115 protein-coding genes, 1 pseudogene and 1 riboswitch (2 of these 117 cut by a window edge) are annotated in these 115,343 nt (G+C 37.7%); of the genes and pseudogenes, 82 read left to right on the forward strand and 34 right to left on the reverse strand.

Going from position 1 to position 115,343, the window contains the following annotated elements; translation table 11 throughout:
- From MKY30_RS13145 to MKY30_RS13155, 3 genes are all read left to right on the forward strand, one after another.
- Window positions 1–17, forward strand: the 3' portion of a protein-coding gene (locus MKY30_RS13145) for a response regulator transcription factor (protein WP_147211961.1). The gene continues 583 nt to the left of window position 1, outside the view; the window shows 17 of its 600 coding nt (coding positions 584–600); its start codon lies off the left edge, out of view; its stop codon occupies window positions 15–17.
- Window positions 18–614: 597 nt separating this feature from the next.
- Entirely contained in the window at window positions 615–2,105 is a 1,491-nt protein-coding gene (locus MKY30_RS13150; RefSeq protein WP_341084202.1) for an MDR family MFS transporter, read from the forward strand.
- 518 nt (window positions 2,106–2,623) lie between these two features.
- Complete coding sequence (locus MKY30_RS13155; RefSeq protein ID WP_341085641.1) at window positions 2,624–4,174, forward strand: glutathione ABC transporter substrate-binding protein; 1,551 nt, start codon at window positions 2,624–2,626, stop codon at window positions 4,172–4,174.
- Window positions 4,175–4,224: 50 nt separating this feature from the next.
- On the opposite strand, the gene MKY30_RS13160 is transcribed toward MKY30_RS13155, so the two are convergent.
- Window positions 4,225–4,551 (reverse strand): four-helix bundle copper-binding protein, encoded by a 327-nt coding sequence (locus MKY30_RS13160; RefSeq protein ID WP_341084204.1) that lies wholly within the window; start codon window positions 4,549–4,551, stop codon window positions 4,225–4,227.
- Between the two features lie 509 nt (window positions 4,552–5,060).
- Between MKY30_RS13160 and MKY30_RS13165 the strand changes: the two genes are divergently transcribed.
- The 4 genes from MKY30_RS13165 to MKY30_RS13180 are packed head-to-tail and all read left to right on the forward strand — an operon-like array spanning window position 5,061 to window position 7,827.
- Complete coding sequence (locus MKY30_RS13165; protein ID WP_341084207.1) at window positions 5,061–5,474, forward strand: gluconate 2-dehydrogenase subunit 3 family protein; 414 nt, start codon at window positions 5,061–5,063, stop codon at window positions 5,472–5,474.
- 31 nt (window positions 5,475–5,505) lie between these two features.
- Window positions 5,506–5,838 (forward strand): gluconate 2-dehydrogenase subunit 3 family protein, encoded by a 333-nt coding sequence (locus tag MKY30_RS13170; RefSeq protein ID WP_341084210.1) that lies wholly within the window; start codon window positions 5,506–5,508, stop codon window positions 5,836–5,838.
- Window positions 5,839–5,858: 20 nt separating this feature from the next.
- Window positions 5,859–7,598, forward strand: coding sequence for a GMC oxidoreductase (locus MKY30_RS13175; protein ID WP_156988340.1), 1,740 nt, complete (start codon window positions 5,859–5,861; stop codon window positions 7,596–7,598).
- Between the two features lie 40 nt (window positions 7,599–7,638).
- A complete protein-coding gene (locus MKY30_RS13180) occupies window positions 7,639–7,827 on the forward strand; it encodes a twin-arginine translocase TatA/TatE family subunit (RefSeq protein WP_147211953.1) in 189 nt (62 codons plus the stop codon).
- Between the two features lie 76 nt (window positions 7,828–7,903).
- Here MKY30_RS13180 and MKY30_RS13185 read toward each other — a convergent pair whose 3' ends face one another.
- Window positions 7,904–8,389, reverse strand: coding sequence for a DUF4188 domain-containing protein (locus tag MKY30_RS13185; RefSeq protein ID WP_077603983.1), 486 nt, complete (start codon window positions 8,387–8,389; stop codon window positions 7,904–7,906).
- A 22-nt stretch (window positions 8,390–8,411) separates the two neighbouring features.
- Window positions 8,412–8,951, reverse strand: a complete 540-nt coding sequence (locus MKY30_RS13190; protein ID WP_341084214.1) for a PadR family transcriptional regulator — start codon at window positions 8,949–8,951, stop codon at window positions 8,412–8,414.
- 388 nt (window positions 8,952–9,339) lie between these two features.
- On the opposite strand from MKY30_RS13190, the gene MKY30_RS13195 reads away from it, so the two are divergent.
- The gene (locus MKY30_RS13195) at window positions 9,340–11,070 is read left to right on the forward strand and encodes an ABC transporter ATP-binding protein (protein ID WP_341084216.1); all 1,731 of its coding nucleotides are present in this window, start codon (window positions 9,340–9,342) and stop codon (window positions 11,068–11,070) included.
- 154 nt (window positions 11,071–11,224) lie between these two features.
- Window positions 11,225–11,485 carry a hypothetical protein gene (locus MKY30_RS13200; RefSeq protein WP_156988333.1) on the forward strand — a complete coding sequence of 87 codons (261 nt, stop codon included), beginning with the start codon at window positions 11,225–11,227 and terminating at the stop codon, window positions 11,483–11,485.
- Between the two features lie 95 nt (window positions 11,486–11,580).
- On the opposite strand, the gene MKY30_RS13205 is transcribed toward MKY30_RS13200, so the two are convergent.
- Window positions 11,581–12,579, reverse strand: coding sequence for an NADP-dependent oxidoreductase (locus MKY30_RS13205; RefSeq protein WP_341085643.1), 999 nt, complete (start codon window positions 12,577–12,579; stop codon window positions 11,581–11,583).
- A 222-nt stretch (window positions 12,580–12,801) separates the two neighbouring features.
- Between MKY30_RS13205 and MKY30_RS13210 the strand changes: the two genes are divergently transcribed.
- Complete coding sequence (locus MKY30_RS13210; RefSeq protein WP_147211944.1) at window positions 12,802–13,146, forward strand: ArsR/SmtB family transcription factor; 345 nt, start codon at window positions 12,802–12,804, stop codon at window positions 13,144–13,146.
- Window positions 13,147–13,388: 242 nt separating this feature from the next.
- Here the strand turns inward: MKY30_RS13210 and MKY30_RS13215 are convergent, their stop codons facing one another.
- A complete protein-coding gene (locus MKY30_RS13215) occupies window positions 13,389–14,222 on the reverse strand; it encodes a MerR family transcriptional regulator (RefSeq protein WP_341085645.1) in 834 nt (277 codons plus the stop codon).
- 103 nt (window positions 14,223–14,325) lie between these two features.
- Between MKY30_RS13215 and MKY30_RS13220 the strand changes: the two genes are divergently transcribed.
- A complete protein-coding gene (locus MKY30_RS13220; RefSeq protein ID WP_341084218.1) occupies window positions 14,326–14,760 on the forward strand; it encodes a small multi-drug export protein in 435 nt (144 codons plus the stop codon).
- A gap of 468 nt (window positions 14,761–15,228) precedes the next feature.
- On the opposite strand, the gene MKY30_RS13225 is transcribed toward MKY30_RS13220, so the two are convergent.
- The gene (locus MKY30_RS13225; RefSeq protein ID WP_147211939.1) at window positions 15,229–17,271 is read right to left on the reverse strand and encodes a HelD family protein; all 2,043 of its coding nucleotides are present in this window, start codon (window positions 17,269–17,271) and stop codon (window positions 15,229–15,231) included.
- Between the two features lie 346 nt (window positions 17,272–17,617).
- On the opposite strand from MKY30_RS13225, the gene MKY30_RS13230 reads away from it, so the two are divergent.
- From MKY30_RS13230 to MKY30_RS13270, 9 genes are all read left to right on the forward strand, one after another.
- On the forward strand, window positions 17,618–17,944 hold the full coding sequence (locus MKY30_RS13230) for a DUF4870 domain-containing protein (RefSeq protein ID WP_147211938.1): 327 nt from the start codon (window positions 17,618–17,620) through the stop codon (window positions 17,942–17,944).
- 347 nt (window positions 17,945–18,291) lie between these two features.
- On the forward strand, window positions 18,292–18,591 hold the full coding sequence (locus MKY30_RS13235; RefSeq protein WP_341084220.1) for an FAD-dependent oxidoreductase: 300 nt from the start codon (window positions 18,292–18,294) through the stop codon (window positions 18,589–18,591).
- Between the two features lie 28 nt (window positions 18,592–18,619).
- Complete coding sequence (locus MKY30_RS13240; RefSeq protein ID WP_341085647.1) at window positions 18,620–19,189, forward strand: NAD(P)/FAD-dependent oxidoreductase; 570 nt, start codon at window positions 18,620–18,622, stop codon at window positions 19,187–19,189.
- A gap of 294 nt (window positions 19,190–19,483) precedes the next feature.
- The gene (locus tag MKY30_RS13245) at window positions 19,484–20,485 is read left to right on the forward strand and encodes an ABC transporter substrate-binding protein (RefSeq protein WP_339285189.1); all 1,002 of its coding nucleotides are present in this window, start codon (window positions 19,484–19,486) and stop codon (window positions 20,483–20,485) included.
- Complete coding sequence (locus tag MKY30_RS13250) at window positions 20,478–21,482, forward strand: FecCD family ABC transporter permease (RefSeq protein ID WP_341084221.1); 1,005 nt, start codon at window positions 20,478–20,480, stop codon at window positions 21,480–21,482. Before MKY30_RS13245 ends, MKY30_RS13250 begins: the two co-directional genes overlap by 8 nt.
- Window positions 21,479–22,279, forward strand: a complete 801-nt coding sequence (locus MKY30_RS13255) for an ABC transporter ATP-binding protein (protein ID WP_341084223.1) — start codon at window positions 21,479–21,481, stop codon at window positions 22,277–22,279. The genes MKY30_RS13250 and MKY30_RS13255 overlap by 4 nt, the downstream gene beginning before the upstream one ends.
- A gap of 211 nt (window positions 22,280–22,490) precedes the next feature.
- Window positions 22,491–23,405: an ATP-binding protein gene (locus MKY30_RS13260; protein WP_246145223.1), complete on the forward strand. Its 915-nt coding sequence runs from the start codon at window positions 22,491–22,493 to the stop codon at window positions 23,403–23,405.
- On the forward strand, window positions 23,402–25,249 hold the full coding sequence (locus MKY30_RS13265; RefSeq protein WP_341084225.1) for a VWA domain-containing protein: 1,848 nt from the start codon (window positions 23,402–23,404) through the stop codon (window positions 25,247–25,249). The genes MKY30_RS13260 and MKY30_RS13265 overlap by 4 nt, the downstream gene beginning before the upstream one ends.
- Before the next feature lie 67 nt (window positions 25,250–25,316).
- On the forward strand, window positions 25,317–28,982 hold the full coding sequence (locus MKY30_RS13270) for a cobaltochelatase subunit CobN (RefSeq protein ID WP_341084226.1): 3,666 nt from the start codon (window positions 25,317–25,319) through the stop codon (window positions 28,980–28,982).
- A gap of 81 nt (window positions 28,983–29,063) precedes the next feature.
- Here the strand turns inward: MKY30_RS13270 and MKY30_RS13275 are convergent, their stop codons facing one another.
- Window positions 29,064–29,960, reverse strand: a complete 897-nt coding sequence (locus MKY30_RS13275; protein WP_147211927.1) for a LysR family transcriptional regulator — start codon at window positions 29,958–29,960, stop codon at window positions 29,064–29,066.
- A 121-nt stretch (window positions 29,961–30,081) separates the two neighbouring features.
- Between MKY30_RS13275 and MKY30_RS13280 the strand changes: the two genes are divergently transcribed.
- A complete protein-coding gene (locus tag MKY30_RS13280; protein WP_246145222.1) occupies window positions 30,082–30,816 on the forward strand; it encodes an SDR family oxidoreductase in 735 nt (244 codons plus the stop codon).
- A gap of 220 nt (window positions 30,817–31,036) precedes the next feature.
- Complete coding sequence (locus MKY30_RS13285; protein ID WP_147211924.1) at window positions 31,037–32,194, forward strand: MFS transporter; 1,158 nt, start codon at window positions 31,037–31,039, stop codon at window positions 32,192–32,194.
- Window positions 32,195–32,291: 97 nt separating this feature from the next.
- On the opposite strand, the gene MKY30_RS13290 is transcribed toward MKY30_RS13285, so the two are convergent.
- Window positions 32,292–32,705: a MerR family transcriptional regulator gene (locus MKY30_RS13290; protein ID WP_156988317.1), complete on the reverse strand. Its 414-nt coding sequence runs from the start codon at window positions 32,703–32,705 to the stop codon at window positions 32,292–32,294.
- Between the two features lie 387 nt (window positions 32,706–33,092).
- On the opposite strand from MKY30_RS13290, the gene MKY30_RS13295 reads away from it, so the two are divergent.
- The 3 genes from MKY30_RS13295 to MKY30_RS13305 all read left to right on the forward strand — a co-directional run bounded on the left by MKY30_RS13295 (window position 33,093) and on the right by MKY30_RS13305 (window position 37,254).
- The gene (locus MKY30_RS13295) at window positions 33,093–34,202 is read left to right on the forward strand and encodes a PQQ-dependent sugar dehydrogenase (RefSeq protein ID WP_341084231.1); all 1,110 of its coding nucleotides are present in this window, start codon (window positions 33,093–33,095) and stop codon (window positions 34,200–34,202) included.
- Between the two features lie 203 nt (window positions 34,203–34,405).
- On the forward strand, window positions 34,406–34,921 hold the full coding sequence (locus MKY30_RS13300; RefSeq protein WP_339285207.1) for a cupin domain-containing protein: 516 nt from the start codon (window positions 34,406–34,408) through the stop codon (window positions 34,919–34,921).
- Window positions 34,922–35,145: 224 nt separating this feature from the next.
- Window positions 35,146–37,254, forward strand: coding sequence for a peptidoglycan D,D-transpeptidase FtsI family protein (locus MKY30_RS13305; protein WP_307725856.1), 2,109 nt, complete (start codon window positions 35,146–35,148; stop codon window positions 37,252–37,254).
- A gap of 353 nt (window positions 37,255–37,607) precedes the next feature.
- Here MKY30_RS13305 and sodA read toward each other — a convergent pair whose 3' ends face one another.
- Window positions 37,608–38,219, reverse strand: a complete 612-nt coding sequence (gene sodA, locus MKY30_RS13310; RefSeq protein WP_339285210.1) for a superoxide dismutase SodA — start codon at window positions 38,217–38,219, stop codon at window positions 37,608–37,610.
- 499 nt (window positions 38,220–38,718) lie between these two features.
- Here sodA and MKY30_RS13315 point away from each other — a divergent pair, with 499 nt between their 5' ends.
- The 4 genes from MKY30_RS13315 to MKY30_RS13330 all read left to right on the forward strand — a co-directional run bounded on the left by MKY30_RS13315 (window position 38,719) and on the right by MKY30_RS13330 (window position 41,446).
- Window positions 38,719–39,702, forward strand: a complete 984-nt coding sequence (locus MKY30_RS13315) for an NAD(P)/FAD-dependent oxidoreductase (RefSeq protein WP_147209933.1) — start codon at window positions 38,719–38,721, stop codon at window positions 39,700–39,702.
- Between the two features lie 85 nt (window positions 39,703–39,787).
- Window positions 39,788–40,027: an indolepyruvate ferredoxin oxidoreductase subunit alpha gene (locus MKY30_RS13320; RefSeq protein ID WP_147209932.1), complete on the forward strand. Its 240-nt coding sequence runs from the start codon at window positions 39,788–39,790 to the stop codon at window positions 40,025–40,027.
- 112 nt (window positions 40,028–40,139) lie between these two features.
- Window positions 40,140–40,613 (forward strand): DUF2621 family protein, encoded by a 474-nt coding sequence (locus MKY30_RS13325; RefSeq protein ID WP_147209931.1) that lies wholly within the window; start codon window positions 40,140–40,142, stop codon window positions 40,611–40,613.
- Between the two features lie 275 nt (window positions 40,614–40,888).
- Complete coding sequence (locus MKY30_RS13330; RefSeq protein ID WP_156987444.1) at window positions 40,889–41,446, forward strand: NAD(P)H-dependent oxidoreductase; 558 nt, start codon at window positions 40,889–40,891, stop codon at window positions 41,444–41,446.
- Between the two features lie 203 nt (window positions 41,447–41,649).
- Here the strand turns inward: MKY30_RS13330 and MKY30_RS13335 are convergent, their stop codons facing one another.
- Complete coding sequence (locus MKY30_RS13335) at window positions 41,650–42,291, reverse strand: helix-turn-helix transcriptional regulator (protein ID WP_147209929.1); 642 nt, start codon at window positions 42,289–42,291, stop codon at window positions 41,650–41,652.
- A 607-nt stretch (window positions 42,292–42,898) separates the two neighbouring features.
- Here MKY30_RS13335 and rpsN point away from each other — a divergent pair.
- The 19 genes from rpsN to MKY30_RS13430 all read left to right on the forward strand — a co-directional run bounded on the left by rpsN (window position 42,899) and on the right by MKY30_RS13430 (window position 61,408).
- Entirely contained in the window at window positions 42,899–43,168 is a 270-nt protein-coding gene (gene rpsN / locus MKY30_RS13340) for a 30S ribosomal protein S14 (RefSeq protein ID WP_077603963.1), read from the forward strand.
- Between the two features lie 161 nt (window positions 43,169–43,329).
- The gene (locus MKY30_RS13345) at window positions 43,330–44,295 is read left to right on the forward strand and encodes a CobW family GTP-binding protein (protein ID WP_341084244.1); all 966 of its coding nucleotides are present in this window, start codon (window positions 43,330–43,332) and stop codon (window positions 44,293–44,295) included.
- A 45-nt stretch (window positions 44,296–44,340) separates the two neighbouring features.
- Window positions 44,341–45,450 carry an NAD(P)/FAD-dependent oxidoreductase gene (locus MKY30_RS13350; RefSeq protein ID WP_341084245.1) on the forward strand — a complete coding sequence of 370 codons (1,110 nt, stop codon included), beginning with the start codon at window positions 44,341–44,343 and terminating at the stop codon, window positions 45,448–45,450.
- Entirely contained in the window at window positions 45,444–47,117 is a 1,674-nt protein-coding gene (locus MKY30_RS13355; protein ID WP_341084247.1) for a nucleoside recognition domain-containing protein, read from the forward strand. Before MKY30_RS13350 ends, MKY30_RS13355 begins: the two co-directional genes overlap by 7 nt.
- Window positions 47,118–47,135: 18 nt before the next feature.
- Window positions 47,136–48,326, forward strand: a complete 1,191-nt coding sequence (locus tag MKY30_RS13360) for a GTP-binding protein (protein ID WP_341084248.1) — start codon at window positions 47,136–47,138, stop codon at window positions 48,324–48,326.
- A 22-nt stretch (window positions 48,327–48,348) separates the two neighbouring features.
- Window positions 48,349–48,903, forward strand: a complete 555-nt coding sequence (gene dcd / locus MKY30_RS13365; RefSeq protein ID WP_147209924.1) for a dCTP deaminase — start codon at window positions 48,349–48,351, stop codon at window positions 48,901–48,903.
- Entirely contained in the window at window positions 48,900–50,102 is a 1,203-nt protein-coding gene (locus MKY30_RS13370) for a GTP-binding protein (RefSeq protein ID WP_341084249.1), read from the forward strand. The genes dcd and MKY30_RS13370 overlap by 4 nt, the downstream gene beginning before the upstream one ends.
- Window positions 50,103–50,281: 179 nt before the next feature.
- Window positions 50,282–51,739: a protein adenylyltransferase SelO gene (locus MKY30_RS13375; protein ID WP_341084251.1), complete on the forward strand. Its 1,458-nt coding sequence runs from the start codon at window positions 50,282–50,284 to the stop codon at window positions 51,737–51,739.
- 251 nt (window positions 51,740–51,990) lie between these two features.
- The gene (locus MKY30_RS13380) at window positions 51,991–52,341 is read left to right on the forward strand and encodes a VOC family protein (RefSeq protein WP_341084252.1); all 351 of its coding nucleotides are present in this window, start codon (window positions 51,991–51,993) and stop codon (window positions 52,339–52,341) included.
- 77 nt (window positions 52,342–52,418) lie between these two features.
- The gene (gene kynU / locus MKY30_RS13385) at window positions 52,419–53,693 is read left to right on the forward strand and encodes a kynureninase (protein WP_341084254.1); all 1,275 of its coding nucleotides are present in this window, start codon (window positions 52,419–52,421) and stop codon (window positions 53,691–53,693) included.
- Window positions 53,693–54,325 carry an arylformamidase gene (gene kynB, locus MKY30_RS13390; protein ID WP_341084256.1) on the forward strand — a complete coding sequence of 211 codons (633 nt, stop codon included), beginning with the start codon at window positions 53,693–53,695 and terminating at the stop codon, window positions 54,323–54,325. The genes kynU and kynB overlap by 1 nt, the downstream gene beginning before the upstream one ends.
- 1 nt (window position 54,326) lies before the next feature.
- Entirely contained in the window at window positions 54,327–55,175 is an 849-nt protein-coding gene (gene kynA / locus MKY30_RS13395) for a tryptophan 2,3-dioxygenase (protein WP_341084257.1), read from the forward strand.
- 376 nt (window positions 55,176–55,551) lie between these two features.
- Window positions 55,552–56,598: an NAD(P)/FAD-dependent oxidoreductase gene (locus MKY30_RS13400; protein ID WP_307725839.1), complete on the forward strand. Its 1,047-nt coding sequence runs from the start codon at window positions 55,552–55,554 to the stop codon at window positions 56,596–56,598.
- Between the two features lie 31 nt (window positions 56,599–56,629).
- A complete protein-coding gene (locus tag MKY30_RS13405) occupies window positions 56,630–57,574 on the forward strand; it encodes an ABC transporter substrate-binding protein (protein ID WP_341084259.1) in 945 nt (314 codons plus the stop codon).
- A gap of 36 nt (window positions 57,575–57,610) precedes the next feature.
- Window positions 57,611–58,423, forward strand: coding sequence for an ABC transporter ATP-binding protein (locus MKY30_RS13410; protein ID WP_341084260.1), 813 nt, complete (start codon window positions 57,611–57,613; stop codon window positions 58,421–58,423).
- An 18-nt stretch (window positions 58,424–58,441) separates the two neighbouring features.
- Entirely contained in the window at window positions 58,442–59,443 is a 1,002-nt protein-coding gene (locus MKY30_RS13415; protein ID WP_341084262.1) for a FecCD family ABC transporter permease, read from the forward strand.
- Window positions 59,440–60,456: a FecCD family ABC transporter permease gene (locus MKY30_RS13420; RefSeq protein ID WP_341084263.1), complete on the forward strand. Its 1,017-nt coding sequence runs from the start codon at window positions 59,440–59,442 to the stop codon at window positions 60,454–60,456. Before MKY30_RS13415 ends, MKY30_RS13420 begins: the two co-directional genes overlap by 4 nt.
- 123 nt (window positions 60,457–60,579) lie before the next feature.
- Window positions 60,580–60,676, forward strand: a riboswitch (guanidine-I (ykkC/yxkD leader).
- 76 nt (window positions 60,677–60,752) lie between these two features.
- Complete coding sequence (locus tag MKY30_RS13425) at window positions 60,753–61,094, forward strand: DMT family transporter (protein WP_147209913.1); 342 nt, start codon at window positions 60,753–60,755, stop codon at window positions 61,092–61,094.
- Window positions 61,094–61,408: a DMT family transporter gene (locus MKY30_RS13430; RefSeq protein WP_339285238.1), complete on the forward strand. Its 315-nt coding sequence runs from the start codon at window positions 61,094–61,096 to the stop codon at window positions 61,406–61,408. Before MKY30_RS13425 ends, MKY30_RS13430 begins: the two co-directional genes overlap by 1 nt.
- Window positions 61,409–61,520: 112 nt before the next feature.
- Here MKY30_RS13430 and MKY30_RS13435 read toward each other — a convergent pair whose 3' ends face one another.
- Window positions 61,521–62,483, reverse strand: a complete 963-nt coding sequence (locus tag MKY30_RS13435) for a helix-turn-helix transcriptional regulator (RefSeq protein ID WP_379547246.1) — start codon at window positions 62,481–62,483, stop codon at window positions 61,521–61,523.
- A 109-nt stretch (window positions 62,484–62,592) separates the two neighbouring features.
- On the opposite strand from MKY30_RS13435, the gene MKY30_RS13440 reads away from it, so the two are divergent.
- The gene (locus MKY30_RS13440; RefSeq protein WP_339285242.1) at window positions 62,593–63,426 is read left to right on the forward strand and encodes an SDR family NAD(P)-dependent oxidoreductase; all 834 of its coding nucleotides are present in this window, start codon (window positions 62,593–62,595) and stop codon (window positions 63,424–63,426) included.
- A 188-nt stretch (window positions 63,427–63,614) separates the two neighbouring features.
- Here MKY30_RS13440 and MKY30_RS13445 read toward each other — a convergent pair whose 3' ends face one another.
- Together MKY30_RS13445 and cax are read right to left on the reverse strand one after the other, a co-directional pair.
- Window positions 63,615–64,820 (reverse strand): DUF418 domain-containing protein, encoded by a 1,206-nt coding sequence (locus MKY30_RS13445; protein WP_341084264.1) that lies wholly within the window; start codon window positions 64,818–64,820, stop codon window positions 63,615–63,617.
- A gap of 271 nt (window positions 64,821–65,091) precedes the next feature.
- Complete coding sequence (cax, locus tag MKY30_RS13450) at window positions 65,092–66,150, reverse strand: calcium/proton exchanger (RefSeq protein ID WP_156987414.1); 1,059 nt, start codon at window positions 66,148–66,150, stop codon at window positions 65,092–65,094.
- A 233-nt stretch (window positions 66,151–66,383) separates the two neighbouring features.
- Between cax and MKY30_RS13455 the strand changes: the two genes are divergently transcribed.
- The gene (locus MKY30_RS13455; protein WP_371863287.1) at window positions 66,384–66,692 is read left to right on the forward strand and encodes an ArsR/SmtB family transcription factor; all 309 of its coding nucleotides are present in this window, start codon (window positions 66,384–66,386) and stop codon (window positions 66,690–66,692) included.
- 42 nt (window positions 66,693–66,734) lie between these two features.
- Window positions 66,735–67,697, forward strand: a complete 963-nt coding sequence (locus MKY30_RS13460; protein WP_341084270.1) for a cation diffusion facilitator family transporter — start codon at window positions 66,735–66,737, stop codon at window positions 67,695–67,697.
- Window positions 67,698–67,935: 238 nt separating this feature from the next.
- Here MKY30_RS13460 and MKY30_RS13465 read toward each other — a convergent pair whose 3' ends face one another.
- Complete coding sequence (locus MKY30_RS13465; RefSeq protein ID WP_341084272.1) at window positions 67,936–68,151, reverse strand: hypothetical protein; 216 nt, start codon at window positions 68,149–68,151, stop codon at window positions 67,936–67,938.
- Window positions 68,152–68,431: 280 nt separating this feature from the next.
- On the opposite strand from MKY30_RS13465, the gene MKY30_RS13470 reads away from it, so the two are divergent.
- Both MKY30_RS13470 and MKY30_RS13475 read left to right on the forward strand, forming a co-directional pair.
- Entirely contained in the window at window positions 68,432–69,172 is a 741-nt protein-coding gene (locus MKY30_RS13470) for a metallophosphoesterase (protein ID WP_198048712.1), read from the forward strand.
- Between the two features lie 24 nt (window positions 69,173–69,196).
- Window positions 69,197–70,156, forward strand: coding sequence for a LacI family DNA-binding transcriptional regulator (locus tag MKY30_RS13475; RefSeq protein ID WP_339285251.1), 960 nt, complete (start codon window positions 69,197–69,199; stop codon window positions 70,154–70,156).
- Between the two features lie 248 nt (window positions 70,157–70,404).
- Here MKY30_RS13475 and MKY30_RS13480 read toward each other — a convergent pair whose 3' ends face one another.
- Window positions 70,405–70,830: a hypothetical protein gene (locus tag MKY30_RS13480; protein ID WP_339285253.1), complete on the reverse strand. Its 426-nt coding sequence runs from the start codon at window positions 70,828–70,830 to the stop codon at window positions 70,405–70,407.
- A 435-nt stretch (window positions 70,831–71,265) separates the two neighbouring features.
- On the opposite strand from MKY30_RS13480, the gene MKY30_RS13485 reads away from it, so the two are divergent.
- On the forward strand, window positions 71,266–72,588 hold the full coding sequence (locus MKY30_RS13485) for a replication-associated recombination protein A (protein WP_339285255.1): 1,323 nt from the start codon (window positions 71,266–71,268) through the stop codon (window positions 72,586–72,588).
- A gap of 328 nt (window positions 72,589–72,916) precedes the next feature.
- Here MKY30_RS13485 and MKY30_RS13490 read toward each other — a convergent pair whose 3' ends face one another.
- A complete protein-coding gene (locus MKY30_RS13490; protein ID WP_147209899.1) occupies window positions 72,917–73,627 on the reverse strand; it encodes a phosphatase PAP2 family protein in 711 nt (236 codons plus the stop codon).
- A 213-nt stretch (window positions 73,628–73,840) separates the two neighbouring features.
- Between MKY30_RS13490 and MKY30_RS13495 the strand changes: the two genes are divergently transcribed.
- Both MKY30_RS13495 and MKY30_RS13500 read left to right on the forward strand, forming a co-directional pair.
- Window positions 73,841–74,854 (forward strand): zinc-binding dehydrogenase, encoded by a 1,014-nt coding sequence (locus tag MKY30_RS13495; RefSeq protein WP_156987400.1) that lies wholly within the window; start codon window positions 73,841–73,843, stop codon window positions 74,852–74,854.
- A 160-nt stretch (window positions 74,855–75,014) separates the two neighbouring features.
- Window positions 75,015–75,218 (forward strand): hypothetical protein, encoded by a 204-nt coding sequence (locus tag MKY30_RS13500; RefSeq protein ID WP_339285261.1) that lies wholly within the window; start codon window positions 75,015–75,017, stop codon window positions 75,216–75,218.
- A gap of 52 nt (window positions 75,219–75,270) precedes the next feature.
- Here the strand turns inward: MKY30_RS13500 and MKY30_RS13505 are convergent, their stop codons facing one another.
- A complete protein-coding gene (locus MKY30_RS13505) occupies window positions 75,271–75,690 on the reverse strand; it encodes an NUDIX hydrolase (protein ID WP_341084275.1) in 420 nt (139 codons plus the stop codon).
- A gap of 211 nt (window positions 75,691–75,901) precedes the next feature.
- Between MKY30_RS13505 and MKY30_RS13510 the strand changes: the two genes are divergently transcribed.
- The 4 genes from MKY30_RS13510 (at window position 75,902) to MKY30_RS13525 (ending at window position 81,846) form a co-directional block, all read left to right on the forward strand.
- Window positions 75,902–76,693: a MerR family transcriptional regulator gene (locus tag MKY30_RS13510; RefSeq protein ID WP_339285263.1), complete on the forward strand. Its 792-nt coding sequence runs from the start codon at window positions 75,902–75,904 to the stop codon at window positions 76,691–76,693.
- Window positions 76,659–77,711 (forward strand): hypothetical protein, encoded by a 1,053-nt coding sequence (locus MKY30_RS13515; protein WP_341084276.1) that lies wholly within the window; start codon window positions 76,659–76,661, stop codon window positions 77,709–77,711. Before MKY30_RS13510 ends, MKY30_RS13515 begins: the two co-directional genes overlap by 35 nt.
- A gap of 178 nt (window positions 77,712–77,889) precedes the next feature.
- Entirely contained in the window at window positions 77,890–78,510 is a 621-nt protein-coding gene (locus MKY30_RS13520) for a TetR family transcriptional regulator (RefSeq protein ID WP_156987391.1), read from the forward strand.
- A gap of 129 nt (window positions 78,511–78,639) precedes the next feature.
- Window positions 78,640–81,846, forward strand: a complete 3,207-nt coding sequence (locus MKY30_RS13525) for an efflux RND transporter permease subunit (RefSeq protein ID WP_341084278.1) — start codon at window positions 78,640–78,642, stop codon at window positions 81,844–81,846.
- A gap of 63 nt (window positions 81,847–81,909) precedes the next feature.
- Here MKY30_RS13525 and MKY30_RS24150 read toward each other — a convergent pair whose 3' ends face one another.
- The 3 genes and pseudogenes from MKY30_RS24150 to MKY30_RS13535 all read right to left on the reverse strand — a co-directional run bounded on the left by MKY30_RS24150 (window position 81,910) and on the right by MKY30_RS13535 (window position 83,445).
- Window positions 81,910–82,065 carry a ribosomal protein L7/L12 gene (locus tag MKY30_RS24150; RefSeq protein ID WP_443093864.1) on the reverse strand — a complete coding sequence of 52 codons (156 nt, stop codon included), beginning with the start codon at window positions 82,063–82,065 and terminating at the stop codon, window positions 81,910–81,912.
- Window positions 82,066–82,070: 5 nt separating this feature from the next.
- Window positions 82,071–82,164 (reverse strand): annotated as a pseudogene (locus MKY30_RS24155) (ribosomal protein L7/L12); the annotation flags it as partial.
- Between the two features lie 252 nt (window positions 82,165–82,416).
- Complete coding sequence (locus tag MKY30_RS13535) at window positions 82,417–83,445, reverse strand: YeiH family protein (protein WP_339285270.1); 1,029 nt, start codon at window positions 83,443–83,445, stop codon at window positions 82,417–82,419.
- Between the two features lie 118 nt (window positions 83,446–83,563).
- Between MKY30_RS13535 and MKY30_RS13540 the strand changes: the two genes are divergently transcribed.
- The 3 genes from MKY30_RS13540 to MKY30_RS13550 all read left to right on the forward strand — a co-directional run bounded on the left by MKY30_RS13540 (window position 83,564) and on the right by MKY30_RS13550 (window position 87,360).
- Window positions 83,564–84,454, forward strand: coding sequence for a LysR family transcriptional regulator (locus tag MKY30_RS13540; RefSeq protein ID WP_339285272.1), 891 nt, complete (start codon window positions 83,564–83,566; stop codon window positions 84,452–84,454).
- Window positions 84,455–84,808: 354 nt separating this feature from the next.
- Window positions 84,809–85,696, forward strand: a complete 888-nt coding sequence (locus MKY30_RS13545; RefSeq protein WP_156987383.1) for a TetR family transcriptional regulator — start codon at window positions 84,809–84,811, stop codon at window positions 85,694–85,696.
- 167 nt (window positions 85,697–85,863) lie between these two features.
- Window positions 85,864–87,360 carry a DHA2 family efflux MFS transporter permease subunit gene (locus MKY30_RS13550; protein WP_147209887.1) on the forward strand — a complete coding sequence of 499 codons (1,497 nt, stop codon included), beginning with the start codon at window positions 85,864–85,866 and terminating at the stop codon, window positions 87,358–87,360.
- A gap of 71 nt (window positions 87,361–87,431) precedes the next feature.
- Here the strand turns inward: MKY30_RS13550 and MKY30_RS13555 are convergent, their stop codons facing one another.
- Together MKY30_RS13555 and MKY30_RS13560 are read right to left on the reverse strand one after the other, a co-directional pair.
- Complete coding sequence (locus MKY30_RS13555; protein WP_339285274.1) at window positions 87,432–88,496, reverse strand: NAD(P)H-dependent flavin oxidoreductase; 1,065 nt, start codon at window positions 88,494–88,496, stop codon at window positions 87,432–87,434.
- Between the two features lie 144 nt (window positions 88,497–88,640).
- A complete protein-coding gene (locus MKY30_RS13560) occupies window positions 88,641–89,021 on the reverse strand; it encodes a hypothetical protein (RefSeq protein WP_147209886.1) in 381 nt (126 codons plus the stop codon).
- Window positions 89,022–89,272: 251 nt separating this feature from the next.
- Here MKY30_RS13560 and MKY30_RS13565 point away from each other — a divergent pair, with 251 nt between their 5' ends.
- Together MKY30_RS13565 and MKY30_RS13570 are read left to right on the forward strand one after the other, a co-directional pair.
- Complete coding sequence (locus MKY30_RS13565) at window positions 89,273–90,130, forward strand: MBL fold metallo-hydrolase (protein WP_339285277.1); 858 nt, start codon at window positions 89,273–89,275, stop codon at window positions 90,128–90,130.
- Between the two features lie 616 nt (window positions 90,131–90,746).
- Window positions 90,747–91,409, forward strand: coding sequence for a YoaK family protein (locus MKY30_RS13570; RefSeq protein WP_147209884.1), 663 nt, complete (start codon window positions 90,747–90,749; stop codon window positions 91,407–91,409).
- 117 nt (window positions 91,410–91,526) lie between these two features.
- Here the strand turns inward: MKY30_RS13570 and MKY30_RS13575 are convergent, their stop codons facing one another.
- Together MKY30_RS13575 and MKY30_RS13580 are read right to left on the reverse strand one after the other, a co-directional pair.
- Window positions 91,527–92,762, reverse strand: a complete 1,236-nt coding sequence (locus MKY30_RS13575) for an MFS transporter (protein WP_147209883.1) — start codon at window positions 92,760–92,762, stop codon at window positions 91,527–91,529.
- Between the two features lie 38 nt (window positions 92,763–92,800).
- Entirely contained in the window at window positions 92,801–93,538 is a 738-nt protein-coding gene (locus MKY30_RS13580) for a nucleoside phosphorylase (protein ID WP_339285280.1), read from the reverse strand.
- A 303-nt stretch (window positions 93,539–93,841) separates the two neighbouring features.
- On the opposite strand from MKY30_RS13580, the gene MKY30_RS13585 reads away from it, so the two are divergent.
- From MKY30_RS13585 to MKY30_RS13625, 9 genes are all read left to right on the forward strand, one after another.
- On the forward strand, window positions 93,842–95,281 hold the full coding sequence (locus MKY30_RS13585; RefSeq protein ID WP_339285282.1) for a sodium:solute symporter family protein: 1,440 nt from the start codon (window positions 93,842–93,844) through the stop codon (window positions 95,279–95,281).
- Window positions 95,282–96,901 (forward strand): amidohydrolase, encoded by a 1,620-nt coding sequence (locus MKY30_RS13590; RefSeq protein WP_339285284.1) that lies wholly within the window; start codon window positions 95,282–95,284, stop codon window positions 96,899–96,901.
- A gap of 137 nt (window positions 96,902–97,038) precedes the next feature.
- Entirely contained in the window at window positions 97,039–97,665 is a 627-nt protein-coding gene (locus tag MKY30_RS13595; RefSeq protein WP_339285286.1) for a TetR family transcriptional regulator, read from the forward strand.
- A 4-nt stretch (window positions 97,666–97,669) separates the two neighbouring features.
- A complete protein-coding gene (locus MKY30_RS13600; RefSeq protein ID WP_339285287.1) occupies window positions 97,670–98,215 on the forward strand; it encodes a GNAT family N-acetyltransferase in 546 nt (181 codons plus the stop codon).
- 616 nt (window positions 98,216–98,831) lie between these two features.
- Window positions 98,832–100,010 carry a poly-gamma-glutamate synthase PgsB gene (gene pgsB / locus MKY30_RS13605; RefSeq protein ID WP_156987380.1) on the forward strand — a complete coding sequence of 393 codons (1,179 nt, stop codon included), beginning with the start codon at window positions 98,832–98,834 and terminating at the stop codon, window positions 100,008–100,010.
- 1 nt (window position 100,011) lies between these two features.
- Window positions 100,012–100,461: a poly-gamma-glutamate biosynthesis protein PgsC gene (gene pgsC / locus MKY30_RS13610; protein WP_147209876.1), complete on the forward strand. Its 450-nt coding sequence runs from the start codon at window positions 100,012–100,014 to the stop codon at window positions 100,459–100,461.
- Between the two features lie 11 nt (window positions 100,462–100,472).
- Window positions 100,473–101,636 carry a CapA family protein gene (locus MKY30_RS13615; RefSeq protein ID WP_147209875.1) on the forward strand — a complete coding sequence of 388 codons (1,164 nt, stop codon included), beginning with the start codon at window positions 100,473–100,475 and terminating at the stop codon, window positions 101,634–101,636.
- Complete coding sequence (locus MKY30_RS13620) at window positions 101,626–103,275, forward strand: gamma-glutamyltransferase family protein (RefSeq protein ID WP_246145089.1); 1,650 nt, start codon at window positions 101,626–101,628, stop codon at window positions 103,273–103,275. The genes MKY30_RS13615 and MKY30_RS13620 overlap by 11 nt, the downstream gene beginning before the upstream one ends.
- Before the next feature lie 26 nt (window positions 103,276–103,301).
- The gene (locus MKY30_RS13625; RefSeq protein ID WP_147209874.1) at window positions 103,302–103,490 is read left to right on the forward strand and encodes a hypothetical protein; all 189 of its coding nucleotides are present in this window, start codon (window positions 103,302–103,304) and stop codon (window positions 103,488–103,490) included.
- 322 nt (window positions 103,491–103,812) lie between these two features.
- On the opposite strand, the gene MKY30_RS13630 is transcribed toward MKY30_RS13625, so the two are convergent.
- Together MKY30_RS13630 and MKY30_RS13635 are read right to left on the reverse strand one after the other, a co-directional pair.
- Window positions 103,813–104,364 (reverse strand): spore coat protein, encoded by a 552-nt coding sequence (locus MKY30_RS13630; protein WP_341084285.1) that lies wholly within the window; start codon window positions 104,362–104,364, stop codon window positions 103,813–103,815.
- A 114-nt stretch (window positions 104,365–104,478) separates the two neighbouring features.
- Window positions 104,479–104,913 (reverse strand): DUF2512 family protein, encoded by a 435-nt coding sequence (locus MKY30_RS13635; RefSeq protein WP_341084287.1) that lies wholly within the window; start codon window positions 104,911–104,913, stop codon window positions 104,479–104,481.
- 371 nt (window positions 104,914–105,284) lie between these two features.
- On the opposite strand from MKY30_RS13635, the gene MKY30_RS13640 reads away from it, so the two are divergent.
- On the forward strand, window positions 105,285–105,917 hold the full coding sequence (locus MKY30_RS13640; RefSeq protein WP_147209871.1) for a LysE family translocator: 633 nt from the start codon (window positions 105,285–105,287) through the stop codon (window positions 105,915–105,917).
- A 104-nt stretch (window positions 105,918–106,021) separates the two neighbouring features.
- On the opposite strand, the gene MKY30_RS13645 is transcribed toward MKY30_RS13640, so the two are convergent.
- Genes MKY30_RS13645 through MKY30_RS13660 form a run of 5 tightly spaced genes read right to left on the reverse strand, consistent with a single transcriptional unit; the run spans window position 106,022 to window position 107,569 of the window.
- Window positions 106,022–106,480 (reverse strand): hypothetical protein, encoded by a 459-nt coding sequence (locus tag MKY30_RS13645; protein WP_341084288.1) that lies wholly within the window; start codon window positions 106,478–106,480, stop codon window positions 106,022–106,024.
- Between the two features lie 7 nt (window positions 106,481–106,487).
- The gene (locus MKY30_RS24160) at window positions 106,488–106,682 is read right to left on the reverse strand and encodes a class I SAM-dependent methyltransferase (RefSeq protein ID WP_198048709.1); all 195 of its coding nucleotides are present in this window, start codon (window positions 106,680–106,682) and stop codon (window positions 106,488–106,490) included.
- A gap of 26 nt (window positions 106,683–106,708) precedes the next feature.
- A complete protein-coding gene (locus MKY30_RS13650; protein WP_198048708.1) occupies window positions 106,709–106,852 on the reverse strand; it encodes a hypothetical protein in 144 nt (47 codons plus the stop codon).
- 38 nt (window positions 106,853–106,890) lie between these two features.
- A complete protein-coding gene (locus MKY30_RS13655; protein WP_156987378.1) occupies window positions 106,891–107,358 on the reverse strand; it encodes a hypothetical protein in 468 nt (155 codons plus the stop codon).
- A 7-nt stretch (window positions 107,359–107,365) separates the two neighbouring features.
- Window positions 107,366–107,569, reverse strand: a complete 204-nt coding sequence (locus MKY30_RS13660) for a helix-turn-helix transcriptional regulator (RefSeq protein ID WP_147209869.1) — start codon at window positions 107,567–107,569, stop codon at window positions 107,366–107,368.
- A gap of 419 nt (window positions 107,570–107,988) precedes the next feature.
- Here MKY30_RS13660 and MKY30_RS13665 point away from each other — a divergent pair, with 419 nt between their 5' ends.
- From MKY30_RS13665 to MKY30_RS13695, 7 genes are all read left to right on the forward strand, one after another.
- On the forward strand, window positions 107,989–108,657 hold the full coding sequence (locus tag MKY30_RS13665) for a DsbA family protein (RefSeq protein WP_147209868.1): 669 nt from the start codon (window positions 107,989–107,991) through the stop codon (window positions 108,655–108,657).
- A gap of 1 nt (window position 108,658) precedes the next feature.
- Window positions 108,659–109,081: a disulfide oxidoreductase gene (locus tag MKY30_RS13670; protein WP_371863286.1), complete on the forward strand. Its 423-nt coding sequence runs from the start codon at window positions 108,659–108,661 to the stop codon at window positions 109,079–109,081.
- A 131-nt stretch (window positions 109,082–109,212) separates the two neighbouring features.
- Window positions 109,213–110,040 (forward strand): AraC family ligand binding domain-containing protein, encoded by an 828-nt coding sequence (locus tag MKY30_RS13675; RefSeq protein ID WP_147209867.1) that lies wholly within the window; start codon window positions 109,213–109,215, stop codon window positions 110,038–110,040.
- Between the two features lie 8 nt (window positions 110,041–110,048).
- A complete protein-coding gene (locus MKY30_RS13680) occupies window positions 110,049–110,192 on the forward strand; it encodes a DUF2000 domain-containing protein (protein WP_147209866.1) in 144 nt (47 codons plus the stop codon).
- Window positions 110,193–110,210: 18 nt separating this feature from the next.
- Window positions 110,211–110,825 (forward strand): LysE family translocator, encoded by a 615-nt coding sequence (locus MKY30_RS13685; RefSeq protein ID WP_147209948.1) that lies wholly within the window; start codon window positions 110,211–110,213, stop codon window positions 110,823–110,825.
- Between the two features lie 216 nt (window positions 110,826–111,041).
- A complete protein-coding gene (locus MKY30_RS13690; RefSeq protein ID WP_147209865.1) occupies window positions 111,042–111,536 on the forward strand; it encodes an Lrp/AsnC family transcriptional regulator in 495 nt (164 codons plus the stop codon).
- Window positions 111,533–112,714, forward strand: coding sequence for an aminotransferase (locus MKY30_RS13695; protein ID WP_156987374.1), 1,182 nt, complete (start codon window positions 111,533–111,535; stop codon window positions 112,712–112,714). The genes MKY30_RS13690 and MKY30_RS13695 overlap by 4 nt, the downstream gene beginning before the upstream one ends.
- 95 nt (window positions 112,715–112,809) lie before the next feature.
- Here the strand turns inward: MKY30_RS13695 and MKY30_RS13700 are convergent, their stop codons facing one another.
- The 3 genes from MKY30_RS13700 to MKY30_RS13710 all read right to left on the reverse strand — a co-directional run.
- Window positions 112,810–113,742, reverse strand: coding sequence for an aldo/keto reductase (locus MKY30_RS13700; protein WP_147209863.1), 933 nt, complete (start codon window positions 113,740–113,742; stop codon window positions 112,810–112,812).
- A 72-nt stretch (window positions 113,743–113,814) separates the two neighbouring features.
- Window positions 113,815–114,570: a hypothetical protein gene (locus MKY30_RS13705; protein ID WP_341084293.1), complete on the reverse strand. Its 756-nt coding sequence runs from the start codon at window positions 114,568–114,570 to the stop codon at window positions 113,815–113,817.
- A 183-nt stretch (window positions 114,571–114,753) separates the two neighbouring features.
- On the reverse strand, window positions 114,754–115,343 hold the 3' portion of the coding sequence (locus MKY30_RS13710; RefSeq protein WP_147209861.1) for a pentapeptide repeat-containing protein. The gene runs 46 nt beyond the window's last position; only the last 590 of its 636 coding nucleotides appear in the window; its start codon lies beyond the right edge, outside the window; its stop codon occupies window positions 114,754–114,756.

Raw genomic sequence — 115,343 nt, forward strand, 5'->3', positions numbered from 1 at the left:
AAGGCTGGCTAAAATAGCAGCCTTTATCGGCGTACTTCAAATATTCGTGATAACAGTTATTTCACCAATTAAAGAAGGCTTGGAAATATGTTCTAAACTTGTGTAAAGTTGATATTTGTTGCAAATCAAAAAGAGAACAGCTTCTGTCCGCAGAATATTTTAAGAATATTAAATAACAGTCTTAATGGATAACTTTATTTTTAGCCCACTTAGAAAGTGAGTATGATTTAGGCAGATGTTATGTTAACGCTATGATGAGTTTCAAGAAGTATAGAAGCTTCTTATTTTGATTAAGATAGATGTATGAATGCAGCTGGCCTGGTATAAATATTTGATAGAGGCTGAAGCTGATTTGCTTCTTGCAGACGCTGGGAACACGTGTTAGTATTAGTTTACTTAAAGGAACGGAGGGTTTTGAAATGCTGTTAATTCCGAATAACCTCGTTAACTGAATAACAGATTGCTTGTGTAGCAAAATCGGGATTTGTCTGCCTTTTTGAAACCAATAATTGAGCTGGGAGAGAGAATCAACTCTCTTTTTTTATTGGACAAAAATGTAAAAGCTTGATAATTGCTGCCATCTTACAGATCTTAAATTGAAAGGGGTTTCGTTAATGACGGAACAGAATTCAACTAAATATGAATACCTGGCAGAAGACCCGAATTTTAAGGTTATGCCGATTATGCTATCACTAATCATTGGTGCTTTTTTTGCTATTCTAAATGAAACATTGTTAAATATTGCTTTAACAACGTTAATGGGAGAATTTAATGTCACCCTTCCAACTGTTCAGTGGATGGCAACAGGATTTATGTTAGTCATGGGAGTGGTTATCCCGGCTTCTGCTGTTCTTCTGCAATGGTTTACAACCAGACAGCTGTTTTTAGGAACAATGATTATATTTACAATTGGAACAATTATCTGTGCTGCAGCTCCGACTTTCTCTATTTTACTAGTTGGAAGGTTTATCCAGGCAGCTGGAACTGGTTTATTAATGCCAGTCATTTTTAATGTGTTTTTACTAATCTTTCCACCGCATAAACGTGGAAAGATTATGGGGATTGTTGGGCTTGTTATAATGTTTGCGCCGGCGATAGGACCAACACTTTCAGGTATTATTGTAGAGTATTTAGGATGGCGCTTTTTATTTATCTGTGTAATTCCGTTCGCTCTTTTTTCTATAGCATTTGCATACAAATATTTAATAAATGTGTCGGAAATTACAAAGCCGAAAGTTGATGTCTTATCACTTGTATATTCAACTATTGGTTTTGGTTCACTTGTTTACGGATTTAGTTCAGTAGGAGAAGAGGAAGCAGGATTCCTAAGTCCTGATGTGTACAGTTTTATTATAATTGGGGCTGCTGCCATTATTTTATTCTCTGTAAGGCAATTTAAGCTGGATAATCCTGTCTTAGATTTGAGAGTTTTTAAGTACCCAATGTATACGCACGGGGTGCTTATGTTTCTTATTATTATGATGACAATGTTTTCATCTGAAATCATTTTGCCTGTTTTTATGCAGGGACCGTTGGCATTATCTGCTGCAACAGCTGGTCTGCTTCTTTTGCCGGGAAGCATATTAAATGGAGTGATGTCACCAGTGATGGGGCATCTTTTTGACAAATTTGGGCCAAGAGTGCTGATGATTCCAGCTTCACTTGTGTTAAGTGGAACCATGTTTATGATGAGTCGGCTTGATGCAGATACACAACCGTGGATGATCATTGTTGGTTATATATTATTAATGCTTGCTGCTTCAGCGATTATTATGCCGGCGGAAACCAATGGGTTAAATCAGCTTCCGAAACGTTTATATCCTCATGGAACATCGGTCATGACGACATTGCAGCCCGTGGCTGGTGCTATGGGGGTTTCTGTATTCATCAGTATTTTGAATGCAAGGCAGCAGCATTATTTAAATCAATCAGCCACACCTGAGAATCCCGGAACAATAAATGAAGCAATGATTGCAGGAGTCGAGCTTGTGTACTTTATTGCTTTTGCGATCTCTGTCATTGCGGTTATCTTAGGGTTCTTGGTCTATCGTGCAATGCCAAAAGACCAGGAAGAGGAAGCACAAATGGAAACCGAAGACATTTAATATCTGACAATAACAGACCCATCCTTGGTATCTTACCAAAAGACACCAAGGATGGTTTTTATTAAATTCCAGATATGAGATAAGGGATAGCTGTTTTAATGAATTTTTCTGGGGCTGTTTTTTCATCTGTTATACATTATTCAAATATCATATCTTTTAAATGTCTGCCTGCTCTTATTCCTATTAGATATTCTTTTCATTTATATAGATTGAAAAACGGAGTAAAAAGTATAAAAAAGCTTTTTTTAATAATGTCGAGTAATTTGGGCAGAAGAGCAATATTTAAAGTGAAAATAAATTTATTCTCAAATAATTTTAATCAGAAGCATTGGTAAAGCATTTGCGTCAATATTTTTAATAAGATGCTTGTTTCTTCTCTCTCTATTCAAAATAGGATATACTTATCCTCAATTAGAAGGATTGTATTCTTAGCAAAATGAATGTAATTTTACTTTTATGATAAAAAAATAGGAGGAGTAAATTTGAAGAAAATAATTGGATTGGCTTTGTTGTTTTCTATGTTGTTCATTATGGCAGCATGTGCAGACGATAGTGGACCGCAAGACGAAACGGGAGCCCCTGCCAAAGAGGCTGCTGAAGAAATGCAGTTGAAAGCGGGGCTGGCATCAGAGCCTGTATCGCTTGACCCGCATGCTGCAAATGATGGAAATTCTTTATATGTAATGAATACCTTGTATGATACGCTGGTAGAACAGAATACTGATTTGGAAATACAGCCTGCATTGGCTGAAAGTCTGGAGCAAATCGAGGATACGATGTGGGAGGCGAAGCTGCGTGAAGATGTCACTTTCCATGATGGATCAGCCTTTAATGCAGAAGTAGTTAAAGCAAATTTAGATCGTGTACGTGATCCAGACATAGGCTCTCCACTTGGTTTTCTATTTGACATGATTAAAAATGTCGAAGTGATTGATGATTACACAGTTCATATTGAAACAGAATATCCGTTTTCCGCATTACCTGCCCATTTAGCACATCCTGGCGGTCATATGATCAGCTTGGAAGCGATTGAAGCAGATAATGAAGCAATTGCAAATGGTGAAGAGCCTTTTTCTACTATTAATGAAAATCCGGTGGGAACAGGTTACTTTAAATTTGAGGAGCGTGCAGTCAGTGGAGAAATTACTGTAGTAAAGAATGAAGATTATTGGGGAGAGCAGGCTGGAGTGGAAGCTATTGCTTTTCATTTTGTTCCGGAGGACTTAACTCGAATTGCTGAACTCCAGACAGGAGATTCAGACTTTATCTACCCCGTGAATGCCAATAATGTTGAAGAAGTGGATGACAATGAAGGTACCCATGTAATGCAGTCTGACAGTGCCAGTATGACATATCTCGGTTTTAACGTAGAGCGTGAGCCGTTTAATGATGAAAGAGTTCGTCAGGCTATTGCAATGACCATTAATAAAGATGAAATTATTAATGGTGTTCTAAATGGGATTGCTTTACCTGCCAAAGGGCCTCTTGCCCCGACTGTATTTGGCTATGATGAAAATATAGAACCCATAGACAGAGATGTGGAAGAAGCGAAAACATTGCTGGAGGATGCGGGTTTTGCAGATGGCTTGGAAATAACCTTAATGGCTTATGATACAAATACAGGCGATATTGCACAGGTTATTCAATCCCAGCTGAAAGAAATTGGAATTGATGTAAATATTCAAATGACAGAAACGGCCACCTATTTGGAAGATACAGCAAATGGCAGTGTCGACATGTTTTTAGGGAGTTGGGGAACGGTGACATTGGACGCTGATTATGGATTATATCCAATGTTTCATTCCGACAATGCAGGTGCACCAGGAAATCGTTCCTTCTATGCAAATGAAGAGGTGGATGAGCTGCTGGAGCAGGCAAGACAAGAAGGGGATGAAGCAGCACGCTTATCCCTGTATGCCGATGCACAGCAAATTATTGTAGATGAGGCGCCAATTGTACCTATTTATCATTCTGTACTTTTATCCGGTTTGCGTGATGAAGTGAATGGATTCTATCAGTTTCCAAGCAGCTTCCCATTCTTTAGAGATGTTACTATTGAACCGGAATAATGTAGAAAGAAGCAGTTCTTTGGACGACAGAGCTGCTTCTTTTTTTGCATTTAAGCAATCTTTTTACATGCTTCTGCACATTGAAAACATGCATCAGCACACTTCTGACAATGCTCATGATCATGCTGTCTGCATTCATTTCCACATGCTTCACAAATGGCAGCACAAACAGAAGCCAGCTCAGCAGTAAAAGGAGTATCTCTGCATAAAGCTTGTGCAAGATAGGAGCAAATTTCAGCACATTCCCGGTCTAATCGGATACATCCAGCCATCATTTGTATATCTTCTTCTTTAAGGCATGCATCAAAGCAGTGGTTACAGGCAACGATGCAACTTTGCAGTGCCTCAATCAACTGCTGATGTTGTTTATGCAACATAAAAAAACCTCCGTAATGTATTTTTTAGCTTACATGTTATAACGTTCCCCTGTAATTAAATATTAATCCTTTTTTTGACTGCTTTTTCAAATTCTATCATTTATCTAAAATACAATATAGATTCAAAGTATCTGATATTTTTACTGGGTGAAAATAGAATGAAAAGATGTTTATTTAAACATCAGTTATATATAAGACAAATTATTCATATATATATTTATACCATGACGTAAGGGAATAAATTTAAATGGTCAATCAATTTTAAGGAGTTTTTTTATATTAAAATAAATAGTTTTAACTTTTATTTTTGGAAAATTAAAAATGTTTATGTTTTCCTATTTTCTTAAATATAACCAAAAATAATCTCAAGAAGCATTACAGATATATATTTTCTACTGATTACAGAAACACATCATATAGATAAAATAGTTCTTTCTACCATTGTCTTGAAAGGAGGTACTTCAAATATATATGTTGAAGTTGTGATTTGAAAAAAAGGGGGAAATCACATGACAGAAAACAAAGATGTCAACCAAAAGAATGTAAGTGATAATCAAGAAGAAGTAGATCTATCGAAACGTCAATTTATAAAGACTGCAGGGATGACAACCGGTGGAATTGTTGGCGGGATTCTTTTAGGAAGTTTTATAAGTAAGCCTTTTAAAACAGAGAAGTACGAGCCTGCTTCTGAGGATAGTCATCATCATGGTTCAGGGGGGCATAATACTTTTACAGAAGCGATGCAGTTTTTTACGAGAATTGAAGATTTATTAACACTCTCGGCAGCGGCAGAAATCATATTCCCGGAGGATGAAAATGGCCCCGGAGCAATTGCTTTGGGCGCACCCTATTATATTGATAAGCAGTTAGCATCCCCGTGGGGGGAAAAACATAGACGACTATCGGAAACGGCCATTTCTTGAAGGGGAATCTCCTTTAAATCGTGGAGATACCATGCTGACTGGTTTACGTAAATTGAATGAAGTCAGCCAGTCCAAATATAATGATATTTTCAATAATTTAGAGGAAGATGCACAAATTGAAATTTTACAAAGCTTTGAGGCAGGAGAAATAGAAATGAATCTGGTTTCTTCCGCTGGATTTTTTGCACTATTAAGACAACTGACACTGGAAGGTTGTTACGCTGATCCGTTATATGGCGGCAATAAGGATATGGAAGGCTGGAGAATGAAGGAATTTCCTGGAGCGTATATGTCTTATACAGATGTTGTAGAAGCAGAGGAATTTGTTAAAAAAGAACCGATGAGCTTAAGCAACCATATGTAATGTAAGAAAAGGGGGATAATATGGCGAAAAAATTAGATAAAGTGGATGTTGTTACTGTCGGTGTCGGCTGGATGGGTGGAATTGTTGCGGCAGAGCTTACCAAGGCCGGTTATAAGGTGGTGGGCCTTGATAAAGGAAAAGAGAAGGATATAAAGGATTATCTCCACACACATGATGAAGTACGTTATCCGGTGAGGGGAGAAGGCTACGAAAAATTAACCAATGAAACCTATACAGTCAGAAATACACTTGAAGAAGATGCCCGGCCGATTAGAGATAAATCGACAGCTGTTATCGGAGAAGGTATCGGCGGGGGAGGAAGTCATTGGGGAGCGCAAACACATCGTTATTACCCTTATGATTTTGAGATTCGTTCCAAAACAATTGAAAAGTATGGGGAAGAAAAAATCCCTGAAAATATGACTTTACAGGATTGGGGAATTACGTATGACGAATTAGAACCGTATTATGATAAGTTTGAAAAAATGGCAGGTATTTCTGGTGAGCCAGACCCAAATTACCCGGAACGTTCGGACGATTATCCAACACCGCCTTTAAAAAAGAATCGTCAAATGCTTCTATTTGAAGAGGCTGTGAAAAAAATGGGGTATAATCCATTTGTTATTCCTAGCGGTACACTTTCAGAGCAATATACAAATCCGGATGGTGAAACATTAAATGCCTGTCAGTATTGTGGATTTTGCGGAAGTAACTATTGTGAATATGGAGCGAAAGCTGATCCAGTTATGACAGTAATCCCGACAGCAAAAAAAACCGGCAATTTTGAATTGAGAACACATGCAAGGGTAATTCGAATATTACATGAAAATGGAAAAGCAGTTGGTGTATTATATGAAGATACCAGAACGGGACAAGAATTCGAGCAGCCAGCAGATTTAGTTGTATTGACAAGCTATGTATTTAATAACGTCCGGCTGCTGTTATTATCTGAAATTGGTAAACCATATAACCCGGAAAACGGGACAGGTGTAATCGGAAAAAACTTTACAGATCATCATGGCGTGACGTCTTCGCATGGTCTGTTTGATAATGAAAAATTTAATAATTATGTATCCACTGGAGCATATGGAATGGCGATAACAGACTATACAGGGGATTTAGTAGATCATCATGATTTAGATTTTCTGCATGGCGGTCAAATTGAAGCACGTATTACAGGGAATGCACCAGTAGCGAATAATATAGTGCCGGAGGGTACACCGCAATGGGGGAAAGAATTTAAAGAGAAATCTTTATTTTATGCGAATCGATTTCTTATGATATTCAGTCAAAAGGCTACTCTTCCTTATCAAGAGTATTATCTTGATCTGGACCCGACCTATACAGATGCCAACGGGGATCCGTTAATACGGATTACATGGGATTATTCAGATAATGACAAGGCAATACATGAATTTATTCAAGAAAAACATGTTGAGATTTTAGAAGAGATGGGAGCAACACATATTCTGGCTTATCCAATGCCGGAGCATTTCAGCGGAGGACTTGCCTTTCAGCATAACGGTGGCGGGGTAATCATGGGAAAAGATCCAGAAACATCCGCTGTAAATAGTTATTTGCAAATGTGGGATATGGATAACCTGTTTGTATGTGGTGCAAGTGCTTTCCCGCATTTCAGCTGTACCAATCCGACAACAACAGCTGCCGCCTTAACCTATCGTGCAGCAGAAGGAATGATGGAATTCCTAAAAAATGGCGGTCAGCTGGTGGAAGCAAAGAGTCAAAAGAGACTGGTTTAATGTACGAAAAAATTTATTTGAGAGCTGGAGGTGACTTCTGATGGGATTGGCAAATATAGGAATCCCCGGATTAATTCTTATTGTTGTTCTGGCATTAATTATTTTTGGACCAAAAAAGTTACCCGAGATTGGAAAGGCTGCCGGAGAAACATTGCGGGAGTTTAAAAGCACAGCGAATGATATTATGGAAGATAAAACAGAGAACACAGAACAAAAAGATAAAAGTTAATCATAAAAATAAGCGCCAAAAGCATTCAGGTTTTGGCGCTTATTTTGTTTAGGTGGATAATAAAATAGAAACCAGCTTAATTTACCTTCACACCCTGGAGCCGTTTGCGGGCAGAATTATGCTGTGCGGTGATAGGGATGTGTTTTTTTGCATTTCCCATCCCAAATAATGGCATATTCCGATAGACAGATTCATAGCTTCCGGCCTTTATTTGATAGGTTTCATGGTAGAATCCGACAGCATCATTTTCTCCAACCTTTTTGTTGAAATTCTGCCATGCAGTCAAATGTTTTTTTCCTTTTGCATAAGCGAGTAAATCTTCTGTAGAACGCCAGTATTGAACCATTATTGTGGTGCGCAGGCCAAAATAGCTTTCCATGGAAAGAAATCCTAATTCCTCCTGATTTTCATAAAGTTCTTTAATCATACCGGGCATGGCTGTGAAGACGGGACCCCATTTTCGAACTGCAAGTCTTTTATTGATTCGCATTCCAATGATAAAAACAACGACATCCTGATCGTTTTCTGTCGTGTATCTGCCAGTGTAAATTTTTTTACCCATGAATGATTCCTCCTCTAAAATTTTAAATTTCCTTTAACGTTGCGTCACACCATTCCATTGCGGCTGCAGTTGTCCGCTTTCCGTAATCCAATGTAAACAGCCAATATTTCGCATCGCTTTGGTTATTGTTATGGCTGGCTATTCCCGCTTCAATACCTTCATACGTCTGATAAATCTTTTCTAATTTTTGTTTATAATCCTCCAATAGACGAATGGTTTGTTCTTCTGTCTGGTGATTTCCAAAAAACAGCTTCAGCAATACTTCATTTCGTTCCACCGGCAACTGCTTTAACGGCTTTTCCAGCCAATCCTTTAATATTTCTTTCCCTTTTGCTGTCAGAAAGTATTCCTTACGATCAGGCTTTCCTTCCTGGGAGGTTGCCTGTATAGTTGCCAAGCCTTCTTCTTCCAGCCGTTTTAATGTTGGATAAATCTGTCCATAGCTGATTTTCCAAAAGTGGTTCAGACTATTATCAATAAATTGTTTTATTTCATAGCCTGAACGGCAGTCAGTTGTTAAAATGCCGAGGATAGCGTATGTTGTATCGTTGTATTTTTTCATTTATCTCACCTTATATCTTTTTGATATGTATCATTAAGATATATAATACAGGAATTTATTTAGAAAGTAAAGAACAGTTTTGATCTGATTTTTTATAAAAATTCAAAAGGTAGATGAGGCAATGCCGTTATGTTTTTTATAAATAACCCAATTGTATTAATTTTTTGAAAATGCATATAAATAATAACGTTATAATGTTAAAGTATTAATGTAGAAATGTTTGTAAAGAAAGGGAATATTTAATTGTGTAAGCCAATCAAAAAATTATATTATTATCTTTTGTTATTAAAGGTATTTCCATAAATGTAACTGTCAAATTCTAATATAGTTCGCTGATTAGCAGCTGCAGTATATTTTATCACTTTAATAGAAAAGGGGACGCAGAACGATGAAGGGGATTTACTCAGAATTATTTGCATATGTAAAAAAGAAAAAATTTACATATGCATTGCTTATGATTTGCTTATTTACTGGAATAATTTTAGATTTGGCTCTTCCCTGGTTTATGATGAACATTACGGATTCAGCTTTAGACGGCAATACGAAAGAATTTCGCTTTATATTAATCATTGGTATTCTCATACTATTTTTTACATTTGCACAAAATTATTTTGATGTGCTGATAAAAAATTACATTTCTTCATTTGTTAGAAATAACCTGCGTTTACGTTTGTTTGATCATTATTTAAAATTACCAATGCAATTTTTTAGTAAAACAAAATCTGGAGAAAATTCTTCAAGAATAATTAATGATGTAAACGTTGTAGGAGATTTGATGGGAAATACACTCATTAGTCTTATACAAGGGCCTCTTGTCGCAATAGCCGCCTTTATATTTTTAATCAATATCCAATGGCAGCTGGCATTAATTTGTGGCCTGATTGGTCCGCTAATTATCCTGATTGGAAAAGTTTTTGGTACATCGATGAGAAAAATTTCTGGTGAATTACAGGAGCAGGTGTCACAAAGTCAAAGCTATATCCAGGAAACAATGAATAATATGCCCTTTGTAAGAACTTATTTAATCGGAAATCAGGTAGCTGAAAAATTTGGAGGTTTAACAAAGAAAATTTTTAATTATGATTTGCAGAAAGGAAAAGTACAAGCTGCATTACAAGGCTCGTCACAGGCAGTTGGATTTTTAACCTTTCTGATTGCGTTTGGTTTGGGTGCTTATCTTATCTTGATAGGTGAAATTACGGTAGGAGCGCTGCTTGCCTTTATTCAACTGTTAAATCACGTTGTATGGCCATTTTCCGGATTAGCACAGGTTTGGGGAACAACGCAGGAATCCTTATCAGCCTGTGAACGAATATTTCGTGTTTTAAATGAAAAAAGGCAATTTACATCATTTCCCGAAGCATTAGCTGCGTTTCAGGAGAGTAATCATATTTCTGTAGACAAAGTGAGCTTTTCTTATGATGAAGGAAACAGGAAAATATTGAATGATATTAGTCTGGAAGTGAAAGAAAATCAATTTGTTGCGATTGTCGGCCATAACGGATCGGGAAAATCAACTATTTTTAAGCTTCTGCTGGGATTCTTCCCTTATTCTGGAATGATAAAGATTAATAATAAAAACACGAATGAAATGACGTATGGAGAGCTAATGCAATATTTTTCTTTTGTCAGTCAGGATCAATATTTATTCTCCGGTACAGTTTTGGAGAATATCCTTTATGGTAATTTACAAGCTACGGAAACTGAGATAAAAACATTATTAAAAAATCTGAAGTTTGATGATCTGATAAACCATTTACCGAATGGATTAGCTACAGAAGTAGGAGAAGGGGGATCAGGTTTATCCGGTGGGCAGCGGCAAAAAATATCCATTGCCCGGGCAATATTGCGTGATGCACCTATATTTCTCTTTGATGAGGCGACTTCTGCATTAGATTATCAATCAGAGGAACAGATTCAGGAAGTATTATTAAACTTTAAAAATGAGCGGACAACATTGGTGATTGCTCATAAAGCTTCTACAATTAAACAGGCAGATTATATTATTGTTTTAGATAAAGGAGAGATACGTGCAAAAGGCTCCCATAATGAACTTATGAATAAGGATGCCTATTATCGTGATTTATATAAAGAATACGCTGCGGGAGAGACGGTATGATACCGAAAAAGATTAATATAAAAGCTAAGTAATTAATAAATATTTTTTTCATGCTAAATTCTTCTCCCTTTTTTATGTTGGTTCATGTATAATATTTATATACTGTTAACGCTTTCGTGGACATTTTATTTTGGGAAAAGAGGGACAAATTAGATTGGAAGATACGAAGAATGCTAAAAAAAGAAATCCTTTTGATTATGCTCTCATATTATTAGCAATAATTGGTTTTGCGTCTCTGTTTTTGTACCCTGATTTTATGGATGTGTATTTCTCGCCAATATTATTATCCATCGGGGCTCTCGCTTTTTTTACAAGATTAGTTGTTTTAGTGAAAAACAAAACATTTGGCTTACATTTTATTGTATTTTTTTTATTAACCATTGTAACGATATATTTTCTTTATGATTTAGTTTAACTATGTTATAGAATAGAAAAGTCTCCTATCCAGGTTTTTTTCTATTCTATAACATTTTTTAATTTCCCTGTCTTCTCCACATAAAAAGAGTGGGTCTACTTGATTTTAACGATGATTTTTCCTTTTGCTCTTCCTGTCTCTGAATATTCCATTGCTTTCTGTGTGTCTTCAAAGGGGAAAATCTGATCAATCAATGGTTTGATTTTCTCAGCCTCGATAAGTTCTTTAATCTTGTTTAATTGCTCTCCGCTTGGCTTCATAAATAAAAAGTTATATTGGACCTGGTATTGTTTTTCTAGCTTTGTTAATTTCCTTGAAATCAATTTAAAAGCAAGTGTTTTCCAAAAAGGATAATTATTTTCTTTTCCAAAGCGGGCATTTGGAACATCAGAAATTGATACAATTTTTCCACCGGGTTTAAGGATTTTAAAAGAATTGATTAAAGAATCGCCACCCAAAGTATCATATACATAATCATAATCGGCTAATTTTTCCTCGAATTTTTCTTCCCGATAGTTTATTACCTTGTCTGCACCCAGGCTTTCTACTAAATCTTTTCCGGCATTACTCGCTGTTGTTGCGACATAAGCTTCCATTTGCTTTGCTAGCTGGATTGCAAAGGTTCCAATACCGCCTGATCCTGCCTGAATCAAAATTTTGTCTTTTGGCTGCAGGTTTAATATATCATGAAAGGCCTGATAGGTGGTTAAACCGACTAAAGGCACAGCTGCTGCTTTTTCAAATGTTAAGTTTTCCGGTTTTAATGCAATATCATCTTCATGAATAGCAATGTATTCAGCAAAAGTTCCGATTCTTGATTTTCTAGGGCGCCCATAGACAGAATCACCAGCTTTAAATTTTGTTACATTTTTTCCAGTTTTGATAACTGTTCCGGAAAAATCATTTCCAAGAATCAATGGCATCTTATAATTGATAAGCGGCCTTAATTTCCCGTCTCTAATTTTGAAATCAACAGGGTTAATGCTGGCAGCGTGAATTTCTGCCAGTACATCATTACTGGATACTTCCGGCATAGGTACATTCTCGATTTCAACGTTTTTTTGTCCGTATTTATGAATAAGCATTGCTTTCATCTGATTTTTCATTGTAAGAAACTCCTTTTGGTTTATTGGTTTAAATAATTAAACGATTGAACTAATAATGAATGATAGATGGATTTTTAAAAAATGTCAACTAAATAATTTAAAAGAAGCTGGAAAGATTTTTTAGATAATAGTCAGCATCGTTGACTTGTTTACGCTTTAATGGTTTAATAATTTAAACGATTATACCAATTAAACGAATTGAGGATTTATATGAAAACAAATGAAATAAAAAAATTAAAATACGAATTTGAGGAAGTAAAGGATTTTTTAATTGCTTTAGGGGATGAAAAACGGCAAATTATTATTATTGCCTTGTTGAATGATCATGCCTGTCAAGGGTTGCGTGTAGTTGATTTAACAGAAGCGACGGAGCTTTCCCGGCCCGCTGTATCACATCATCTAAAAATACTGAAGCAAATTGGAATGATTGATATCCGCCGGGAGGGAACAAAGAATTATTACTACCTGTCTAATGCAGCTGCGGAAATTAATAAATTACGAAATTTATTGGATAATGTCATGTCGGTTATGACTGAGAAGCAGAAGGAATTGTAAAGAGGGCAGACAATAAAAAGAATATTGATTTAATAGTAGGGAATAGAAGATGGTGACTTCCCGGTTGATTAGCGGGAGGTCGCCATTTAATTCCATTCTACAAACACATCCATCATTCCGTTAATATCAATATTTGTATGAGTCAATCTAAGCAGGAAGGGGGTATCTTTAATATTTGAACTTATCGATTGTTAAGCTTTATTAATAAACATTTGATAAAACTTTAAATGCGGCAGATTGTATTAGATATTAATTTTTTCTTCTACTTCAATCATTATTCTTATTACATAATTTGTTTCTACACCTGAGCTGATTCCGTCCATGAGGTATAGATATTCTTCAAAGCTGTCACCGCAAATACGATATCCTTCCTTATCTAGATAATCTTTTATTTTTTCATATGTTTTATACGTATTCATATAGCTTCCTTTATGATAGCCAATTACATATTTCCCAGCTTTTTTTATAAATGTTTCTGTTAAATGAAGCTGGTTTTCACGTAAATAAAAATTGGAATAATTTAAGTAATCTCCTGTTTCTATTTGTTCCCGGCGAATAAGAGCTCCCCAATTTTCCACATTGATTTCTCCCTGTTTCACGTATTTCATAAACGATATAATCATTTTTGTGATGTCTTTATGAGAGTAATTTAAAATATTTTCGCTTAAAACAATCTGTTCTGCTTCCATATTCTCGACAATGAATCGATCAAGGTCTAACTGTGATGCTTCTTCAATTTGTTTTTTCTGATCTTTAATGAGGTGCTGTATACGTTCCATTTTCCGGATTTTTATTTCCACCAGTTTTTCTTTCTCTGTTAATAAATCAGTAATTTTCTTCGTGTTTTTAGATTGTAAAAAGCTTTTAATTTCTGTTAAAGACATTCCAATCTCTTTTAACATGTCAATCATGCTATAAGCTTCAGCTTGTTGAATAGAGTAATAGCGATAGCCATTTTCGTTTTTATATTCAGGTTCTAACAGGCCAATATCATCATAATGGAAAAGAGTTTGCTTTTTCACATCGCATAAATCCGCAAATTCTCCAGTTGTCATCAGTTTTTTGGAAGAGTTCATATTTTTCACCAACTTTTCACTTGAGTATACGGTAGCCATATACTTTATATTATACTATAGAAAACAAGAACATACAGTGTAAGAGAATGAGAGGAATATATTTATGTTGAATTATTTATGGCTGGCAGCGTCCGCATGGTTCATGGGATTTTTTCCTATGTTAGAGATATATGTTGCAATTCCTGCTTCAATGGTGATGGGGTTAGATGCGGTTTCTTCAATTATCTGGGCAGGATTTGGAAATTTCCTTCCTGTCCCGATGATTGCTTTTTTCTATCAGCTTCTTGCAAAATCTGAACGTATTAAGAAGTGGCTGGATAAATTAGCAAACAGCAAGTATAAGTATCGAATAGAAAAACAGGGTCCTTTAGTTGTTGTATTGCTTACACCTATTATTGGTTCTTGGGCAGTAGCAGTTATTGCCAATGGAATTGGAATGAATAAGCTGAAGTTATTCATCTCCGCTGGTGCAAGTATTTTAATATATGGGGTTATTATAGCTGTTCTAACGTATTATGGTGTAGAGTTTATAAGCTGATGTGCGCTGTATTAAAAATATAAATCCACATATCCTGCAGCGTGTAAATCTGCGGAATATGTGGATTTATTTGTTGCAGGATGAAGTATCTATTAACAAGCTGCTCATAAATTTCTTTGAGATTTAAATGAAAAGAACTTTATCTCAAATCTTATTTCATTTTATAGTTAACAGCTAAGAAAGAAAATAACAATAGAAAAATGATTGCCACGCTGGCTACATGAATAATATCAGCGAAATAGCTGAAATTACAGAATATAGCCAAGCAGAATTTAAAAAACTGGCAGGCGAGTAAGGGAAAAGAATAGATAGTTCGGATATAGCATTTAAAAAAGGTGAGCAGTTTTCATATAAACTGACTCACTTTTTAAATGATGAAACTAAATGAAGGTTCTATCCGCAGACTTTGGGTTTTTATCCTTCCGTTTAAAATAATTTTGCCTAAGGGCTTTATACAACCAAAATTCTTTACCCTTTGGAAATCAGCTTCGATGCTTTACCGCTGTAAATAACTGATAAATGATGCAGTGCCCTTGTACAGCCAACATACAACAATTTGATAGTTTGTTCTGTTTCAGGATAATGTTCTTCATCGACATCAACCATTAAAACCGAATCAAATTCCAAGCCTTTTGATACATACACGGGCAATAAGGAGATTCCTCCTTCGTATGATTTATCCTCTGTTGTAATAATTGTCAGCTCGGGAATTTCTTCTTTCAGTTTTGGATAAATCTCATTACATTCTGCCTCAGATCTTAAAATAACTGCGATGGTATTCATGTCTTGATCTTTCATCTTATGAACCCAGCTTATGATTTCTGCTGATTTTTCTTCTGCCTCTACCTGCTGGATATGGACATCCTCACCGCTTCGGAATACCGGCTCTGCAAAAGCGGGGCGATTGGTAAGATGACTAAGAATGATGTTGGAAAACGCAATAATTTCATAGGTGGAGCGGTAGCTTTTGGTCATTTGGAAAAATTTTGCACGGGATGTACCGAAAAGGTTGATAAAGTTGTTCCACTCATCAATTCCTTCATTGCTATGGATACCCTGCGCTAAATCTCCTAATATCGTAAAGGATGCTGTTTTTGTACGCGCGTTTAGTACAGATACCTGATAGGGAGAAAAGTCTTGCGCTTCGTCAATGACAACATGATCGAACTTTTCGTCTCTTTCTATTCCGTACCAATAATCATGAATATCGAGCAGAGGAGCCAGGTCATCCAGAGTTATTTTATTCTTCGGCGGCAGAAGGTCTTTTCTTCCCATCTTTTTTAAAATTTGTGCGTAAAGCTCATAAGGTTTTCTTTTTTTCCATTTTCGTAAATATCTTCGCAATTCCTGTTTGCCGTCTTTTCTGGCTTGCTCTTGTTCTTTTTTCTCTTCATACATCTTCGCTTCAATTTCTACCCAGCGCGTTAACTTAGCTTTCAGTCTTTCATATTTCTTGGTGACAGGATTTCCTTTGAAATCTGCTTCTATCCAGTTTCTGATTTTTTTCAGCGGAACACCTTGTTTATTTTCCCAGGGAATAAAATCTTCTTCAGGAAGCCATTCTTTTTCTAATTGTGATAATTGCTCCCTGATTTGCTGCTGAAAATCTAAAGAACCTTTCCAATTATTCTGCTCCAATATACCGGATTCAAAAAATGTTTTTCTTCTTTCGCTGAGAGATTCCAGGCTGCATTTGGGATCATCGATAATAGAGGTCATAACCCATTTTGGAAAAGTGGTCTGGACAATGTCTCCTACACCTAATTCAGGCAGCACCTGTGAAATATAATCAAGGAAAATAGTGTTTGGTGCAAAAATAATCATCCGATGTGCTGTTAATTGTTCCCGGTATTCATATAACAGATAGGCTAACCGGTGCAGCGCCACTGTTGTTTTCCCGCTGCCGGCAACTCCCTGGATAATAACAGCCTTGTTCAAGGGATAGCGGATGATTTCATTCTGTTCTCCCTGGATAGTGGCAACAATGTCACGCAGTCTGTTATCCTTTTGGTCTTCCAGTTTATATAATAGAAATTCATCTCCTCCAGATGATCCCTGTTCTCCGCGAATATATCGGTCTACCACCCTTTGCAGCTCCTGTTCATAGGTGACAATATTTCTTTTTAAGTAGATTTCACCTTCTACGACGCCATCTGGAGATTGATAATAGACGTCATCTTCACTCCCGCTGAAGCCATAGAACAGGCTGGCAATCGGTGCACGCCAGTCAGTAATCAGTACATCTCCCGTATTCTCATCAAAAACACCGGCTTTACCAATATAGGTTGCTTTTACTTCCTCGCTTTCTTCATCTTTAAAATCAAGCCGGGCAAAGTAAGGCTCTTTTTTAGCGACAATTAAAGATTCTCTTAATCGCCTTCGATTATCTTCTAATACTTTTTCGGTAAAATCGTCACCAATGTATTCAGGTATGGAAGCTAAACGATCATATTGTTTGTTGATAACTGCTAACGCTTTGGATAAACTCTCTTTTTCTTGTTTAAATTGCACGGTGAAACCCTCCTTAACTTGAATGTCTTGTTTATTTTAGCAATGAAATAAAGAAAAATATAGACTTATATATTCCGTTCATGTATACTATTAAATACAGTCATGCCAAAAAAACAGAAATTACATATAATGTAAAATACCTCAGGGGATAAATCGATTCCTTGAGGTATTTTTTTACTTATTATAGAGATATTTCTATGGGAAAGCCCCGTAAAATTCAACGAAAGAAGGCTGTATTTTACTATACGGAATCCTGTATGAAAAATAATAGCCTTTATCATGGACACTAAATTTATTACCATGTAAAATATTTTTTTCAGGAAGAATTATTGGAGGAGTATAAGGGATGGAAGGAAATAAAATATTATCATCATTATGTTATTTTAGTATCTTTTTTGCACCATTTCTATTTCCGGTTGTTGTTTGGATTCTTGGAGATGAAGAAACAAAAGTACATGCAAAAAAAGCACTATGGACACATCTTATTCCGATTATCGCAACAATTATAGCAGGAACCATCATCTTTACCATTGGCATGGGGCAATTTTGGGCAGGGGAAGTAAATGGAGGATTACTCATCGCAACGATTATTGCGACAGCTATTTGCTTTATCATTGATATTTATTATTTCATCTGGAATATCATTAAGGGTATTAAGGTTCTTACTGTTTAATATGTATCTGACAATAAAATACTTAATGAAGAAGGAATCTATTGGAGAGGAGACATCTTTATATAGATTCTTTTTTTAAAAGTCCAATAAAGATGACACGGCGAATTTCTTCGTTGACGAGCTTTTTCCGATGGGACTGCGATTACTCGCCCCACCAAAAGCGTTACTCACGTATTATAAAGCATACGCTCCGTTCGTAAAAAGCTAGTCGCCTTGAACTTCTTGGTCCTATTTATCAGCCTTTTTGAACACGCACTTTGAATCATGAAACTTGATAAATCGTAATCATTACGATATAGTAATGAAATTACGTAAAGAAGATTCTGCGTAAAAAGGAGGAGACTATATTGTTATATGATTGCGCTGTAATCGGGGGAGGACCTGCCGGATTAAACGCTTCTCTCGTGTTAGGCAGGGGAAGAAAAGAAGTTATTTTATTGGATGACGATGCACCACGTAATGCTGTTACACAGGAATCTCATAATTTTATTACCAGAGATGGTATTGAGCCTGTTGAGTTCAGGAAAGCGGCGTATGCAGATTTAAAGAAGTATCCAGGTATAGTGATTCAAAAAGAGCGGGTGACTGATATTAATCCTGCTGACGCTGTTTTTCATATTCAAACAGAAGCGGGGGAAGAATTATGAAGCTAAGACTATTATTCTATCTACAGGACTGAAGGATGTATTGCCTGATATCGAGGGAATTCATAATTTTTATGGAACGAGCCTGTTTTCCTGCCCCTTCTGTGATGGCTGGGAACTGAAGGATACTCCGCTGATCTTTATTGCTGATGGAGCATTTTCTTTTCATGGGGTGAAGATGGTTTCCAATTGGAATAAGAATATTGTCATCTGCACAAATGGAAAAGAGAGCTTATCCCCTGAACAAAGGGATATATTAGCGAAAAAGCAAATTGAGGTTATAGATGATGAGATTTTACGATTGCAAGGAGAGAATGGGCAATTAAAAACGGTTCAATTTAAAAATGGGAAAGAGCTGCATAAAGAGGCAGGTTTTATCTCTGCCAAAATGGAGCAGGCTGCCCCTTTTGCTGAACGTCTGGGGCTAGAATTGACGGATATGGGCGGAATTAAAACAGATCCATACGGCCGGACAAGTATCAAAGGAATTTATGCCGGGGGAGACAATGCAGCTGGACCTCCGCAGCTGGTTATTGCCGCAAGTGAAGGAAGCAAAGCTGCAATAGGAGTAATCACTGATTTTGTAGAAGAAACATTTTAAATGATTTAATTATCTATACACCCTCTTGATTCAGCTATATAAGAAGAGGGTGTATTTTCTTTACCTAGCTTCATTGCTCATTTGTCATTCTGCTGCTTCACGCAAAAAATGACAAAAGTGGTTGCAACTTTACAAAAAAATGATATAATACGTAATCATTACGGTTTGTTTTTTTAAACAAATTAGTTTAGTAGAAAGGAAGTGGCAGCTTAGCGGTAGTGTAACTACATAAACAAACACAGTATTTTTTTTAATTAATAAATCATAATCATTACGGAAGGGTAGGAAATTACTTTGGGGAAATTATTACAAAAAAATAGAATAATAGGAATTGCAGCTGCTATGCTTGCGGTTATTTTGATGGCAGCTTGTCAGCAGGATGAAGATACATCTGCAACGGAGGAAGCAACAGAGGAAAGTCAGGATAATACAACAGAAGAAATAGCTTTTACAGATAGCATGGACAGAGAAGTGGTACTTGACGGACAGCCGGAAAGAATTGTTGTTTTAGCGCCGGAATTTTTGAAATTAATTTATGATCTGGATGGGGAAGCAGTTGGAAGAATGTCAACCAGCAGTATACCTATTCCAGAGCAGGCAGAGGATTTACCTGAATTGGGAACAGTGAATCAGATAAATACAGAGGAATTGGTGGCTCTTTCACCGGACCTGGTTATTGGAGCACCGAATTTCCATGCGGATTTAGAAGGCATTATGGAAAACAGTGATATTCCTTTTGCACTGTTAGATATGCGCTCTTTTGACGATGTGAAGGAAATGGCAACACTTATGGGAGAGATATTAGGAAAAGAAGAGCTTGCAGCTGAGAAACTGCAGGAAACTGAAGACGAGATGCAGGCAATAGAAGATAAACTGCCAAGTGGTGAAGAACCGTCTATCGTCGTTTTAAATATTACACCGAGAAGTGTTTCTGTTCAAAGATCCAATACAACTGCACTGGAGATTGGTGACCTGCTTCATGTAAATAATATCGGAAAGGATATGGAAGCCAGCCCGGATTCGCAAACTTCAGCACCGTACAGTTTAGAAACAATTGCTGAGCAGCAGCCTGATTATATCCTGATGACAATCCATGGAAGTGAAGAAGCTGGAAAGGAAACAATAACGGACGAATTAGAAGGAAATCCTGCATGGAGCTCACTAAAAGCAGTACAGGAAGGAAATGTCCATATTGTCCCTTCCGAAAAATATCTATCCAATCCTGGCCTTGATTATGCTGATACGATGCAGGATATGGCAGAGATGGTGTACCCAGAAGTGTTTGAGAATGAGTAAAAAAGAAGCATTAAGAGATAGAGCCGGATGGAAAGGATTTATTGTTGTGATTTTTGCTGTTTTAATGGTAATCTCAACCATTTTTAGTATCCAGTTTGGATCGGCAAATATTCCCTTAAAAGATATTTGGACAACTTTTACAGGAGATATCCAAAGTGATTTTCAAAATATAATCTGGAACATCCGGGTCCCGCGTACATTTGTTGCTATTCTGGTAGGTGCTAATCTGGCAGTAGCTGGTGTCCTGCTTCAGGGGATTATGAAAAATCCGCTGGCCGATCCATATATTATTGGGATCTCCAGCGGGGCAGGCTTAGCGGGTATGATTGTTTTAATGTTGTATCCGCATCTGCCTCATATATTGACCCCAGTTGCGTTTATTGGGGCAACCATTGTGGCTTTTACGGTATATGCTTTAGCGTGGGAAAAAGGAATTGCGCCAACCAGGATTATCCTGGCTGGTGTTGCTATTTCTGCTTTTTTAGGCTCCGGTATATCTGCCCTGATGGTTTTTTACAGTGACAGAGTGCAGGGTACCATTGATTTTATGGTTGGCGGTTTAAGTGCAAGAAGCTGGCCGCAGGTAGAAGTGATTCTGCCTTATTCGATTGTTGGTATCCTTCTTGCAATTATCAGTATCCGAAAAATGAATCTATTAATGCTGGGAGACCGGACAGCTAAGAGTCTGGGAGCCAGAGTAGAATGGATTCGTTTTTCTATGACTGCTGTTGCTACGCTGTTAGCTGCCAGTGCTGTCAGTGTCGTTGGCTTATTGGGATTTGTCGGTTTAATTGTTCCTCATACAGCAAGATTAATTGTAGGCAATGATTATCGTGTGCTTCTGCCTGCTTCTATATTTTTAGGAGCAGCAATTCTGACGGCCTCTGATACTTTGGGCCGTATTATGTTTGCACCGATTGAAGTTCCGGTAGGTGTTATTATGGGTGCATTGGGAGCACCGTTTTTTCTATATTTACTAAGGAGGAAAATGGTATGAGTGCATTAGAAGCTGCTTCCATTTCTCATTCCTTTTCGGATAAACGCGTATTAAAGCAAATAGATTTGGAACTGAAGGAAGGGCGTATATACAGTATTATCGGGCCGAACGGTTCGGGGAAAAGCACCCTGCTGCATGTCCTCTCCCGTCAGCTGAAGCCTGATCATGGCCAAGTATATTGGAAGCAGGCCGACCTTTACCGGCTTTCACCAAAGAAAGTGGCACAGGAATTGGCTTTGCTTGCTCAAGTGAATGATGTAATGGATTTAACCGTGGAACAATTGATTTCATATGGCCGAACGCCGCATAAATCGATGTTTCAAAGGCTCGATGAAGAAGACCAGATAATTATTGATGAATCGATTCAGCTTACTAAATTAGATGCGCTGAGAAAGCGGAACGTTTCTCAGCTGTCTGGAGGTGAGCGGCAAAGAGCCTGGATAGCTCTTTGCCTGGCTCAGCAGCCGAAAGTTTTATTTTTAGATGAGCCAACAACATACTTAGATATTTCACATCAGCTGGATGTGCTGGAAATCGTAACACAGTTGCAAAAAACTCAAAACGTAACAATTGTTATGGTTTTACACGATCTCAATCATGCAGCTGTTTATTCGGATGAAGTAATTGTGGTTAAAGAGGGGCATATTTATGGACAGGGTACTCCAAAAGAAATGATGAACCCGGATATGTTTAAGGATGTTTTTAATGTCCAGGCAGATATCTATGAGGATAAAGATAATGAATTATTGCGTATCGTGATGATGCCGCTAAAAGTGCGTGTTCAAAAAGTCCGATAAATAGGACCAAGAAGTTCAAGGCGGCGAAGATTTTTCAAACGGAGCGTATGCTTTATAATACGTGAGTAACGCTTTTGGTGGGGCGAGTAATCGCAGCCCCATTGAAAAATCTTCGTCAACGCAGAAATTCGTTGCGTCATCTTTTTTGGACTTTTTGAACATCCTCTAAAAGATTAAATAATCGTATGTGATTTTGGAAAGAAGGTTAAATGTGAAAAATTATCCTTTTACAGCAATTGTAGGGCAAGACAAAATGAAGAAAGCGTTAATTTTAAATGGAATTAATCCCAAAATTGGAGGAGTATTAATCCAAGGTGAAAAAGGAACAGCAAAGTCAACAGCTGTAAGAGCATTGGCTGATGTGCTGACAAATACATCTGTGGTCAATCTGCCGGTAAGTGCGACAGAAGACCGTGTTGTAGGGACACTGGATATGGAGCATATTCTAAAAACAGGAGAAAAGAAGCTGGAGCCGGGAATATTAGCAAAAGCGGATAAAAATATTTTATATGTCGATGAGGTGAACCTTCTGGAAGATCATCTGGTTGATATTCTTTTGGATACAGCCGCAATGGGCGTTAACCGGATTGAAAGAGAAGGTGTATCCTATGAGCACCCGTCCCGATTTGTCTTAGTAGGAACGATGAATCCGGAGGAAGGGGCACTTCGGCCGCAGCTGCTCGATCGATTCGGCTTATGTATAGATGTGGAAAGTGAGAAAAATGTCGAAGAGCGCATGGAAGTTATTCGACGCCGTTTGAATTTTGAACAGAATCAGGAGCAGTTTGAGAAAAAATATGAACAGGATCAAAATCAGCTTACATACCAAATACAGCGCGCGAAGGAGCTTTTGCCAGCTGTTGAGATTAATGATCATCTTCTCCGTGCTGTAGCTGATTTATCGATTGAATTGGGTATTGAAAGCCACCGTGCTGATATCACTGTCATCACTGCAGCTCAGACATTGGCTGCATGGAAGCAGCGGACAATGGTGCAGGTGGAGGATATTTACGAAGCGGCAGAGCTTGCCTTGCCACACCGTTTATTACAGGATCCGATGAAGGAGAATTCTTCTTATCAGAAGCTGACTGAGCTGTTAAATCAGAAGGTTGTCGATAATCAATGAATTGCCTGATTGGTCAACTGAAAGCAAAACGTGGCCTTGCCGCAGCGCTTATCAATCCGTATTTGGACCGGATCTGTATCACCGGGGCAAGTGGAACGGGAAAGACAACTTTGCTGCAAATGGTCTTAGCTTACTTTCCTAAAGAGGATACTGTTATTATTCCTTCCCACGTTACGACAGAAAAATTATTGGGAGAAAAAGAGCTTGCCTTGTTTTCTCCACTCAGGAAGAACTCAAGTAATCAAAGTATTTTTCATCAAGCAAAGGTGGTTATTACCGATCAATTTGCATCGATGCCGGAGAATAATCAGCGTTTACTTATGCAATTGCTGAAAAATAAGGGAGTGTCATTTTACGGGGACTCTCATTATCCTATCCTGGCAAAATGGTTTTATTGCCTCGACCAGGAAATATTGGATAAATCCTTGTTAAAGCATGCCAAGCTATGTGTCCGTCTGCTTCCTGTTTTTGATGTGTCAGAGCGCAAGAATATTTTATTATTCCGAGAGAACGCAGAGCGTGAATATACAAAGGGAGAACTGGATAAAGTCAGGCAGCGATTGTCCACTGTTCAAGTTTCTGAAAAAATGCTGAAGCTGGCAGTAGAGGTTGTCATGGGTTCGGGCTGTAAAAATCAGGAAGCTGATATGGATTTGATTGAAACAGCTCGGGCATTAGCAGCTTTGGATTCGGATCAATCCGTACAGCCAAAGCATATTGAGGAAGCAGCGGGGTATGTACTTTCTCATCGAATGGGAGAGCAGCAGGAATCTTCTAATCAGGAGAATTCAGAGTCACAGGCAAAAGAGGAATCTTCTAACAACCATTCGGAGGATACGGGTCAAAGCCATCCATCCTCTGGCAGTGAAGCAAAACCATCGGATAATGGCGGACAGGATCATGAAGCCCCTGGTGATTCTTTTCCAAAGGAAGAACCGCCGGATAACCAGTTTATTACAGAGATCTCTGAAGAAGAAATAGACCAGGTGATAACATCATTGAAAATGCAGTCAGATTTCCTTTTCTCGAAAAAATATATCTATCCATATGCAATGAATGGAAAGCATCGGGAGGGGACTTCTGCTGGAGGTAATGGGCGAATGCTCCGTGCAGTGCAGATACCCACTGAAGCAATTTCTTTATATCATACACTGACAGTGGCAGCTCCATTTATGAAGGTTCGTACGCCTTCTGCGGGAATAAAGCTGGCGATTGAAAAAGAGGATATACGCTATAAATTAAAGGAAAAGCAGCAGGGATTTACCATTCTATTTTTAGTGGATGCAAGCAGCTCCATTGCAGCGAAAAAAAACATGAGAGTTGTCAAAGGAGCTGTTATGGAATTACTTCAGCAGGCCTATCAAAAAAGAGACCATATTGGCATGGTTTCCTTCCGAAAAACAGGAGCGGAAGAGGTATTGCCTTTTACGAATAAGTTTGCAGAAGCAAAGCAGAAACTAGGAGAAATACCAACTGGCGGGAAAACACCGCTGGCAGCCGGACTGGAAAAAGCATTAAAAATATGTGAAAAAGAGAAGCGCATTCATAAACTGGCTATACCTTATCTTGTTATTTTGACGGATGGGAATGCCAATGAAACGTTGAGTCCAGGCGGTACTGCAGCTCAGGCAAGAAGCGAAGCCTATCAGATTGCCAAAAGAATTGCACAGGAACAGCTCCCGGTGACTGTTATTGATACCCAAAGCGGGAGAAATACATTTGGCCTGGCAGAGGAGCTTGCAGCTGTTATAGAAGGAGAATACCTCTCACTGGATGCTTTAACAGATAAAAATATTGCAAAAGCAGTGCAAAACCGGCTGCATCCATTAGCAGGGCGCAGATAAAATCATAGGCCCTGCTATTTATTTTCAGGATGTAAGAAAGTTAATAAAAGAAGGGAGAGAAGTATTCGTGCATATTATTTTTGCTGCTGCTTCATCTGGAACATTAGCTGATGCCGCGAAAGCACATGAACAGATAAAAGAAATCTATCCGGAGATAAAGCTTTCTCTATTTTTAACCGAGGAGCCATTAAGCGCAGAACAATGGAGGCGATTTGAACATGTCTCTCAATCTGCCAATCTATTTATCTATGATCCACACGGAGTTGAGGATGATCTGGTCATGAGAATGGCCCGGATATGTGAAAGATATGAATGTGATCAAATATCATTGATGATTAATGGATCGAAATGGGAGAAAATCATCCGCTTTGGTGCATTACTGGGACAGGATATTCAGGTTAAACCAAAATCAGGAGAGCTGGCCCCGTTTGATCCATCAAATGAGTTGACTCAGGAAGAACGGGAATTAAAGGAGCAGGCAATCGAAAGTTATGAGCAGATAAAAGACTATTGGCATGCTTCCGGTATTGCAAATTGGAAGGAGCTCTTCTACTTTGCAGCTCATCTTTATGGGAATACGGATGTTCCCGAAGCGAAAGCTCCAAGCTATGCAGAGAAAACAGGGATTATCGATCCTGCAACTGGCGAGTATTACAGCAGTGCAGAGGTATTTCTGCAAGATTCTAAACAGGATGCAACGAAGCCAAAAATTGTCTTTTTATATATTGCTTCCCAGGCCAGAGTAAAGTCTGCAGATGTTATTGCTGAGCTTATCGAACGGTTAAGGCCGACCGCTGCAGTTATTCCTGTCGGCTTAACAAGTATTATGAAGATTGATTTGGAGAATTTGGAGAGCTTGTTCGTCGGAATGCTGGATGACATACAGCTCATTGTGAATTTTATCAGCTTCCGTCTTGGATCAGGACCAAGAGGAGGAGACAGAGAAGATGTAACAGATTGGCTGGAGAAGCTGGATATTCCTATGCTTCATCCATTCTTTCTGACGCGCACCACATTAGCGGAATGGGAGGAAACAAAGGGACTTTCACCTGTTGAAGCGATGGTGAACGTTGTTTTGCCGGAGCTGGATGGTGCAGTGGAGACCTACCCTATTGCAGCAATCCAATCAGCAGGCTTCGATAAAAACTATCAATTTGAGAAAAAAGAGCTTGTTCTTATGGAGGAGCGCGTTCATTATTTTATGAATCGTATTGAGCGCTGGCTGCATTTGCGTAAGCTTGAGAACAGTCAGAAGCGCGTGGCTCTGATCGGATACAATTATCCGCCTGGAGAGGGGAATCTGTTTGGCGGCTCCTTTTTGGATACATTCAGCTCCATCTCTGCTTTATTAAATAAACTGGCAGATGAAGGCTACCAGGTGGAACGAATGACTGGAGATGAACTGGAAAAACAATTTCGCGGGCATCAGCTATTTAATGAAACAAGCTGGGGCGTAGATGAGGATGCAGATCAAAGATTACAGTATTCAGTTTCAAAAGCAAAAGAAGATTGGACCAATCATCTGGACCGGGAACGGATGAAGAGCCAATGGGGAGAGTATCCTGGAGAAATAATGACAGATGAAGAAGTATTTTTCATACCAGGTTTTATTAACGGGAATGTTTTCATTGGATTACAGCCAAGCAGAGGAGGAGCAGACCAGGATTCATCAGCAGATTACCATGATCAGTCTGTACCGCCCCATTATCAATATCAGGCTTTTTATAACTGGCTGGAAAAGGACTTTCAATCCGATGCCATTGTACATATTGGCACGCATGGATCACTGGAATATTTGCCAGGAAAAGAAAATGGCATGTCTTCCAGCTGCTATCCGGATCAACTGGTACATTCCCTGCCGCATTTTTATTTTTATTATATCGGCAACCCGTCTGAAGCAATGCTCGCAAAGAGACGGACACATGCTGTACTGAGCAGTTACCAGGCACCTCATTTCAGAGATGGGGGACTATATGGCGATTATGAAGAGCTGGAACGTCTGCTCCATGAATATCGGGAAGCCGAGCAGCTTGACCCGCAGCGCTGTGAAGAGATTTTGAAAGAAATTCAGGAGCTGGCAGATAAGAATGGCTTTTCCAATCAACAATTAGAAGATATAGAGCAGGAGCTGCAAAGGATGCAGTATGCTTTAATCCCGTATGGACTGCATATTATCGGAGAAGGCTTGAAGCATGAAGATGCAATTCTTCATACAGTATATACGTTGCGCAGAGAGCATATGGGAATTACCTTGAAACAGCTGGTATCCCAATTAAAGCCGGCGCTGCAGAATGATGAAGCAGAACTGGAAAAAGAAGCAGCTGTTTTATTAAGGGATTATATAGAATCCAGACATTTACCGGATGTACAGGGAAATTCTCATGCAGCAGCATTTGCAGATATTTTGGCGTATGGGGAAAGCATTTATCACAGAGTAAGAAAAACAGAGGAGCTATCCTCTATTATAAAAGCGTTAAATGGAGGCTATCTGCCTGCAAAATTGGCAGGTGATATCTATAGAAATCCAGAATCTTTGCCGACGGGGACCAATTTGTATCAATTTGATCCGCGATCTGTACCGAGCCCTTCTGCGGTTGTAAGAGGTGCTGAAATTGCCAAAGCAACCATAACGCAATACCAGGAAGCTCACGGGAAAATCCCGCATACCGTAGCCTGTGTACTTTGGGGGATTGAAACATCGAGAACGCAGGGAGAAACAATTGGACAAATTTTAGAATATGTCGGGGCAAAAGCAGTGAAGCATTCCCAGGCAACAAGTACAACATTTGAACTTATTCCCCTTTCAGAGCTGGGCAGACCGAGAATGAACGTTGCCATCAGTATGTCAGGGGTATTCCGTGATTTATTTCCGAATGTGATTGATGCTTTGAATGATTTATTTGAAAAGCTTGCGTGCGCAGATGAACAGGAAGAGGATAATTATTTTAAGGCATTTACTTTAAAAGTACAGGAACAGCTGTTACATGAAGGGTATGAACAAGCGGATGCTTTCGATTTAGCTTCTTCCAGGATATTTGGACCAGCCTCAGGCGAATATGGAACCGGGATTAACCATATGATTGAGGATGGCAGCTGGACAGATGAAGAAGAGCTTGGTGAGATGTACAAGCACCATGCCCAGCATGTCTATAGTAAATTAAGAAGAGGAGAAAGCTTTCCTGATTTATATGATCTTCATATGGAAGCAGCCGATATCGTTTCCCAGCTGCGGGCCAGTCATGAATATGAAATTACGGATATCGATGATTATTATAATTTCTTCGGGGGATTGGCGAAATCGATTGAAAAAGCAAAGGGAGAGCGTGTTGATATTTATATAACCGATACGACTCAGCAAACGCCGCAGACAGAAGATGTAGAGCATGCCATTAATCGCGGTGTCAGAACACGTCTGACCAACCCGAAGTGGATGGAAGGGCTGCTGGGGCATCCTTATCATGGTGTTCAGCAGATGGCAAAGCACACAGAGAATTTACTGGGGCTGGCTGCCACAACGAACAAAGTGGAAAATTGGGTGTTTTCCCATGTGCATGATACGTATGTGGAGGATAAAGCATTGCAGGAAAAAATACGCCAGGCAAACCCGCAAGCATATCATGATTTGCTTGGAACATTGGTCGAGGTATCAGAGCGGGGGTATTGGAAGCCTACTGAAGCACAATGGGAAACTTTAAAAAATGCATTTTTGGAGGCAGAGGCTTCGATGGAATGAGGTTTCATGAAGTTATTAATAGTAATAAATAAGCGCCCAATCATAAAAAATGATTGGGCACTTTAAATTTGAGTTTCAAATTTAATCATTTTGAGTATGCTTTTCAATATTATACCGAATTTGACCTAAAAATTTATTGGCTGCGTCGGAAAATACTTGATGTTTCTTCCAAATAATATTTAATCCTGCATGTAAATCAGGGGTTAAAGGTTTAAAGCAAAGTTTACTGTCTCCGGATGTGTTAATTAATTTATCTAAACATAAAGCATATCCAAGACCTTCTTCTACCATAAGTGCAGCATTATAAAGCAAGTTGTACGTTCCTGTGATATGCAGATTCCTGACATCTTGTCCAAACCATCCGGACAGTTCATTATCCACAGTTGTTTGCCGTGAAATCAATAAAGGCTGATCCATTAGATCTGAGGGTTGTATAGAATCTTTATGCGCCAACGGACTATCTCTATGCATCAATACACCCCAAACATCGGAAGCTGGCAGATGTATGTAATCATATTTTTGTTTATCTGTCGGTTCGATAACAATACCAAAGTCTAACAATCCATTGTCTAATTTTTCCATGATATCATCTGCATTTCCACTATATAAATGAAATTGAATATCCGGGTGGATTTTAAGCAGGTCTTTTAAAGCATTCGCGATAAAATGCATGGCTTCTGTTTCACCGCCGCCAATATATATTTCTCCGCTAATAATTTCTGATGGCTGGTTAAAATTCGCTTCTGTTTTATCAATTAACTCCACAATTTCTTTCGCTTTTGTTAATAAAAACATCCCTTCTGTTGTTAAGGTGATTTTTCGGTTTCCTCTAATAAATAATGAAGTACCTAATTCTGTTTCTAAATCACTTAATTGTCTGGATAAGGTAGGTTGTGATATATGTAAATATTTTGCTGCACCAGAAATACTTTGTTGATTTGCGACAGCAATAAAATAACGTAATAACCGGATTTCCATTCTAAATCCTCCTATGCTTTTTAAGTATAACAATATATTTGATATAGGTATTTGATATCTGAATCGTATCATTTTATGATGTTATTGAAAAGAAAATTACTTAAAAGAGGAGAGTTTAATAATGGCAATAAAAGATAAAGTAATTATTATTATGGGTGCCTCCAGTGGGATTGGTGAAGCAACTTCAAAGCTGCTTGCTGAAAAAGATGCCAAGCTGATTATTGCTGCACGCCGATCAGAACGTTTGGAAGCAATCCAAAAATCATTCCCTAAGGCAGATATTCATATCCAACAAGCAGATGTCACCAATTATGAAGATGTGAAAAAAGTAGTTGACCTTTCGATGAATATGTATGGAAGAATTGATGTGCTATACAACAATGCTGGTATTATGCCAACTGCGCCAATTGTGGAAGGACGTCGTGATGAATGGCAGAAAATGCTTGATATCAATATTATGGGTGTATTAAATGGTATTGCTGCAGTTGTACCAATTATGGCACAGCAAAAATCAGGTCATATTATTGCAACGGATTCTGTAGCAGGTCATGTGGTCTATCCTGATTCTGCTGTATATTGCGGAACAAAATTTGCTGTACGTGCGATTATGGAAGGATTGAGACAAGAGCAAAGAGAAAATAATATTAAATCAACTATTATTTCCCCGGGGGCAGTTGCAACAGAACTATACAAAACCATTAGTGATAAACAGGTTTCAGAAGACCTCCATAAAGCACAAAAAGAATGGGGCTTAGCTCCAGAAGATATTGCTTCTGCAGTAGTATTCGCAATCGATACACCTGATCGAATGGCGGTAAGTAATATGATTGTTCGTCCGACTGCACAGCCTGTTTAAGTATATAAAAAATGATAAAACAATAGCTGTTTTCTCTATGCGTGCTGTTTCTGTAAAGATGCAGCAGACTATAATAAATAAAAAGTGTTTACGGTACTTTATTTTAGATGTACTTCTATATTTTATTAATGAAATCTTATGGCTTCCTATCTTTAAATATGAAAAAAATAATAAGAAATTCTAGCCTCGATGAATTAAGAAGGAAGTGGAGTAATATTTTATGAAGAATTCGAAAGGTTTACTTATATTTATATTGGCGGTCGGTGTGTTTGGTATTATCAATACCGAAATGGGGGTTATCGGTATACTCCCGGATTTAGCAGTATATTTTGATGTCAGTGTCCCGACTGCAGGCTTATTGGTGAGTCTATTTGCCTTAGCGATTGCTATTGCCGGGCCGACAATGCCGTTAATATTTTCTGGAATGAACCGGAAAAATGTTATGTTATTGGTGCTGACTATTTTCATTATCGGTAACATTATTTCCGTCTTTACAAACAACTTTACGATTACCTTGATTGCACGTGTGATACCGGCTTTTTTCCATCCGCTTTATGTATCGATGGCTTTATCTGTTGCCGGAGCATCTGTAAGTGAAAAGGAAGCACCGAAAGCAATCTCCAAAGTTTTTATTGGAGTTTCCGCAGGGATGGTATTAGGCGTTCCAATCGTCAGCTTTATTGCGGATGCGATTTCTGTTCAAGCGGGCATGGCCTTTTTTGCTATCGTTAATATCTTCACATTAATTGCAACGATCTTTTTGTTGCCATCTATGCCGGTTACAGAAAGACTATCCTATGGCTCGCAGTTGAAAATATTAACAAAAGGAGTTACCTGGCTCTCGATTTTAGCAGTTCTGCTTATCAATGCAGCTATTTTCGGAGTATACAGTTACCTAGCTGAATATTTAGGAACGGTCACAAATATGTCGTCCAATTTAATCAGTATTATGCTTCTGGTTTACGGTTTGGCAAATATTTTAGGAAATATTATAGCTGGAAGGCTGCTTTCCGAAATTCCTGTCCGTACGGTAACTGTTTTTCCTATCGCATTAATTGCACTTTATCTTATCTTTTATCCTGTAGCAGAATTAACAGTTCCTACGGCGATTATTATTTTAGTGTGGGGGATACTTGGTGGAATTGGTGCAAATATCAACCAGTATTGGATTATATCTGCCGCTCCAAAAGCTCCGGATTTCGCCAATGGTTTATTTCTGACATCCGTTAATTTGGGTACTACGATTGGAACTGCTGCAGCAGGAATGATTATATCGCAAATTGGAACGAGAGAAATTCTATTTGTAGGTGTTGTCGCGTTAATAGGCGGTTTTATATTTATTATACTTCGAAATACTTTGTACAAAACCGCCGGGTGAATAGTATTTTCGTTATTTAGTGTTCTGGTATTTACTGTAACCAGGGGAGAAAAAAACATCTGCACTCTATATAAAATAGTGAAGTGCAGATGTTTTATTAATCAAAAACGGTATTGCCTATTTTATTGTTTTTATGAACATTTTCCGTGCCTGCTTCCAGCGCTACTTTGTAGTAATGACATTTATGGTCAATGAGATCCATTGTATTTTTTAATTCCTCCATTTGTTTTTCTACTACTGCTTTTTGCTCTAAAAATAAGTCATATCTTTGCTGTAAGGTGGAATCGCCATCCGAACACCATTCAATAAAGGTCTTAATATCCTTGATGGTCATACCGCTGGATTTCAAACATTGAATAACTTTTAATAAATCTATATCAGACTCTTTAAATACCCTCGTTCCATTATCCGTACGTTCTACAAAAGGAATGAGTCCCTCTCTATCATAATAACGTAAAGTTGGTATAGATAAATTTAATTTTTTAGCAACTTCCCCAATAGAATAAGTCATTTTTATCTCCTCTTTTCAAATATAAACCTGAAGTTAACTTAATAGTTGGAGGAATTCTAACATAATAATTAACGGCCGTCAAAACGAATTATCAAAAAATAGAATCAAATTATTTGACCTAAAGTTAACTTTATATACTAATATTAATTCCAATAAAAGAAGGAGGGATAGAGAGGTTAACATATATTAATTTGAAATTCTGATATACATGAATATGTAAAACGAGAATCGTATCCTTAAAAAATGGCGAGAAAATGGAATGATGATATTGTTTCAGAGATAAAAGCGATAATGGCAAATCAAATTCGTTAAGCTTACAACTATCAATGGCTTCCGATGTTAACTGAGGACTTGAATTTATTAAAAATAATGTGAGGCGAAATGTGAATGAAGAAAATTTTATCTGGACATCTAATTGGTCTGCTTTTCCTGATTGGCTGCTCTGCGAATGATGAACAGCCTTCTCCGGGCAGCAATGAAAATACATCTGATAATGCAGGTGATTCACAGGAAGAGCTAAATCTGTCTATAGAAGGATTAGAAGTTATTGCGGAAAATTTGGATGTTCCATGGTCGATTGAGCAGATAGAAGATACCTTTTATGTAACTGAAAGAACGGGAAGTATTGTCAGAATAGAAAATGGGGAAGCAGAACGGCAGGATGTAGAGCTTGAACATGAAGTATCAACAGCTTCAGAAGCAGGATTACTTGGTTTTGTACTGGCTCCTGATTTTTCTGAATCAAACCAGGCTTATGCTTACTATACGTATGAAAATAGTGATGGACAATTTAATCGTATTGTAACACTTCAATTGGAAGATGACGTGTGGAGAGAGGATGATTTACTTCTGGACCAAATCCCCAGCGGTACCTATCATCATGGAGGAAGACTGAAGATTGGCCCGGACAAATTGCTCTATGCTACAGCAGGAGACGCATCTGAGCGTGAAATAGCACAAGACCTTGATTCATTAGGCGGTAAAATTTTAAGGATGAACTTAGATGGATCGATACCAGAGGATAATCCATCCCCAGACTCCTACGTCTATAGCTATGGGCATCGTAATCCTCAAGGAGTTACCTGGGCTGATGATGGAACGATGTATGCCAGTGAGCATGGAGATAATGCAAATGATGAAGTGAACATCATTGAAGCTGGTGAAAATTACGGATGGCCGGTTATTGAAGGAGAAGAAGAGCAGGAAGGAATGATTTCCCCTTTATACACTTCTGGGAACGAAGAAACATGGGCTCCATCAGGTATGGCGTATGATGAAGGTAAACTATATGTTGCCGCATTAAGAGGATCGGCTGTTTTAGAATTTGATATGGAGAGTGGAGAGCATCATGAGGTTATAAGTGATCTTGGAAGAATCCGGGATGTGCGGATTGATGATAACTATCTATATTTTGTAAGTAATAATGGAGATGGGAGAGGCACTCCAGATAATAATGATGACAAGCTTTATAGAATTTTACTTTCAGAATTAGAGTAGCTGGAAAAGAGTAATTGTTATTCAAAAACATAAAAATGAAGCAGATGAAGAAAGTAAAAATTTCTGGAAGGTGCAAATTGTGCAGTAAATTAAGTTCGTTATAATTTGGCGAATCAGGAAATATCATGTAAGAGTCTATATATGGTTTGTTTTTTTCTCCTTGTGGAATAGGTTAAATATATTAATTTTAAGGAGGGAAAATAATGAAACAGCCAGCAAAAATTACGATTAAAACCTTCATATTTCAAGATAATGGATCAATTCCCAATCATCCAACATACCCTTTGCTGTTATATAAAAATGTCATAACTTCCGCTGACAACCCTAAAGATGTTTTAGCAGAAAATAACTGGCTTGGCCAATGGCGTGGAGGTATTGCACCTTATCATCATTATCACAGCAACTCCCATGAAGTGCTTATCGTAGTTAATGGAGCAGCTCAGGTACAACTTGGCGGAGAGCAGGGAGAGCGAGTTCAAATTGAACAAGGGGATACAATTATACTTCCGGCAGGTTTTGGACATAAGTTAATCGAAAGCAGTACGGATTTTTCTGTTATTGGTGCATATCCAAATGGACAAAGCTATGATTTTTACTATGGGAAGAAAAATGAAAGACCTGAAAACTTGGAAAATATCAAAAAAGTACCTTTGCCGGATAATGATCCATTGTTTGGAAGAACTGGTCCGCTTTTTACGTATTGGGCAGATGAAAAATAGTACCTCCTTTCGTGTTTTAAATGACATGTAATATAGTCAATAATCATATAAAATAAGTTGATTTATATAGTTGAGAAATTTATTTTCTATAAGAATTTTCTGCTTTATATGTTGACCTGGAGGGGGCTTTATATAGTAAGCTTTACTAATTAAGGCAGGAATAATCAATGTCAGCTAATTTAAGCATTTAAAGAAAGCTTCATACAGCACGAAGGAGGTAAAAAGTGGTAAATAAGAAAAACAAGAAGAAACGTGCCCCGCTTATGACACGTATGAATATCCTTTTCTTTGTCATCTTCATCCTATTTTCTGCATTGATCTTTCAGTTGGGAGTTGTACAAATTTTAAATGGGGATTCTTATCAGGAAGAAATTGAAAGGACAAATTTAGATACGGTCGATATCCCTGTACCCCGTGGGAAAATCTATGACACCAATGGCGAATTGATTGTGGATAATGAAGCAATGTATTCCATTACGTACACGCCTTCGAATGATGTGCAGGCAGAGGATCGTTTGGAAGTAGCGGAAACCTTAGCGCAATATATTGATATGCGGGATAAACAAACAATGGACCGGATAACAGAAAGAGACAGGCGCGAATATTATTTATTGCTTCATGAAGAAGAAATAGAAGAACGATTAGAGGCAATAGACACAGAGGAGATGGAGAATGGGGAAGTCTATGATGCAACCCTTGAATTAATTACCGATGAAGAGATTGCTGATTTTTCCGAAGATGAATTAGAAATTATTGCGATAAAAAAGGAGTTGGATAAAGCCTATGCACTTACGCCTCAGGTTGTAAAAAATGAAGATGTCACAGCAGAAGAATATGCAGCTGTGGCGGAAAATCTGGATCAGCTGCCAGGAATCAATGCTTCTACCGATTGGGATCGTGTCTATCCAAATGGAGAAACATTAACCAGTATTCTGGGGAATATTTCAAGTCAGGAAGAAGGAATTCCGGCAGAGGATATGGATGCCTATTTAACGACGGGATACAGCCGAAATGATCGTGTTGGCAGAAGTGGACTGGAAGAAGAATATGAAGACTTCTTGAGAGGACGTAAAGAACAAATTCAATATACAACAAGCCAGAATGGTTCCATTATTGGCTCAGAGACGATTGTTGAAGGAGAAAGGGGAAAAGATTTAGTATTAACCACAGATTTAGAATTCCAGCAGGAAGTAGATGATATTTTATTAGATGAATTTCAGTCGATGAAATCAAGTAATTCTTATGAGAATCGATTTGCAACAAATGCCTATGCAGTTGTCATGAACCCACAAACAGGAGAATTGTTAGCTATTTCCGGAGTAGAATATGATACCAAGAATGATGAATATAATAATAATGCCGGACTTACGACGTTGACTAATGCACATGAACCAGGTTCCAGTATTAAAGGGGCAACGATCCTGGCTGGATATGATTCGGGTGTTATTTCTCCTGGGGAAACCTTCCATGATGCACCAATGAAGCTGGCGGGGACGGAAATAAAAAGATCTGTGCAAGATATGGGAACGGTAAATGATTTAACAGCGCTGGAAAGGTCCTCGAACGTTTATATGTTCTATGTAACTTTGCGCTTGGGAGGGGACTATCGTCATCCAATGCCGCAAAATGCTAATTTAGACATAAACATGGGAGAAACGTTACAAACACTGCAAAATTATTTTAATCAATTTGGACTAGGATCGACAACAGGAGTGGATTATCCACGTGAAAGCACTGGATTAAGAGGACAAGTACCAGATAATCCAGGGAATCTTCTTGATTTTGCCATCGGTCAGTATGATACATATACGACCTTGCAGCTTGCCCAATATGTATCAACTATTGCCAATGACGGCTATCGTGTTCAGCCTCATTTCCTAAAGGAAGCGCGTGAACCAATCGATTCTATGGATGAGCTTGGTCCATTGTATTATTCGTCCAGTACAACGACGATGAACCGAATTGATATGATAAATGATGAAATCAGTCGTGTGCAGGAAGGATTTCGCCTCTCCTATCAAGGCTCACAGGGAACCGGAAAGGACTATTTTCAAAATAAATCCTATGATCCGGCAGGGAAGACAGGTACAGCGCAATCATATGAATTCGTTGATGGAGAACGGTTTGACCTTAATAATTTAACACTGGTCGGTTATGCTCCCTTTGATGATCCAGAGGTTGCTTTTGCTGTGGTGGTGCCACATGTTGGAATTGGAGAAGGAAACCAAATTAATTTAAAGGCTGGAGAGCGTATTTTAGATTCTTATTTTGACATAAAGGAAGAGCATGATGAAGAAGCAGAGGATTCTGATGGTGATAGTAGGGAGGGATAAGAAACTGTTATTATACTATCTATTGTATAAATTTAAGATAAAAAGACTGTATTAGAAATTATAGTAAACCGTGATGTGATTAATTCACATCACGGTTTATAAAATTATTAGAACTGTCTCCAATGAGTCTTTCTTTAATGAGATAAACAATTTAGCAGGACTTTAACTTTGTGATTAATTAAAAGAAAAAGTGAAAAGTCTCTGTATTTCTAATAAGAATAAAGATGCATCTTAGCAAAATACGGTGAGATGTCAGTTTCTAGATAATCTAGATAACTTCCAACCACCAACCTGCGAGGTGCATTTTCATTGAATCACAATTTGGGATAAACTACTCTGAAGTGATTTATCATTTATTTTGCAGCTTCGTAATGATTAGCTACTTGATCCCAGTTTACTACATTCCAGAATGCTGAAATGTATTCCGGGCGTTTATTTTGATATTTAAGATAGTATGCATGCTCCCATACATCCAATCCTAATAATGGTGTTTTGCCTTCTGTTAATGGTGAATCCTGGTTTGGTGTGCTTGTGATTTCAAGCTCGCCATTATTTAATACCAGCCATGCCCAGCCAGAACCAAAGCGTCCTGCTGCTGCAGCTGCAAATTCTTCTTTAAATTTGTCTAAAGAACCGAATTTGCTGTTGATTTTATCAGCCAGCTCTCCTGCAGGTTCTCCGCCGCCATTTGGTGACAGTGTCTTCCAGAAAAAGCTATGGTTAGCATGTCCACCACCATTGTTGCGTACTGCTGTGCGGATGTCTTCAGGAACCGCGTTTAAATCGCTGACAAGCTCTTCTACGGATTTATTTTGCAGATCTTCATGTCCGTCTAGTGCATCATTTAATTTTGTAACGTAGGTGTTGTGATGCTTCGTATGGTGAATATTCATTGTTTCTTTATCGATAGTTGGTTCTAATGCATCGTATGCATAAGGTAATTCTGGTAATTCAAATTTTGTCATATGTAACTCCTCCTAAATATTTATTAATAATTTTCAGTTTATATGATTTTACATACTTTTTCAACCTTTAAGTATAAAAACTTCAATGCAAGCATTAGAAAATAGGACCCAAAAAAATAATTTTTAAGATACATTCAGGCATGTGTCTTGACTTTATAATTCACTATTATTATACTTCATGGTATAAAAAGTGTAATAAGGTACTTTTAAATTTAAATAATATTTTTGGTGAAGAGCCACTATTTTTATTCAGTAATTCAATTTTCAGGAAAATAATTACATAATATATAAGAAATACTGAACTGAATAGATCATTATTGTACTAAACTACACAGGAAAATCTGAGAATCATTAATACCGCCAGATTGATTTAGTGAGTTTTAATGTATTACTCTTTCAAAAATCTTTTCATTCGCACTTTGAACGTCTTTAATTAATGGAACTAACGGAAGTATTATTCTAGAGTTAGAAAAAGCTTCGTAAAGAAAAGAGGTATTGTATGGAGAAAGTTTTTGATGTAACGATCATTGGATCTGGACCCACTGGCTTATTCACAGCCTTTTACGGCGGTATGCGTCAAGCTAGTGTTAAAATAATTGAAAGCCTCCCTCATACTGGGGGACAATTAACGGCACTCTACCCAGAAAAATATATATATGATGTTGCAGGATTTCCAAAAGTCCGTGCACAGGAGCTTGTCAATCAATTGGAGGAACAAGCTAATTTATTTGACTCTGAAATTGTGCTTGGACAGGCTATTGAGACGATAGAACGTTTAGAAGATGACAGCTTCCGTCTTGTATCCAATACCGGGGAAGTGCATCTGACAAAAACAATGATTATCACGGCTGGCAATGGTGCATTTCAGCCGAGAAGATTAAATGTAGGAGACAGCGAAGCCTACGAAAATACAAACTTACATTATTATGTGACGAATATGAATAAATATAAAGACAAGCATGTGGCTATTCTAGGCGGTGGAGATTCAGCTGTTGACTGGGCATTAATGCTTGAGAAAGTTGCTTCTAAAGTGACATTGATTCACCGTCGCGACCAATTTCGCGCCCATGAACATAGTGTTGAGCAATTAGATGCATCTACTGTAGAAAAACTCACCCCTTATGCTCCTACAGCAATCGTAGCAAATAATAAAATTGAAAAGCTTATCTTACAGAAGATAAAAGAAGAAGAATTGATTGAATTAGAAGTCGATGAGGTTATCTGTAACTATGGATTCATATCCAGTCTCGGACCAATTAAAAACTGGGGATTAGAGATTGAAAAAAATAGTATCGTTGTGAATTCTAAAATGGAGACAAATATTCCGGGAATATACGCTGCTGGGGATATCTGTACGTATGATGGAAAAGTCAAACTGATTGCAACGGGATTTGGTGAAGGGCCGACAGCGATTAATAATGCTAAAAATTACATCGATCCAAAAGCAAGAATTCAGCCGAAACACTCAACTGCAATGTTTTAAAGTAAAATATCATGATGATTGAGTAATTAGAAGAATAAAATCACTAGATTAGATTTAATACATACAAATAAGGAGGTTTTTACCAATGGCTTTTGTTATTCTTGATCCATGCAGAGGTGAAAAATCTGGAGAATGTGTTAGTGTCTGCCCTGTTGACTGTATAGAAGAAGGCGTTAAACAATTCTATATTGATCCAGATGTTTGCATAGATTGCGGAGCATGTAAAGCAGTTTGTCCAGTATCTGCAATTGAGGAAGAATATGATTTAACGCCTAGTCAAGAAAAATATTTGGAAGAAGCTGAAGAATTTTTTGCTAGCAGTTAAAAACTTACACAAAATATTCAATATTACTTTGTGAACAGATAAATAAACTATAATATCCTTTTTAAAAAACGAGTGCGTAATTTTAGTTGGATGCTGAAGGATGAGGTGCACAATGATTTCACTTATCATCATATTATGGGGTTGTTTGTTAATAGGGTTGATGGCAATCGGTGGTTTTTTCATGTTTCGTAAGTTTTTAAAACGCCTTCCAAAAGAAGATGGACGTTCTGCTATGGACTGGGAAGAATATTATATGGAGCTAACACTGCATAAATGGACTCAATCAGAAAAAGTCTTGTTGGAGGAATTAGTCTCCCCTGTCCCTGAACTTTTTAGAGATGTTGCCAAACAGAGAATCGCTAGTAAAATTGGAGAATTATCTATTCAAAAACAGGAAGAATTAATTACACGTTCTACTTTAATTGAAGGCTACATTCTAGCAACACCTAAACGAGATCATACATATCTTCGTAAAAAACTTCAAGAAAATAATATTGATACAACACCATATGAACCTTATTTCCTGCAATCCAAGGATAGTTACCGCGAAAACTGGCAAGAAAAATATAAAAAAAAGAAATCTTGAGAAAATATATTTTATCGCAGTGTAACTGGCTGGGACTGCGATTACTCGCCCCACCGAAAAACATTTGCAATTACTCGCCCGTCGAAGAGCTTTTGTAAGACTCCCACTTCAAGAAATGAAGAAAAATTGTTATTTCTAAGTGGGAGATCCAACAGCCAGTAACGGCCCGATTCGTTCAACTAACAAACAGTGGGGGATGAAAAGAAAACCCCACTGAATGAAGTTTCACTTTATAAGACATTGGCGACAGAGTGGATAATTTAGGAGGTTGTTCCATGAGAATAATTGGTATCTCAGGTTCTACAGTTGGTTCGAAAACAAGGATTGCTGTTAAACAAGCTTTATATTATATTCAAAAGGCATATACAGAAGTCGATATAGAGCTTATTGACTTAAAGGAATACAATATTGTTTTTAGTGATGGTCGTCCGTATCAAGATTATACGGGCGATACAGATATTGTATTGAAAAAAATCATGCAAGCAGATAGGTATTTAATTGGAATGCCTGTTTTTCAAGCCTCTATCCCAGGTACACTAAAAAATATTTTCGATTTATTGCCCATGGATGCATTTCAAAATAAAATAGTCGGGCTCCTGGCAACAGCAGGTACAGCTAAGCATTATCTGGTTCCAGAACAACATGTAAAACCAATTCTTCACTACATGCATGCAAGGGTGATTCCTAAATATGTATTTATCGAAGAAAAAGATTATACAAATTATATAATAACAAATCAAAATGTGATTGATCGATTACATAAATTATCCGATGAACTGGTTAACTATGTTGACTTTATGCAAAAACATACAAAGACTACTTCTTTTATTTAAAATTTACTATCTTAAGCACCTTGGTTTTTGGGATATCCAAAGAATAAAGGTAATTTTTATAAAGAAACAGAAGGCATTTTAGAAGGCAAATTTCAAAATAATTAACAATGCATAAAGTAAAATAAAGGATTGGTTCTGTATTATAATACAGCCCAATCCTTTATAGTTCTCATATTTTCTTAAAATGGTTCTGTAATGAAGAATTATTCATTAGCCTTATAAAAATCAACCAGAAACTTACAATAATTATCTCCATCGCTTTTACAGCAAACTCTCTTTACATTATCCGTTCCTAATACGTTCTTAAACATTTGTGTCTCACAAGTACAGGCAGTTTTAAAATCGTTTGCCACTGCAAAAATCGGACAATTATACTCAATAAGTTCATATTTGTTTTGACCTATTTGAGATAAATTTGTCATATAACCTTTTTCAGTTTGAATTTTAGAGAGTTCATTTATTTTATCGTGATTTGATTTTTGATGGGTTCTTTTTATATATTCATTTGTTAACCGCTGCTCTCTTCTATTAAAGAGATTCCGAATAGCTTCTTCTCCATAAATATCTTTAATATCATAAAGGAATTCAACACTGATTCCTTCATAGTTTTTAGGGAAAAGACCCTCTCCTCTTTCTGTTAAAGAATACATTTGCGAAGGTCTTCCTATAGGCTGTTTCACTTCTTTGCTTTTAATTAAACCATCACGTTCTAGTATATTAAGGTGTTTTCTTATAGCCATATGTGTCATATCTAATAACTTAGTTAAGTCGCTGACTGCTAAAGATTTTTCCTTTTTTAGATAATCAAGTATTTTATCCTTTGTTGTTTTTTGTGTAATATTCATATCATGAGTACCTCACTCCTGATTTAAAGTAATAATGAAAGCTGTCTTCACTTAAAAATAGCTTTTGTTATTATTTTTTAAAATTTATATTTTAATAGTTAATTATACTACACAATCGATAATAATTAAAACTTTATCCTGTTTAGTATTACCTTTATATAGTTTGTTTAACAAAAAATTTATAATTATTATAAGTTTTAATCATTAATAAGTACCATATTAAAATCTCGATACCTACTATTTAGATGAAGAGAATAATCAATATATTCTAGTAATGTTTGGAACAAGACTATAAGGCAATAGAGAATGCAACAGCTATATTAGAGACGTATTACAGTAAAATTCTCTTTGAAACTAATGAAATACTATCGTTATTGGTCTATTTAGAAATAAAAACCCAAATGAGGGCAGTTATATTAATCAACTGCCCTCATTTGGGTTTTTAAACGTTTTAGAGAGAGGGGATTAAATTAAAATGTAAATCATAATAATTACTGTTTACACGAATGACAAAATAGTTTATAATGAATTTTATTCGTAATCGTTACGATTTGAAGTGTTGAGAAATAGAAAATAAATAGTTAACCTCGAAAGGAGTAAGTTTAAAATGGCTAAAAAGTCTAAAATTGCAAAAGAGAAAAAACGCCAGAAAATGGTTGAACAATATGCTGAAATAAGAAGAGAGTTAAAAGAAAAAGGGGATTATGAAGCCCTTCGTAAGCTGCCCCGGGATTCTTCACCGACACGTTTAAAAAGCCGTTGTGAAGTAACAGGCAGACCACGCGGTTATATGCGTAAATTCGGCATGTCCCGTATTGCTTTTAGAGAATATGCGCATAAAGGACAAGTGCCGGGCGTGAAAAAAGCAAGCTGGTAACACAGGCTTGGGGAAAATAATACGGCCTCATTTGTCACCGTGTTATTTTTCCGATACCAGACCATAGGGGACATGAAGGAAAATGGACATTCGTCAATGACAGGCGATAACAAACATTTTCTTTCGTGTACATATGATGTAATGCATAAGGAGGGAAAGTATTGTCACAAAAGACACCCATTCCAGTAACTATTTTAACCGGCTTTCTGGGCGCTGGTAAAACAACGCTGCTAAATAAGCTGTTACATGACCTTTCTGATCAAAAGGTTGCAGTCATTATTAATGAATTTGGAGACACTTCGATTGACAGTCATTTGGTGGTATCAACAAAAGAAGAAATTATTGAAATAAACAGTGGCTGTATTTGCTGTAATGTACGGGGCGACTTAATTAACTTATTAGATAATTTAATGAAACAGGAAGACAAGCTGGACCGTGTTGTTATTGAAACAACAGGCATGGCTAATCCTGCTCCGGTTATCCAAACCTTTTTAATGGATGAGAAGACTGCAGATTCCTTTGAAATCGACAGTGTGATTACCATGGTAGACGCCAAGCATATCGGGCAGCACCTGCAGGAAGAAGAGCCGGCGCAGCAGATTGCTTTTGCTGATGTTTTGCTTGTAAATAAGACAGACCTGATTTCAGAAGCTGAAAAAAGGGAGCTCGAACAGCAGCTTTTGCAAATGAATCCAAATGCAAAGCAGTTTCATACGACTTATGGAAATGTCAAAACCAAAGATTTAATAGGGAAAAAATCCTTTGATTTAGATCATGCATTGAACATTGATCCTAATCTTTTAAAAGAAACACATCACCATCATCATAATCATCAGGTGACATCCTTTGTATTCCAGGAAGACCGTCCGCTCGACTTGGATAAAGTGAATAAATGGTTTGCCTATCTGGTCCGTATAAAAGGAGAAAGTCTATACCGCTACAAGGGTGTGCTTTCCATTAAACAGCTTGATAAAAAAGTTGTGTTTCAAGGAGTGCATATGCTGTTTGCAGGGACTGAGGGCGATATATGGAAGAAGGGTGAAAAAAGGCAAAGCGAGGTTGTATTTATTGGAAAGCATCTTGACCAGGAAGAATTGGAAAAAGGCTTTCAATATTGCCTTGCTTAATTTTTGGGGTTATAACCGTAATGATTACGTTTTAGGAGGGCGACGATGAAAAAAATATATGATGTCATTATTGTAGGGGCTGGCCCTTCAGGTATTGGTGTTGCGTCTATCTTGAAGCAAATGAATGCATCCTGTCTGGTTTTAGAAAAAGAGGATATCGGGGCTTCTTTTTTGAGCTGGCCAAAGGAAATGCGATTTATTACACCTTCTTTTCCAGCACAAGGGTTTGGACAAACAGACTTAAATGCGATAGCTCCGAAAACCTCACCAGCTTATACGCTTGATTCGGAGCATCCTACTGGAGCCGATTATGCAAAGTATCTGAATTTACTGGCCGAGCATTTCACCGTCCCAATTAAAAAAGGTGTTCAAGTGAAGCATGTAAACAAGAAAGGTTCTGTATTTTCGCTGGACACATCAGCTGGTCTTTATCAGAGCCGTTATGTGGTTTGGGCAGCTGGTCAATACCAATATCCCAATTTAAGACCTTTTCCTGGCGCAGAACTTGCGATGCATAATAGTCTGGTTTCATCGTGGGAAGAAGTAGACGGAGATGACTTTATCGTTATCGGCGGGTATGAAAGTGGTATGGATGCTGCCTATCAATTAGGTAAGCTTGGTAAAAAGTCTACCGTTATTGCCAGGACGAATACATGGGAGCAGGATACCAGTGATCCAAGTATTGCTTTGTCTGTCTATACCTATAATCGGGTACGTCCTTTAATTAATGCAAATTTAATAACTGTTGTGGGCAATACAGCAGTAACCGGGATTGCAGAAAATGCCTCTGGATATGATGTATATACGAAAGATGGAAAAGCGTACTTCACTCCAGAAAAGCCTATCCTGGCAACAGGTTTTAAGGGGAGTACAGCTCTGATTGAAAATTTAGTCAACCTCGGGAAGCATGATGAAGTACTCGTTAATGAGACGGATGAATCGGTTATGACATCTGGTCTGTTCTTAGCAGGGCCGGAATTACGGCATGACAGTCATATTTTCTGTTATATTTATAAATTCCGCCAGCGCTATGCAATCATTTCCGAAACAATTGCTAGGAATTTAAATTTAGATTTATCTATTTTAGATATGTATAAACAGGAAAACTTTTATTTAGATGATCTTTCATCATGCGGAGAAATGTGTCAATGCTAGATTACAGCGAGGTTTCTTCTTTAAATCAAACAGAAGTATTGCTGATAGGGTTTGAATCGGTCGGGAAATCCGGTCTGTTCCGGGAATTAACTGGTGAAAAAAGTGCATTGGCAAGAAATGTGAAAGGGTCGACAACTGCTGCTTTAGAAGCTTTTTGTAAATTAAATCCTCATATTCAGTTAACGGATTTACCTGGACTACAATTGGATATAGACAGTAAAAACACGCAGCTTACTTTAGATCATTTTCAAGAGGAGAAAACGATTTTATTAGTAGTGAAAGCGACCAATTTGAAAGAAGAAGTGACGGATCTGTATGAGGAACTGGACTTGAAAGGGAGAAAGGTGGCAATTATTGCAACACATAGTGATAAACACCTTCCGACCCAAGCTGAACAAAAGCGGGTGCGGGAATTATTACAGGTCCCTGTTGTCTGGGTCAATGCAAGAGCGCTGAATGAAAGAATGCAGGAAGAAATCATTACATGTATTGGGGAAGCAAGGGTTTGGGGAGCTTCGAAGAGCATTCTTTCTTTTCTCCCTGACTCTCCCCATCCCGTTAACCAGTTAATTCCAATATTTCGTCTGCCCATTGCAGGGCCGTTAGTTGCTTGTTTATTTATTCTGGCAATGTTTGCACTCCCTGTACTCGGTGCCTATCTATTTGTCAGCTGGCTGGAGCCTATTGCAGATCAGTATGTGCTTGACCCAATTACCTCTTGGGTAGGACAAGCACCTCCGTTTTTAGCTGATATTTTTATAGGGGACTACGGATTAATTACGCTGGGATCTTATTCATTCCTCTGGGCTTTTCCTGTTGTTTTGCTAATTAGCATCATGACTAGCTTGACAGAGGAAACGGGCATACAGGAGCATGTAACGAATGCGCTGGATCCCTGGCTTCGTAAAATTGGTTTGACAGGCAGGGATTTACTTCCTGTTATCACGGGCTTCGGCTGCAATGTTGTCGCTGTTTTCCAAACCCGAGGCTGCAGCAGCTGTACCCGTACTTCTTGTGTTTCGCTGATTGCATTTGGCTCTGCATGCAGTTATCAAATCGGAGCAACGCTGTCTATCTTTAATGCAGCCCATGCTCCACTTTTATTTATTCCTTATTTATTTATCTTATTTATCGTCGGAGCAATTCACACAAGAATTTGGAATCAGGATGAGGCAAATGAACTGACCCGTATTGCTCCGCTTCCTTATATTCAAAAAATAAACTGGCAGGCGTTTGCCTGGAAGGTTGCCGGGTCAATTAAACAATTTTTGCTGCAGGCGATGCCGATATTTTTAGTTATCTGTCTGGTTGCATCTGTACTCCAGACAGTAGGTGTATTATCTGTTTTCAGCTGGCTTGCCGCACCGATATTATATTTGTTCGCCCTGCCTGTAGAGGCAGCTCCAGGATTGATCTTTTCTTTTATCAGAAAAGATGGCCTGCTTGTTTTAAATGTGGGACAGGGCAGTTTATTAATGGATATGTCCCTCAGTCAGATTTTTATCCTGGTTTATTTGGCATCGACACTTTCTGCCTGTCTGGTCACGTTATTTACAATTGGCAGAGAGCTTGGCTGGAAAACTTCCTTGTCTATTGGCGGAAAGCAGATGCTGACAAGTGTTGTAAGTGCAGCGATTCTTGCGGGAGGATTATATTTCTTATTTTAAAAAGAGGAGGACAAGCAAATGAAGAAGATTCCTGTTACGGTGTTAAGCGGCTATTTAGGAGCCGGAAAAACAACTTTATTAAACCATGTCTTACATAACCGGGAAGGGTTAAAGGTGGCGGTCATCGTCAATGACATGAGTGAGGTCAACATTGATAGTGAGCTGGTTCAAACGCAGGGCGGTTTTTCACGTACGGAAGAGAAGCTGGTCGAAATGTCCAATGGCTGTATTTGCTGTACCTTGCGGGAGGATTTATTAGTGGAGGTTGAGAAGCTGGTAAGACAGGGAGAGTTCGATCATATCCTGATTGAGTCCTCTGGCATCAGTGAACCGATTCCGGTTGCGCAAACCTTCTCTTATATTGATGATACGATGGGGATTGATTTAACACAATACTGCCGTCTGGATACAATGGTTACCGTTGTCGATGCGAACCGTTTCTGGCATGATTTTGGTTCAGGGGACTCACTGCTTGGCCGGAAGCAGGCGGTCAGTGATGTTGATGAACGAAATATTGCTGATTTATTAATTGATCAGATTGAATTCTGTAATGTACTTATTCTCAATAAAACGGATTTAGTCAAAGAGGAAGATTTAGAAAAGCTGGAGAAAGTCATTCGTACCTTACAGCCGGAGGCAAAAATTATCCGTACCGAGCATTGTAATGTTGATTTAAAAGAAATCGTTAATACCAATTTATTTGATTTTGAGAAAGCCAGTGAATCGGCAGGGTGGCTGCAGGAATTAAATGCAGGAGTTGAAAATCATACGCCGGAAACAGAAGAATACGGAATCAGCTCTTTTGTATATCGATCCAGATTGCCATTCCACACGGAAAGACTTGTAAGCTGGTATCAGGATTTACCAAGAGAAATCGTCCGGATGAAGGGCGTTATCTGGTGTGCGACACATAATGATTTAGCTTTATTATTGTCGCAGGCAGGCCCTTCTGTCGAGGTAGAGCCGTTAGCTTATTGGGTCGATTCCTTGCCAAAAGTCCAACAGCGGGAAATATTGGAGCACAATCCGGAGGTTAGAGATTTGTGGGATCCGGAATTTGGAGACCGCCATACCAAGCTCGTTTTCATCGGAATGGATTTGGATCGTGAGCAGATAACGGAGGATTTAGAACGCTGCTTGTTGAGTGAGTCAGAAATGAGTGAGGATTGGTCGAGGTTCAGAAATCCATTTCCTTGGCAGCTATCTTAAAAGGGAAAGGAGCTTTAAATAGATGATTTTATCAGGACAAACGATAAAGCAGTATGTATATGACAACCAGCTGTCCATTACTCCTTTTCAGGAATTAAGTATTCAGCCGGCCTCTGTTGATTTGCGGTTAGGGACGGAATTTCTAGTCGTTGATGATATATCCACTCCTTATTTATCTATTGATAAGCCGGCAAATTATCAGGAAATAGAAATAGCGGATAAAGAAACAATAACTATTCCGCCGCAATCCTTTATGCTGGGAACTACTCTGGAGCACATCGGTTTACCCGGTCATTTAACTGCTTTTGTGGAGGGAAGAAGCTCTATCGGCAGACTCGGTGTTTTTATTCAAAATGCCGGCTGGATTGATCCCGGCTTTTCCGGACAAATTACGCTGGAATTATTTAATGCGAACCGTGTACCTGTCAAGCTGCAAGCGGGAATGCGTGTGTGTCAGCTGGTTATTGCTGAGGTGGATCAGGAAACAGAGGGATATAGCGGAAAATATTTATTTCAAAAGGGGACAACCCCAAGCCGGGTATATATGGACCGCGAAAGAAAGGAGCAACAAGAATGAACAAGAAAATTCCAGTAACAGTTTTGAGCGGATTTTTAGGAGCAGGGAAAACAACCCTGCTCAATCATCTGCTCCAAAATCAGCAAGGACTTAAAATAGCAGTTATCGTCAACGATATGAGTGAAATTAATGTGGATGCGAAATTAGTAAAGGAAGGCGGCTTTGTCAGAACAGAAGAAAATATGGTGGAGATGACAAACGGCTGTATCTGCTGTACCTTGCGGGAGGATTTAATTGTTGAGCTTGAAAAACTGGCTAAACTCGATATCGATTATGTGTTAATTGAATCGAGCGGTGTATCAGAACCGATCCCGGTTGCCCAAAGTTTCGTTTATGCTGATGACGAATTAGGGATAAACTTAAATACCTTTTTCCAGCTTGATACGATGGTAACGGTGATAGATGGACATCAGTTTTGGAGAGATTATCAATCAGAGGATCTGTTAATGGACCGCCAGATGGAGGTTTCTGATGATGACGAGAGAGGAATCGTTGATTTATTGGTAGACCAAATTGAATTTGCCAATGTGATTGTTTTAAATAAGACAGATAAGATGTCTGATGAGGATATAATATCATTAAAAAGCCTGCTCTATAAACTGAATCCGGAAGCAAAATTTATTTCGGCAACGTATGGACAGGTTAATCCATTGGAAGTGCTCCAAACTGGCCAGTTTGACTTTGAAGAAGCAAAGCATGGAGCCGGCTGGATCAAAGAATTAAATGAAGAGCATATACCGGAAACAGAAGAATATGGTATCAGCTCCTTTGTCTATCGAAGCAGAAAACCGTTCCATCCCGAACGTTTTCAGGCATGGCTGGAGAATTGGCCTGAAGAGATCCTCCGGGCCAAAGGCTTTTTCTGGTTAGTCACCAGAAATGATGTAGCAGGGTTTTTATCCCAGGCAGGTTCTATGATGACGCTGGAAGGAGCAGGCAGATGGCTGGCAAGCTATTCTGAAGCGGAACAGAAAGCGTTAAGAGTCCAAGATCCATCTTTGTTTGAGGACTGGGATGAACAGACCGGGGACAGAATGACAGAGCTTGTTTTTATTGGCAGTGATATGGATAAGGAAGGGATTATTCGTTCGTTGGATGATTGCTTGGTGACGAAGGAAGAAGAGAAAGAGGCTATTTCTTCATTTGTTGATGAATTGCCTGCTTTCCGGTTATATAAGTATTTTTCACAAAAAAATTAATGGATATAAAGAGAGGAATGCATATTTCTATGTGTTCCTCTTTTTCTTTACAGATATTAATAAGAAATAAAATTACAATATTTATAAATAAATTTATACTGCAGGTGCAAAGTAAAAGATAGTTGTTATATGGATATGTTATCCTAAAGGAAAATAAATTTAATATTTGGAGCGATTATATGACAAATAAAACGAATCAGGGATGGAATTTGAAAAATAGCTATCAGCGTTTACCTGATCTTTTTTATACCAGTCTTCAGCCAGAAGAAGTGGGGCAACCGGAATTAGCAATATTTAATGAAAAGCTGGCAGCTGAATTAGGGCTTAACAGCAGCCATTTGAAAAACGACTCTGAAACCTTTTCAGGCAATCATCTTCCAGAAGGGAGTAAACCAATTGCTCAAGCCTACGCCGGTCATCAATTTGCAAACTTTAACATGCTGGGCGACGGACGGGCTGTATTAATAGGCGAACAGGTAACTCCTGAAGGGAAGCGCTATGATATTCAGCTGAAAGGGTCTGGAAAAACGCCATACTCACGCCGAGGTGATGGTAAAGCAGCACTTGGCCCTATGTTAAGGGAATACCTGATCAGTGAGGCGATGCATGGCTTACGTATCCCGACGAGTAGAAGCCTGGCTGTAGCTGAAACAGGAGAGGAAATTCAACGTGAAATTTCATTACCCGGGGCTGTATTGACAAGGGTAGCTGCCAGCCATATCCGGTTTGGAACATTTCAATATGCACGGAATTGGGGAAGTAAAGATGATTTGCAAGCACTCGCAGACTACACTATTGCCAGACACTATCCAGAGCTGGAAAAGGAAGAGGACCGTTATTTATTATTTTTATATAAAGTGGCGGAAAAGCAAGCTGTATTAATTGCAGACTGGCAGTTGAAGGGGTTTATCCATGGTGTAATGAACACGGATAACATGGCAATCAGCGGAGAGACCATTGATTATGGTCCATGTGCCTTTTTGGATCAATATGATCCGAAAACATTTTTCAGTTCCATTGATCACCAGGGCCGTTATGCTTATGGAAATCAGCCGGGAATAGGAGCCTGGAATATGGCCCGTTTTGCAGAATCACTGTTAATTCTTATCGATGACGAAGAAGAACAGGCAATTCCAAAGGCGAAAGAAGCTGTTGAAGCATATGTAAAATCAGTAGAAGGATATTGGTTAGATGGAATGAGATTAAAACTGGGAATTATCGATAAAAGTGAGGATGATAAGGTATTGATCAAGACCTTGCTGGACTTGATGGAGAAATATTATGCTGACTATACGAATACATTCCGCTCATTAACCTTGAAGCAGCTCGATTCAGAGCCGGGTCTTTTCCAATCGACCGCTTTTAAAGAGTGGTATCAGTCATGGCAGGATAAGCTACAAAATCAGTCAGCTCCAATAGAGGAAGCTTATCAATTAATGAAGCAGCATAATCCATCTGTTATTCCTCGAAATTATTTGGTGGAAGAAGCGTTAACAGCTGCTGTGGAAGAAGGAGATTATAAACCTTTTCATGCACTATTAGCTGTTTTGGAAAATCCATATGCTTATACGAAAGAGCAGGGAAAATATGCTGTTAAGCCGCCGAATGAGGATTATCAGACGTTTTGTGGAACGTAAGGATTTGATTTGAAATTGGAATGAAATGTATAAAGTGTCTAAGATAATTCTAAATGTAATTTCTTGAAATTTTTCCTCTCTTTGTAGAGCTAAAAAAATCCGGACTATTATTCAAAATCCCATACAAGGAATCTTGAATAATAGTTCAGATTTCTCTTTGAATAAAATATTATTTATGATAAACGTGATAGGATATGATTCTGTTACCTGGCCAGACGGCGAAAATATGAAAATTTTAGGAGAGTGCAAGGATGAAAATCAAACGAATTGTTGTCAATGTAGAGACACAGGACATTTCTAAAGCGGTGTATTTTTACGGAGATCTACTTGGACTTGATCTGCTGATGGATATGGGATTTATTGCAACTTATGGTTCAAATGAGAAAATGGATACTCAAATCAGCTTTCTTTCAGAGGGAGGATCCGGTACACTGGTTCCTGACTTATCAATTGAAGTCGATGACCTTGAAGATGTATTAACTCGTATAAGAGAAGCGGAGATTCCAATTGAATATGGGCCGGTTGAGGAACCTTGGGGAGTTCGGCGATTTTATGTAAGAGACCCATTTGGAAATCTAATCAATATTCTTATACATTTATAGAGAGCTAGGGTTATATTGACGTTAATTATTATTGAAGCACGTTCCTAGTTCGTATTTCATAAAGAGGAAGTGAAGAAATGGAAGAAAAATACACAAAAGCTTATGCTGAAAAATTAGACGCAAAAGATGAATTAAGAGCCTTTCGAAATGAATTTTATCTTAAAAATGAATGCGTTTACATGGATGGGAATTCACTAGGATTAATGAGTAAAAGAGCGGAGCAGTCTGTTTATGATTTATTGGCATCATGGAGAGAATATGGCATTGATGGATGGACAGAAGGGAATCAGCCCTGGTATTACTTATCTGAATCACTTGGCGGAAAAATGGCTGGTCTTATTGGTGCTGAAAAGGAGGAAGTTGTTGTTACTGGCTCGACCACGGTGAATTTGCATCAGCTTGTGTCTACATTTTACGAACCAAAAGGAAACAGAACAAAAGTATTGGCAGACTCACTTAACTTTCCCAGCGATATTTATGCATTAAAAGCTCAATTAAGAGGAAAGGGATACGATGATTCCCACCTTATTCAAGTACAGAGCGAAGATGGACATATACTGGATGAAGAAGCAATTATCAATGCAATGACAGAGGATGTTGCATTAATTGTATTGCCAAGTGTACTCTACCGTAGCGGGCAGATCTTGGATATGGAAAAGTTAACAAAAGCAGCGCATGAACGCGGGATTAAAATCGGTTTTGATCTATGTCATTCGATTGGAGCCATCCCGCATCAGCTGCATGATTGGGATGTTGATTTTGCTTTTTGGTGTACTTACAAACATTTAAATGGCGGACCTGGCAGCGTCGCAGCACTCTATGTAAATGAAAAACATTTTGGTGTGTCTCCCGGACTCGCAGGCTGGTTCAGCTCAAATAAGGAAAAGCAGTTTGATATGGAGCATACATTGACACCCGCAGAGGATGCCGGAGCATTCCAAATTGGGACACCCCATGTGCTAAGTGCTGCTCCGCTTATTGGCACGTTGGATTTATTCCATGAAGCAGGAATTGAAAAGATACGTAGAAAATCCCTGAAATTGACAGCATATATGATAGAGCTGATTGAATATGAATTAAAGGAATTTAATTTTGTTATCTGTAATCCGGTAAATGACAAGCAGCGCGGCGGTCATATATACATTGAACATCTGGAAGCTGCCCGAATTTGCAAGGCCTTAAAAATGGAAAAAGTTATCCCTGACTTTAGAAAACCGTCTGGCATCAGGCTTGCACCAGTTGCTTTATATAATTCTTTTGAAGATGTTTATGATTGTGTGCAAATACTGAAAAATATTATGCAAGAAAAAGTATATGAGCAATTTTCTAATGAAAGAGAGGTTGTTTCCTAATGTCTAAATGGATTGATATTTCTCAAGTTTTGAATAATAAACTGGCACACTGGCCGGGGGATGAACCGTTTCACTATGAAACATCTGTAACGAAAGAGATGACGGACTCTGTTAATATTGGCAAAATAACAACGAGTGCGCATATTGGAACCCATGTTGATGCGCCTTTTCATTTTTTAAATGACGGGAAAAGGATACTTGACTTAGATATTGAACGCTATATCGGTCCTTGTAAGGTCATCGACTTAAGTGATTTTGATGAAATTAGCGAAACTGCTATAAAAACAAAAGAAATCTCGCACGTAGAACGTTTGTTAATCAAAACGGCACTGCCAAATAAACCGGACCGTTTTCCGGAGGAAGTGTCACCCATAACTGAGAATGGTGCGGCTTACATGCAATCAATCGGTGTAAAACTGGTAGGTGTGGACACACCGTCTGTAGACAAGGTTTCAAGTAAAGATTTGACTGGACATCATGCGCTTTATAAACATGATATTTATATTTTGGAAAATGTGATGCTGGATCAGGTCGAGGAGGGTGACTATGAACTGATTGCCCTGCCATTAGCTCTGGAAGAAGGCGATGGAAGTCCAGTACGTGCTGTAATCAAACCAATAGAGGAGAGCTAAAATGAAGTCTATCAATCAACATCAGGCCTTTGAAAATGAAAAAAGTATCCACACAGATTTTAAAGAAAAAATGACTTATAGTGACTATCTGGGACTGGATACGTTATTATCCAGCCAGCGTCTCTTGAGCGATCATCACGACGAAATGTTATTTATCGTTGTTCATCATGTGAGCGAGCTCTGGATGAAATTAATCCTTCATGAAATCAATTCTGTTGTTCAGGATATACAGTCTGATAACTTGAGATCTTCCTTTAAGAGGCTCGCACGGGTATCCCAGATACAGGAACAGCTGAAAAGTGTATGGGATGTCCTTTCCACCATGACACCGAGTGAATATATGGAGTTTCGAGATAAATTAGGAAATGCATCCGGTTTTCAATCCTATCAAAATAGATTGATAGAATTTGCTCTTGGATATAAAACAGAATATGTTCTGAAAATATATGAAAAAGATCCAGATCTTCATCAGATTTTACAGGAAGCGCACGAAGCACCGAGTCTCTATGATGTTTCGATACAGGCACTTGCCAGAGCAGGGCTTCCAATCGATGAGGATGTATTGAACAGGGATGTCAGTGTTACACATAAATCTAATGAAAGTGTGAAACAGGCCTGGATGACGGTGTATAAAAATGTAGATCAATATTGGGAGCTGTATGAACTTGCGGAAGAGCTGGTCGATATAGAGGATTTATTCCAGCAGTGGCGTTTCAGGCATATGAAAACGGTAGAACGGATTATTGGCTTTAAAAAGGGGACAGGAGGCTCCGGTGGCGTAAGCTATTTGAAAAAAGTACTTGATCAGTATTTCTTTCCGGAGCTTTGGGAATTGAGGACAGAGCTTTAGACTATAATGTTTTATTTTCATGGAAAGAGCAGTTCTTCTTTATTTAAGAGGAGCTGCTCTTTCTGCTGGATACCATACATTTCTTCAATTTCTTAAAATAATAATCGTTTTCTTCTTCAGAGTTATTAAAATCAATCAACTCCAATTCGTGTGACAAAATATTGAATGCTCCATTTTAGTTGTCATTACTATAAGGCAGAATAGAAGCTATGAATCAAAATGTTTACCGGGAAGATATGATTATATTCATGCAAAAACAGTCATAGGTATATCCAAAAAAATGTATTGACTTATAAGAAAATTGAATTATAATTGATTTAATTGATAACGATTATCATTATCAATGAGGATATAAATATAAAGGATGGGATAATGGATGTCTATAAGTAAAGAAGAAATATACGATATTACAATTATTGGCGGCGGGCCAGCAGGGTTATTTACTGCTTTTTATGCAGGGCTGCGGGAAATGAAGACGAAAATTATCGAAGCCGATAATAAGCTTGGCGGGAAAGTACATGTTTATCCGCAAAAAATGGTATGGGATGTAGGAGGACTTACTCCTTTAACAGGAAGAGAATTAATTGACCAATCAATTAAACAGGGACTGACATTTGATCCAGCTGTTGTATTGGGACAGATTGTAACGGATATAGAGAAAAATGAAGACGGTATCTTTATGCTGACAACCAGTGCAGAAGAGAGACATTATTCTAAAACAATTGTTATTGCTACTGGAATGGGCGGTGTTATTAGTCCGTTAAAATTGGAAGTACCAAGGGCAAATGAATTTGAAAGTAAGAATCTTTATTATAAGGTTCTCGATGTGAATGAATTCCGTGGAAAATCTTTGCTTATATCAGGCGGCGGTCCATCCTCGATTGACTGGGGCAATGATTTATCGCCAATAGCTAAAGAGATTACATTAATATACCGGGGAGATGATTTAAAAGGGCTGGAATCAACTAAAACGAAGCTCATAAATAACGGAGTGAATATCGTGTTTAATACAGAAATACATGAGCTTGCAGGCGAAGACGAAGTTTCAGAGGTTGTCCTGTATAACAACAAAACAAATGAAAGATATACGATGCCGGTAGATGCGCTGCTCGTGAATCATGGATACAACAAGGACAATTATCTTTTTAATAATGAGCAAAATAAGACCGGGTTAGAGTTGGGAGACTATTTCCAGGTGAAAAGTGATGCTAATGGAAATACCAATCTTCCAGGAATTTATGGAGCAGGTGACTGCGTCTCCTATGAAGGGAAGTTGAAATTGATTGCCGGTGCTTATCAGGATGCAGCAAATGCAGTAAACAGCGCCAAGCTGTATATGGAACCAGATGCACATAAAACTGCTATTGTTTCCTCCCATAATGATATTTTAGATGAAAAAAATAAAGTATATTTGTACGGATAAAAACTTACACAAAAAAGAGGAGAGAAACACCATGAAAAAAAGCTTGTTCTTTTTAATCAGTGCAATATTTCTTATATTTTTAGCAGCCTGTAATGATAATAGCCAGGAAGATAATAATGCTGAGGCAAATGATGAAGAAAGTAATGAATCAAGTGAGGCTGAAACCAAAACATTTACAACTGACAGCGGAGATGAAGTGGAAGTACCTGCTGATCCTGAACGAATCGTTGTACTTCACCCGACATACATACGTGCATTACTTAAGTTTGGACATGAGCCGGTTGGAGTAAGCTTTTATGTCGACCAGGATGAGGTTCTGAATGAGGCAACAGAAGGGATTGAACGCATAGATCCAGAGGACGTAGAGAGTATTATTAATTTAGAGCCTGATTTAATTGTTGCGACAGCGACGGATCCCAATTTAAATAAACTGCAGCAAATTGCTCCTACTATAACGTTTGACTCGATGATTAGCACGTATAAAGATAATACAAAATTATTGGGAGAACTTGTAGGAGAAGAAGATCAGGCACAGGCCTGGCTGGATGAATGGGAGGAACAGATGGCTCAGGATACAGAAGAATATAAAGACTTAATAGGAGACAGTACACTTTCGATTTTCCAATCAACACCAAAAGGGCTGGTTTCATTTAATACAGATTATGGCCGCGGTGGAGAAATATTATACGATGGCTACGGGTTTGTACAGCCGGAAGCGCTGGCAGAAGTCACAAAAGATCAATTTAATGTGGAGCTGTCTACGGAAGAGCTTCCAGAGTACGCCGGTGATTTTATAGTGTTAGCTACAGAAGGTGAGGAAGCTCCTATAGCGGAATCAGCAGTTTGGAAAAATGCAGAAGCTGTCCAGGAAAACAGAGTGATTGAATTAGATTTAGCTGTGACGAGATATAATGATCCTATTTCATTAGAAGCGCAGAGAGACATCATTAAAGAGCAGCTGGATGCAATGAAATAAAATGATAGATTAATTTAATAAAAAAGAGGGAGCTCTATGAATCGTCTTACTGGAAGAAATTTAACCATCGCCTACGGAAATAAGGTTATTATTGAGGATTTGGATATTGAGATTCCCAATAAAAAAATAACCTCAATTATTGGTCCTAATGGCTGTGGAAAATCCACTTTATTGAAAGCATTATGCAGACTTCTTCCAATAAAAAAAGGAAAAACCGCTTTAGATGGAACAGATATCAATAAATCGGCTTCTAAGGAGATTGCCAAAAAAATTGCTATTTTACCTCAATCTCCAGAGGTGGCTGATGGTTTAACCGTCGGGGAACTAGTGTCTTATGGAAGATACCCCTATCAAAAAGGGTTCGGGCGTTTAGTTCCAGAAGATGTAGAGGTAATTGATTGGGCTTTGCAAGTTACAGGCATAACCGAGTTTAAGCATAGAATAATCAATGATCTGAGCGGCGGCCAGAAGCAAAGAGTATGGATTGCTATGGCCCTCGCTCAAAAAACAGATATTATTTTTCTGGATGAACCAACCACTTTCCTTGATATAGCACATCAGCTTGAAATCCTGGAATTGATAAAAGAGCTGAATCAAAAACAGCAAACAACAATCGTAATGGTACTTCATGATATTAATCAGGCTATTCGTTTTTCAGATTACATGATTACCATGAAGGATGGAGAAGTGATAACACAAGGTAATATACCAGAGGTTTTATCAAGCCAGCTGCTTGCTGAAGTTTTCCAGATTGATGCTGAACTGATGCAGGATAAGCTGACTGGCAAACCAATGATAGCAAATTACCAATTAGTTAACAGGAAGTATTCAAAAGTTGAAATTAAGTGAAGAAATGAGTTAATAGTTATGGAATTGAAGAACAAAATCCCTTTTCATTTTAGTATTATTTTTACCATTGCTTGTATCATTCTCGTTATAACGTTTTGGATATCGATTGTGTATGGCAATGCTGATATAGATACCTCAACAATTCTAAATGCCATTTTTAACTATGATCCAGAGGACGTGAATCATAATATTATTATAGATGTCCGTATTCCCAGAGATATCGGAGCTTTATTAGTTGGTGTTGCTCTTGCAGTTTCAGGAGCAGGAATTCAGAGTGTCACGAGAAACAGTCTTGCTGATCCCAGTTTAATTGGTTTGAATTCGGGAGCTGCTTTGATGCTGGCATTGACTTACGCAGTTTCACCTGTTATAACGTTCCCACTTTTAATTTTAACTGGATTTATTGGTGCAATGCTTGGCGGAACTATGGTGCTGATGATCGGGAGTTCCAGAAAAGACGGATTTAATCCTGTCCGCCTTATTTTGGCAGGGGCTGCAGTCAGCGCTCTGCTTAGTGCGGCAAGCCAGGCTATTGCATTATATTTTAGATTAAATCAAACTCTAATATTCTGGAGTTCTGGAGGTGTTTCTGGAACTACCTGGCAGCAGTTATATACTGGTATCCCTGTTGTTGCTATTATCGTGGTTATCTTTATTCTTATAAGCGGACAATTGTCTATCCTGAATTTAGGTGAATCAATTGCAAAAGGGCTGGGACAGAATGTGAAGCTCATACGGGCAGGAACAATGCTTTTGAGTATGCTTCTTGCCGGAATTTCTGTAGCAATAGTCGGGCAAATTGCATTTGTTGGCTTAATGGTTCCGCATATTTCCAGGTTTTTAGTTGGTACAGATTATAAAAAAGTTATCCCATTAACTGCTGTTTTAGGAGGTTGTCTGGTCGTTGGTGCAGATACTGTTGCCAGATTAATGGGAGAAGCTCCTGTCAGTGCAATTATTTCCTTTATAGGTGTCCCTTATTTTTTATATTTGATTAAAAAAGGGGGACGTACGATATGATCGATTCCAAGCTGAAAAGAAAGCAGATAATAGTATGCCTCGTTTTAACAGTACTGCTTTTTTTGGCAGTCACTTGGAGCATTACCTCCGGTGAATATAAAATGGATTTATCCGCTTATTTGAAAACATTGATTGGGCAAGGAGAATTCAAGGATAACTTAATTTTAATGGAATTCAGAATGTCGAGAATGCTGATTACATTGCTAGCCGGAATGGCCCTAAGCATGAGTGGTGCCATTATCCAGAGTATCACTAAAAATCCATTGGCAGAATCCGGGATTCTTGGCATAAATGCAGGTGGAGGTTTTGCTATTGCTGTTTTTATTGTTATTGGACAAGTAAACCCCAATACCTTTATTTATGTTCTGCCACTGATAAGCGCAGCAGGAGGGATTTTGACTGCATTGCTCATTTTTTTGTTCAGTTATAATAAAGGCAAAGGAATCAGTCCTGTCAATATGGTTTTGATAGGTGTCGGACTATCTGCAGCGCTATCTGGGGGCTCTATAACAATGATGAGGAAATTTAATGAAGATCAGGCTGAATTTATTGCTGCCTGGATGGCAGGGAATATCTGGGGAGATGAATGGCCCTTTGTTCTTGCATTTTTACCATGGATATTAATCATTATTCCATTTCTATTCTTTAAGTCAAACAGCCTAAATATTATCAATACGAATGATCAAACAGCAAAGAGTTTAGGAGTGAACCTGGATAAAGAAAGGCTTATTTTGCTTATTGCCTCAGTTATTTTATCATCTGTTGCTGTTGCAGTGGTTGGCTCTATCGGTTTTATTGGTTTAATGGGACCACACATTGCGAAGTCTTTTGTCGGACCAAGACATCAGCTGTTCCTGCCGATTGCATTATTGACGGGTGCATTTCTATTGGTGGTTGCTGATACCGTTGGCCAGACGGTTTTGCCGATTGGTACGATTCCGGCAGGGATTGTTGTAGCAATTATCGGTGCTCCATATTTCTTGTATTTGATGTATAAAACAAATGCGGTTTAAAGATTTATCGCTGAAAAAGGAAGCTGTTATTGGTGATGAAGAATAGTAAAGCATGCCAATTTAAGGCAGATTACTGTTTGACTACATCCAAAATATATGTATAATATTATCTAAGTAAATAAGTTGAATGTTTTCTAGGGTTCCGCAACAATCAGTTGGTCTGGTCCGAGAGGAAACTCACAGCTTAGCTGTGCCACGGAGGGACAAAAGCCCGGGAGAAACTGTTTAACAGTTATCTCCCGGTTTTTTTGTCTCTTTTTTGTTTTTCTTGAAATTAAATTGGAGGTGCGGATGGAATGAATATGAATTGGTTAAAAGTAATTATTGCTGCAGTGATTGAGGTGTTTTGGGTAATTGGCTTAAAACATGCTTATGATTTTTGGACTTGGACGGGAACTGTGATCGCAATCATTATCAGTTTCTATTTGATGATTATGGCTGGGAAAAAGCTTCCTGTTGGAACTGTTTATGCCGTTTTTGTGGGTCTGGGGACTACAGGAACAACTTTCGCAGATATTGTCTTCTTTGGTGAGCCGTTTCAAATGGTAAAAATCCTTTTAATTGCTATTTTATTGACGGGTGTTATTGGTTTGAAATTAGTAACAAAAGATAATATTAAAGAAGGAGCTGAATCGTGATGGCTTGGACTTCATTAGTTGTAGCAGGCTTGTTTGAAGTATTTGGTGTTACCATGATCAATAAATTACACAAAGATCGCAGCTGGCAGGCATTGTCTTTGCTGGTTTTGGGTTTTGGAGCGAGCTTCTTTTTTCTGGCCTATGCCATGGAAACCCTGCCTATGGGAACTGCTTATGCTGTTTGGACCGGTATCGGTGCTTCTGGCGGTGCAATAGCTGGAATGGTTTTTTATAATGAGGTAAAAGATTGGAAAAGAATTATGTTTATCACAATGGTATTAGGTGCTGCAGTTGGTTTAAAGCTGTTTTCTTAAATATAAATATTGATGGATAGAAGCAACACGATTTATTTTCTGTTAAATAAATCGTGTTGCTTCTATCCGAATAACGTATTCTGTAAAATTTTTAGGAATAAGCAATCTTATACTATACTTTATAATGAGCAACAGCTGCTTCGGCTAATTTAAGAATTTCGAAATGCAGTTCCTCCGGCTCGATAATGGATATTTGGTCTGCGAATCCGAGAATATATCTCTTTGCCTCGTCCTTCGTATCAAAAGCTAATTTGACAGATTTCCAACCTTCTTTATCGCTAGATTCTGCTTCAATTATCCGTACAAAATGATTTGAAAAGGAGAGTCTTGACAGAACTTCCTCAGAAACCTTAACCCGCACTTCATAAGTTGGTAACGCTTTGATAAAAGCTTGTTTTGAGGATTTCCAATATGCTGCAATATCGAAGTCATCCGGTCTTTCAAACGTATTCACCCCGGGCACAGCAGACTGAATTCGCGAAGCACGGTAATTCCGGATATCTCCATTTTCTTTGGCGGCAATAAAATACCAGATGCTCCCTTTAGCAACTAATCCAAGCGGTTGGACGATATAGCGATTTGTCTGTCCATCTGCACGCTGATAAATAATCTCCAATGTAACATTCTCCCATATCGCATTTTTCAACACTTCAAAAGAGGATATTTTTTCTTTTGTTCCCCGCCATGAGCTGGTGTCAATATGGATGCGGCTCCATATATCCTTTGCATTTTTACGGTAAGCTGCAGGAAGGGAGGCAATAATCTTATTTCGGGCGTCTTCAGAGGTGCGGGTTAACCCCAAATCATCCAATAATTGTGGAGATACAGGAGCAAATAAAGCACGTATTTCTGATTCTTTTAAACCGGTTAAATCTGTCTGATATCCATCCATTAAAGACCAGCCGCCATTTTTTCCACGATCGGCAAAAACAGGAATACCAGATCCGCTTAGAACCTCCATATCTCGATAAATTGTCCGTTCGGAGACCTCCAGCTTTTCAGCCAGCTCTTTAGCAGTTATTCGCCCTTGAGTCTGCAGCATTAAAAGAATTGATATCAAGCGGTCACCTCTCATTAAAATCACCTTTTTCCAATGAATTATATTTATTAAATAAAATATGACAATAGATGTCAAGAATACATCCTTATAATGAAAATATCTGATGAAGAAAGGATTGAAGTTAATGAAGATACTGGATGGAAAAGTAGCACTTGTTACAGGAGGAAGCAGAGGGGCCGGCCGCGGTATTGCTGTAGAGCTGGGGAAAGCTGGTGCAACAGTATATGTCACAGGTCGGAGTATCCGGGGGGCATCTACGAATAATTGGCCAGGGACTATTGATGATACTGTATCAGAAATAGAAGCCTCCGGCGGAGATGCAATTGCAGTACAGTGCGACCATACCAATGACGCAGAAACTGAAGCAGTTATATCTCAAATTAGAGAAGAGCAGGGAAGGCTGGATATATTGGTTAATAATGTGTGGGGTGCACATGACCTTGGTGTAGATGGAAAACCTTTTTGGGAGCTGTCATTGAAAAATTGGGATACGATGTTTACTGCTGGTGTGCGTGCTCAACTGGCAACAAATTATTTTGCAGTTCCATTACTTCGTGAAAATAAACAAGCACTTATTATTCATACAACGTTTTGGGATCGGAGTATGTACACAGGGCAGTTTTATTATGATTTAGCAAAGAATGCATTGGTACGAATGGCTTACGGACTATCGATAGAATTAAAACAGGATAACATTGCTGTTCTTGCTGTTTCTCCAGGGTTTATGCGGACAGAGCTTGTATTGGAATTCCATGGTGCAAATGAAAAGAGCTGGCAGGAAGCAGAAGATTTAAAGCAAACAGAAACACCATATTATGTCGGCCGGGGGATAGCTGCGCTTGCAGGTGATCCAAATGTGATGGAGAAAAACGGGCAAGTGTTCAGGGCTGGAGATTTAGCGAAGGAGTATGGGTTTACAGACATCGATGGACGTTACATTCCACCATTTACAATATGACTTTTCGTTCAGATTATCACTATGATATTTATTTTCAATCATTAAAGAATGCAGTCTGTTTTAGAGTTGAAACTAATATATAAGAAAATTACCACCAGTATTTAAAAAGTATACTGGTGGTAATTTTCTTGAGAAGTAGAAAGCCTCATACTGCTATCAATCTGTCATCAGCCAATAGGATTGATTAATTAATCTTTGACAGATTTCTTCGCTTTCAAAGGCGGTAAGGACAAATAGGTAATTCCTCTCCAAATCCATTCTAATGGTCCCATCCGGAAATAACGAAGCCAGTGCTTGCTCCATATAACCTGCATGATAAAGATCAGGACAGCAAGCAATGAACCTGCTGCAGGCCCTATCTTACCAAATAGGCCAAGTCCATAGCTGTAAAAAATCAAGGTGCAGATAACGGATTGCATAATATAATTAGTAAACGCCATACGACCGACACTGGATAATGGGCTTAACAAGCGTTTCCATGTGCCTTTTTGGATTAATAAAGCAATCAATGTGATATAGAAGACAGCAATCAGCGGACCGCCCAACAGATGCTGAAGAACTTCAAATTGATTCATCCACATTGTCAGCGGGTCCATAGTCAGTTTTAAAATTACGGGGATAAGCTGTAATAAAAAGCCGATTCCCCCTGTCCACAGACAAATCTGCAATAGCTGAGAGTAATTAGCGGGTATATTTGAAAACCATTTTTTCTTTGCAAAATAAGCACCAAGCAGAAACAATCCAAGAATTTGCGGATAAAAGATAATTTGATTCATTACGGAGGAATTCCAATCTCTTATCCGGAGCTCTTGAATTTCTGCCCATGTACCACTGCTATATACCGCTTCATCAGCAGTAATCCATTGATGAACCTGCTCCATCCATTCGGGGTTAGGCTCATAGCTTCCATCTGGACCGCTGAACAGCAATAGTCCAGGAATAAAAAGAAGCAGAAGACATGCCCAGACCAGCAGTGTTTTTGCTGCCCGTTTGTGGAAGAGTAATAAGAGAAAACCAAGTAAGGCATAATGAAAGAGAATATCTCCATACCAGATAAACCATCCATGTATCAACCCGAACAAAAGTAATGCAAGCAGGCGGCGGGTGTAGATAGGCACAAAATGGCGCTTTCTTTTTAAGGCACTATCCTTCATTAAAATCATACTGTATCCAAACAAAAAAGAAAAAATAGCAATAAATTTGCCGGAGACAAAGAAATCAAGGAAGGATTGTATGGCTTGATCCCACCAGCCCGGCCATAATTCCAATTGGAATTGAATAGCCTGCAAAGAGGTAGTGAAAAAAAGCATATTAACTAAAAGAATACCGAGAATAGCCAAACCCCGGACAATGTCCAAAAGTATTATCCGATTGTTGGCCGGTTTAAAATTCATTATTTCATCTTCCTTTCTGACATAAAATGATAATGTTTTGTAGTGAATAATTTGATTGTAAATAACAATTCTAAAGAGTTTATAAAGTGAATTGATTATAAATTGAAAGCAAAGAATTAATTAATGTAAAGGCAGATTATATACAAAAGGAATTTCTCTTATAAACGGAAATATGACAGAAAATCCATTGCATAAAAAAGCGATTGCCTTTTAAATTTATAAAAGGCAATCGCTAGAAAAACGCTATCTATATAAAATGTATCTTCTATATTTAAATAAAGTAAAATCCAATTCCCATAATCACATATGCAGCTAGTAAAGCGAGTCCTTCAAACCAATTGGAATCCCCATCATTCGATATGGTTATCATTAATAACACAGCTGTCACCATACTAATCAGCTCCGGCCATGTGAAGACAAGCGGCATGGATGTTGAAAAGAAGAGGGATAACAGCACTAGAATCGGCAGAACAAACATGGTTACCTGCAGTGTAGACCCGACAGCAATCTCAACAGCAACATCCATTTTATTTTTATAAGCCATGATGATTGCTGATGCATGCTCTGCTGCATTTCCGACAATGGCGACAATAATTATCCCGATAAATAATTCCGACCATCCGAAGGCAGCCCCAACAGTATCAAAGGTCGAGACTAAATGCTCTGAAACATAGGCCACAGCAGCCGTTGCAAGTGCCAGGATTGAAATTGCTTTTCCCTTTCCCCATTCAGGCTTTTCTTCATGACCAGGCTCCACTGGTGTATGATCTGTTTGATAAACCCCGCGATGAGTAACGAACTTAAATAACAATGCTGCCAAATATAATACGATTAAAATAATGGCGATCCCGACACTTAAAATCATTGTATCCTGTTCATTCATCGTATGTGTAAACACTTCAGGGATAACAAAGGCAACAATAACAGCAAAAATTAGCATTCCTGCATTATGACGTGCATCATAAATGCTGAAAGTTTGCCTTTTATATTTCAGGCCACCTACAAAAAAGGAAAGCCCACCGACAAGCAGTAAGTTGCCTAATACGGATCCTGTTAACGAAGCCAGCACGATTCCAATAAGTCCAGCCTTGAGTGCAAAGATAGAAATAATAAGTTCAACCGCATTTCCAAAAGTTGCATTTAATAAGCCGCCGACTCTTGGGCCCAAAACAATTGCTAAACTTTCAGTGGCTCTGCCAATAAATCCGGCTAAAGCAATAATAGTTAAACAATAGATGATGAACATAATAGTGGCAGACCAATGAAAAATAGAACCGATGATGGAGAGTGGCAGGCCAATGAAAACGAAAATCATAAATAATTTATTCATCGTTATCCCCCGTTTTCTAGATTTGGATAACAATAGGTTGCCCAGATTTATTAGATATTATTTTTAAAGGGAGGAGTTTCATGTTCCCGGCGGATAAATAATAGTTGTATTATTATAATTGTAATATATATGCTTATATGATAATATGTTCATATAATGAATATCAGGTTAAATAATTGTATTATTATCCAAAATTATAAAAGGAGGTAAATCAAACATTGGAGGAGTACAAAGTGGAAAACAGTTCTTCTGAAGACCTGGACAGTGAAACATTATTTATCGTATCACAAACATTTAAAGCATTGGGTGATCCAACGAGAATCCGCATTCTTCATTTACTTTTTAAAAAAGAATGCTCCGTTAATGCAATCGCAGAGGCTTTAGATATCAGACAATCAACGGTATCACATCAATTGCGTTTCCTGAAGAATTTACGTCTTGTGAAGTATCGCCGTGAAGGAACAACGCTTTATTATTCGCCTGACGATGAGCATGTGATGCTTATTTTAAAACAAATGATAGATCATGCAAGCCACAGTTAACAGGTACTTATAAATTCATATTTTAAATAAGGAGGTTATCATATGGGAGCGGGACATCACCATGGTCATGATCATACACATGGTGCTAATAAAAAAACACTCATAATCAGTTTTATCATTATTACAGTGTTTATGATTATCGAAGTAATCGGCGGTATTCTTACAAATAGTCTGGCTTTATTGGCAGATGCTGGACATATGCTGAGCGATTCTATTTCCTTATTGATTGCTCTCATTGCTTTTATATTGGGAGAAAGAGCTGCAAATCATGCTAAAACTTATGGATACAAACGCTTTGAAATTTTGGCAGCTATTTTGAACGGTGTCACATTACTTGCTGTTTCACTATTTATTTTTTATGAAGCATTCCAGAGATTATTTGATCCGCCTGAAGTAGCTTCTTCTGGTATGCTAATTATTGCTGTAATTGGTTTAGTAGTAAATATTCTTGTTGCATTTACCATGTTACGTGGTGGAGATACAAAGGATAATCTAAATATGCGTGCAGCTTTCCTGCATGTTCTCGGCGATTTGCTTGGCTCTGTCGGAGCTATCGCAGCAGCACTGCTGATGATTTTCTTCCAATGGACGTGGGCAGATATAGTAGCGAGTGTATTGGTTGCAGTACTGATTTTAATCAGTGGCTGGCGGGTCACAAAAGATTCCGTTCATATTTTGATGGAAGGAGCACCGCTTAATGTAGACCTGAAAGAAATTGTGAGGACTATCGAGAATGTAGATGGCATCAAGGGTATCCATGATTTACATGTATGGAGTATTACAAGCGGGCAAAATGCGCTTTCCTGTCATATCATTGTAGATGGGAATATGATGGTAGAGGAAAGTCAATTATTGCTTCGTACCGTTGAGAGTGAATTAGGACATAAAGGTATTGGACACGTAACCATCCAAGTAGAAACGGATACACATCCACATGAAGATTCTATTCTGTGTCATGCAGATTATGAGATTGGTGCTGAGCACCATCATGGCCATAGTCATTAAAACATAGAAAATAAAGAGTTATATAATCTGTATTTCAGATTTATTGCAAATCAGAGTTAGTATCGTAAAAAATTAAAGTCCCCCCGCGCTATTACAACAGTGATACAGAGGGGGCTTTTAACATTTTGGGATTTAAATAATAAGGAAAGTGTTATTGCGGTTCTGAGTAATGGCGGAGTTTTTTCTCGTGCTGGGCAGTTTTACTTAATAGAAAATCGGTAGTATCTTGGGTTTCTGTTTAATCTGTCCGGACCCCATCTATCTTCTTCCCTAAGTGATCAAAGCCTCTGTCCATCCTGACTTCCCAATCTGCCCGCATGTTGTCCATCTTCGTTTCTAAGTCTGTCCGCATATTATCCATCTTGGAATCCATTTGATCAAACTTTTTATCTATATGCTGAGAATGAAGTTCTAAGGAATGCAGTATTTCTTTTAACATCGGTTCTTTTTCCATGTTTTCGCCTCCCTTTGTAAGTAGTATAAGCGAATTTTTGCGTATTGGAAAGTACTTGAGGTAATCATTTAATCAGGTTTTATCATAGCCCCGAAGTGTTGCGGACTGAGGTTTTATTCCTCAAATAGTAGATGATGCAAAATTTTCTGGAAACCCTTCACTTTATAATTCTTCAATACCAAAATAGTAACATACATCAATTCCTGTCATAAATATTATTCTATAGAAAATCTGCTATCAACAACTATAATTTAAGCATGTTATAATTGAAGTCAAAGGAGTGATTACCATTTCAAAGAAAAGAATCCTGGCTATCAGTGACATCCATGGTTGCTATAAAGAGCTTGTAGAGCTGTTGCAATTAAACGATTATAATCCGGAAGAAGACCAGCTTATTCTGCTTGGAGATTATATTGACAGAGGTCCTGAATCGAAGCAGACGGTTACTTACATAATGAAACTTGTAGACGAAGGGGCTATTGCTTTAAGAGGCAATCACGATCAAATGTTTATAGAGTTTATATTTAGTAATAATCCAGACAAACAGCGGCGTTATTTAATTAACGGCGGAATGACTACATTGGAAACTTATGTTGGAGAAGACTATTTTCCAAATAATGCTGCAGAGGAACATTTACATTCTGCAAAGCAGCTGATCAAAGAAAAAGATAGTGAACATTTAGAGTTTCTGTCCAACCTGCCATATTATTATGAAACTGAAAAGCATCTTTTTGTCCATGCAGGTATTAATCCACTATTGGCTGATTGGAGAGATACTCCTGATTATGATAAAATCTGGATTCGTCAAGAATTCTTAGGGGTTGATCATCCTTATGATTTTACCGTTGTTCATGGGCATACGCCGACACAATCTATTCGTGGAAACAAAGATAATAGTATTTTTTTTGGTAATAAGAAGATTGACATTGACGGAGCATGTGCTTATGGAGGCAGGTTAAACTGTTTAATTATTACGGGAGATTCATATCAGACAAACTATATAAGTAATGAAAAAGGCTAGAAATGGAGCTTTGGGGGTGAGGAAATGGCAAACATTCGTGATGTTGCCAAAGCTGCTGGTGTATCTGTTACTACAGTTTCACGTGTGCTGAATAATCATCCTTATGTAAAGGAAGAAAAGGAAGCAGCAGTAAAAAAAGCAATTAAAGAAACTGGCTATATTCCAAATATTAATGCGGTTAACTTGAAGAAAGGAAAAACAAACTTAATTGGTGTTGTTTTGCCATTTCTTGACCAGCCGTATTTCTCAAATTTGATTCAAGGGATATCACAGGCAGCTTCTGTTCATCAATATAAACTGGTGCTTTATCAGACAGGATATCATGAACATCAGGAAAAAGAAGCTTTGGAGATGTTAAAGTTAAAGCAAATTGACAGCCTGATCATTTGTTCCAGAAAAATTTCCTTAGATATAGTGGAAAGCTATCAGCAATATGGCAATATTGTTCTTTTTGAGGATGGAGAACAAACATCATTAAGCTATACATTTATCGATCATTATGCATGTTTTATAAAAGCCTTAGAATACCTTTATGAGCATGGACACCGGGAAATTGGGTTTTCAATAAACAGGCTGGAAGGAACGAACAGCAGGCAGCGCGAACAGGCTTATCGTGATTTTCTAAAGCTAAAAGGACTGCCTTATAATGAAAAATATATATTTAAAAAATGTCTCAACATAGAAGACGGGGAACGTATTTTGAAAGAAATGGGAACATTCCAAAAGCGTCCTACAGCTATACTTGCTACTGGTGATCAAGTGGCAGCAGGAATAATTACATCAAGCTCTAAGCACCACCTTAAAATACCAGAAGACTTAGCAGTTATTGGATTTGATGATCAGCCGATAGCACGTGCAATGAGTATAACTACAGTCGACATACCCTTATATTCTATCGGCCAGCTTCTCTTTGAGCAGGCCGTATCCGAAAAAGTTTCCCATAAAGAAGTTTCTGCTGAATTGATTGAAAGGTCGACAGTGTAAAGACTTATCACAATGCAGCAGGGAAAAGAATAATAACAAAAGAACAGCCCGGGATTAGCTGGAATACCAGAATATTATATGATCATGCCATTTTAGTTACACTCATCATAATATTCAGATTCCATGCTAAATTTACTCCGGACTGCTTCTTAAATTGAGTGTACTTTCTGATAACGATTTCAGGTCAAGTGTTTTTGTAAAATTAAATATAATAGATCTGAACCACTCTGTAAAAAGTGGGAATTACTTTAAAGCATTGTATTTTTGAATTTATCAATGTAATTCTTCGCTTTTTCGAAGCTTAATCCACTATAATCCTGTACATATTTAACTGCTTTATGTTCATTTTCAGGTTTTTGGAGCATGTCTTCTAAATGTTGTACAACTTCAGGGTCTTCTAATTTTTGATAGGGGGATGTAGAATTTTCTATATATCTTTTTAATTCGAAGAAGCCCATTCCAGTTTCTTGTTTTACATATTTCATTACTCGCATATATTTTATAGGCGATGCATTATTTTCTTTGTTTTCAAGCATTTCCGAAGCTTCTAAAATAACTTCAAAAGGATCCCTGCGTGATTGTGATGGATCAAATTTATTTCTTTTGCGTAAAAATATTAAATATACAATTCCGGCAAGTATAATAACAACTAAAAGGATTTGTATAAACAGCATATTTCACTCTCCCTGGAAATGGTTTTATTTTATTATAACATAAAGGGAATTAGCTTCTAATAATATATAAGCCTATCAAGTTATTAAGGATGGAAGATAAGATAAAAGAGCGGCATTACTGCAGTATTTAACGTCGCGGAATGAAAAAAGATATACCTGAAGATACGAGGAAAAGATGAAAACTATCAGGCTGAAATGCTTAACAGAAAATGAAAGAATTAGAAAGAGCTGCGATTACCAGTTCTTTTTGTTTTTATAAATTCTTTTCTGGATTTAAATAACTTTGCAAATGAATAAGTATTTGTTATAATAGAACAAATGTTCTTTTGGGCGGATTTCAGAAAATAAGTCAGGCTAAAGCAGCTACTTGTTTTAAACCCAAAATAAAATATTTAAATCCTAACATGCAAATCATTCAAAAGAGAGGTGAGCCCAATGAAGCAGGAATCACTTTTTGCAGAGGATAATAAAAGAAATTCTCCACTTGCCAGCCGTGTGCGGCCAAAAACACTGGATGAATTTTCCGGTCAGCAGCACTTATTAGCCCATGGGAAGGTTTTGCGAGAGATTATCGAAAATGATCAGGTTACGTCTATTATTTTTTGGGGACCGCCCGGGGTCGGGAAAACAACATTGGCTGAAATTATTGCCAATAAGACAGAATCAAAATTTATTAACCTGTCTGCTGTAAACAGCAGTATCAAGGATATTAAAATAATTATGAAGGAAGCTGAAGCAAGGCTTGATTTAGGTGAAAAAACGATTATTTTTATTGATGAAATACACCGGTTTAACAAAGCGCAGCAGGATGCCTTTCTCCCTTATGTAGAAAATGGCAGCATTATTTTAATTGGAGCAACAACAGAGAACCCATCCTTTGAAGTAAATGCCGCATTGTTATCGAGAAGCAAGGTATTTGTTTTAAACCAGCTGGAACTATCTGATATTGTAAACCTGCTAAAGAATGCGATAAATCATCCGTACGGGTTTGGTGATAAGAATATTCAAATAACAGATCAAAGCCTGGGAGCCATCGCGAAATTTGCCAACGGGGATGCAAGAAGTGCCCTGAATACGCTGGAAATGGCTGTTTTAAATAGTGATACAAGCTCTGAAGGTTTCTATATTAATGAGTCTAATCTGGAACAGCTGATTACCCGAACTTCCTTCCTGTATGATAAAAGTGGGGAAGAGCATTATAACATCATTTCTGCCCTGCATAAATCGATGCGGAACAGTGATGTGGATGCGGCTGTTTATTGGCTCTCCAGGATGATGGAATCTGGAGAAGATCCGATATATATTGCAAGAAGGTTAGTCCGTTTTGCAAGTGAAGATATCGGTCTGGCAGATACACGTGCCTTAACAATTACAACAGATGTATTCCAGGCCTGCAGGTATATCGGGATGCCGGAATGTGATGTTCATTTGACAGAGGCTGTCATTTATTTATCTCTTGCTCCAAAATCAAATGCTGTATATAAAGCACGGCAAAAAGCAAAAAAAGATGTAAAGGAATCTATTAATGAACCAGTACCATTGCAAATAAGAAATGCACCGACAAAATTAATGAAGGAGCTGGATTATGGAAAAGATTATCAATATTCACATGATGAACAGGATAAATTAACAACGATGAAAACAATGCCGCCTTCTTTGGAGGGACAGCAGTATTATTTTCCAACAAATCAAGGAAATGAGAAAAAATTTAAAGACAGGTTAAACTACATTAGAGAGTGGCATGAGAGGAACAATTAAGAATCTAATCGGTTGAAGCTTTTCCGGTAACAAAGCAGAACTGAAGCATGGCGTTTTAACGAAAACAATGCTATACTTTAAATTGCGATGAGCTGATTTGCGTAAGTCGGGAGACAACGTATTATATATGTAGATGTGAACTGCATGTTCTTCCGCCGCAAATTTCGTAAAGGCTGAGATATGAGTATCTCGGCCAGTAAAAAATCCGAACTATCATTTGATATTCTTTTGTTAGAATACAGATAAGTTCGGATTTTTCTTTATATGTTGGTATTTCTTATAATTATTTGCTTTTTAACCTGCTGATTTCGCTGTGCGCTGACTTCTTCTAGTAATTCTCTGCTCTTTCAAAAGTCTTACTTTTATCAACTAGATTTAGTTTTTCAAGCAGATGACGAAGTGGCTGCTGGACAAGTAAATAGACACCTATTGAAATGAATACAACAGCTGTTCCATATAAAAATCCGGCAAGTACATCGGTTGGGAAGTGAACTCCTAAATAAATTCTTGTATACAATATAAAGCCAATCCACAAAAGCGCGATGAAGGCGACAATTACTTTTTTCCAAATTTGAACAGCAGTAAGTATAAGTACTAATCCAATGAACCCATAGAAAATAGTAGTTGCTGTGGCATGTCCGCTCGGGAAGCTTTCATTGGTTTTCTCGATAAGCTGTAAAAATGCGGGGCGGTCACGATCAAATATTTTCTTTAGAATTTTTCCTCCGATAGCTGCACAAAAAAGGATTGTTCCCCCAAACCATAATCCTTCAGCAAACCTGCGCTTAAAGAATAATACAATAGCAATAATAATTGTAAAAGCAATAACCAGCTTCATACTTCCGAGCTCTGTTACTTTTATAATAAAGGATGTTTTCCCTTCAGAGATAGAACCTTGGATCCGGTCAATCCATGCCAGATCAAAAGATCTGATCCAACTGCTGTCAAAATACACTCCCCAGGAAATAGCTCCAAATAAAATTAAAAATAGTATCCCTACTATAAAAAAAGGTACAGGAGATACTTTTTGTTTTCCCAATCTAATAACCTTCTTTCTGTAAATGTTTTTCCATCATTGTTGATTTAGAACTTTCATTGTACCTAATAATCGATATTTTTGCATGGATAGAGCTGAAAAAATTTTAGATAGAGGGAATTTTACATGTTTATAGTTTTAAATAGAAAGGAAAAGTGAAGTATAGCAAATATTGATTACTGCATAATAGATAGCAGGTTAAGGAGGAATATAGAAATGGAACAAGAACAATTGATATTACAAGAGCGGCCGAATGGATTGCCAGATAAGGATACATTTCAATTTAAAAAGGTTGAAGTCAATGAACCTGAAGAAGGGGAAATATTACTGAAAACATTATATGTTTCCGTCGATCCTTACATGCGGGGAAGAATGTCTGATGCACCTTCATATGCAGCGCCATTTGAGGTCGGAGCTCCTTTAGTGGGAGGGAATGTTAGTCAAGTAATGAAGTCAAACAGCGACCAGTTTACTTCAGGTGATTTAGTGACAGGAAATCTTGATTTTCAGGAATACAACGTTGTTAAGGCGGATAAGGTTCGCAAGGTCAGAACAAACGATTTAAGCCCAAGCAATGCACTTAGCGTGCTGGGAATGCCTGCACTGACTGCATATTTTGGAATGATGCATATTGGTGAACCTAAAAAAGGAGAAACGGTGGTTATCTCTGGAGCAGCAGGAGCAGTCGGGCAAGTAGCAGGGCAATTGGCTAAGAAAGTTGGTTCACGAGTTGTCGGGATTGTCGGGTCAAAGGAAAAGGCCAAGTATATTACAGAAACTCTGGGATACGATGCTGCAGTGGAATATAAAAAAGGAAATGTCAGCGAGCAGCTGAAAGAAACATGTCCGGATGGAATTGATGTCTATTATGAAAATGTTGGCGGAGAAATTTCAGATGCTGTTTGGCCTTTGTTAAATGTATTCGCCCGTGTACCTGTATGTGGCGCAATTTCTGCATACAACTTAGAAGAGGGAGAGAAAGATATTGGTTTGCGTGTTCAACAATTTCTTATTAAATCGCGTGTGAAAATGCAGGGATTACTGATTGGAGATTTTGCTGAACACTATGATGAAGCATACCAAGCATTGGAAGAAGCAGTTTCCAATGGAGAATTGAAATTTGAAGAAACGATTCACAAAGGGTTTCATGCCATTCCAGATGCTTTCTTAGGATTGTTTTCTGGTGAGAATATTGGAAAACAGCTTGTGAAGGTCGCTGATAAAGAATAGGATTACAGGAAAAGGAAGCCGCTTCATTCATATGTATTGAATGAGCGGCTTTTTACACAATAGAAGAGTATAAGAGGGATTAGGCCTAATAGACATTGATGATAAAATACAATAACATTATCTTGACAGGATTTCTGCTTATTTGAAGAAGGGGATGGTTATGATGAAAGTTTTTAAAAATAAACGTTATTGGATACTTATGCCGCCGACGTTATTAATTGGCATTTCGCTGATTATCTTTATTCCGAATAATGATGGATTCCCTTATGCCTTTTCATCCCTCGTCCTGTTTTGGATCGTTTATTATACGTGGACCTATTATGCGGAAAAGAAGAATAATAGGCAAAATAAAGAAAGTCTATAAACATGGCTGCAGCTTCTTAGAAGCTGCAGCCATGTTTATTTTTGAGCAAAGCCTATTGAAAAATATAATCTAAGTAATCTCCGTGCCCACGGACAAGTTCTGTTTCATTTTGAGAAAAAATCCAAAAGTAGTGGAAGGTCAGCCCTGATTCTTCACCGCCCCCGGTTGGCTGATATTCCCATTCATCAGGGGCATCCAGTACAGTTATATTATAAAAGAACCTGTGATGAATAGACCCATCATCATTTTTCCAAAAATCTTCTGTAATCAATCCTTCTACTTTAAACTTTTGCAATCCTGTTTCTTCTTTTACTTCCCTGATGATGGCATAATCTATCTCCTCTTTTGCCTCCACAGTTCCTTTAGGTATTTGTATCCCAGCTTCAGGGTTAGAATGCTGGAAAACAAGAACTTGTATTTTATCGTTCTTTACCCTTGTTATATATCCGTATACTTTTTTTATTGGATTCATAATTACACAACCTCTCTCAATAGCTAGTTTTTTAAAAAGTAGACTTTAAAAAACTTATAACAATTTTTTCTTCTTATACAATTATTTTAATGTAATAAATTCAAATAAAAAGATACTGCACCAATGATTATAAATATTGTTACATATAAAAATTGACTATGACCTAACGTCATACTTTAGAATGTAATAATGAAGGAAGGAGAGAACAGATTTGAATAAAAAAATGTATACAGTAAAAAAATTCGCCGAATTGACAGGTGTCACGGAACGAACTCTTCATTATTATGATCGCAAAGGAGTGCTCACTCCAACCAGCTATACAGAAAATGGATATCGACTCTATAGTCATGAAGACATATTTAAAATGCAGAAAATCTTAACACTAAAATATTTAGGATATTCTTTAAAAGAGGTCATTGAATATCTTTCTAAAAATTCAACAGCTAGTGTACACGATACATTATATAAACAGAAAGAGTTACTTAAGAAGAAAAGAGACGAAATAGATCATATTATTGATACTTTTTCGAGAGTAGAACAATTAATTCAAGATAAAAAGATTGAAAGTGATCTGCTGCTGGCTATCATTCATTCCCTTCAATTTGAAAAAAGACAGAAAAACTGGCTATCTACCAAAGTTTCTAAATCAGTTGTTGATCAAGTATTTATGCAGCATATGACCAAAGAAGAAAGAATGAACACGGAAAATGATCTGTTGATCGCTATAAATAAATTACAAGGCCTTTATGAGAATGGAGTTCCCCCACATAATATAGAAGTTCAAAATTTAATGAAACAAATGGAAAAAATTTTAAACAAAATTTTGGAACCAAAGTATCAAGAAGAACTGGAAAAGCTGAAAATAGAAGAAAGTTCATTATATCATTTTTCGTATATATCAAAAGGGTTCCAAGATTACACTGCTGAAGCCTCAAGAATATTAAGTAAAGAAAACAATAGAACAAATCATGGCAGCAAAGGAGAAAATGAATATGAGGGTTAATCGCCTGCAAATATCCATTTTACTTATGATTCTTTCTACTATAATGATAAGCAGCTTTATCATTTTGCGTTTAAGTAATATTAATAGTTTAACCGTAATATTATTAACGTTAGCTCTAATCATTTTATGCCCATTGAGTATTTATTTCTTTTTTATACTACCCGGATCCATGCCAAAAATACTATTATATTTATCATTTATTTTATGTTTAGGGCTTTCTTATTTTATTATCCCATCTTCTCAAAAATATTTTTTTAACGAAATTATAGTATGGCTTCTGCCTATTGTGCAGATTAGTGTCGCTATTTTTATTGTGCACAGTATAGTTAAAGGCATTATTCGTTATAAGGAAATTAATTCAAATGGAAGTTATACATTTCTTGAAACAGCAAGAAAGCTGCTTGAACCAAAATTAGGAAAGGGATTTTTCTTAGAAGCAGTCATTACGGAAATCAGTATTTTTTATTATGCAGTATTGGTATGGTTCAAAAAGATAAATATAAAAAGAAGTGAAGTTTTTACCTATCATAAAACATCGCAGATTAAAACAATAGTAATCGTGTTTTCAATTATCATTGTTTCAGAAGGAGTGTTGTTCCATTTTGTTATTCAATGGTGGAGTAACATTGCTGCATGGATTTTTACAGTATTAAATATTTACGTTTTATTGTATATGGTTGGCCTTTATAACTCTGCAAGATTTTTACCCCATGTTATCAATCAAGACAGTCTAATTATACGTCTTGGCTATCAAAGCAGTGTTGAGTTGGAGATTAGAAATATAGAAAGTATAAAAAATGCAAAACAAGGGGGAATTGAAGATAAGATACCGAAAGATACCTATTATTCATTGTTAAATATGGATTCCCCGCAATATGAAATTATTTTAAAAGAGCCGGTTTTAATGAAAGGTACTTACGGAAGGAAGAAACAGGTTAAAACTGTTGTTTTTAGATCCGATGAGCCAATTAAAATGATTGATCGAATAAATAGGATAAGAGAGCAGAAATCAAAATAATTTTGTTAGTCTGTCATTTTTACAGCGCTGTAAATGGACTGGATTTATGCTTTCAGTATTATAACTTTACATAAAAGTGACAATGTGTCGCTTTTAAAATTGACAATAAAATCTTTATCATATAAGATTAATCAAGTTCAGATGCGACAAAGTGTCATATTTAGATAGGAGGGGGATTGTGCCTAGACAAACATTTTTCAATTTACCAAAAGAAAAACAGGATAACTTACTTGCTGCTGCTAAAAAGGAATTTTCGAATAAGCCTTTAAATAAAGCATCTGTTTCAAATATTATTAAAAATGCAGATATACCGAGAGGAAGCTTTTATCAGTATTTTGATGGTAAAGAGGATGCTTTTTATTATTTATTAGAAAAACAGATGAAGTTGAATAGTGAGGAGTTTATCTCTATTCTGAAGAAAAATAACGGGGATCTGTTTGAAACATTTACGGAAACCTTCCAAAGAATGCTAAAAGAATTCCAGGTACAAAAAAATCGTGATTTTTTTAGAAATGTATTTTTAAATATGGATTATAAAATGGAAAATAAAATATTTAGTGATTTTAGGGAAACTGGAATCAGCAAACCTTTTTTAGAGGTTATAGCAGGTATCGATAAGGAAAAGCTGAACATTTCTAATGATGAGGAAGTTGTTCATGTGATGGAAATTATGATGGCAGTAACATTTCAAAATTTAATGAAGCAGTTTGCCAGACAGAGCACATTTGAAGATGCTTTGAATAAATACCTGTTTGAAATAAATTTACTTAAAAAGGGATTATATAGAGGGAGTGAATAAAGAGAAGTGAAAGAACATAATCCTGCATGGCATTTATAAATCGTTTATGCCAGTAAAGATGGAGCAGGATACAATAAGATATATTTAGACAATTAGTTTTTAAACATACTATACAAGAAGGTGTACTATTTGAAGAAGATTATTAATTTTTCGCTTAATAATAAGTTTGCCATATGGATTCTTACCATTATGGTAGTTGTTACGGGCTTATACGCAGGCTTAAACATGAAACAAGAAACAATGCCTGATATTACACTTCCGAATGTTTCTGTTATGACGACTTATCCGGGGGCTGCTCCAGATGAGATTGTTAATGAAGTAACAGAGCCGATTGAACAGCGGGTACAGAATTTAGAAGGAATAGAAAACGTTACTTCCTCTTCTATGGCAAATATGTCTTCTGTTCAATTAGAATTCGACTTTGACAAGGATATGGATAAGGCGATAGATGAAGTGAATGAAGCATTGTCTGATCTTTCTTTGCCTGAAGGAGCAGAAGATCCAGAAGTTTCCAGATTAAGTATCAATGCATTGCCGGTCATGGCTCTAAGCATTAGTGATAATGAGCACAGCTTAGAAGAATTAACAAACAGTGTGGAGCAGGACGTTGTGCCGGCTTTAGAGGGTATTGATGGAGTTTCAGATGTCCAGGTTACCGGGCAGCAGATGAAACAGGTTAATATTACTTTTGATGAAGATGCATTAAATGAATACGGATTAGATCAGGACACAGTTGAACAAATTATCCAAGGCTCTGATGTTACTTTCCCACTTGGATTAACCACTTTTGATAAAGAAGTAAAAAATGTGGTAATTGATGGAGATATTACATCGGTCGATGATTTGAAAGAGATGGAAATCCCTGCGGTACCATCTGGTGATACAGCAGGCGGCGGGCAGGACATTGCTCCTCCTGAAGGGATGCCGGAGCAGGGTGAACAGGATCAAGCTATGATGGACCCTTCTCAAGGTGCGGAGGCAGATGGCGACATGCCTGGTCAATCTGAAGCAGAGCAGCAGATTCCGATAGAAATGCCGACAGTACAGCTTGATGACCTTGCGGATATTGAACTTGTTGGTGAAGCGGAATCCATTTCCCGGACAAATGGGGAAGACTCCATTGGTATTCAAATTGTGAAAAGTGCGGATGCGAATACGGTAGATGTGGTAAACGGTGTTAAAGCTGAAGCAGAAAATTTTGAAGATGATTTAGGGCTTACAGTAACATCGACCTTTGACCAGGGAGAACCTATTGAAGAATCTGTCAACACAATGTTGAATAAGGCTTTATTTGGGATTATTTTTGCAGTCGTTATTATCCTGCTATTTTTGAGAAGTATAAAAACGACATTGATTTCTATTATTTCCATTCCGTTATCCTTATTGATGGCTTTATTCCTATTACAGCAAATGGATATTACTCTGAACATTTTAACGTTAGGTGCCTTAACGGTAGCTATTGGGCGGGTAATTGATGATTCCATTGTTGTTATGGAAAATATATACCGGAGAATGTCTCTGCCGGGTGAGAAATTACATGGAAAAGATTTAATACGTGAAGCAACCAGACAGATGTTTGTTCCAATTTTTTCATCTACTGTTGTAACCATAGCAGTATTTTTACCATTAGGTCTGGTAAGCGGTCAGGTTGGAGAACTGTTCCTGCCGTTTGCACTGGCAGTTGTTTTTGCGCTTGCTGCTTCCTTATTAGTAGCAGTGACAGTTGTTCCAATGCTTGCTCATTCTTTATATAAGAAGAAATTAAACAGCAAAACGTTTGAAGAAAAAAGTGTTCATGCTGAGAAGCCGAATAAATTAGCACTTTTTTATAAGCGTATATTAAATTGGGTATTGGACCATAAGCTGGTTACTTTTGGTGGTGCTGTTGTCGTACTTGCACTTAGTTTATTCCTGCTTCCGGTTATTGGCGTAAGCTTCCTGCCGGATGAAGAACAAAAAATGATTATGGCTACGTATAGCCCTGAACCAGGAGAAACACAAGAAGAAGCAGAAGAAGCTGCAAGTAATGCGGAAAGCTTCTTGAGCGACCGTGAGGGTGTTACTACTTATCAGTATTCTCTTGGCGGCGGTAATCCGATGACTAGTATGATGGGAATGGGCGGAGACAATTCTGCGCTATTCTTTATCGAGTATGATGATGATTTTGAGAATTTCAGTGAGGAGCCTGCCAAGGTAATTGATGCGCTGAATGAAGATACGGAAAATGGCGAATGGAAGAGCATGGATTTTGCCAGCATGGGCAGCGGCTTAGAACTGTATGTATATGGTGATAATTTGGAGGATATCCAAACCGCTACGGATCAAGTTTTACCAATTTTGGAAGACAACAGTGATTTGGAGAAAGCCGAATCCAGTATGTCAGAAGCATATGACCAGTATACACTTGTGGCTGATCAGGAAAAATTAAGTCAATATGGACTGACAGCAGCTCAAATTGGTATGAGTTTGAGCAATGCGGGAGAAGCGCCAGTTCTTACTACGGTAAAACATGATGGCGATGATGTTAATGTCTATGTTGAAACAGAAGAAAAAGAATATAATTCAATAGATGATTTAACAGATATTGAGATCCAGACGCCATTAGGAACTACGGTTACTGTAGGAGAAGTGGTGGAAGTAAAAGATGGAAAATCACCAGATACAATTGACCGAAGAGACGGAAAAATGTATGCATCTCTAACAGCAGATATAAAGACAAATGATGCTGGAGCGGTATCAAATGAGGTAGATGAACAGATTAGTGAATTGAATCTGCCAAGCGGTGTGAAAGTAGAATTTGGCGGAGTAACCCAGGAAATCAATGATTCCTTTACACAGCTGGGGCTTGCAATGCTTGCAGCAATTGCAATTGTCTACTTCGTACTTGTCGTTACCTTTGGCGGTGCATTAGCGCCATTTGCAATTTTGTTCTCACTGCCATTCACAGTAATAGGAAGCTTAGTTGCCTTATGGATTGCAAAAGAACCGTTAAGTGTTTCCGCGATGATTGGTGCATTGATGCTGATTGGTATTGTGGTAACCAATGCCGTAGTATTAATTGACCGAGTTATTCATCAGGAGAAGGAGGGGCTTTCTACCAGAGAAGCACTGCTGGAAGCTGGTTCTACAAGACTTCGTCCAATTCTGATGACAGCTCTTGCGACAGTCGGGGCACTTATCCCGCTGGCAATTGGAGCTGAAGGCGGCGGTCTGATCTCTAAAGGACTTGGTGTTACGGTAATTGGCGGTTTAACAAGCTCTACACTATTGACGCTTGTAATTGTACCGATTGTTTATGAGGTACTTGCTAAATTTCGTAAAAAAGAATTAAGATAATAAAAATAAGCAGGACAGTCTTTTCGAAAAGGCTGTCCTGCTTACTATTTTCCAGATTATTAACTATCTGTTAGCATTATCAACAAAATCCTTTGCTTCCTTTAATCCCCATCCAGTCTGCTCACGGACATATTTTGTTGCTTTAATTGGCCCGGATCCAGATTGAAGCATTTCTTTTACTTTTTGCTGAAGTTCAGTGTCCGAATCAGCTGTATTCATTTTAAAGTTCCCCTCAACCAGATCCTTCGCTTCCTTTAACCCAAGTCCGGTTTCTACACGTACAAATTTAATCAATTTAATTTTATCCTCACCCGATTCAAGTCTTTGCTGAACTTCAGGGAGAATTTCTTCTGGAGTTTTCAGCTCTTTTTCCTGTCCATCAACGTGTTTATTTCTGATTCGTAATGATAACAGGTAGATACCTCCCAAAATAATAACAGCAATTAGTATAACTTCCGTGGACATGTCAATTACCTCCAATGGTTTTGATTTGTCCATTTATAATAACATAGATAACCACAATCTATGGATTAAGAAAGAATGTTTCATAGAGCCGTTTTTATAAAGCATTTAAATAATAAAATAAGCAGCAACAGAAAGGAGAATAGATGTAATAGTAATTGCCAGCAGCGGTTTCAAAGCCTTAGACCGCAAGTCTTTTAGGCTGACATTCAAGCCCAATCCGACCATAGCTGCTGTCAGTATCCAAGTTGTTGCGACAGAAATACCTTCCATTACACTATCGGAGACAGGAATTATATTTCCAACCACATAACTTCCAATAAGGCTCATCAGAATAAAACCAATCAGGAACCATGGAAAATCAACTCTGCTTTGTGTCTGATCTCCTTTATTTTTGCTTCTCATAATATAAATTAGAATAAAACAGAGTGGCACAAGTAAAAATACGCGTCCTAATTTTGCGAGCAGTGCAACAGCTAATGCATCTTCTCCGGCAGGTTCAGCAGCGATAGCTACATGGGCAAGCTCATGCAGGCTTATTCCCGACCAAATTCCGTAATCCGATGGTGTCAAAGGCACTAATGGCTGTATTAAAGAATACCCGATTGCAAAAACAGTTCCCATCATTGCGATAATCCCGACACTGATTGCGGTATCTTCATCCTTTGTTTTTATAATTGGGGCAACAGCTGCAATTGCAGCAGCTCCGCAGACCCCTGTACCAACTCCAAGTAACAGAGTAATATTTTTATCTGCTTTGAATATTTTACCAAGCCAGATCATCACGCCTATTGCAAATAGGATAACAAAAGCATCACGTGCAAGAAGTCCCAGCCCATCATGAAATACGGTATTAATATTTAGCTTCAATCCATACAAAATGATAGCTAAGCGCAGCAGTTTTTTTGAAGAAAAAGTAATCCCAGAGCGCAATGCTTCCGGGTAACCGAAAAATTGTCTGTAAATAACAGCAATGATAATAGCACAGGCGAGCTGCCCAACCTGGTCAAAGCCGGGAACTTTTGCTAACAGGAATCCAAGCATGGCAATAAAAAAAGTAAATCCAATGCCGCCAACCCATTTTCCTGAAGAATTTAATTTGAATCGTTTTTTTCGTTGTGATGCTTGTGCAGTCATAAAAGCACCTCCTTTTCATAGCATAGCTAACATTAATGTATAAGAAAAATAATTTATTATAATAAATAAGATAAGTAAATTGTTATAATAGAAAAAACAGATAAAAGAAGGTGAACGAATGGACAATCATTTGCGAATATTTATCTCAGTTGCAGAAAAGCAGAGTTTTTCTAAAGCTGCAGAGGAGCATTATATGACTCAGCCGGCAGTCAGCCAGTATATTCGTGCACTGGAGGATAGTGTAGGTATGCGCTTATTGGAACGCAGTAATAAATACGTCCGTTTAAATAAAGCAGGAGAGATTGTTTATCATTATGCAAAGGAAATATCAGGCTTATATACAACGATGCAAAACTTAGTAGATGACTTGGTGAACAGAGCTAATGGACCGCTGACAATTGGAGCAAGCTACACTTTTGGAGAATATGTTCTTCCAAGAATAATTGCGGACATGCTGGGAAGATATCCGAATATTGAACCAGCTGTAACGATTGGAAATACAGCTAAAATTGCAGATCTAGTTGCCACGCATCAGTTGGATATAGGGATAGTAGAAGGACATTTTAACAGGAAAGAAATTATTTCTGAGGAATTTGCGGAAGATGAAATGGTCATCGTTGCTTCTTCCGAAAACAAGCTGCTGGATAAAGAAGAAATAGAGCTAAGTGATTTAGTAAAAGAAACATGGGTTGTACGCGAACGCGGTTCAGGTACGAGAGAAGCAACAGAAAAATTCTTTCAAAAGTTTGATATAGCACCTTTTCGATTGATGCATTTTAGCAGCACCCAATCTATTAAAGAATCCGTTGCGGCTGGGCTAGGTATTACCTTGCTTTCAAAGTGGGCTGTTCAAAAGGAAGTAAAATATGGCGATTTGAAGATTATTCCTATTAAAGGACTTCCTTTTATACGAGAGTTTTCTATCATTACGAAATCACCGTTCAAAACGAACACATTGGAGATTTTTATGAAGCTGCTGCGTGATAGCAGTCAGCTGTGGACATTTTAACATTTTATGGGAGGAATACTAGCAAGCGGTATTCCTCCCATTTTTATTGAAATCATCACCTAATCAAGTACTCTGTGAAAATGTAATGAAACTAAACCATCCTTTATATTATATGTTTACCTGCCTTAATATAATTATTTTAGTGTATACGATTAAGAATTTATTAATTTAAAGAACTGAGTGGTTGACAAAGAACCGAGTAGTCAATTATAATATGTCAGTGACTTAATAGTTCTCGTTTGACTTAGTGGTCATATGGAAGGGAAAAGCATTACTGGTAAACTCATTCAGCTGCTTCTCGAAAATCAGAAAGTGTGAACCTGAAGAGGATGGGTTTTAAAGAGGGGACAAAAGATGGATAAAAAAGAAGAAATTATGCAAGCAGCAATTCACCTTTTTTCTAAAAAAGGGTATTCCGCCACTTCGGTTCAGGAAATCGCTAATGAATGCAGAATTTCCAAAGGAACATTATATAATTTTTTTGATTCTAAGGAAGAGCTCTTGATTCAAGTTATCCGCCATAATCAAAGAAAAATGCTGAGGCAGGCTGAAAATATTAGTCTGGATTCAACTCTGCCGCCGAAAGAAAAATTGATTCAAAAGCTTGTGGTACAATTTGACGGTATTCGTGAAAATAAAGATTATATGAGCATGCTGCTCACGGCATTACCGCCTCATGATAATCCGAAAATTTCTTTGCTCATGAAAAGAATCAGAATCAGCATGATGAATTGGTATAAGGATTGCTTTATTGAGGCTTATGGAAGTAAAGTGAAGCCGTATATCTGGGATCTTACGCTAATGCTTCAGGGGACATTGAAGGAATATATATCACTGATTTTCCGGGATCATAAGGAGCTTGATTTTGAAGATGTAGCCCGTTTTGTCATAGAACGATTGGATACGATGATTCATCATACATCAGACGCAGAGCCAGTTTTGACACCTTGGAAAATGGAAGAGTACGAGGCTTATAAAGCAGATTTGGATTCGAAGTCTCCAGAAGAACAAATAAATCAGCTTTTGGAAGAACTAGAGAAAAAAGTGAAAAAGTTAGCACTGCATGACGAGGAGAAAGAAGAGTATATTTCAGCGATGCAATCATTGCAAAAAGAGATTTATGAGAAGAAACCGAAAATGTTTTTGATTAAATCCTTGCTATTGTTTTTAGCTCAGGAAGAGGAGTGTCAACCACTGGTCCATCGGGTAGAGATATTTTTAAATACTCTACAGGCAACGTAAAAGCTCTTAGAAGCTAGATAGGTATGACTGGCAGATTGGAATGTGATTTTTAACATTCTTTTTTTCTTGAGTGATTAACATAAATCTAAATAAAAGTTGAAATCAGAATCAACGATAAAATTACTAGAGAAATAAGTATATAGAAGAAATAGGAGATGAAAGGAATTATGGCTGAATCAACAATGAATAATATAAAAAAGGGGCCCATTCTGGCTGTTATCATTCTGGGAGCATTTGTATCGCTCTTGAATCAGACATTGATGAATGTGGCTTTGCCTTCGATAATGGAGGATTTAGATATTGTAGAGAGTACAGCACAATGGATTACTACCGGATTTATGCTGGTTAATGGTGTACTTATCCCGGTTACTGCATTTTTAATGGAGAAATTTTCAACAAGGCAGCTGTTTTTAACGGCGATAAGTCTATTTGCAGCTGGTACATTAATTTGTGGTATTGCACCAGATTTTACTATATTAATGGCTGGACGGGTAATTCAAGCAGTTGGAGCGGGAATTATAATGCCGTTGTTAACAACGGTTGTATTAGCGTTATTCCCAGTTGAAAAACGCGGAGGAGCAATGGGAGTTATCGGTATTGCTATTATCTTCGCACCTGCTGTCGGTCCAACATTATCAGGGTTTGTCGTAGAGCATTACTCTTGGAGATTATTATTCTACATTATTTTCCCAATTGCTGTTTTAACGATTATTCTTGGAGCAATTTTCTTGAAAAACGTTACAAAACAGACCTTCCCGAAAATTGATGTGATAGCAATTATTCTATCAACGCTCGGATTTGGCGGCATTTTGTATGGATTTAGTACTGCTGGAACAAATGGATGGACAGATGCAACGGTAATTACAGGATTAGTAGTCGGATTTGTAAGTTTAACTCTGTTTGTAATACGCGAGCTTAAAGCAGAGGTCCCAATGCTTGATTTTCGGGTTTTCAAGGATGGTATTTTTTCACTGACAACGGTAATTAATATCGCAATTACAGTAGCTATGTTTGCTCCAATGCTGTTAATTCCGTTATATTTACAAAATGTGTTAGGTGTCAGTCCAATGAATTCAGGTCTGATGCTGATGCCGGGAGCGATTGTCATGGGGATTATGTCGCCGATTACCGGTAGAGTATTTGATAGAATTGGTGCACGTCCGCTTGCGATTACAGGGTTAACAATAACAGTTATTACAACCTATTTATTTACGCAGCTGACAGACACAACAAGTTATGCATACCTCATTTCTATTTATACAATTCGTATGTTTGGAATGTCTATGATTATGATGCCTATTATGACAGCCGGATTGAATCAGCTTCCACAAAGACTTCATCCGCATGGCACAGCAATGGTGAACACTGTCCGTTCGGTTGCGGGTGCAATAGGTACTGCATTTCTGGTTACTGTAATGACTAATCAGGCAAAAAATAGTATCGAAGGTATTATTGCGGAAAATCATTTTGATCCTGCAAATCAGCAAGACATGGTGCATGCTGCGCATCTTGCACAGGTTACAGGAATCAATGATGCCTTTATGGTCTCAACGGTATTCGCCGTTATCGGGTTGATTCTTGCATTCTTTATTAAACGTGGCAGAACAACTCAAGCGGAAAAAACAGAGTTACAACAAGAAAATCTCACACCAGAAAAGGCATAAAATAAAAAAGCGGGATACTGTTCAAAAAATGAACGGCATCCTGCTTTTTTCGTTAAGAAGCATTTTTTCTTTTACTTTTGCATATTTTCAATTTGTGAAACAATGGAAGTAATTAGTTCGTCCACTGACTGTGATTTGCAAGATCGCGGGTTTTGACCGCACCACAATGACATCCATTCCGTACGGTTTTGCTTTCCAGCTTCACTTCGGATCTGCTTGGTTAAGGTGTTTTGAATTGGATACGGCGGTAAATGCTTTTCATGTTTTTTCATCTTTTTGATGAAATCATTCCGAATACCCCGTGCAGGCTTACCGCTAAAGGCCGAGGTTATGGTCAATTGATCCTCTTCAATGTTCAGGACAGCCTGCTTATGCTGCGTATTTGCGCCACTTTCGAAGCAGGAAAGAAACGCGGTCCCCATTTGAGCTCCTTGAGCTCCAAGGACGAAGGATGCCAGTACACCTCTTCCATCGGAGATTCCGCCCGCAGCAATCAGTGGAATATTTACCTGATCTGCGGCTTGCGGAATAAGTGCCATTGTCCCAATCATTGCATCTTCAAAAGAATTTAAAAATGTTCCGCGGTGTCCGCCAGCTTCGCTTCCCTGCATAACAACCATATCTAATCCACTTTCTTCATTAGCTTTTGCTTCTGTAACAGTTGTTGCTGTTCCCATTACTATAATATGATTTTCTTTCAGCTGCTGAAGAACAGCTTTGGAGGGAATCCCGAATGTAAAGCTGCATACAGGGACCCGCTCTTCAATAATAATTTGGATTTGCTGTTCGAAAGTAGCAGTCTGTATTTCTTTTACTTCGGGAGCTTCAGAGATCTGTAATCCTTCGCGAAATGGAAGAAGCCATTCATTAGCCTGCGCTACTTCAGTATCATTTACTTCTGGTGTTTCCGGCGTAAATAAATTGACTGCAAAGGGATTATCAGTCAGCTGTTTTATCTTTTGGATACTTTCCCGTGTCTGTTCCGGCTTCAAATAGCCTGCGCCAAGTGTACCAAGTCCGCCCGCATTAGACACTGCAGCAACGAGCTCTGGTGTTGTTATACCTCCGGCCATACCTGCCTGGATAATCGGATAGCGAATGCCAATTTTTTCGGTTAATATATTTTGATTCCACATCATGATTCCTCCTTTTTTATGAGACGAAAAAGTTGTGAATAGTTCTATATATATTATGACAGCTTGTGCTTAACAAAGGAACGTATATCTTTTGTATCCATTTCATTATGAAAAAAATGGATAAGACAAAATCTAATCCATTTTTTAGAAACTATATGTATTTTTACTTTTTCCTGCAAATAAAGTTACAAAAATACTTGCAATACTTGTAAGTGTTCCCGCAATTGCTGCAATCGTAACAGCGATTCCAGCTGATGCAAAAATGGCTGCTGGGATGAGCCCTATAAAAGCAATCGCAATGAATATCTGGTAGACGGCAGAAATCGTTCTAACAATAGAATTATGAAAGAATGATAAAAGTAATGGCGGAAGAAATAGCACAACGACCATTCCTATCGCAATTAATAAGCCTGCAGGGTCAGCATATGAAATAGTATTGGGGGCGGTCTGGGATCGGGCTGCAAATAAAATAGCTGCAATAGCAATCAGTAAAGTTACAATAATTATCAGAAATCTTTTAGACATCATAAAACCCCTTTCTCTGTTTTACTATAACATATTTTATTATAAATTCTATTTTCAAAATCAGCTAATTATTAGTTAAATAATGGAAAAAAGTATGTGAGGATTCAAAAAAGTTTTAATCTGCAGTATCGTACAGCTTTCTTTTTAACCGGACATTTTTAGAAGCATTCCATCCTAAAGAATAAAAATTATAACAGAATGGAAAAGTATCTATATAATAAATGTTTCCTAATATAGGAGGAGATAAGAAAATGGACAAAGATATTTCTTACGGAGATGATTACAAATATATCCCGGCAACCTCAGTGAATAGTGGCGCAGGATTAGAAATATTGCCAAATATATATTGTTACACGGTTCAGATTGTTAATATCTGCTTTGTAGGAAATCCGGACACACAGGATTTTGTATTGGTAGATTCTGGAATGCCTGGATCAGCAGATGAAATTATAGCTGTAACTGAGGAGCGTTTTGGTAAAGGCAATTTTCCAAAAGCAATTATTTTAACACATGGTCATTTTGACCACGTGGGAGCAGTTGTTGATTTAGTAAAGTATTGGAAGATACCTGTTTATGCTCATAGATTAGAGCTTCCTTTCCTGACAGGAAAAGAGAGCTATCCAGAACCTGACCCAGGCGTAGAAGGAGGATTAATTGCAAAGGCTTCTGCCATATTTCCTAACGATCCAATTAACTTGGGAAGCAGCATATTGGAGATTCCGTCTGACGGAAGTATACCGGGGATGCCTGATTGGAGATGGATACATACACCAGGCCATTCTCCAGGCCATATTTCCTTATACAGAGATGCAGATCGTTTCCTGATTGCTGGAGATGCATTTGTTACGGTAAAACAGGATTCCTTATATAAAGTGATGATACAGGATAGAGAAGTACATGGACCACCAAGATATTTTACAACAGATTGGGAAGCAGCAAAGAAATCTGTTCAAACACTGGAAGCTTTAAAACCTGCAATTGCAGTAACCGGCCATGGAGAACCGGTGCATGAGGAAGAACTGTCTGCAGGACTGGCGAAATTAGTGGATACTTTTGATCAGACTGCTGTGCCGGATTATGGACGATATGTGAACCGTAAAGAACATTAGTATATAATTGCTTTTTCAGGAAAGAAGAATAAAATCTTTTTTGGAAAAGCAATTTCTTTTGAAGAAAATTAATTTAGGACAGATTGGTGAACAATGAAATACTCCAAATAAAGCCGGCGGTAGAAAACAAATTAAAAATCGTCAGAATAAGTGAGAGAACAGCAATTGTCTTTTTTCTTCTTTATTTCTCCAGGTAATGAAGAGAAAAATAATAGCGATAATATTCATCCCAACCAGGGCATATAATCATGAACAGTAAATTTTCAGAGCTCAATGAAGACCCAACGGACTCAGGTACGATATGAGAAAAATACCGGCAATACACTCGTTATGAAACAGCAGTAGCTTCTCCATGAATATTTTATGTCCTTCCCCATATTATGCTGCCTTCTTAATTGATAAATAAACTTCCTTGCTTTGAAGACCTTTTCTTTATACTACAGTTTATTTCTTTGTTGGACAACTGAAACAAGAAGTCTTAAACTAAGTATATTTCCTATTTAAAAGAATATAGTATAAATTATTCGGGGCTAGGTTCTGCTTTTTCATGAATTGCAAAGAATATAAAAAGCTATTATTCTATCCATTCCATAACCTAGGAAAGGGGTGATAAAGGGTGCAACATGAAATCAATCAAAATAAAATTTTAACTATATTAACTGTTTTCTCCACTTTTCTAATGGGATTTATTGACGCATATACATTTCTAACCCAGGATGGATTGTTTGCCAGTGCACAAACAGGAAATATGGTTGTTTTGGCTGCCAAGCTGTTTGAAGGAAATTTTCCAGACGCCTTAGTCCATATCTCCTCATTTATTGGCTTTGCTCTTGGGGCATTTATAGCTCAAGGAATTATAGAGCGCTTTAAAGCATATGGCTGGAGGAAGTATCGTATCTATCTTTTTCTTCAGATGGTATTCCTGTTTATACTCGCCGTCATACAGCAAAACATCGGGCCATCTGTTATCGGCTTTCTATTAGGCTTACTGGCAGGATATGAACTGACAGTATTTCGTAAAATCAAATCAACCAGTATAAATAACGGGATTATGACTGGTAACACAAAGAACCTTATGAATAATCTTTATTTAGCAGTATTTCATAAAAATAAAGAAGCCTTACATACTTTTTTTACTCTATTAATTGGAATCACTGTATTTATGCTGGGAGTTGGAACAGGTACAGTTGTTTTACTTTTTGGTGATTATATAAATTTGTGGCTGGCTTTTGCTATTACAGGCTGTTTTTACCTTTGGCTGCTGTTTAAACGAGATTAAATGATAGGGGAAATGATAATTTTTCGAAGAAGGAAAGAGCAGAACGAAGAAGATCCTGGTTTCATTTCCTAATATGAAGGAATGAAATCAGGATCTTGCTGCTTGTTAAAATTTTATCTATGCATTCTTTTCCCTGTGCTTCATCCCTTTCAGAGGGTTATTTCGAAGCGTCAAAATAATTATCAGGGAAATCATATATAAAGTAGATAAGAATGCCATTGCTGCTGTTATACTGTAATTATCTAAAAAGAATCCAATTGCGATAGGGGATAAACCGCCAATTGCCCGTCCAGTATTAAAAATAGTATTATTTGCAGTGCTTCGGATTTCTGTCGGGTAGAAGCTGCTGATCAGTGCGCCGTAACCTGCATTCATTCCATTTGCGAAAAAGCCGACAATCACTCCGCCAATCAATATGGTAACAGCGCTTTGCGCAAAGACATATAAAAAGACAGAAGCGGCAGATGCAATAAGAAAAATGCCGTAGGATGTTTTGGCGCCAAAACGGTCTAATATCTGGCCAAACAAAAGCATTCCCAGACACATTCCGATAATGGTGCTTATCATCCAAAGGGAAGAACCGGAAACACTTAATCCCAGCTGTTCCTGTAAAATAGATGGCAGCCAGTTCATTAATCCGAAATATCCGGCTACCTGGACAGTGGACATAATAGTCAATGCAACCGTAGTGTACGCCCGTTTAGGTGTATTGAACAGCTTGGATAAGGAGCTGTCTTTCTTTTTTCCTTTTTTGATTTCTGTTTGTGCTTTTTTCCATTCTTCGGTTTCGCCTAAATTTCTTCTGACATAAAAGATGAGCAGTACAGGGACGATACCTGTAATAAATAATGCTCTCCAGCCAAACAATGGAATAATAAGAGCAGCTAAAAGAGCGGCAGCTATTGCGCCAAGCTGTCCACCGATTGTCACCCATGAAGTCATTCTTCCGCGCTTCTGTTTTGCAAATACTTCCGCAACTAATGCCATACCTATTCCAAATTCTCCACCACCGCCGACTCCGGCTAAAAATCTTAAAATATAAATAAAATAAATATTATCTGCGAAGGCCATTAAAGCAGTAGCTACAGAGAAAAGAAAAATCGTATAAGTAAATATCCTGATTCTTCCGTATTTATCAGCAAGTACGCCGAATACGACACCTCCAACCAGCATTCCGAAATTTGTAATAGAAACAATGGATCCGCCGGCTGCCGAAGAAATACCGAATTCTGCAATGATGGAACTTAAAACAAATGAGAGGAACATGATATCCATACTTTCCAGACCTAGTCCAAGCATGGATGATGCTAGAATTTTCTTTTTATATTTACTGCTTTCTATTGTATTTCCCATGGTGTTGTATCACGCCTTTTCTAGTAAAGTCTGCTTCATCAGATGCAAGCATCTAAAACGATTTTTGCTGCTTCTTTATGCAGCTCTCTGTAATCTTCATCAGGAACCCACTGGTCGTTCATACGGCTAACATGAACAACAAGACAGTTTGCAGCTGGTATTTGGTAAAGCGATGCTAAGATGAATAGTACAGCTGATTCCATTTCACAGTTAAGAATATGTCTTTCCTTCCAGTAATTCATAAAGCTTTGATCAGGCTGCGGGCCATTTTTAACCCCGTGTTCACGCGATTGGCCGAGATAATAACTTTGGGTTGTCATTCCAATGCCTGTATGTACATTTAGTCCATTTCGTTCTGCCTGCGATTGAATGGTCGCTAATAAAGCTGGATCTGCTGCAGCAGGATACACATCACTGACATATTGATGGAGCATACCGGGATCTCTGACCATTGCATGATTCAGGAGTAAATCTCCAGGAGACAGCATGTCACTCCATACGCCGCACCCCCCTAAACGTACAAACTTTTTGGCACCGCTCTGGATTAATTCGATAATCGCAATTTCTGTTGAACCGGCTCCGATACCTGTGGAGCATATGGAAACTCTTTTTCCTTTCCAAATACCGCTGACTAAAATAAATTCACGGTTTTTTGAAATTAATTTAGACTGCTCCCAATCACTGGAGATTAATTCTACTCTTGCCGGATCGCCGACTAAAAGCGTAACCTCGCCTAAATCAGCTGCATCCACCTTGTTTAAATGAATATTGTCCATATTTATTCTCTCTCCTTAAGAAGCGGGTGATATTGTATTATTTTTTACATACGAAATAAATTATATTACTCTGAATAAAAAATACAAGAAGTTTTTTGAGAATGTTTTTCTGATTTATTATTATCTCCAAAACTGGAATGGTTTTAATTGTAAAATAGAGTATTAAAATTACTAGATTATATATTGAGTAGTGTTGATAAGGGTTTCTATTTGACTAGTATTTTCAGAAAAAATAGATAATAATTTAAAAATGAAACGTGATAGTATATAATGAAATTATTTTAAAAAAAGGGGAGGAAAATAATGTATTGGTATATTACATATTTCACGCTATATTTTGGAATTATGATTGCGGTTGCATGGTATTACTACTATAAGATTAAAACATATGAAGATTACATGATCGGGTCATGGAGCACTGGATTTTGGAAAATTACCGGAACCATCATTAGCACCAATGCAGGGGCTGCAGTATTTATAGGTTGGGTAGGGCTTGGATTTACTGTCGGTTTTTCGGGGTATTTTAAATTTGCACTCGTGGCTTATGCTTTCAGCTTAACGCTGGTTTTCCTTTTTGCAAAACCGCTAAGGCGTCAAAAATTGTTTACCCTGGCAGACTTATTTACAGCCAGATTTGGCGGACGTACTGGAATTGTTCCATCCATTACTTCTGCTATTGTGTATTCTGTTCCTACGCTAGGGCTTCAGCTGGTAGGAATGTCCACCGTTTTTAATATCACGCTAAACTGGGATTTAAACACAGGTTTAATTGTAAGTACGATATTAATTCTTCTGTTTTCCATTCCAGGCGGATTGCCTGCCACTATTATCACAGATGCAGTTCAAGCCCTTATTATTATTTTAGGCCTTATTGTGCTTACTGTCACAATTGTTATTCACGTAGGGGGATTAGGAGATTTATTCAGCAACACTTCTTTTGAATACTTGAGTCCAATCAGTCCTGATGGATTATCGGACACTTTACTGTATGCATTATCAGTTGGACCATTCTATCTTGTCTGGCAGTCGACATGGCAGCGTATTTTTGCAGCCAAGGATGAAAAAACAGCATTGACCGCAGGAATTACTGGCCATTTAATTGTTGCTGCAATTTCATTTTTTCCATTTTTAATCGGAGTTTCTGCAAGGCAATTTGTAGATTTGAATATGGATCAGGATCTGGTGTTTTCTTATGTGACCAATGAACTACTGCCCGCACCTGTAGCCGGAATTATTTTTGTTGCACTGCTTGCGGCATTGATGACTGGTGCGACTTCTTTTAATTTGCAGGGAGCAAGCAACTTAACCCGTGATTTCTATCAAAGGCTGATAAATCCAAAAGCTACGAACGCGAAGCTGCTGCTTGTATCTCGTATATCCGTGGCGATTGTAACTATTTTAGGTACTGGTGCAGCAGTGTTTATAACGAATATTAATGATGCATATCGTTGGGCCTTAATGGTGAATGGTGTCATTCTTGTCTTTCCATTCTTAGCAATTATGTTCTGGAAGCGCGTGACCAAAAAAGGCGTGTTCATCAGCATGATCGGTTCATTAATATTTATATTGATTTATCCGTATACGGGTATGCCCTTTGATCAGGCACTTGCAGGCTATACATTCTCTTTTGTCCTGCTGGTAGTAGCGAGTCTACTCACATCTCATGATAAATCTGAAGTGGTGAAGACGGCAATGCGTCATAAGCTTGAAGATGAAAAAACACTTGCAAAGGAGCTGGAATAAATGACTGTAAATAAAATAATTAATGCGAATGTACTGGATTTATTGAAGGATAGAGTATATCTGGCTACTGTCGAGCTTTCAGAGGGCCGGATAAAAAAGATAACAGAGCAGAATAAAACCATAGAAAATAATAGTGCGCTGGATTTAAAAGGTAAATGGCTTTCACCCGGTTTTATTGATACGCACAGCCATTTGGTGATGTATAGCAGTTTTCGCAAGCAGCTGAACTGCTCTCCTGAAAATGTGAAGAGTATCAGCGATATTATTGAGAAATTTAAAGAACAGCAGGAAGATATCACCTTCGATGGATGGCTGCGGGGGTACGGCTATAATGAGTTTGAACTTGCTGAAGGACGCCATCCAAACCGTTTTGACTTAGACCAAATTTCAAAAGAAATTCCCATCTATATTCAGCAGAGTTCAGCACATATGGGTGCAGTTAATACAAAAGCACTGGAAATAATGGGAGTCGGTTTAAATGATCCAGATCCTAAGGGCGGACGATATGAACGTGATGAAAATGGTCTGGTTAACGGAGTGTTGTTTGAATTTCCGGCGCTGGATAAAGTCAAAGCAGTACTTCCAAAAGCAGAAGCAGATGTGCTGGCAGCAGATATCGAAGCAGGAGTTAAGGCTTATCAAGCGAGAGGAATAACCAATACGACAGAAATGGGAGTCGGTATTTTCTCCGGGATGGATGATTATGAAGCAGTGCTGAAATTTTTGGAGACGCCGCAAAGTATTCGGACAAGGTGGGCGATTACGTATCAGCTGCTTCTTCATGAACCAAAGCTTCAAAACCTTAACGCAGATGAGCTGAAGGAGAAATTTGAGTCGCTCAGTAACGGGTACAGCACCTTGGCTGGCGCTAAATTTTTCAGTGATGGCTCTATTCAGCTGCATACAGCAGCTATCCGCGGTAATTACTATGATGGGGGATCATCAGATGATTTACAAATTGAAAAAGAAGAGATGGAAGAGCTTTTTAATCATTTCCGGCGGCTTGGTTATCCATTGATTACCCACGCAAATGGGGACAAGGCTGCACGGACAGTGATAGAGGCTTATAAAGCAACAGCCCAGACAAAAACGACTGATATAATGAACAGAATCGAGCATCTGCAAACAGTAAATAAAGAGGATATTGAAGAAATGACAAAGCATCAAATTGGCGGATCATTCTTTACGAATCATATTTACTACTTTGGAGATATTCATAAAAAGTACTTTTTAGGACCGGAAAGAGTACAAAATCTGGACCCTGTCCGATGGGCGGAAGATACAGAGATGACATTCACGATCCATTCCGATTGTCCTGTTACAGATATCTCGCCGTTAGATTCTATCCGGATTGCCGTGGAGCGCAAAACAAGACAGGGAGAAATACTTGGTGAGCATCAAAAGCTGACAAGAATCGAAGCTTACAGAAAGATGACTGTAGATGCTGCTAAATTAAATGGTACCGACGAGAATGAAGGCAGCATTAATGAAGGTAAATTTGCAGATTTTGCAGTATTAAACCAAAACCCGCTTGATTCATCTGTTCATTTATCAGATGACCTGGTAGAGATGACCATCGTTGGTGGTGAAGTTGTCTATCAAAGAGAGAGTTATACCTGAATAAGTTATGCTAAATCTAATTATTTCTATTTCTGCATTATAATAAGATAAAAATAAAGCTTGAAAACTATACATAGTTGTCGTTATAATAAAAAAGACAATCATGTATAGTTTTTTATTTTAATTGAGGTGATTCTATGCCAAAGGTAAGTGAAGCCTATAAAAAAGAAAAAAAGAAGAAGTTGATTCAGGCAGCGAAAACAGTGTTTATCCGGAAGGGCTATGTGCAAACATCCATGCAGGATATTATGAACGAAGCAGGCATATCAAGAGGAGCAATGTACAGTTATTTTGATAATATTGATCATTTGTTTATGGAGGTTTTAAAAGAAGACGACTATGACGATATGCAGTTTTTTGAAGCCTCGGATGATGAGCTGCTCTGGCCGCAGTTGAAGCAATGGTTTGAAATGCAGCAGGAGGCTATTGAAAATACTCATCAGTCATTAGTTCAGGCTAAAGCAGAATTCTTTTTGTCCTCCAATTATGTAAAGCATGCAGAAGATTTCCCATATATTTCACAGCGTTATAATGAAATGACAAGATTGATAGAAGAGGTGCTGAACTGGGGAGTGTACAAAAAAGAATTTCAACTGCAGCAGCCTGCTGATACGATTGCCAGATATATTATTTCTTTTATAAATGGGCTGATGCTGGACACTTTTCAGCTTGGGAATGAGCAAACGAAAGTAAAAGAGCAATTATCCATCCTGCTTTTTTCTTTAGAAAATATTGTTTGCCCTCATGCGGCAGATAAGGAGTGATTGTATGTTGTTTGAATCTAGAAGAGTGAAGTTAAGGAAGATAACAAAAGACGATACAGAACTTTATCACAAATGGAGAAATGATGTAGAGGTAATGCACTCAACCAGCCCCTCTTTAGATGTCTATCCCAAGAAAGCGACAGAAGAATTTGTAGAATATGCTATTTTGGGATCGGATACTTCAAAAGGGTATATTTTGGTAGATAAGAAAAGTGAAACATCTATCGGTATTGTTTCTTTAATTAATATGGATTATAAAAACCGAAATGCAGAATGTATTATTGATATTGGTGAGAAAGAATACTGGGGAAAAGGATATGGAAAGGAAGGGCTGTTACTGCTGCTGGATTACGCTTTTTATGAACTGAACCTGCATAGAGTTTCCTTACGGGTATTTTCATTTAATGAGCGGGCGATTCATTTATATAAAAAAATAGGCTTTGAATTGGAAGGGAAAAGCAGACAGACGCTATTTCGGGATGGTAAGTGGCATGACATTATTCATATGGGGATTTTACAGGAAGAGTATTTTGTGAAAAAAGAAGCATAATAGAATCTTAGATAAAAAACAGGAGCAGGAAATTTTTATTTCTGCTCCTGTTTTTTATGTTTGTTTTCATTGCATTTATGTTTCAGGCTATTTGTTCTGTTGGTTAGTAAATTTTTTCAATTTAAAAGTTAAGTTTGGGAATAGGTATTTTTGGGAAGTAGGGTATTATGAGCGCATATTGGATTCAATGAAGCAATAATAAAGTAATATAAAGATTTCGGAAAAAACCAAAGCTCATAGTTACTTAATCAACAGTCATAAATTGGCTAATAAATCTTACAAATTTGCTTCAATGAAATGAAATCCATTGTTTGAATATTTTTTCAAGTTAGAATGAAAACCTCAAGCAAGCATTCAATTCATATGAATTCCTTAGTGTAAACAATATGCACGTGCTAAGTGTATTTATTCTGCAACATTATTACATTAGAGAGTCAGTTTATTCTCAGATATTACAAATAGAATAAAAAAAGGGATTTTTATAGTAAAGTATATATTTTTTGTTAAAATATCTTAGGTATTGTCAATATGTGTCTAAATACTTCAACGGATGAATTTTAAGAGTAAAAATCTGTGTTTTTATTGATTTGATGAATGGTAAAGGAAGGATATAGTTATGTTATTAATTCCAATTGTGCTCGTGATTGCACTGGTTATCGGTATTATGGAATGGAATTCCCATAAAAAGCATGTGAATGCTCTGCCAATTCGGGTCAACGTGAATGGAATCCGCGGGAAATCAACCGTCACGCGATTAATTACAGGTATTATCAAAGAGGCAGGCTATAAAACCATCGGTAAAACAACTGGTACTTCAGCAAGGATGATTTATTGGAATACATCAGAGGAAGAGCCTATCCAGCGACGTCCCGAGGGACCGAATATCGGTGAACAGAAAATGGTTGTAAGGAAAGCGGCAATGCTGGGAGCTGATGCTTTAGTCAGCGAGTGTATGGCAGTTAACCCGGATTATCAAATTGTATTTCAAGAAAAACTGCTTCAGGCGAACATTGGTGTGATTGTTAATGTGCTGGAAGACCATATGGATGTGATGGGACCTACACTGGATGAAGTTGCTGAGGCTTTTACAGCTACGATTCCGCATAATGGCCATTTAATTATTTCACAAGGCCCCTATGTAGATTATTTTAAAAAAGAAGCAGCAAAAAGAAATACGAAGGTGATTGTTGCTGATAATAGTAAAATCCCCGAAGTATATTTACGCAAATTTGATTATATGATCTTTCCGGAAAATGCTTCGCTGGCATTAGCAGTTGCTGAAGCATTGGATATTGATGAAGAAACGGCATTTCGAGGAATGCTTAAGGCACAGCCAGATCCAGGTGCAATGCGGATTAAGCATTTGAAGCAGGGAAGCAAATCAGCATATTTTGTCAATGGATTTGCGGCTAACGATCCATCCTCAACAATCAATATTTGGAAAAATGTAGTGTCTCAAGGCTATTCTGCAAAATCTCCAATTGTTGTAATGAACTGCCGGGAAGATCGCGTGGATCGGACTATCCAATTTGCAGATGATGTTTTACCACATATACCGATGGATAAGCTCGTGTTGATTGGGGAAAAGGCAGAACCAATTAAGAATGCGGTGAGGTCAGGAAGACTCAAAGTCAATCAAATTATTGATCTTCAGGGAAAGTCAACTGACGAAATCTATGGAACATTAATAGAGATAGCATCTAATAATATCATCTATGGGATTGGAAATGTTCATGGTGCGGCAGAACCTTTAGTTGAAAAACTGCAAGCACACACAGAAATAGGAGGATCATAGAATGTTTGGTTCAGATTTATATATTGCACTCGTGCTAGGAGTGATTCTAAGCTTACTTTTTTCAGAGAAAACAGGCATTGTACCAGCTGGACTGGTTGTGCCGGGATATTTAGCACTGGTTTTTGACCAGCCTATATTTATCGCCGTTATTTTTGGGATTAGTCTTCTAACCTATGTCATTGTTACATATGGGTTGTCGCGCATTATGCTGCTTTACGGACGAAGAAAATTTGCAGCAATGCTGTCGGTAGGAATTGTGTTGAAGCTCCTCCTGGATTACGCTTATCCAATGCTTCCATTTGAAATATTGGAATTTAGAGGAATTGGGGTTATTGTGCCCGGCCTGATTGCGAATACGATCCAAAAGCAAGGGGCCATTATTACAATCGGAAGTTCGCTTCTATTAGGCGCACTTACTTTTGTTATTTTAAGCGTCTATTACATCATATAGGAAGGGTTAATATGTCTAAAAAATTAACATACCAAGAAAAAATATTGCGAATGGGGAAACAACAAAAAAAATCTGCTGGTAAACATGTGGCCATCGGTTTAGCTGCCATTGTTATCTTCATTATCGGACATCAAATCTTCTTTTCACCAGATGTAGCAGAAGTGGAAGAAAAGGGTGATTCAGAGTTCACCGCTACTTTCGTTGGTGACATCATGTTTGGCCGCCATGTAGAAGATGTGACAGAAAAACATGGACTAACATATCCTTTTGAGAAAGTAAAACCTTTCTTTGACAACGCCGACTATGTGTCAGGTAATTTTGAAAATCCAATTTTACTTCAAGATGAAGATAATTATGAACAAATAGATAAGCGGATTCATCTACATACGGGTGAGGAGGCAGCCAATGCTTTAAAAGAGCTGAATTTTACAATGCTCAATTTAGCTAATAATCACATGATGGATTATGGGGCAGAGGGACTGAATGACACGATTTCAGCACTGGATAATATAGGTTTAAACTATGTTGGTGCAGGAGAGAACCTGGAAGAAGCAACTGCCATAGATTATCAGGAAGTAAATGGCTTAACGATTGCAACACTTGGATATACAGATGCTCTTGTTGAGGGCTTCTCAGCTCTCGGTTATCGTCCAGGGGTTGCCCGTGCGTTACCGGATAATATTTTTCCGATGATTGAGGAAGCGAATCAAAATGCTGATCTTGTTTTTGTAAATATGCATTGGGGTGTTGAATATGACAATCAGCCGCACCCGAGACAAACAGAGCTAGCAAGGGCGATGATTGATGTTGGCGCAGACGCTATTATTGGGCATCACTCCCATGTACTGCAAGAAGTAGAAAAATATAAGGATGGCGTTATATTTTACGGACTTGGCAACTTTGTTTTTGACCAGGGATGGTCCCGGACTAAGGATAGTGCCATTGTCCAATATGATCTGTTAAGTGACGGGACAGGCAGGTTTGAAATTACTCCGTTACGTATAAACGGAGCACAGCCTTACGTAACAGAAAACAAATACAATCAAATGAAAATTCATTTGCAATTAATGAGAAACCAGCCGGAAGAGAATTTTAAAAAAGAAGATGGAAAGTTGATCTTGGAAGTAGATCATTCTGATGTTTTAGAGGAAAGGGGTTCTGATAGTGAGCAATAAAAAGCTTATTACGATATTAACGATTGTTGTCGTTGCAGGACTGGTATTTGTTTATGCACAGCAAGGGATGTTTGAGGAGGAAGTGACAAATACCGATTATGGTGTCGAGCAATCCGAAATGATGAATACATCGGAAGGCTATGGTGTCAGTGCTTCCCATCCATTGGCAGTAGAAGCTGGGATGAAGGTGCTGGAGGCAGGCGGTAACGCTGCAGATGCAGCCGTAGTGGTTGCCTACGTACTTGGTACTGTAGAGCCTTATGGTTCAGGCATCGGCGGAGGGGGAGAGATGTTGATTTATCCCTATGATGCGGATGAACCGGCTGTCTATGAGTACCGTGAAACTGCACCAGAGTCGGGGGCGAGGCCGGAAACCTTTGCTATTCCCGGTTTAGTAAGAGGAATGGAAGAGCTTAATAATGATTTTGGTTCGATGGACATGCAAGACTTGATCCAGCCGGCTATCGATTACGCAGAGGAAGGATTTGAAGTAGATAATCATTTGGTAGATCGACTTGGTAAAGGATCTTACCGGATGGATGTCGCAGAATTAGATGAATTTTTCCCGAATGGTGAAATACTGGAAGTGAATGATACATTAGTACAGCCTGAATTAGCAGAAACATTACGTTTAATCCAGGAAAACGGAGCAGATGCTTTTTATGATGGGCCTATTGCGGATCAAATATTAGAAAAGGAAAATACATTGCAAGCAGAGGATTTAAGCGGTTATACGGCAACAACAGCTGAGGCGGCTCACGGCAGCTTTGCCGGCTATGATGTTTATTCTGCACCGCCGCCATTAGCAGGAGTTACACTAATTCAGTCTCTGCAAATGGCTGAACAATTAAATGTTGCTTCGACTGAGGATAACCAAAGGGACTATATTCATCTGATCGGAGAAATTTCCAAACGATCTTATGATGATCGTATCCAGAATGTGGGAGATACGTCATTTACAGATACATTACCGACCGATGAACTGACTTCCGCTGATTATACACAACAAATGGCAGATACCATTTCACTTGATGAATTATCCGAGGATTATGAAGTAAATGATTCGATATCAGACGAGGAAGATCACGATAATACGACACACTTTGTCATTATCGATCAAGATGGTACAATGGTATCAGCGACACATACCTTAGGAAATTTCTTTGGCTCCGGTGATAATGTAGGCGGGTTTTTTATGAATAACCAAATGGAGAATTTTAGTACAAATGATGATTCGTTGAATAGCATTGAGCCGGGAAAAACACCAAGAAGCTTCACAAGCCCGACTATTTTGACGAATGGTGAAAAAACTATCGGTATTGGCTCACCAGGTGGGAAAAGAATCCCAATGGTAATGACACAGGTGCTCGTTAAATATTTGATGTTTAATGAACCATTTGATGAAGCAGTTGAGGATAATAGATTTTATATTGAAGGTAATGATATTTTCACAGAAACAGAGTTGGATAGAGATGTTCAATCAGAATTGAGAGCACGTGGATATGAAATCTACAATCAAACGGATATTGACTTTTATGGAGGTATACAATCACTTGTTATCGACGAGGGGTCCAACAGTATATATGGTGCTGCAGATTCCCGGAGAAACGGTGTTTGGCAAGCCGATACAAATAATTAATCTTAAAAGAACAGGAGGAAGGTAAAGTGAAGAAAGTATTATCAGGCGTTACGCCAATTTTACTGCTTGTTCTCGCATTAACATTTATGACCAATTATAAACAATTGGATGATCTATCGGATTCAGAACGATATCAAATCCGAAGCTACGTGGAAGCAGCTGAAAATGATGCGACAGCAGATTCAGAATCTGTCAGTGCCCAGGAAGAGGAATAGTTTGAAAATAGTGTTACGGACACGAATATGAAGAGGATAGATACGGTTTCCAATGAAAATCCAGAATTGAAAAGTGTAGGGAAAGGGTCTCTTTTCGTGATAACAGCAAGGAGTACGAACATGCAGTCAATACAGAATTTTGGAAGGTAAAATGGTAGGAAAAGAGGCTTATGCTAAACCTATATATCTTATTTTTTCTTCATTATTTTAACCGTAGAAAAAAGCATGCCGAGAAAATACCTTCCTTATTTTTAAAGCTGAGCAGGAGCAGAAAATATTTATTTTCTGCTCCTGCTTTTCCTTAGTTTTAAATTTGAGACGGCTACTCTACTGGCTGATAGATAGATGCTACAGTCTGTATTGCTTGATCTGGTGCAGCCATTAATGGGTAATACCCTTTTTTAGTCATATACTGCCAAATGTCATAAGCGTGATGATTACTATTCAAAAAAGCATTTTCCAAAAATGTTCTTAAATCAGGGTTAGCACACTCTACGGAAGCATTACCGTAGTTTTTGGCAGAACTTTTTTGATTTATTAGATAAGCTGTAGCAATTTCACGGTCAGTATGCTGCTGTACTTCTGTTCGGGGTGTTGCAGGTGGAAATTCAGAAACCGGCGCTTGTGTATAAGATTCCAGTACTGGATTTATTTTAGCTGGTTGAAATTTTGTGATATCAGGTGTTGTTTGACTTTGAACAAATTCCACTTTTAAATTGTAATCCTGAACATGTAATGGGAAATGCTTTTGTAATAATCCCTTCAGTTCAGGATCTTGAGCCTGATTTATAAAGCTGGCCATACAGGATATTGTATTATAGCATCCTGCAATCAGCTCGCTTAACTCATGTAATTCATGTGAAGCTAATTTCATGGTAACTACTCCTTTAATCGTATTTTTCTTATGGTTTGCAGAGAGAGTTAATTTATACACTTTATGCATGTGCAGAAAAATCTTAAGTGAAAAATGAATCAATACTATCCTTCTTTATTTGTTCTTATCTTTTTTATCATGAAATTCTTCTCCAGCTTCTGTCTGCAGATTTTCATGATGAAGATGGTTTTGTGGTTTATCTACATTATCAAAAACAAAATTACGTAAATATCTATGATAAAAAAGTTCGCCTATTGTAATCAGGAAGGCGGCAATTAATGCAGCAGCATCAACAGAAAGCAAGCTATCATATAAAAATGAGCCTATCCCCCAGATAATAATATAAGCAAGTGCAAAATCGCCTACTGCAGCAGCTACGTTCCCTATTCGGGGCAGTATCAGCATATCTCCTGCAAAGCCAACTGCAGTTAGTATCAAACTGGTAATAACTAAGTTACTGAAAGAAATATTAAAAATCATACCTAATGTTATACCTAATATTACTGTCGTCATAACTAATTTAAATAGAAATGCTAAAATGTATCTCATTAAATCATCATCCTTATATTTTTTACTTACAGCTGTATTTTGCACTCTGAAAGTGGAATTTATTCGTTACTGCTTATTTGACAATATCACCTGAGCTTCAGTAGAGGGGCGTATCCATTTAAATGAGCGATGTATCGATAGATAATTGAAGAAACCGGTTATTTACGAAAAAAACGAAAATAGCGGAAGAGATTCCATGGATAGTTGTGTTAAGCAGTGAAAAATTAATTGAATAGGTATACGCTTTTTTCAGTTTATAGTAAGATAAAAACTCCTCCATTTCATTTTTCATTTATTGCATAATTTGAAGTGAGGCCTTCTGAACTCTTAATGACAGAAAATATTTATTTTTTGAAGGGAGCTTACAAGTAATGGTGCTATTTTTTACATATGTGATGGCAGGACTTGCCATTGCAATGCCTGTAGGAGCTATTACAGTAGAAATGACAAAACAGGGATTGAAAAATGGCTTTATGCATGGCTGGGCTGTAGGGCTTGGAGGGATGACAATTGACCTTGTTTTAATTGCTGCACTTTATTTGGGGTTAGCATCTATTTTACAGCTGCCTTTTATTCAAATCCCGATGTGGCTGATCGGCGCAGTATTCTTATTCCTGATTGGCTATGAATCAATAAAAAATGCGGATAACGATATCACACTGGCTGGAGAAAAGTCTGATAAATCCATACGCTCCTCTTATCGTAATGGGTTTCTTGTCGCCATTTCGCCAGGAAATATTATGTTTTGGCTGAGCGTTTTTGGAGCTGTGTTAAGTAATACATATAACCCATCTGAACCATCCAATTTTTTACTTATTGCTGCGGGTATTTTAACTGGGATTTTATTTCATGATATCGGATTATTAGTAATTGTGGCTACAACAAGGAAAGTAATGAACCGAGCCATGATTAAGGGGTTTTCTATTATTGCAGGCGTTGTTTTAATTGGTTTTTCCGGATATTTTATTTATGAATTTTATGTGGTAATAATGGATATCATGTAAGCCGGAACATTTTAAATACTTGAAAGGAAAAGAGATCAAAGCACTGGTTATTCCTGTACTTTGATCTCTTCTTTGGAGAATCCGGGTATATGAAAAAAACAGGCTTACTTCTCTAAAAGAATTGCAATTGCAGGGCTATCTGCTGTATATGAAGCTCCCGTAACGTCACCAAATACTTCTATCATTTTAAATCCGGCATCTTCAACTTCTTTTTTCAAACGTTCAACAGTAAAATAACAGTTCCAAATATTATAGTTTGTGACAGCTTGTTTTTCAATAACAAGTGTTTGTTCCAAAGTGACATGATCTGGATATTTTTTCAATCTTTCAATAGCTAAATGTTCGTTTGCGCTCCAAAATCCGCCGCCTGGATAGTTGTCCCAAGTATTACGTTCTTCAAAGGCTTCATACTTTTTCATAGAAAAAACATCCAGTAATAATTTCCCTCTCATAACAAGAGCCTGATAAATATTTTTTAAGATTTGCTGCCGGTTTCCAGCAGACAAAGCTCTGTAATCACAATAAATAAATGCAGCAAAATCAAAAGAATTTTTCATATTCATTTCTAAATTAATTTTGATACAAATAGGAAATATTTAATCCATGCTGATCAACTGACTGCCTAGCATAGTTAATAGAACGCCTGGAAAAGTCAATACCGGATACTTGATAGCCTGCCCTGCATAATCTTTCCCCATATAGTCCCGGCAAGCAGCCTATATCCAGCAATCTGGGATAATCTTTAGAAGGGATGATGTACTCCATCCAACGTACAGACTTATCAATAAACCTTACTTACGGCTAGCTCCTTCAAAATCAGGATTTAAATGTGCATCCAGCATATATTTTGAAATATGTTCATCATTCCAAGAATTATTGTCGCTCGGCTGATAGAGAGGAGGAAATTCTAACTTTAGGAAAATATCGTTGTGCATTGTTTTCTCTCCTTTTTCGTTTTCATAAGAAGGCAAGCTCAACCCTTTGAATCAAGTGCTATCCACGTAATCAGATAAGTAAGAAAGCTTATAATAAGACTGCCTCCTAAAATGCCGATGACTGTGGTTTGAAAAATTTTGATATCGGTAAAGAGCAGACTCAATCCAAAGCATAGAAACAGGAGAACAATCCATAAAGGAATCAGCATTTTAAAGGTAAACAGACTTGCTTTTATCGAAATCAGCTCTTCCCGCTCATCCTGTGTGCTGAATTCTCCTTTTTTTGTACTATAGCCCTCGTTATTCTTTTTCTTCCCATATAAAAATCGGGCAATACCAAAAATGATAAGCCATCCGATAAGCAGAAACCAAAAAATACCGAATTCAAAAGAAAAGGAGAAGGGCTCTTCTGTAACGGTAGCGGTCAAAACTGTTTGGATCATTCCTAAGGTAGTAAGCAGTATCATAATGATATTTCCAGTCTGTTCAAATATTATTTTCTTCATCAAAAGGTCACTCCTTCCCTAAATAAAAAATAGCATTAATATCTATTTCCAGTACTTCCGCAATTTGCAATGCCAATAACAACGATGGTGTATAATTTCCCTTTTCCAGGGATACAATTGTTTTTCTGGATACACCAACCTTATTTGCTAATACTTCCTGCGTCATTTTTTTCTTCTTTCTAAATATCTGCACACGATTGATAACATTCATGATATCTCTCATTTCTTCATTAAATGTGAAGTTAACTACTCATTTAATAGTATCAAAATAAAAATGTGTAGTCAACTTCACATTTTTCTATATAAAACTAGGTAACTGACTTTACTTGATTTATATCCTTGCATTCAGATTGATAAAATGAAAAGAAGGTGATTGTTTATCAAAGAAAGCAGTAATAGGCGATTCTTTTAATATCAGTATTTTATTAGTAAATACCATATAATAGACAAAACCCATATGTTTTGATATTGTCATAAAAGCGACAATCAAATATATGTTTTAAATGAAAAAATAATGTATATTAGAACTGTATTTGATTTTTTATTATGGAGTTACTTTTCGTAAACTTCAACTGAGCAAAAATGTATTTTTATGTTATATTTTACATAGAGATAAGGAGAGGTGTTTATATGAAAAAATCGCCATTAAAAATAATTGTGGCTATTACTTTAATTGTTGTCGCACTGGTTGTTTTACTAGTTGTGCTGGTGAATCGGGACTCAGAATCCTTTGGAAGGGAGTTTGATGAAGCCCCATCAACAGAAGGACAACCTGTATATGGTGACCCGGAAGCTCCTGTAACTGTCGTGGAATTTGGAGATTATAAATGCCCTGGCTGTAAAGCATGGGATGAAGGTATTTTTCCGCAATTAGAACAGGACTATATAGATGAAGGGAAAGTTAACATCGCATTTGTCAACGTCTTATTCCATGGAGAAGAATCGCGATTAGCTTCATTAGCCGCAGAAACAGTCTATGAGCAAAATCCTGAATCATATTGGGACTTCCATCATGCGCTTTTTGCTGATCAACCAGAAAATCAGCAGGCAGTATGGGTGACAACAGATAAGATAGAGGAAATTGCAGAAGGTGTAGAAGGAATTGATACAGAGACATTAATGGAAGAAGTTGAAAATAACACATTTATGGATGAGCTTATAAAAGATGATGATCTGAGAAATGCTTTTGAAGTCGAATCCACTCCAACGATTATGGTTAATAATGTCATGATAAACGATGATGATACATTTGATTACGAGGTTATCAAACAAGCTATCGATGAAGCGTTAGGTGAATAAAATGAATAAACTGGATATGAGACAGCTTTATATGTATTTTGCCTGGGTCGTTTCTCTGGTTGCAACTTTGGGGAGTCTTTATTTTAGTGAAATAAAAGGTTTTATACCATGTGAATTATGCTGGTATCAACGGATTGCCATGTATCCGTTGGCTTTCATTCTTGGAGTAGCAACGTTTAAACAGGAATTTACAATTAAGAAATATGTACTTCCAATTGCAATGATCGGCTGGTGTATTTCACTATATCATTATCTTGAACAAAAAGTACCGGGATTTGCACCATTAAAACCATGTGTGGGCGGTGTACCGTGTAATACAGAATATATTAATTGGTTAGGCTTTATTACGATTCCGTTTTTAGCTTTCACTGCTTTTACGCTGATCATTATCTTTATGTTATTGATGAAATCAAATAAAAAATAAGAAAAAGCCGCCGATATTTTATCGGCGGCTTTCGCTTTGTCTGAGAAAAGAGCAATATTATACAAGAAAAAATAAATAATACTTGATATTTTAGGAACAGGATAAAGAAGTATGGGAAGGGAGGTTTAAGCATGTTAAATGAAACCCGAACAATTTATTTAGACCCTGATTTAGATTTGGAAGCATATCGGTTTAAAGGAATTACGCAAAAGTTTCCCGCGCATTTTCATGATTATTATGTGTTTGGTTTTATCGAGGAGGGAGAGCGTGAGTTGATCTGTCAGGGAGAAGAATATGTTATTCACCCCGGCGATGTACTTATTTTCAATCCTTATGATACGCACAGCTGTGAGCAGGTAGACGGTGGAACACTGGATTACCGCTGTATTAATGTAAAAGCTGATGTAATAAAAAAAGCAATGTTTGAGATAAAAGGTGAGGAGATTCTTCCACGTTTTAAAGAAAATGTTTTGTATAAGAGTGAAGTGGCATCTACTTTAAAAGACCTTCATCTGAAAATATTGGAGGAAGAGGAAGCTTTCAAAAAAGAAGAACTGTTTCTTTATTTAATGGAGGAGCTTATTGAGATAAACTCAGACTTGGCTATCCCGAAAGCAGCCCTGGAATCTTCTCACAAAGTTCAAACAATCAGCAGCTTCCTGGAGGAGCATTATACCAAAAAAATTTCCTTGAAAGAGTTAAGTGATCTGATTGGATGGAGTAAGTATCATCTGCTCCGGTCCTTTACCAAGCAGAAGGGGATTTCACCATACAGCTATTTGGAAACAATTCGGGTGAATCATGCAAAAAAACTTCTGGAACAAGGAGTAAAACCGGCTGAAGCAGCTTTTTTAACAGGATTCAGTGATCAGAGCCATTTAACCAAATTTTTTAAGAGCATGATTGGATTAACACCGAAGCAGTATATGAAGATTTTTGAAAGTAAGGGAGAGGGGTAACAAGCTCTATGAAAATAAAATGTGTACGGCTAATTGATGATGATTTGCCTTTAGGATTAATTGTTAATACAGCAGTTATTCCTGTCCTGGAGTCTCGTTGGAAAAAGAAAAAGGTAAATCAATTAACAGGCAGTCTCATTCTATTAAAGTAGCTGAGAGGAGGAAGCATGATAGATAATTTACCTGCATATATCCTGATGGCACTGATGATGTCCATGCTGCCTGGAACAGATACGATATTGGTGATGAAAAATACATTTAGTTATGGTACAAGGGCCGGCTATTGCACAATTCTTGGGATAGCAGCCGGTCTGACTTTCTGGACGATGATTGCTGTATTGGGCTTGTCCATTGTTATTGCTCAGTCTGTTATTCTTTTTAATATGATTAAATATATGGGAGCTGCATACCTGCTTTATTTAGGAATCAGAGCCTTCTTTTCAAAGGATACTTTTTCTATGGATGCTATACCAAATGGGAATCGCACAAATAAAAATAATAAAGCTTCCTTTGTGCAGGGGGCAGTCAGTAATATTTTAAACCCGAAAACTGTTTTAGTATACGTTACTTTTATGCCGCAATTTATTGATTTAAGCGGGCGTATTAATCAGCAGCTTATTATTTTGGGATTTATCCTTACGCTGATAGCTGCAGGCTGGTTTTTCATACTTGTTTATTTTCTGGATGCAATGAAAAGATGGCTCAAGAAGCCTTTATTTCAAAAGATGCTTCAAAAATGTACAGGGATTCTGTTGATAGGGTTTGGTGTGAAAACAATCTTTTAAAAAGATTTTTCTACAAAATAAACTTTGATAGCCTTCCAGATTTCATTATATTTTCCATGGTATCTTCTAAAAATAGAAATATTTGATACATTTAAAACAAAAAATTTAAAATATTTGTGGACAGAAATTAATTTATCGCATCGAATATGTTATGATGAGATATAATCCAAATACGGGATTAGATACTGGGCAGAAATGGTAAAGGAGTCAAAGGTAATGACAGATAAAGAATTAGAAATATTGAGAATTATAGAAGAAGATGCACGAATTGATTTAAATACATTAGCGAAAATGACAAGTATAAATGAAGAAGAAATTAAAGCGATATTAAAAAAATTGGAAGAAAAGAAAGTTATCTTAAACTATTCGACTGTCGTGGACTGGAGCAAGGTACCGCAGGCTGAGCAGGTAACAGCGATGATTGATGTAAAGGTAACACCAAAACGCGGGGTCGGATTTGATGAGGTAGCAGAGCGAATCTACCGTTTTTCTGAGGTGCAGGCTTTGTATCTAATGTCAGGAGCTTATGATCTTCAAGTGGTAATAGAAGGAAAAACGATGCAGGAGATTGCCCGTTTTGTTTCTGAAAAACTTTCATCGATAGATTCTGTGATTTCAACAACAACACATTTTCAGTTGAAAAAATATAAGCATGATGGAATCGTTTTTGAAGAGGGCGAAGAAGATCGCAGAATAGTGGTGACACCATGAGTCAATTAAATGTAAAAACCAAAAGCCGCTTATCGTCACGTGTACAGGATATTCAGCCATCCGGTATCCGAAGATTTTTCGATTTGGCTTCCTCCATGGATAACATTATTTCTTTAGGTGTCGGGGAGCCGGATTTTATTACACCGTGGAATATCCGTGAGGCCAGTATTTCTTCTATGGAAAGAGGATTTACTGCTTATTCAGCAAATGCCGGTGTACTCGAATTGAGACAGGAAATTACAAAATATATGTATGATCGTTTTGATGTGGATTATGACGCAGAAACAGAAGTACTGGTAACAGTTGGAGCAAGTGAAGCAATTGATATTGGCTGCCGTGCTATTTTAGACCCGGGTGATGAAGTCATAATTGTAGAGCCTGGATTTGTATCCTATTCTCCACTGGTATCAATGGCAGGCGGAGTTCCAGTCTCTGTAGGAACAAGAATAGAGGATGACTTTAAGGTATCAGCAGAGCAGATTAGGGCTGCGATTACGGCAAATACAAAGGCATTAATGATCAGTTTTCCGAATAACCCGACTGGCGCTGTTATGCTGAGAGAGGATTTGCAGGAAATAGCGACATTGGCTGAAGAGCATGATTTAATCGTGTTTTCTGATGAGATTTACGCTGAATTGAGCTATGATAACCAGCACGTTAGTTTTGCAGCACTTGAAGGTATGAAGGAGAGGACAATATTAATATCAGGATTCTCCAAAGCATTTGCGATGACGGGATGGCGGTTAGGTTTTGTAATGGCTCCGCCTGATTTATTGGCTGCGATGCTAAAGCTGCATCAGTACAGTTTAATGTGTGCACCGACAATGGCACAGTACGGGGCACTGGAAGCATTGAAGAGCGGAATGGACGATGTGGAGAGAATGAAGCAGTCTTATAAGCAAAGACGCGGATTTTTTGTAGAGTCTTTTGCAGAGATGGGCTTAGCATGTCATATGCCTGGAGGTGCGTTTTATGCCTTTCCTTCTATTAAAGCCACTGGATTAACATCTGAGGAATTTGCGGAAAAATTATTATATGAAGAGCATGTCGCTGTCGTGCCAGGAGATATTTTTGGCGCAGGAGGAGAAGGGCATATTCGCTGTTCCTATGCGACTTCGATGGATAATCTGCAGGAAGCTACAAAGCGCATGAAACGTTTTGTCAGCAAACATCTGTAAACATAAGTAATTTGCAAAAAATAATCACTTTATCACTAAAAAATCCGCTTATTGCTTTTTTATTAAAACAATAAGCGGATTTTGTATTTCATTGATTATGCAAAGATATTGCTGATTTTTTGAATATCATCTTCAGATAAAGAAATTTCAGCTGCTCTTTGGTTGCTTCGTACCTGTTCCGGACGTTTTGCGCCAGGGATAATTACATCAACAGATGGTTGAGAGAAATACCAGGCCAGAACAATATGAGCGACCTCCTCACCATAATTATCAGCAATTTTTCTTATTTGCTCTATTTTTTCAAGGTTATCTAAAAACTGCTGTCCCTGGAAATTTGGATTTTTCTCTCTTAAGTCTGAGAAACTAGAATCTTTATCATATTTACCTGCTAATAATCCTGACTCCAGCGGGAAGTACGGGATAAAAGTAATTTGATTCTCCGCTGTATAAGGGAAATAGTTTTTCTCAGCATCACGTTTTAATAAATTATATTCTCCTTGAAACACATCTACATAGCCATCTTGATTTGCTTCCTTCAATTGATCGGGTGAGAAGTTAGAAACACCGATAGAGCGAATTTTTCCTTGATCTTTTAATTCTTTTAAAGCGCCGACTGCTTCTGCTTTTGGTGTATTCTCATCCGGAAAATGGATATAAAATAAGTCAATATAATCTGTACGTGTACGTTTCAAAGCGTCATCAACGGCTTGTTTTAAAAATGCCGGTGAGTTATCCATTACTGTATCGTTACCGACAAATTTATGCGCTGCTTTCGTTGCCAGTACAATATCTTCACGTTTATATTCTTGCATAACTTCTCCTACCAACTCTTCAGAGCGCTCCGGTCCATAAATAAATGCTGTATCCAGCATATTAATACCATTATCCAGTGCTGTACGGACAACGTCTTTTCCTTGTTCTTCATCCAGCATATTTGGATACAGATTATGACCGCCTACAGCATTCGTGCCTAAACCGATTGGATTTACCGAAATATCAGATTTACCTAATTTTACGTGCTTCACCATTTTAAAACCCCTTTTCCGATAAAATTACTACACTAAAAATATACCACAAAATAAGGTAAATAAACATTTTAATCAAGCTGTCCTATTCAGTTTCTCTCCTTGTCTAATAAGAAAGAAGAGAACCAATAATATAAATCCCACAGCTAATGTTACGAATGGAAATAGGATAGGGAAAATTATTGTAGGAATACTCTCCCGCGCATCGGTATAATATCCAATCGGATAAGGAGCCAAAGAGCCGGCAGAAAGCAGCTCTGTTTGTAAAGCGTCCCGATCAGTGAAGCTGAAAGAAGTCATATTTATATTGCCGTTTTCATCTAATATATGCGCGGTGTATTTTAATTTTTCATCTGGAACTCTGCCAGTTATATCTCCGTCTGACGTTTCTTTTTCAACTTCTTTTGTTTTCTTTAAAAGTATAATGAATTGCGTTTTATCATTACTTTTATCCTCCAGGGTTAAATAGGCAATTTCTCCATAGTACCGGTTTAATCCTGCTTCCTCCATTCTGACAGGATAATCTTTCAATTTATCCAGTCCCTCACCGTTGATTTTTAATGATAAATCTGCGATGCTCATTTTTCTGCTCCAAGGGTCTCTATGGCTATTCTCTATTTTTACAGTTTCCTCTGTTTCTATTATGTGATCATTAAAATGAAATGTAGATTCAGTAGGCGGCCCCCCTGTACTCACATTTGTAATCTCATACGCTGCATTCATTTTTTGATTATGTATAAGCTCCATGATCATTTTTGTGCTTAAGGGTAAAGAAGTTAAAAATAAGAGTGCTCCAATAGAAAATAATAAGAATTTTAACATTTTTTTCATGATGATTTCACCTCTGGATGGAAGTAGCTTTGGGTACGGAAATAATAATTCTGTTTGCATTATTATTCCGAATGCAAGTTCATAACTTCACAATGTGTTTCCCATTTTATCACAGTGCAATCATTTTCACAGTAAAAACAGGGAAAAAAAGCCTTTTCCCGATTTTCTCAGGAAAGACTTTTCTTATTCCTTAACAATCAATCCAATCAAAGAAGCAAACTGAATCGCCTGATAGGAAGACACCTTGCAGCCTTTTAAACTTTCCAGGGAAACAGTCAATGCTTCAAAGCTGGAGGAGCTTATATCTATTCCCTTCAGAGAGGTCTCTTCAAAGTTAGCATCATTTAGATCACAGCGGTTAAACTCTATTTTTTTGAATTTGCAATTATAAAAGTCAACATTCGTTAATACAGCTTCATTAAATATGACCTTTTCCAGCTTGGCGTTTCCGAAAGTGGCCAGATTTAAGGTGGAATCGTCAAATCTGACATTGCCGATGGAGGACTCCGGGAATTCACAGCCGACCAGCTTGCAATGAATAAACTCTACGCGGTGGATAGAGGATTTTGTCAGGTTTACATTTGAGAGGTCACAATTTTCGAAACGGACATCCGTCAGCTCTATATTGCCAAAATCCGTCTGATTGAATTGACAATTTTTTAAGACTGCATCGTAAATCCGTACACGTTCCACAACTTCATTGGTGAAATCAGCTCCAGTAATTTCACACATTTCCAGCATGGGATCCTCATCATAAAAAATATCGGTAAATC

The sequence above is a fragment of the Oceanobacillus sp. FSL W8-0428 genome, from assembly GCF_038004405.1.
Taxonomy (GTDB): domain Bacteria; phylum Bacillota; class Bacilli; order Bacillales; family Amphibacillaceae; genus Oceanobacillus; species Oceanobacillus sojae.

Excerpts from the sequence above, each read along its gene's own strand:
- MKY30_RS13150 (WP_341084202.1), top strand. The coding sequence starts at position 615 with ATGACGGAACAGAATTCAACTAAATATGAATACCTGGCAGAAGACCCG.
- MKY30_RS13155 (WP_341085641.1), top strand. The coding sequence starts at position 2,624 with ATGTTGTTCATTATGGCAGCATGTGCAGACGATAGTGGACCGCAAGAC.
- MKY30_RS13160 (WP_341084204.1), bottom strand. The coding sequence starts at position 4,551 with ATGTTGCATAAACAACATCAGCAGTTGATTGAGGCACTGCAAAGTTGC.
- MKY30_RS13165 (WP_341084207.1), top strand. The coding sequence starts at position 5,061 with ATGACAGAAAACAAAGATGTCAACCAAAAGAATGTAAGTGATAATCAA.
- MKY30_RS13170 (WP_341084210.1), top strand. The coding sequence starts at position 5,506 with ATGCTGACTGGTTTACGTAAATTGAATGAAGTCAGCCAGTCCAAATAT.
- MKY30_RS13175 (WP_156988340.1), top strand. The coding sequence starts at position 5,859 with ATGGCGAAAAAATTAGATAAAGTGGATGTTGTTACTGTCGGTGTCGGC.
- MKY30_RS13180 (WP_147211953.1), top strand. The coding sequence starts at position 7,639 with ATGGGATTGGCAAATATAGGAATCCCCGGATTAATTCTTATTGTTGTT.
- MKY30_RS13185 (WP_077603983.1), bottom strand. The coding sequence starts at position 8,389 with ATGGGTAAAAAAATTTACACTGGCAGATACACGACAGAAAACGATCAG.
- MKY30_RS13190 (WP_341084214.1), bottom strand. The coding sequence starts at position 8,951 with ATGAAAAAATACAACGATACAACATACGCTATCCTCGGCATTTTAACA.
- MKY30_RS13195 (WP_341084216.1), top strand. The coding sequence starts at position 9,340 with ATGAAGGGGATTTACTCAGAATTATTTGCATATGTAAAAAAGAAAAAA.
- MKY30_RS13205 (WP_341085643.1), bottom strand. The coding sequence starts at position 12,579 with ATGAAAGCAATGCTTATTCATAAATACGGACAAAAAAACGTTGAAATC.
- MKY30_RS13210 (WP_147211944.1), top strand. The coding sequence starts at position 12,802 with ATGAAAACAAATGAAATAAAAAAATTAAAATACGAATTTGAGGAAGTA.
- MKY30_RS13215 (WP_341085645.1), bottom strand. The coding sequence starts at position 14,222 with ATGAACTCTTCCAAAAAACTGATGACAACTGGAGAATTTGCGGATTTA.
- MKY30_RS13220 (WP_341084218.1), top strand. The coding sequence starts at position 14,326 with ATGTTGAATTATTTATGGCTGGCAGCGTCCGCATGGTTCATGGGATTT.
- MKY30_RS13230 (WP_147211938.1), top strand. The coding sequence starts at position 17,618 with ATGGAAGGAAATAAAATATTATCATCATTATGTTATTTTAGTATCTTT.
- MKY30_RS13250 (WP_341084221.1), top strand. The coding sequence starts at position 20,478 with ATGAGTAAAAAAGAAGCATTAAGAGATAGAGCCGGATGGAAAGGATTT.
- MKY30_RS13255 (WP_341084223.1), top strand. The coding sequence starts at position 21,479 with ATGAGTGCATTAGAAGCTGCTTCCATTTCTCATTCCTTTTCGGATAAA.
- MKY30_RS13265 (WP_341084225.1), top strand. The coding sequence starts at position 23,402 with ATGAATTGCCTGATTGGTCAACTGAAAGCAAAACGTGGCCTTGCCGCA.
- MKY30_RS13275 (WP_147211927.1), bottom strand. The coding sequence starts at position 29,960 with ATGGAAATCCGGTTATTACGTTATTTTATTGCTGTCGCAAATCAACAA.
- MKY30_RS13280 (WP_246145222.1), top strand. The coding sequence starts at position 30,082 with ATGGCAATAAAAGATAAAGTAATTATTATTATGGGTGCCTCCAGTGGG.
- MKY30_RS13285 (WP_147211924.1), top strand. The coding sequence starts at position 31,037 with ATGAAGAATTCGAAAGGTTTACTTATATTTATATTGGCGGTCGGTGTG.
- MKY30_RS13290 (WP_156988317.1), bottom strand. The coding sequence starts at position 32,705 with ATGACTTATTCTATTGGGGAAGTTGCTAAAAAATTAAATTTATCTATA.
- MKY30_RS13295 (WP_341084231.1), top strand. The coding sequence starts at position 33,093 with ATGAAGAAAATTTTATCTGGACATCTAATTGGTCTGCTTTTCCTGATT.
- MKY30_RS13300 (WP_339285207.1), top strand. The coding sequence starts at position 34,406 with ATGAAACAGCCAGCAAAAATTACGATTAAAACCTTCATATTTCAAGAT.
- sodA (WP_339285210.1), bottom strand. The coding sequence starts at position 38,219 with ATGACAAAATTTGAATTACCAGAATTACCTTATGCATACGATGCATTA.
- MKY30_RS13315 (WP_147209933.1), top strand. The coding sequence starts at position 38,719 with ATGGAGAAAGTTTTTGATGTAACGATCATTGGATCTGGACCCACTGGC.
- MKY30_RS13320 (WP_147209932.1), top strand. The coding sequence starts at position 39,788 with ATGGCTTTTGTTATTCTTGATCCATGCAGAGGTGAAAAATCTGGAGAA.
- MKY30_RS13325 (WP_147209931.1), top strand. The coding sequence starts at position 40,140 with ATGATTTCACTTATCATCATATTATGGGGTTGTTTGTTAATAGGGTTG.
- MKY30_RS13330 (WP_156987444.1), top strand. The coding sequence starts at position 40,889 with ATGAGAATAATTGGTATCTCAGGTTCTACAGTTGGTTCGAAAACAAGG.
- MKY30_RS13335 (WP_147209929.1), bottom strand. The coding sequence starts at position 42,291 with ATGAATATTACACAAAAAACAACAAAGGATAAAATACTTGATTATCTA.
- rpsN (WP_077603963.1), top strand. The coding sequence starts at position 42,899 with ATGGCTAAAAAGTCTAAAATTGCAAAAGAGAAAAAACGCCAGAAAATG.
- MKY30_RS13350 (WP_341084245.1), top strand. The coding sequence starts at position 44,341 with ATGAAAAAAATATATGATGTCATTATTGTAGGGGCTGGCCCTTCAGGT.
- MKY30_RS13355 (WP_341084247.1), top strand. The coding sequence starts at position 45,444 with ATGCTAGATTACAGCGAGGTTTCTTCTTTAAATCAAACAGAAGTATTG.
- MKY30_RS13360 (WP_341084248.1), top strand. The coding sequence starts at position 47,136 with ATGAAGAAGATTCCTGTTACGGTGTTAAGCGGCTATTTAGGAGCCGGA.
- dcd (WP_147209924.1), top strand. The coding sequence starts at position 48,349 with ATGATTTTATCAGGACAAACGATAAAGCAGTATGTATATGACAACCAG.
- MKY30_RS13370 (WP_341084249.1), top strand. The coding sequence starts at position 48,900 with ATGAACAAGAAAATTCCAGTAACAGTTTTGAGCGGATTTTTAGGAGCA.
- MKY30_RS13375 (WP_341084251.1), top strand. The coding sequence starts at position 50,282 with ATGACAAATAAAACGAATCAGGGATGGAATTTGAAAAATAGCTATCAG.
- MKY30_RS13380 (WP_341084252.1), top strand. The coding sequence starts at position 51,991 with ATGAAAATCAAACGAATTGTTGTCAATGTAGAGACACAGGACATTTCT.
- kynU (WP_341084254.1), top strand. The coding sequence starts at position 52,419 with ATGGAAGAAAAATACACAAAAGCTTATGCTGAAAAATTAGACGCAAAA.
- kynB (WP_341084256.1), top strand. The coding sequence starts at position 53,693 with ATGTCTAAATGGATTGATATTTCTCAAGTTTTGAATAATAAACTGGCA.
- kynA (WP_341084257.1), top strand. The coding sequence starts at position 54,327 with ATGAAGTCTATCAATCAACATCAGGCCTTTGAAAATGAAAAAAGTATC.
- MKY30_RS13400 (WP_307725839.1), top strand. The coding sequence starts at position 55,552 with ATGTCTATAAGTAAAGAAGAAATATACGATATTACAATTATTGGCGGC.
- MKY30_RS13405 (WP_341084259.1), top strand. The coding sequence starts at position 56,630 with ATGAAAAAAAGCTTGTTCTTTTTAATCAGTGCAATATTTCTTATATTT.
- MKY30_RS13410 (WP_341084260.1), top strand. The coding sequence starts at position 57,611 with ATGAATCGTCTTACTGGAAGAAATTTAACCATCGCCTACGGAAATAAG.
- MKY30_RS13415 (WP_341084262.1), top strand. The coding sequence starts at position 58,442 with ATGGAATTGAAGAACAAAATCCCTTTTCATTTTAGTATTATTTTTACC.
- MKY30_RS13420 (WP_341084263.1), top strand. The coding sequence starts at position 59,440 with ATGATCGATTCCAAGCTGAAAAGAAAGCAGATAATAGTATGCCTCGTT.
- MKY30_RS13425 (WP_147209913.1), top strand. The coding sequence starts at position 60,753 with ATGAATATGAATTGGTTAAAAGTAATTATTGCTGCAGTGATTGAGGTG.
- MKY30_RS13430 (WP_339285238.1), top strand. The coding sequence starts at position 61,094 with ATGGCTTGGACTTCATTAGTTGTAGCAGGCTTGTTTGAAGTATTTGGT.
- MKY30_RS13435 (WP_379547246.1), bottom strand. The coding sequence starts at position 62,483 with ATGAGAGGTGACCGCTTGATATCAATTCTTTTAATGCTGCAGACTCAA.
- MKY30_RS13440 (WP_339285242.1), top strand. The coding sequence starts at position 62,593 with ATGAAGATACTGGATGGAAAAGTAGCACTTGTTACAGGAGGAAGCAGA.
- MKY30_RS13445 (WP_341084264.1), bottom strand. The coding sequence starts at position 64,820 with ATGAATTTTAAACCGGCCAACAATCGGATAATACTTTTGGACATTGTC.
- cax (WP_156987414.1), bottom strand. The coding sequence starts at position 66,150 with ATGAATAAATTATTTATGATTTTCGTTTTCATTGGCCTGCCACTCTCC.
- MKY30_RS13460 (WP_341084270.1), top strand. The coding sequence starts at position 66,735 with ATGGGAGCGGGACATCACCATGGTCATGATCATACACATGGTGCTAAT.
- MKY30_RS13465 (WP_341084272.1), bottom strand. The coding sequence starts at position 68,151 with ATGGAAAAAGAACCGATGTTAAAAGAAATACTGCATTCCTTAGAACTT.
- MKY30_RS13475 (WP_339285251.1), top strand. The coding sequence starts at position 69,197 with ATGGCAAACATTCGTGATGTTGCCAAAGCTGCTGGTGTATCTGTTACT.
- MKY30_RS13480 (WP_339285253.1), bottom strand. The coding sequence starts at position 70,830 with ATGCTGTTTATACAAATCCTTTTAGTTGTTATTATACTTGCCGGAATT.
- MKY30_RS13485 (WP_339285255.1), top strand. The coding sequence starts at position 71,266 with ATGAAGCAGGAATCACTTTTTGCAGAGGATAATAAAAGAAATTCTCCA.
- MKY30_RS13495 (WP_156987400.1), top strand. The coding sequence starts at position 73,841 with ATGGAACAAGAACAATTGATATTACAAGAGCGGCCGAATGGATTGCCA.
- MKY30_RS13500 (WP_339285261.1), top strand. The coding sequence starts at position 75,015 with ATGATGAAAGTTTTTAAAAATAAACGTTATTGGATACTTATGCCGCCG.
- MKY30_RS13505 (WP_341084275.1), bottom strand. The coding sequence starts at position 75,690 with ATGAATCCAATAAAAAAAGTATACGGATATATAACAAGGGTAAAGAAC.
- MKY30_RS13515 (WP_341084276.1), top strand. The coding sequence starts at position 76,659 with ATGGCAGCAAAGGAGAAAATGAATATGAGGGTTAATCGCCTGCAAATA.
- MKY30_RS24150 (WP_443093864.1), bottom strand. The coding sequence starts at position 82,065 with ATGAATACAGCTGATTCGGACACTGAACTTCAGCAAAAAGTAAAAGAA.
- MKY30_RS13535 (WP_339285270.1), bottom strand. The coding sequence starts at position 83,445 with ATGACTGCACAAGCATCACAACGAAAAAAACGATTCAAATTAAATTCT.
- MKY30_RS13540 (WP_339285272.1), top strand. The coding sequence starts at position 83,564 with ATGGACAATCATTTGCGAATATTTATCTCAGTTGCAGAAAAGCAGAGT.
- MKY30_RS13545 (WP_156987383.1), top strand. The coding sequence starts at position 84,809 with ATGGATAAAAAAGAAGAAATTATGCAAGCAGCAATTCACCTTTTTTCT.
- MKY30_RS13550 (WP_147209887.1), top strand. The coding sequence starts at position 85,864 with ATGGCTGAATCAACAATGAATAATATAAAAAAGGGGCCCATTCTGGCT.
- MKY30_RS13555 (WP_339285274.1), bottom strand. The coding sequence starts at position 88,496 with ATGTGGAATCAAAATATATTAACCGAAAAAATTGGCATTCGCTATCCG.
- MKY30_RS13560 (WP_147209886.1), bottom strand. The coding sequence starts at position 89,021 with ATGTCTAAAAGATTTCTGATAATTATTGTAACTTTACTGATTGCTATT.
- MKY30_RS13565 (WP_339285277.1), top strand. The coding sequence starts at position 89,273 with ATGGACAAAGATATTTCTTACGGAGATGATTACAAATATATCCCGGCA.
- MKY30_RS13575 (WP_147209883.1), bottom strand. The coding sequence starts at position 92,762 with ATGGGAAATACAATAGAAAGCAGTAAATATAAAAAGAAAATTCTAGCA.
- MKY30_RS13580 (WP_339285280.1), bottom strand. The coding sequence starts at position 93,538 with ATGGACAATATTCATTTAAACAAGGTGGATGCAGCTGATTTAGGCGAG.
- MKY30_RS13585 (WP_339285282.1), top strand. The coding sequence starts at position 93,842 with ATGTATTGGTATATTACATATTTCACGCTATATTTTGGAATTATGATT.
- MKY30_RS13590 (WP_339285284.1), top strand. The coding sequence starts at position 95,282 with ATGACTGTAAATAAAATAATTAATGCGAATGTACTGGATTTATTGAAG.
- MKY30_RS13595 (WP_339285286.1), top strand. The coding sequence starts at position 97,039 with ATGCCAAAGGTAAGTGAAGCCTATAAAAAAGAAAAAAAGAAGAAGTTG.
- MKY30_RS13600 (WP_339285287.1), top strand. The coding sequence starts at position 97,670 with ATGTTGTTTGAATCTAGAAGAGTGAAGTTAAGGAAGATAACAAAAGAC.
- pgsB (WP_156987380.1), top strand. The coding sequence starts at position 98,832 with ATGTTATTAATTCCAATTGTGCTCGTGATTGCACTGGTTATCGGTATT.
- pgsC (WP_147209876.1), top strand. The coding sequence starts at position 100,012 with ATGTTTGGTTCAGATTTATATATTGCACTCGTGCTAGGAGTGATTCTA.
- MKY30_RS13615 (WP_147209875.1), top strand. The coding sequence starts at position 100,473 with ATGTCTAAAAAATTAACATACCAAGAAAAAATATTGCGAATGGGGAAA.
- MKY30_RS13630 (WP_341084285.1), bottom strand. The coding sequence starts at position 104,364 with ATGAAATTAGCTTCACATGAATTACATGAGTTAAGCGAGCTGATTGCA.
- MKY30_RS13635 (WP_341084287.1), bottom strand. The coding sequence starts at position 104,913 with ATGAGATACATTTTAGCATTTCTATTTAAATTAGTTATGACGACAGTA.
- MKY30_RS13640 (WP_147209871.1), top strand. The coding sequence starts at position 105,285 with ATGGTGCTATTTTTTACATATGTGATGGCAGGACTTGCCATTGCAATG.
- MKY30_RS13645 (WP_341084288.1), bottom strand. The coding sequence starts at position 106,480 with ATGAATATGAAAAATTCTTTTGATTTTGCTGCATTTATTTATTGTGAT.
- MKY30_RS24160 (WP_198048709.1), bottom strand. The coding sequence starts at position 106,682 with ATGGAGTACATCATCCCTTCTAAAGATTATCCCAGATTGCTGGATATA.
- MKY30_RS13650 (WP_198048708.1), bottom strand. The coding sequence starts at position 106,852 with ATGCACAACGATATTTTCCTAAAGTTAGAATTTCCTCCTCTCTATCAG.
- MKY30_RS13655 (WP_156987378.1), bottom strand. The coding sequence starts at position 107,358 with ATGAAGAAAATAATATTTGAACAGACTGGAAATATCATTATGATACTG.
- MKY30_RS13660 (WP_147209869.1), bottom strand. The coding sequence starts at position 107,569 with ATGAATGTTATCAATCGTGTGCAGATATTTAGAAAGAAGAAAAAAATG.
- MKY30_RS13665 (WP_147209868.1), top strand. The coding sequence starts at position 107,989 with ATGAAAAAATCGCCATTAAAAATAATTGTGGCTATTACTTTAATTGTT.
- MKY30_RS13670 (WP_371863286.1), top strand. The coding sequence starts at position 108,659 with ATGAATAAACTGGATATGAGACAGCTTTATATGTATTTTGCCTGGGTC.
- MKY30_RS13675 (WP_147209867.1), top strand. The coding sequence starts at position 109,213 with ATGTTAAATGAAACCCGAACAATTTATTTAGACCCTGATTTAGATTTG.
- MKY30_RS13680 (WP_147209866.1), top strand. The coding sequence starts at position 110,049 with ATGAAAATAAAATGTGTACGGCTAATTGATGATGATTTGCCTTTAGGA.
- MKY30_RS13690 (WP_147209865.1), top strand. The coding sequence starts at position 111,042 with ATGACAGATAAAGAATTAGAAATATTGAGAATTATAGAAGAAGATGCA.
- MKY30_RS13695 (WP_156987374.1), top strand. The coding sequence starts at position 111,533 with ATGAGTCAATTAAATGTAAAAACCAAAAGCCGCTTATCGTCACGTGTA.
- MKY30_RS13700 (WP_147209863.1), bottom strand. The coding sequence starts at position 113,742 with ATGGTGAAGCACGTAAAATTAGGTAAATCTGATATTTCGGTAAATCCA.
- MKY30_RS13705 (WP_341084293.1), bottom strand. The coding sequence starts at position 114,570 with ATGAAAAAAATGTTAAAATTCTTATTATTTTCTATTGGAGCACTCTTA.